84 protein-coding genes and 1 other annotated feature (1 of these 85 only partly in view) are annotated in these 90,917 nt (G+C 55.2%); of the genes, 22 read left to right on the top strand and 62 right to left on the bottom strand.

The features are described 5' to 3' along the window. From C8273_RS12680 to trmD, 11 genes are all read right to left on the bottom strand, one after another. Nucleotides 1-764, bottom strand: a 764-nt coding sequence (locus tag C8273_RS12680; RefSeq protein WP_199821106.1) for a hypothetical protein, incomplete at its 3' end; no start/stop codon positions are given. Between the two features lie 374 nt (nt 765-1,138). Next, nucleotides 1,139-3,370, bottom strand: a complete 2,232-nt coding sequence (locus tag C8273_RS12120; RefSeq protein WP_106627957.1) for a RelA/SpoT family protein — start codon at nt 3,368-3,370, stop codon at nt 1,139-1,141. Next, the gene (gene recJ, locus C8273_RS12115) at nt 3,371-5,350 is read right to left on the bottom strand and encodes a single-stranded-DNA-specific exonuclease RecJ (RefSeq protein WP_106627956.1); all 1,980 of its coding nucleotides are present in this window, start codon (nt 5,348-5,350) and stop codon (nt 3,371-3,373) included. Between the two features lie 50 nt (nt 5,351-5,400). Next, the gene (gene secF, locus C8273_RS12110; RefSeq protein ID WP_106627955.1) at nt 5,401-6,318 is read right to left on the bottom strand and encodes a protein translocase subunit SecF; all 918 of its coding nucleotides are present in this window, start codon (nt 6,316-6,318) and stop codon (nt 5,401-5,403) included. Next, nucleotides 6,311-7,543, bottom strand: a complete 1,233-nt coding sequence (gene secD / locus C8273_RS12105) for a protein translocase subunit SecD (RefSeq protein WP_106627954.1) — start codon at nt 7,541-7,543, stop codon at nt 6,311-6,313. The genes secF and secD overlap by 8 nt, the downstream gene beginning before the upstream one ends. A 33-nt stretch (nt 7,544-7,576) precedes the next feature. Next, nucleotides 7,577-8,182 carry a 5-formyltetrahydrofolate cyclo-ligase gene (locus C8273_RS12100; RefSeq protein ID WP_106627953.1) on the bottom strand — a complete coding sequence of 202 codons (606 nt, stop codon included), beginning with the start codon at nt 8,180-8,182 and terminating at the stop codon, nt 7,577-7,579. 8 nt (nt 8,183-8,190) lie between these two features. Continuing rightward, the gene (gene yajC / locus C8273_RS12095; RefSeq protein WP_106627952.1) at nt 8,191-8,475 is read right to left on the bottom strand and encodes a preprotein translocase subunit YajC; all 285 of its coding nucleotides are present in this window, start codon (nt 8,473-8,475) and stop codon (nt 8,191-8,193) included. A 26-nt stretch (nt 8,476-8,501) separates the two neighbouring features. Then, a complete protein-coding gene (gene tgt / locus C8273_RS12090) occupies nt 8,502-9,623 on the bottom strand; it encodes a tRNA guanosine(34) transglycosylase Tgt (RefSeq protein ID WP_106627951.1) in 1,122 nt (373 codons plus the stop codon). A gap of 297 nt (nt 9,624-9,920) precedes the next feature. After that, nucleotides 9,921-10,781 (bottom strand): shikimate dehydrogenase, encoded by an 861-nt coding sequence (locus C8273_RS12085; RefSeq protein ID WP_106627950.1) that lies wholly within the window; start codon nt 10,779-10,781, stop codon nt 9,921-9,923. A gap of 16 nt (nt 10,782-10,797) precedes the next feature. Continuing rightward, nucleotides 10,798-12,255 (bottom strand): nicotinate phosphoribosyltransferase, encoded by a 1,458-nt coding sequence (locus C8273_RS12080; protein ID WP_106627949.1) that lies wholly within the window; start codon nt 12,253-12,255, stop codon nt 10,798-10,800. 84 nt (nt 12,256-12,339) lie between these two features. Then, nucleotides 12,340-13,080 carry a tRNA (guanosine(37)-N1)-methyltransferase TrmD gene (gene trmD, locus C8273_RS12075; protein ID WP_106627948.1) on the bottom strand — a complete coding sequence of 247 codons (741 nt, stop codon included), beginning with the start codon at nt 13,078-13,080 and terminating at the stop codon, nt 12,340-12,342. Nucleotides 13,081-13,223: 143 nt separating this feature from the next. Here trmD and C8273_RS12070 point away from each other — a divergent pair, with 143 nt between their 5' ends. After that, nucleotides 13,224-14,003: a DUF4931 domain-containing protein gene (locus C8273_RS12070; RefSeq protein WP_106627947.1), complete on the top strand. Its 780-nt coding sequence runs from the start codon at nt 13,224-13,226 to the stop codon at nt 14,001-14,003. Beyond that, nucleotides 14,000-14,884 (top strand): transglycosylase domain-containing protein, encoded by an 885-nt coding sequence (locus C8273_RS12065; protein ID WP_106627946.1) that lies wholly within the window; start codon nt 14,000-14,002, stop codon nt 14,882-14,884. Before C8273_RS12070 ends, C8273_RS12065 begins: the two co-directional genes overlap by 4 nt. A gap of 6 nt (nt 14,885-14,890) precedes the next feature. Here the strand turns inward: C8273_RS12065 and C8273_RS12060 are convergent, their stop codons facing one another. From C8273_RS12060 to C8273_RS12020, 9 genes are all read right to left on the bottom strand, one after another. After that, nucleotides 14,891-17,503: a TIGR03960 family B12-binding radical SAM protein gene (locus C8273_RS12060; RefSeq protein WP_106627945.1), complete on the bottom strand. Its 2,613-nt coding sequence runs from the start codon at nt 17,501-17,503 to the stop codon at nt 14,891-14,893. A 75-nt stretch (nt 17,504-17,578) separates the two neighbouring features. After that, nucleotides 17,579-18,685 carry a rod shape-determining protein RodA gene (rodA, locus tag C8273_RS12055; protein ID WP_106627944.1) on the bottom strand — a complete coding sequence of 369 codons (1,107 nt, stop codon included), beginning with the start codon at nt 18,683-18,685 and terminating at the stop codon, nt 17,579-17,581. Continuing rightward, nucleotides 18,682-18,969: a cell division topological specificity factor MinE gene (minE, locus tag C8273_RS12050; protein WP_106627943.1), complete on the bottom strand. Its 288-nt coding sequence runs from the start codon at nt 18,967-18,969 to the stop codon at nt 18,682-18,684. Before minE ends, rodA begins: the two co-directional genes overlap by 4 nt. 12 nt (nt 18,970-18,981) lie before the next feature. Beyond that, entirely contained in the window at nt 18,982-19,776 is a 795-nt protein-coding gene (gene minD / locus C8273_RS12045) for a septum site-determining protein MinD (RefSeq protein WP_106627942.1), read from the bottom strand. 9 nt (nt 19,777-19,785) lie between these two features. Continuing rightward, on the bottom strand, nt 19,786-20,439 hold the full coding sequence (gene minC, locus C8273_RS12040) for a septum site-determining protein MinC (protein ID WP_106627961.1): 654 nt from the start codon (nt 20,437-20,439) through the stop codon (nt 19,786-19,788). Between the two features lie 9 nt (nt 20,440-20,448). Continuing rightward, nucleotides 20,449-22,239, bottom strand: a complete 1,791-nt coding sequence (gene mrdA, locus C8273_RS12035) for a penicillin-binding protein 2 (protein ID WP_106627941.1) — start codon at nt 22,237-22,239, stop codon at nt 20,449-20,451. Nucleotides 22,240-22,262: 23 nt separating this feature from the next. Next, nucleotides 22,263-22,760: a rod shape-determining protein MreD gene (gene mreD / locus C8273_RS12030; protein WP_106627940.1), complete on the bottom strand. Its 498-nt coding sequence runs from the start codon at nt 22,758-22,760 to the stop codon at nt 22,263-22,265. Further along, on the bottom strand, nt 22,757-23,698 hold the full coding sequence (mreC, locus tag C8273_RS12025; protein WP_106627939.1) for a rod shape-determining protein MreC: 942 nt from the start codon (nt 23,696-23,698) through the stop codon (nt 22,757-22,759). The genes mreD and mreC overlap by 4 nt, the downstream gene beginning before the upstream one ends. Then, nucleotides 23,695-24,729, bottom strand: a complete 1,035-nt coding sequence (locus tag C8273_RS12020) for a rod shape-determining protein (RefSeq protein WP_066847971.1) — start codon at nt 24,727-24,729, stop codon at nt 23,695-23,697. The genes mreC and C8273_RS12020 overlap by 4 nt, the downstream gene beginning before the upstream one ends. 260 nt (nt 24,730-24,989) lie before the next feature. On the opposite strand from C8273_RS12020, the gene C8273_RS12015 reads away from it, so the two are divergent. Next, nucleotides 24,990-25,448: an S-adenosylmethionine decarboxylase family protein gene (locus tag C8273_RS12015; protein WP_106627938.1), complete on the top strand. Its 459-nt coding sequence runs from the start codon at nt 24,990-24,992 to the stop codon at nt 25,446-25,448. A gap of 70 nt (nt 25,449-25,518) precedes the next feature. On the opposite strand, the gene C8273_RS12010 is transcribed toward C8273_RS12015, so the two are convergent. Further along, entirely contained in the window at nt 25,519-25,971 is a 453-nt protein-coding gene (locus C8273_RS12010; protein ID WP_106627937.1) for a transcriptional regulator PerR, read from the bottom strand. Nucleotides 25,972-26,163: 192 nt separating this feature from the next. On the opposite strand from C8273_RS12010, the gene C8273_RS12005 reads away from it, so the two are divergent. The 4 genes from C8273_RS12005 (at nt 26,164) to C8273_RS11990 (ending at nt 31,179) form a co-directional block, all read left to right on the top strand. Beyond that, a complete protein-coding gene (locus C8273_RS12005) occupies nt 26,164-28,353 on the top strand; it encodes a Tex family protein (protein ID WP_106627936.1) in 2,190 nt (729 codons plus the stop codon). Next, nucleotides 28,350-30,149 (top strand): nicotinate-nucleotide--dimethylbenzimidazole phosphoribosyltransferase, encoded by a 1,800-nt coding sequence (locus C8273_RS12000; protein ID WP_106627935.1) that lies wholly within the window; start codon nt 28,350-28,352, stop codon nt 30,147-30,149. The genes C8273_RS12005 and C8273_RS12000 overlap by 4 nt, the downstream gene beginning before the upstream one ends. 101 nt (nt 30,150-30,250) lie before the next feature. Beyond that, the gene (locus tag C8273_RS11995; RefSeq protein WP_106627934.1) at nt 30,251-30,841 is read left to right on the top strand and encodes a type IV toxin-antitoxin system AbiEi family antitoxin domain-containing protein; all 591 of its coding nucleotides are present in this window, start codon (nt 30,251-30,253) and stop codon (nt 30,839-30,841) included. Next, nucleotides 30,838-31,179 carry a nucleotidyl transferase AbiEii/AbiGii toxin family protein gene (locus tag C8273_RS11990; protein ID WP_106627933.1) on the top strand — a complete coding sequence of 114 codons (342 nt, stop codon included), beginning with the start codon at nt 30,838-30,840 and terminating at the stop codon, nt 31,177-31,179. The genes C8273_RS11995 and C8273_RS11990 overlap by 4 nt, the downstream gene beginning before the upstream one ends. A gap of 48 nt (nt 31,180-31,227) precedes the next feature. On the opposite strand, the gene C8273_RS11985 is transcribed toward C8273_RS11990, so the two are convergent. From C8273_RS11985 to C8273_RS11965, 5 genes are read right to left on the bottom strand one after another with little or no spacing between them, the layout of a single operon-like run. Further along, nucleotides 31,228-32,151, bottom strand: a complete 924-nt coding sequence (locus tag C8273_RS11985) for a hypothetical protein (protein WP_106627932.1) — start codon at nt 32,149-32,151, stop codon at nt 31,228-31,230. A gap of 16 nt (nt 32,152-32,167) precedes the next feature. Then, on the bottom strand, nt 32,168-33,112 hold the full coding sequence (locus tag C8273_RS11980; RefSeq protein WP_106627931.1) for a nitronate monooxygenase: 945 nt from the start codon (nt 33,110-33,112) through the stop codon (nt 32,168-32,170). Nucleotides 33,113-33,123: 11 nt separating this feature from the next. Then, the gene (gene ispF, locus C8273_RS11975) at nt 33,124-33,600 is read right to left on the bottom strand and encodes a 2-C-methyl-D-erythritol 2,4-cyclodiphosphate synthase (protein ID WP_106627930.1); all 477 of its coding nucleotides are present in this window, start codon (nt 33,598-33,600) and stop codon (nt 33,124-33,126) included. Further along, entirely contained in the window at nt 33,597-34,367 is a 771-nt protein-coding gene (ispD, locus tag C8273_RS11970) for a 2-C-methyl-D-erythritol 4-phosphate cytidylyltransferase (RefSeq protein WP_106627929.1), read from the bottom strand. Before ispD ends, ispF begins: the two co-directional genes overlap by 4 nt. Nucleotides 34,368-34,387: 20 nt before the next feature. Continuing rightward, complete coding sequence (locus C8273_RS11965; protein WP_106627928.1) at nt 34,388-35,536, bottom strand: PIN/TRAM domain-containing protein; 1,149 nt, start codon at nt 35,534-35,536, stop codon at nt 34,388-34,390. A gap of 392 nt (nt 35,537-35,928) precedes the next feature. Between C8273_RS11965 and C8273_RS11955 the strand changes: the two genes are divergently transcribed. The 4 genes from C8273_RS11955 to C8273_RS11940 are packed head-to-tail and all read left to right on the top strand — an operon-like array spanning nt 35,929 to nt 40,228. Next, nucleotides 35,929-38,370: a TonB-dependent receptor plug domain-containing protein gene (locus tag C8273_RS11955; RefSeq protein WP_106627927.1), complete on the top strand. Its 2,442-nt coding sequence runs from the start codon at nt 35,929-35,931 to the stop codon at nt 38,368-38,370. A gap of 22 nt (nt 38,371-38,392) precedes the next feature. Then, nucleotides 38,393-39,013 (top strand): MotA/TolQ/ExbB proton channel family protein, encoded by a 621-nt coding sequence (locus C8273_RS11950; RefSeq protein WP_106627926.1) that lies wholly within the window; start codon nt 38,393-38,395, stop codon nt 39,011-39,013. Beyond that, a complete protein-coding gene (locus tag C8273_RS11945) occupies nt 39,013-39,420 on the top strand; it encodes an ExbD/TolR family protein (RefSeq protein ID WP_066847930.1) in 408 nt (135 codons plus the stop codon). The genes C8273_RS11950 and C8273_RS11945 overlap by 1 nt, the downstream gene beginning before the upstream one ends. A gap of 4 nt (nt 39,421-39,424) precedes the next feature. After that, nucleotides 39,425-40,228: an energy transducer TonB gene (locus tag C8273_RS11940; RefSeq protein WP_106627925.1), complete on the top strand. Its 804-nt coding sequence runs from the start codon at nt 39,425-39,427 to the stop codon at nt 40,226-40,228. A gap of 55 nt (nt 40,229-40,283) precedes the next feature. Here C8273_RS11940 and C8273_RS11935 read toward each other — a convergent pair whose 3' ends face one another. The 3 genes from C8273_RS11935 to pheS are packed head-to-tail and all read right to left on the bottom strand — an operon-like array spanning nt 40,284 to nt 44,032. Then, nucleotides 40,284-40,541 (bottom strand): cell division protein ZapA, encoded by a 258-nt coding sequence (locus C8273_RS11935; protein ID WP_021683951.1) that lies wholly within the window; start codon nt 40,539-40,541, stop codon nt 40,284-40,286. Between the two features lie 14 nt (nt 40,542-40,555). Beyond that, a complete protein-coding gene (gene pheT / locus C8273_RS11930) occupies nt 40,556-42,991 on the bottom strand; it encodes a phenylalanine--tRNA ligase subunit beta (protein WP_106627924.1) in 2,436 nt (811 codons plus the stop codon). A 12-nt stretch (nt 42,992-43,003) separates the two neighbouring features. Further along, the gene (pheS, locus tag C8273_RS11925) at nt 43,004-44,032 is read right to left on the bottom strand and encodes a phenylalanine--tRNA ligase subunit alpha (protein WP_106627923.1); all 1,029 of its coding nucleotides are present in this window, start codon (nt 44,030-44,032) and stop codon (nt 43,004-43,006) included. A 202-nt stretch (nt 44,033-44,234) separates the two neighbouring features. Between pheS and thiT the strand changes: the two genes are divergently transcribed. Then, complete coding sequence (gene thiT, locus C8273_RS11920; protein WP_106627922.1) at nt 44,235-44,888, top strand: energy-coupled thiamine transporter ThiT; 654 nt, start codon at nt 44,235-44,237, stop codon at nt 44,886-44,888. A 2-nt stretch (nt 44,889-44,890) separates the two neighbouring features. Here the strand turns inward: thiT and C8273_RS11915 are convergent, their stop codons facing one another. The 4 genes from C8273_RS11915 to C8273_RS11900 all read right to left on the bottom strand — a co-directional run bounded on the left by C8273_RS11915 (nt 44,891) and on the right by C8273_RS11900 (nt 48,820). After that, nucleotides 44,891-45,550, bottom strand: coding sequence for a TatD family nuclease-associated radical SAM protein (locus tag C8273_RS11915; protein WP_106627921.1), 660 nt, complete (start codon nt 45,548-45,550; stop codon nt 44,891-44,893). A 257-nt stretch (nt 45,551-45,807) separates the two neighbouring features. Beyond that, entirely contained in the window at nt 45,808-46,638 is an 831-nt protein-coding gene (locus C8273_RS11910; protein WP_106627920.1) for a pyridoxamine kinase, read from the bottom strand. After that, entirely contained in the window at nt 46,638-47,129 is a 492-nt protein-coding gene (gene queF, locus C8273_RS11905; RefSeq protein WP_106627919.1) for a preQ(1) synthase, read from the bottom strand. The genes C8273_RS11910 and queF overlap by 1 nt, the downstream gene beginning before the upstream one ends. Continuing rightward, the gene (locus C8273_RS11900) at nt 47,129-48,820 is read right to left on the bottom strand and encodes a sensor domain-containing protein (protein WP_106627918.1); all 1,692 of its coding nucleotides are present in this window, start codon (nt 48,818-48,820) and stop codon (nt 47,129-47,131) included. The genes queF and C8273_RS11900 overlap by 1 nt, the downstream gene beginning before the upstream one ends. Before the next feature lie 174 nt (nt 48,821-48,994). On the opposite strand from C8273_RS11900, the gene trxA reads away from it, so the two are divergent. Continuing rightward, a complete protein-coding gene (gene trxA / locus C8273_RS11895) occupies nt 48,995-49,306 on the top strand; it encodes a thioredoxin (protein WP_106627917.1) in 312 nt (103 codons plus the stop codon). Nucleotides 49,307-49,367: 61 nt separating this feature from the next. On the opposite strand, the gene C8273_RS11890 is transcribed toward trxA, so the two are convergent. The 8 genes from C8273_RS11890 to C8273_RS11850 form a co-directional block, all read right to left on the bottom strand. Further along, nucleotides 49,368-50,198, bottom strand: coding sequence for a TrmH family RNA methyltransferase (locus tag C8273_RS11890; protein WP_106627916.1), 831 nt, complete (start codon nt 50,196-50,198; stop codon nt 49,368-49,370). A gap of 53 nt (nt 50,199-50,251) precedes the next feature. Continuing rightward, entirely contained in the window at nt 50,252-50,605 is a 354-nt protein-coding gene (gene rplT / locus C8273_RS11885; RefSeq protein ID WP_106627915.1) for a 50S ribosomal protein L20, read from the bottom strand. 49 nt (nt 50,606-50,654) lie between these two features. After that, nucleotides 50,655-50,852: a 50S ribosomal protein L35 gene (gene rpmI, locus C8273_RS11880; protein ID WP_006693988.1), complete on the bottom strand. Its 198-nt coding sequence runs from the start codon at nt 50,850-50,852 to the stop codon at nt 50,655-50,657. Then, entirely contained in the window at nt 50,839-51,402 is a 564-nt protein-coding gene (gene infC, locus C8273_RS11875) for a translation initiation factor IF-3 (protein WP_106627914.1), read from the bottom strand. Before infC ends, rpmI begins: the two co-directional genes overlap by 14 nt. A gap of 59 nt (nt 51,403-51,461) precedes the next feature. Next, nucleotides 51,462-51,573: a sequence feature (ribosomal protein L20 leader region), on the bottom strand. A 32-nt stretch (nt 51,574-51,605) separates the two neighbouring features. Continuing rightward, nucleotides 51,606-53,525, bottom strand: coding sequence for a threonine--tRNA ligase (gene thrS / locus C8273_RS11870; protein ID WP_106627913.1), 1,920 nt, complete (start codon nt 53,523-53,525; stop codon nt 51,606-51,608). Between the two features lie 105 nt (nt 53,526-53,630). After that, nucleotides 53,631-53,981, bottom strand: coding sequence for a LysM peptidoglycan-binding domain-containing protein (locus C8273_RS11865; protein ID WP_106627912.1), 351 nt, complete (start codon nt 53,979-53,981; stop codon nt 53,631-53,633). 220 nt (nt 53,982-54,201) lie between these two features. Then, nucleotides 54,202-58,461: a 2-hydroxyacyl-CoA dehydratase gene (locus tag C8273_RS11855; protein ID WP_106627911.1), complete on the bottom strand. Its 4,260-nt coding sequence runs from the start codon at nt 58,459-58,461 to the stop codon at nt 54,202-54,204. A 191-nt stretch (nt 58,462-58,652) separates the two neighbouring features. Beyond that, a complete protein-coding gene (locus tag C8273_RS11850) occupies nt 58,653-60,263 on the bottom strand; it encodes an MBL fold metallo-hydrolase RNA specificity domain-containing protein (RefSeq protein ID WP_106627910.1) in 1,611 nt (536 codons plus the stop codon). 167 nt (nt 60,264-60,430) lie between these two features. Here C8273_RS11850 and C8273_RS11845 point away from each other — a divergent pair, with 167 nt between their 5' ends. From C8273_RS11845 to C8273_RS11835, 3 genes are read left to right on the top strand one after another with little or no spacing between them, the layout of a single operon-like run. Beyond that, complete coding sequence (locus tag C8273_RS11845; protein ID WP_106627909.1) at nt 60,431-60,718, top strand: nucleotidyltransferase family protein; 288 nt, start codon at nt 60,431-60,433, stop codon at nt 60,716-60,718. Beyond that, the gene (locus C8273_RS11840; protein WP_106627908.1) at nt 60,708-61,061 is read left to right on the top strand and encodes a HepT-like ribonuclease domain-containing protein; all 354 of its coding nucleotides are present in this window, start codon (nt 60,708-60,710) and stop codon (nt 61,059-61,061) included. The genes C8273_RS11845 and C8273_RS11840 overlap by 11 nt, the downstream gene beginning before the upstream one ends. 2 nt (nt 61,062-61,063) lie before the next feature. After that, a complete protein-coding gene (locus tag C8273_RS11835) occupies nt 61,064-61,924 on the top strand; it encodes an NAD(P)-dependent oxidoreductase (RefSeq protein ID WP_106627907.1) in 861 nt (286 codons plus the stop codon). A 106-nt stretch (nt 61,925-62,030) separates the two neighbouring features. Here the strand turns inward: C8273_RS11835 and C8273_RS11830 are convergent, their stop codons facing one another. From C8273_RS11830 to C8273_RS11800, 6 genes are all read right to left on the bottom strand, one after another. Next, nucleotides 62,031-62,717 (bottom strand): thiamine phosphate synthase, encoded by a 687-nt coding sequence (locus C8273_RS11830; RefSeq protein ID WP_199821105.1) that lies wholly within the window; start codon nt 62,715-62,717, stop codon nt 62,031-62,033. Nucleotides 62,718-62,806: 89 nt separating this feature from the next. Then, complete coding sequence (gene rbr, locus C8273_RS11825; RefSeq protein WP_106627906.1) at nt 62,807-63,340, bottom strand: rubrerythrin; 534 nt, start codon at nt 63,338-63,340, stop codon at nt 62,807-62,809. 319 nt (nt 63,341-63,659) lie between these two features. After that, nucleotides 63,660-65,285: an FAD-dependent oxidoreductase gene (locus C8273_RS11815; RefSeq protein ID WP_199821109.1), complete on the bottom strand. Its 1,626-nt coding sequence runs from the start codon at nt 65,283-65,285 to the stop codon at nt 63,660-63,662. A gap of 111 nt (nt 65,286-65,396) precedes the next feature. Then, nucleotides 65,397-65,978, bottom strand: coding sequence for an alkyl hydroperoxide reductase subunit C (gene ahpC / locus C8273_RS11810; RefSeq protein WP_106627904.1), 582 nt, complete (start codon nt 65,976-65,978; stop codon nt 65,397-65,399). Nucleotides 65,979-66,180: 202 nt separating this feature from the next. Continuing rightward, nucleotides 66,181-67,320, bottom strand: a complete 1,140-nt coding sequence (gene nspC, locus C8273_RS11805) for a carboxynorspermidine decarboxylase (protein WP_106627903.1) — start codon at nt 67,318-67,320, stop codon at nt 66,181-66,183. Continuing rightward, nucleotides 67,320-68,519: a saccharopine dehydrogenase family protein gene (locus C8273_RS11800; RefSeq protein WP_106627902.1), complete on the bottom strand. Its 1,200-nt coding sequence runs from the start codon at nt 68,517-68,519 to the stop codon at nt 67,320-67,322. Before C8273_RS11800 ends, nspC begins: the two co-directional genes overlap by 1 nt. Before the next feature lie 361 nt (nt 68,520-68,880). On the opposite strand from C8273_RS11800, the gene C8273_RS11795 reads away from it, so the two are divergent. The 5 genes from C8273_RS11795 to C8273_RS11775 are packed head-to-tail and all read left to right on the top strand — an operon-like array spanning nt 68,881 to nt 73,336. Further along, nucleotides 68,881-70,110 (top strand): FAD-dependent oxidoreductase, encoded by a 1,230-nt coding sequence (locus C8273_RS11795; RefSeq protein ID WP_106627901.1) that lies wholly within the window; start codon nt 68,881-68,883, stop codon nt 70,108-70,110. A gap of 53 nt (nt 70,111-70,163) precedes the next feature. Beyond that, on the top strand, nt 70,164-70,469 hold the full coding sequence (locus C8273_RS11790; protein ID WP_106627900.1) for a hypothetical protein: 306 nt from the start codon (nt 70,164-70,166) through the stop codon (nt 70,467-70,469). Further along, nucleotides 70,466-71,968: an anthranilate synthase component I family protein gene (locus C8273_RS11785; protein WP_106627899.1), complete on the top strand. Its 1,503-nt coding sequence runs from the start codon at nt 70,466-70,468 to the stop codon at nt 71,966-71,968. The genes C8273_RS11790 and C8273_RS11785 overlap by 4 nt, the downstream gene beginning before the upstream one ends. Continuing rightward, complete coding sequence (locus C8273_RS11780) at nt 71,952-72,557, top strand: anthranilate synthase component II (RefSeq protein WP_106627898.1); 606 nt, start codon at nt 71,952-71,954, stop codon at nt 72,555-72,557. Before C8273_RS11785 ends, C8273_RS11780 begins: the two co-directional genes overlap by 17 nt. Next, nucleotides 72,524-73,336: an HAD-IIB family hydrolase gene (locus C8273_RS11775; RefSeq protein ID WP_106627897.1), complete on the top strand. Its 813-nt coding sequence runs from the start codon at nt 72,524-72,526 to the stop codon at nt 73,334-73,336. The genes C8273_RS11780 and C8273_RS11775 overlap by 34 nt, the downstream gene beginning before the upstream one ends. 61 nt (nt 73,337-73,397) lie before the next feature. Here C8273_RS11775 and C8273_RS11770 read toward each other — a convergent pair whose 3' ends face one another. The 4 genes from C8273_RS11770 to C8273_RS11755 all read right to left on the bottom strand — a co-directional run bounded on the left by C8273_RS11770 (nt 73,398) and on the right by C8273_RS11755 (nt 77,930). Further along, a complete protein-coding gene (locus tag C8273_RS11770; protein WP_106627896.1) occupies nt 73,398-74,678 on the bottom strand; it encodes a porin in 1,281 nt (426 codons plus the stop codon). Nucleotides 74,679-74,914: 236 nt separating this feature from the next. Then, nucleotides 74,915-75,748, bottom strand: coding sequence for a polysaccharide deacetylase family protein (locus C8273_RS11765; RefSeq protein WP_106627895.1), 834 nt, complete (start codon nt 75,746-75,748; stop codon nt 74,915-74,917). A gap of 139 nt (nt 75,749-75,887) precedes the next feature. Next, nucleotides 75,888-76,379 carry a hypothetical protein gene (locus C8273_RS11760; protein WP_106627894.1) on the bottom strand — a complete coding sequence of 164 codons (492 nt, stop codon included), beginning with the start codon at nt 76,377-76,379 and terminating at the stop codon, nt 75,888-75,890. A gap of 114 nt (nt 76,380-76,493) precedes the next feature. Then, entirely contained in the window at nt 76,494-77,930 is a 1,437-nt protein-coding gene (locus tag C8273_RS11755; protein WP_106627893.1) for a carbon starvation CstA family protein, read from the bottom strand. A gap of 229 nt (nt 77,931-78,159) precedes the next feature. Here C8273_RS11755 and C8273_RS11750 point away from each other — a divergent pair, with 229 nt between their 5' ends. Next, a complete protein-coding gene (locus C8273_RS11750) occupies nt 78,160-78,957 on the top strand; it encodes a sulfite exporter TauE/SafE family protein (protein WP_106627892.1) in 798 nt (265 codons plus the stop codon). A gap of 72 nt (nt 78,958-79,029) precedes the next feature. Here C8273_RS11750 and C8273_RS11745 read toward each other — a convergent pair whose 3' ends face one another. From C8273_RS11745 to C8273_RS11690, 11 genes are all read right to left on the bottom strand, one after another. Continuing rightward, complete coding sequence (locus C8273_RS11745) at nt 79,030-80,334, bottom strand: ammonia-forming cytochrome c nitrite reductase subunit c552 (protein ID WP_106627891.1); 1,305 nt, start codon at nt 80,332-80,334, stop codon at nt 79,030-79,032. Then, the gene (locus C8273_RS11740; RefSeq protein WP_106627890.1) at nt 80,327-80,809 is read right to left on the bottom strand and encodes a cytochrome c3 family protein; all 483 of its coding nucleotides are present in this window, start codon (nt 80,807-80,809) and stop codon (nt 80,327-80,329) included. Before C8273_RS11740 ends, C8273_RS11745 begins: the two co-directional genes overlap by 8 nt. 220 nt (nt 80,810-81,029) lie before the next feature. Beyond that, the gene (gene ccsA / locus C8273_RS11730; RefSeq protein ID WP_106627889.1) at nt 81,030-83,132 is read right to left on the bottom strand and encodes a cytochrome c biogenesis protein CcsA; all 2,103 of its coding nucleotides are present in this window, start codon (nt 83,130-83,132) and stop codon (nt 81,030-81,032) included. Continuing rightward, nucleotides 83,129-83,503, bottom strand: a complete 375-nt coding sequence (locus C8273_RS11725) for a cytochrome c maturation protein CcmE domain-containing protein (protein ID WP_106627888.1) — start codon at nt 83,501-83,503, stop codon at nt 83,129-83,131. Before C8273_RS11725 ends, ccsA (C8273_RS11730) begins: the two co-directional genes overlap by 4 nt. Continuing rightward, entirely contained in the window at nt 83,496-84,113 is a 618-nt protein-coding gene (gene ccsA, locus C8273_RS11720) for a cytochrome c biogenesis protein CcsA (RefSeq protein WP_106627887.1), read from the bottom strand. Before ccsA (C8273_RS11720) ends, C8273_RS11725 begins: the two co-directional genes overlap by 8 nt. Before the next feature lie 13 nt (nt 84,114-84,126). Further along, the gene (locus C8273_RS11715; RefSeq protein ID WP_106627886.1) at nt 84,127-84,783 is read right to left on the bottom strand and encodes a heme exporter protein CcmB; all 657 of its coding nucleotides are present in this window, start codon (nt 84,781-84,783) and stop codon (nt 84,127-84,129) included. Further along, nucleotides 84,740-85,381: an ABC transporter ATP-binding protein gene (locus C8273_RS11710; RefSeq protein ID WP_106627885.1), complete on the bottom strand. Its 642-nt coding sequence runs from the start codon at nt 85,379-85,381 to the stop codon at nt 84,740-84,742. Before C8273_RS11710 ends, C8273_RS11715 begins: the two co-directional genes overlap by 44 nt. A 240-nt stretch (nt 85,382-85,621) precedes the next feature. Next, nucleotides 85,622-86,611, bottom strand: coding sequence for an aldo/keto reductase (locus tag C8273_RS11705; RefSeq protein WP_106627959.1), 990 nt, complete (start codon nt 86,609-86,611; stop codon nt 85,622-85,624). Between the two features lie 102 nt (nt 86,612-86,713). Next, nucleotides 86,714-87,865, bottom strand: a complete 1,152-nt coding sequence (locus C8273_RS11700) for a mannitol-1-phosphate 5-dehydrogenase (RefSeq protein ID WP_106627884.1) — start codon at nt 87,863-87,865, stop codon at nt 86,714-86,716. A 21-nt stretch (nt 87,866-87,886) separates the two neighbouring features. Beyond that, entirely contained in the window at nt 87,887-89,785 is a 1,899-nt protein-coding gene (locus C8273_RS11695; protein WP_106627883.1) for a PTS mannitol transporter subunit IICBA, read from the bottom strand. 29 nt (nt 89,786-89,814) lie between these two features. After that, a protein-coding gene (locus C8273_RS11690; RefSeq protein ID WP_106627882.1) for a BglG family transcription antiterminator crosses the window boundary here: on the bottom strand, nt 89,815-90,917 show its 3' portion. Its footprint extends 958 nt past the window's final position; the window shows 1,103 of its 2,061 coding nt (coding positions 959-2,061); its start codon lies off the right edge, out of view — the gene reads right to left on this strand; it ends in the stop codon at nt 89,815-89,817.

Raw genomic sequence — 90,917 nt, 5'->3', positions numbered from 1 at the left:
AATTTGTTCAACAAACGGTGGGCTTCCTCCGATGGTGAAGCGTCGACAGTTCTATGACTCCATTGCCGCGACTGCTTAAGCATTCGTTTCCTTGTGAGAAATTTGTCAACTGTTCTTGACAATATCACATTGCCCCAGTCATAAGCATCCCCAAATGATGTGCTCAACATTACATCTCCTGAGTTAATTGCCGAACTCAGGACAAACTTCATCTTTTCAAAATTATGAACTCCATTATTGACAGTATTACCACTTGCCGTTACTTTCAACGTGTTCCCTGTCTTTACGTCTGCACTGGCATTGGCACTTCTGCCACCATATACATATCCCCCCCATCCTAGGGAATCCGTAAATCCATTTAATGTGACAGTATTATTTGTAGCATTGCCATTAGCTGTATATCCACCATATAGATAGCTATAACCTGATCCAGTAGCAAGTACTCCACTCACCACCAACTCATTATTTGTGGCATTGCCTGTCGATGATTGATTATACCCACCATAAAGGGTTTTGCCGAGCACGTTGATTCCAGTCACACTCAGCTTGTTATTCGTTACATCCCCCGTCCCTGCCGGAGGTATATATCCACCTGCAAGGGGATTCGGATACGGCGTGGGCGTCGAACTATCAATCGTCACGTCGCCGCCCGTCACATCCGCAGCAGATATGTATTTTAAATCTGAAAAGAGTGTCCCTCCCGCGGACAGAGCGAACGCAACGAGAAGTGACAGCTGTCGTTTGTTTTTCCATTCCTTTAACATGACGATCCCCTCCATGTTATTCCGTTCCAACCTATAGCTATTCTATAGTACTATAATCCCAACTATACTCTTCCTCTCATCTCGTGTCAATATGATCTTATGACTTGTGTCATTTCATTTTCTGTGTTCTTATGTGAGCGCAATGCCGTACGTTTCTTCCCCATAATAAAAAAAGGGGGGCGCACGAACGCCCCCTATCGGCTCGCTGCGCTCGCCACTTCCCCCGCTCTAGCTGGGGAAGCTAAGATGCCATAATCATAGGTCAGTCTGTTGGCAAAGTACGCGAGCCACCGCTCCTTCTTCGATGATTCGCGTATCGTCTTATGCGAGGCTTTGATGTACTTTGGGATTTCAATAAATCGTGAAGCGATTCCTTACACATCCCCATCTGGGAGCGCGGAGTTGCCAAGTGTGCGTGTAACGCGATAGACATCCTTGAGCAGGCGCATTTTCGTCATGACCTGCGTGATCTGATCGATGTTGCTGACATTCAGCCCAAGAAGGACGGTCGAGGTTTTGTTCCGCCGATTTGGTGTTGCATTGACCGTGTGGATGTTGACCTTCATCTCGGCAGGTACAGCCAAGAGTTCGGCGAGCATTCCGTTGCGGTCATTGCATATGATCTCAATGCCGACAGTGTACTCTTTGTCGAGTCCGATATCCCAGCTCACCTCAATCACGCGTGTGAACTCCGTATCGTTGAGGACGTTCGGGCAGTCGGAGCGATGTACGGAGACACCGCGTCCGCGCGTGATGTACCCCGTAATCGGATCGCCGGGAATGGGGTTGCAGCAGCGTGCGAGGCGCACGAGATAGCCGCCCTCCCCCTCGACGAGGACACCGTGACTCGCCTTCTTGCGCTTCCCCCTGCGCGGAGCCTTAAGTTCGGAGAGCATCTGTGAGACTTCGGGGGGCGTGCTGTCCTTGATGGACTGCTGATGCAGCTCGATGAGCTTCGTCATGACACCGCGCAGGGTCACACCGCCGTAGCCAAGTGCAGCGAGCAGATCGTCCTCACTCTGCACGTTGAGTTTTTCAGCGACCTTGCCAAGTCGACCTCCCGCAATCAATTCTTTGGGGGCGTAACCCAGGCGCTTTGCCTCATCACGGATGAGATTCATGCCGCGTTCGACATTCTCCTCGCGGTTCTCCTTCTTAAACCACGCGCGTATCTTGCTGCGCGTGGCGGAGGAAGCGACCGTGTTCAGCCAGTCCGGACTCGGACCGTTGCTCGCCTTGTTCGTGACGATGGATACGATGTCGCCATTCTTGAGTTTGTATTCGAGCGGTACAATCTTTCCGTTGACCTTTGCACCAACACAGTGATGTCCAATCTCCGTGTGGATGTGATAGGCGAAGTCGATGGGATTCGACCCCTTCGGCAGATCAATGACATCACCGCGCGGTGTAAAGACAAAGACCTCGTCGGAGAACACATCCAGTTTCAGAGCCTCGAAGAATTCCTTGGGATCGTCGTATTCCTTTTGCAGACTGACCATTTGGCGCAGCCATGACATCTTTTGATCGTTTTCATCGGTCACACCGATGCTCCGCCCCGCCTCCTTGTACTTCCAATGCGCGGCAATGCCGAACTCGGATACCTGGTGCATCGCCTTCGTGCGAATCTGGATCTCGAGCGGATCGCCGTGTGTCATGACGGTTGTATGGAGCGACTGATAGCCGTTGGATTTTGGCATAGCAATGTAATCTTTGAACCTGCCTGGGATAGGCTTCCACATCGCGTGAATGACGCCGAGCACACCATAACAGTCTTTGACGGAGGAAACGAGTACGCGTACGGCAGAGAGGTCATAGATCTCATTGACACTCTTGTTGTCGCGCTTCATCTTTCGATAGATGCTGTAAAAATGCTTCGCCCGTCCCTTGATATCCGCTTCAATCCCTGCTGCTTCGAGCTTTTCGCGTATTTGCAGAATGGACTCCCGTATGAACTCCTGCCGCTCTTTCCGCTTGTGCTTGACCTCCTCTACGAGGGCATAGTACGCCTCTGGCTCAAGATAGCGCAGACAGAGATCCTCAAGTTCCACTTTGATACTCGAAATACCAAGTCGATTGGCAAGCGGTGCATAGACCTCGATGGTCTCCTTTGCGATGCGATGGCGTTTGTCCTCGCGCATATACTTCAGTGTCCGCATGTTATGCAAACGGTCAGCAAGCTTTATCATGATAACGCGGATATCCTTTGCCATTGCAAGGAACATCTTGCGGTAGTTCTCTAGCTTGACATCCTCCTTGGACATATACTCGATGCGCCCAAGCTTCGTCACGCCGTCGATGAGTGCCATGATGTTTTTGCCGAACTCCGCCTCCATCTCCTCCAGTGTTGCGCAGGTATCCTCCACAACATCGTGCAGAAGTGCCGCACAGATCGTCTCATCGTCAAGATGAAGCCCTGTGAGGATGTATGCGACATTGAGCGGGTGAATGATGTAGGCGTCTCCCGAGATACGCACCTGTCCGCGATGCGCCTTCTCCGCACAATCGTACGCCTTTTTGATCTTATCAACGTTTGCGTCCGCCTGATAGGAGCGCACCTTTTCCAATATCATAGCGAGGGTGACATCCCTCTGCACATCGTCTGACATCTATCTGTCACCCTTTCTTTCCTGATACCGACGATAGGTCGGCGCATCTGTGAGTTCCAGCCTCCCGATGGGCGGAACGAGCTGCCAGTGCCCCTCCGTCCGAGGGATGAGCAGTCCGAGTTCACGAAAGATACACAGGGAGGTCTCCATCGTATAGGATGAGATGTGCCCGTGTTCGCGTGAAAAACGACGCGTGAGCGCGATCATATTATATGGGATTCGTCCATCTGCTGTGCACAGTCCTTTTAGAAATGCGTAGACTACTTTGAGCAGTGCACGCTCTGGAAAGACGCGCTCGTGTGCGGCGGGCAGGATGGAGTCTACCATGCACTGCACGGAACGCGTTCCCTGCCATTCGTTGATACTCGGCGTATAGGAGAGGTCGCCGATCTCCTCCGTCACGATTTCTGCAAGTTCTCCGGCGTTCCAGCAAAGTGCGGCAACGCGATGCTCCCGCGTACCGACCTCCATGCGCAGGTGCCGCCCCTCCGCTCCGATTGCCGCGGCCGTCTGTGGGCGGAGATTCCGCACACCAAAGATAGGACGCGGATTCCCCATGCCATACGGCTCAAGGAGTGCCAACTCCTCGACCGCTGCAAGCGTCCAATCCGCAGGAGCGACGAGAGCTTCAATGGAAATTTTCGGTGTGAAATCCTCGATCGCCATGCGTGTATCTACATAGTTCGCGAATGCACGGCGAAAATCCTCTATGCGGTCACGCGCAAGTGTCAGTCCCGCTGCCATCTCATGTCCGCCAAACTGAATCAGTGTATCTCTGCACGCAGCAAGTGCCTCATAGATGTGAAGCCCCGCGATACTGCGGCAGGATCCCTTGTAGATATCGCCCTGCCGCGTGAGTACAATGCTCGGGCGATAGTATTTTTCAACAAGACGGGATGCTACAATACCGATCACACCCGCATTCCAGTCCTCGCCCGCAACGACAATCGCAGGTACATCGGGCGTAAAGTCCGTAAGATAAACCTCTGCCTCTGCAAGGATCCGCTGTTCTAGATCACGCCGCTCTGTATTGAGTGCGTTCAGTTCGCCTGCGAGGCGATCCGCAGCCCGCCTGTCCTCGCTGCGAAGTAGCTCCACACCACTCCGTGCCGTCTCAATGCGTCCCGCAGCATTGAGACGCGGAGCCAGCTGGAAGCCAACCATCCCCGTATTGATCGTCTTTCCTTCGAGTCCTGAAATGCAGATCAATGCTGCAATACCATCACAGGGATGTTCCGACATACGCGCCAGTCCCATTTTGACGATCTTGCGATTCTCTCCGACGAGCGGCACGAGATCCGCAACCGTTCCAAGTGCTGCAATATCCAGATCATCCGTGTAGAGCCGCTGCTTCTCCATCTGCCAAAGCGCCTGTACGAGTTTGAAGGCGACACCGACCCCCGCGAGTTCCTTGTCCGGATAGGGGCAGTCCACACGATGCGGGTTGATCACTGCGTATGCAGACGGCAGTGCACTTCCCGGGAGATGGTGATCGGTGATGATAACGTCCATCCCCGCATCCAATTCCGCAACTGTCTCCACGGACGCAATTCCGCAGTCAACGGTAATGAGCAGGTTGCACCCCTCTGCGGCGAGCTGCTCAAGTGCCCTGCCGTTGAGACCATACCCCTCCGTGAAGCGGTTCGGAATATAGTAGGCGACTCTGCCTCCGAGTGCGCGAATATTCTTCATAAGCAGTGTGGTCGAGGTCATCCCGTCCACGTCGTAATCCCCATAGACGACAATCTGCTCCCCGGCGTGAATCGCGTGCAAAATGCGCCGCACAGCTTTCTCCATATCTCTCATGAGAAAAGGATCATGAAACTGCTCCTTCTCTGGATGCAGAAAAGCCTGTGCAGCTTTTGCCGAACGTATCCCTCTATTCCAGAGAATCTGTCCAATGAGCGGTGCAGTTCCAATTTCTCGTGCGAGTGCGTCTCCCTCCGCCGTTTTTTCCCGTACAACCCATTCTTTCAGCATGGCTCCCCCTATAACAGCAAAAGAGCCTGTCCTTGGACAGGCTCTCTTCTTTACCCCTCCACCGCTGCGGGTTTTGCGGCAGGGCGCCGCTCCGTACGATTGCGCAGCTCAATCCAAAGCTGGCTTGCAATGAAGATGGAAGAGTAGCAGCCGCTCGCAAAGCCGACGAGAAGCGCGAACGCAAAGTCCTTCGTCGTCTCGCCGCCAAACCAGTAAAGCGCGAATGTCGTGAACAAGACCGTGAATACCGTATAAAGCGAGCGCGTCAGCGTTTGATAGATGGAGCGGTTGACAAGCTCGTTCACATCGCCGCCGCGGCGGAAATGAAGCTTCAAGTTCTCACGGATACGGTCAAAGATGACGATGGTATCATTGATGGAATAACCCACGATCGTTAAAAGTGCCGCAATGAAGGAAGAATCAATCTGACGTTGGGTCAATGAGAACACTGCCAGTACGATGATGATGTCGTGGATCAGCGCAAGCACCGCCGACACACCAAAGCGCCACTCAAAACGATAGGCGACGTACAGAATGATAAGTGCCCACGAGATCACAAGTGCAAGGACGGCGTTCGTGATCAACTCACCGCCGATGGTCGCACCGACCTTCTCCTCGCGGAGAACCGTATATGATCCGACATCCTGTGTCAGTGATGCCATGACCTCCTTCCGCTGATTTTCCTCAAGATCAACGGTACGAATCATGACATTCTCGGAGGACTCGACGCCGGACTCTGCACCCGCGAGCTGGATTGTACTCCCATCGAGTCCATATTTTGCAAGGCTTGAACGCACATCGGTAAGCGTCACAGGCTGCGCAAAACGCAGATCAATGATCGTACCGCCTGTAAAGTCAATGCCGAAATTAAAGCCACGCACCCCCATGCAGATAAAGCCGGGAATGATGAGAACAAGAGAGAGCAGGAACCAGATTTTCCGATGTCCCGCAATGTCAAATTTAGGCATTCTTCTCAGCCCCCTTCTTTTTAGTGCCCAGCATAAAGCCATTCGCACCGTAGAGCGACGGACTGTCGGAGAGCTTCGAGTTAATCATCAGCTTCAAGAGATACTGCGTCAATGTAATCGCCGTAAACATCGAGAGCATCGTGCCAACGCCCAGCGTAATGGCAAAGCCGCGGATCGTTCCCGTTCCAAGGAAGAAGAGGACGCCCGCTGCAATCAACGTCGTGACGTTCGAGTCAAAGATCGTCGTGAACGCACGCGAAAAACCTGCATCCATCGCAAGGCGCAAAGATTTTTGATTGATCTGATACTCTTCCTTGAAATGCTCGAAGATGAGCACGTTTGCATCGACCGCCATGCCGATGGAGAGGATGATTCCTGCTACCCCCGGCAAGGTCAGCGTTGCATCCATCAGATAAAGAATGCCAAGCAACAGTATTGTATACGCCATCAGTGCAACGTCTGCAATAAAACCGGACAGTCGATAGAAGAAGATCATAAAGATGACGACTGCACCAAGACCTATCACAAAGGCGAATTGGGACTTGTCCTTCGAGTCCTGTCCGAGCGTCGGACCAACTGTGCGCGTTTCGATAATCTCCACCTTGACAGGCAATGCGCCGCTGCGCAGGACGACCGCAAGGTTCTGTGCCTCCTCAAGGGTTTTTTGCCCTGTGATCTCCGCGCGTCCACCGAGGATTGGCTCACGCACATTTGGTGCGGTCAATACCTCGCCGTCAAGGAGAATTGCGATGGTACGACCGACGTTCTTCATTGTGAGGTCGGCAAATTTCTGTGCCCCTTCATCCGAGAATTCGAGATTGACAACATTCTGCCCCGTCTGCGGATTCGTCGAAGCCTGTGCGTCCTTCAGATCCGTTCCGGTCAGTACCGTATGCCCGTCCTCGTCGCGGAATTCGAGCATCGCCGTCTTGCCGATCGTACGGATCGCCGCATCGGGATCCTTGATCCCCGGCAGCTCGATGATAACACGCCGCTCTCCCTCACGCTGAATGATCGGCTCGGTGAGTCCGAGCGAGTTGACGCGCTTTTCCATGATCGTAACAACACGGTTCATCGCATCGTCATTGACTTGCGCCTGCTCCGTATCGACGGCCTCCAGAACGACGTGCGTTCCGCCTTGCAGGTCAAGTCCCTGCCGGATCGAACTCGCAAGCGGCTGAACGAGGAAAAAAAACGCACCTATGATGATAGCAACTGCAATCACCAGCTTTAACAGACTATGTTGTCTCAACAGTCCTCACACCTCTTCCTTAAGGTCTTTTATCTTGCAGAAAATCCTGCGACACTCCGTCAGTATAATGTCGACACGGGCATCCTGCATACCCATGGGAACATCAGGGACGATTTGAAAATCAAAGGCAAGTACGAGGCGGACAGCATCTACTGCACGGGGCAAAAAACGATCATAATAGCCGCCGCCAAGCCCCAGCCGTCCGCCGCTTTCATCAAATGCCGCCCCCGGAACGATGATGACATCGATCTCCTCCGGCGGAATGATGGCACCGCGCGCCGGATCGGGCGTCAAGATGCCAAATGCACCGTCGATCAGCGCATCCATAGCGGGCAGCGCCCGTGCCTCCATCACGCCCCTGCCTACGATCTCGGGGAGAACAATACGCCGTCCCTCTTCAAGCAGCGTTTCCATCAGCGGATAGAGATCGATCTCCTCCTCCGTAGAAGCGTAGAGCATGATTGTCCGTGCCTCTTGCAGCACCGCCTGTTGCCGTACGCACCTGCAGATCGTGTCGCTCGCGCGTGCGCGTTCCTCTGCTGAATATGTGCGGCGACGGGCAAGCATCTCCCGCCGCAGGGTCTTTTTTGCGGCAAGCATATCTCCTGCCATGGATCGTATTACTCCTGATCCGGCGTATTCACAGCACTGATCGCCGAGCGCTCAAAGACAATACTGACACCATCTGCGACACGCAGCGTTACCGTCTTATCGTTGAGCGCCGTGATCTTGCCGTGCATACCGCCGAGCGTGATGATCTCATCGCCGATCTTGAGTGCACCGAGCATTGCCTCACGCTTCTTCTGCGCCTGCTTCTGCGGACGGTAGAGGAGAAAATAAAAGAAGAGCACCAATATGACAATGGGTCCCCACGAACTCAACTGTGCCATCATTTCTGCATCCATAAATACAGCTCCTTCATTCAATAAGATTATTTTTTATGATAATTATTCATAAACTCCTGATAAAATGCGGGGAACGTGCCCGCGATGATCGCTGCACGCATACGCCGCATAAACTCCTGCAAAAAATAGAGATTGTGCAGGGTCAAAAGGCGCAGACCAAAGATCTCCTCCGCACGCACGAGATGGCGAATGTATGCCCGTGTATAGCCATTGCGGCACGCATAGCATTCGCAGCCCTCTTCGAGTACCGTATGATCGTGCGTATGCACCGCATTCTTCATCACGAGCCGTCCCGTCCACGTCATTGCCATTCCGTTGCGTGCCACACGCGTCGGGAATACGCAGTCAAACATGTCAATGCCGTGCCGCACTCCCGTGAGAAGGTAGTCCGGCGTCCCGACGCCCATGAGATAGCGCGGCTTGTTCTCCGGCAGCAACTCCACCGTATAGGAGAGAATCTCCTCCATCAGCTCATGCGGCTCGCCGACACTCAACCCTCCGATCGCATATCCCGGCAGATCGAGTTCCGTTGCCTCGGCAGCGTGCCACGCACGCAGATCGCGGTACATGCCCCCCTGCACAATACCGAAAAGTCCCTGCCCCTCGGCATCCGCCATTGCGTCACGGCAGCGCACAAGCCAGCGCTGTGTGCGTTCCGTCGATGCCTTCGCATAGGCGTGATCGGCGGGATACGGGATGCACTCGTCGAATGCCATAACGATGTCCGAGCCGAGATATTTCTGCACCTCCATCGACACCTCGGGCGATAGGAATTTCTTCGAGCCATCGATGTGCGAACGGAATGTCGCTCCCTCCTCGGTGATCTTCCTCAGATCGCCGAGGCTGAATACTTGGAAACCGCCGCTGTCCGTGAGGATGGCGCCGTCCCAGTGCATGAATGCATGCAGTCCGCCCGCCTCCCTCACCAGCTCCATGCCGGGACGAAGGAAGAGATGATAGGTATTGCTGAGGATGATTCCTGCGCCGAGATCGTGCAGCTCATCCGGGGATACGCCCTTGACCGTTGCCTGCGTGCCCACAGGCATGAAAATGGGCGTTGGGAAACTCCCATGCGGCGTGTGAATCACGCCTGCACGCGCGCCCGTCGCCTCATCTTTGCGAATCAGTTCATACGTAATCGCTGCCAATCATACCCCCCTCTCAAAACACACTGTATCATACCACAAAAGGGAAAGATTTTCAAAACCCGAATTATGTCGGCTATGATAAAAGTTACGGACAAAAGAAAATGCAGTACTCCTAAGCAAACCCTAGTGGAGCAAGCGGCGTAGAGTGTGCGACCCGCCCCCTGCGGATTTTAATCGTTCAAGCGCAGCGCGTTTGGAATCCGCAGGTATTTAGGCGGACGAGCACACGTCCGCTTGCGTAACGAGGGTTCTGCGTGGAGTACGCAGCGCAAATCCGTAACAGTTTCCATAGACCCTTTATGTCCTGCGTGCAAGTTCTTCACGCAGGACACGTTTCATCAACGCAGTATCAGGGCGCACACCCGTCCAGAGGAAGAACGCCTCCGCACCCTGCGCCACGAGCATTGTCTCCCCGTTGATCGTCACATGTCCGCGCGCCGCCGCCTCCCGCAGGAACCGCGTCTCAGCGGGCGTATAGATAAGATCATAGACCACCGCGGACGGCTTCAGTGCCGTGATATCCACGGGCGGCATCTCCTCCACATGGGGCATCATGCCAAGCGGTGTCGTCTGCACAACAATGTCAGCAGCCCCCATGGCGGAAATAAACGCCGGATCATCAAAGGACAGCGCCCGCACGTCTCCATTCGCTGCGAAATCCTTGCAGAGTGCCGCGCCCTTTGCCGGATTGCGCACACCGATCACAACGGAGGAAACATGACTTTGCAAAAGTCCCCAAAGTGCCGCGCGCGCCGCACCGCCCGCACCGATCATGACGGCACTTTTACCTGCAAGTACAACGTCGCGCTCCGCAAATCCTGCAAGAAAGCCCATCACGTCCGTATTGTGCCCCACAAGTCTGCTGTCTCTTTGAATGACGACCGTATTAACCGCTTGAACATGCCGCGCATCCTCGCTCAGATCGTTCATCAAATGGATCATTTCCGTTTTGAACGGAATCGTCACATTAAATCCGACCACTCCCGCATCACGCAGACCATACACCACTGAGTCAAGTGCATACGGCGAAGCGGGAAGCGCTACATAGACATAGTCAAGCCCTGCTGCACGCAGGGCTGCATTCTGTATCATTGGCGAGAGGCTGTGTCCGATGGGCGAGCCAATCACCCCCAACAACCTCGTCTTTCCTGTTATCATCCGTACCATGCCCCTCTCAGCTGTGTTTCCCGCGCATATCCTCAAGCAGCCCCATCTTGAGTTCGTAATAATCCGGGGTCATGTCAAGATAGTGACGATGCGGATTCTCGAAACGCTGTTCCTCCGGCCAGATTTCAACATCCAACTGCCTCCGGACATAGGCGCGAATTTCGTCCAGCGACGGCAGCTTCTCAATACGCTTTCCCTCACGCAGATAGAGGCGACGCAGATTCACCGCCGAAAATCCGTCAAAGAAACGATTTTTCCACGGTTTACGTGGATCAACATAGCGGAAAGGCTTTGTAAGATCAATCTTCTCTCCCCTGACGGCAATCATGTCCGCGACCGCCTTGCCGTGGCTGTCGTAAATGCGATAGAGATCCTTGCAGCCGGGATTGGTCAGCTTTTCCACATTCTCCGACATCTTGATACGCGGCACAAATACGCCGTCTTTCTCCACGCCAACCAACTTGTAGACTGCACCAAAGACGGGATCCGATTTCGCCGTGATGAGCCGCTCGCCCACGCCGAAGCTGTCCACGCACGCGCCTTGCAGCAGGAGCGAAGAAATCGTAAATTCATCGAGACTGTTCGACAGGATGATCTTGCAGTCTGTAAGACCTGCTTCATCGAGCATTGTACGGATTCGTTTCGAGAGATATGCCAGATCTCCCGAGTCGATACGCACGCCCGCAAGACGCTGTCCCTGCGGTTCGAGTACTTCATGTGCAATGCGGATCGCATTCGGAATTCCCGAATGGATGACATCATACGTATCGACGAGAAGAACCGTCGTCTGCGGGTAGAGCTGCGCATAGTTTTTGAATGCAGTGAACTCATCCTCAAAGAACATGACCCAGCTGTGTGCCATCGTTCCCGAGATGGGAATGCCGAACTGCTGCCCCGCCGAAACGGTCGCCGTCATATCGACGCCGCCAATGTATGCCGCACGCGCACCGTACGTAGCCGCATCCATATTGTGCGCACGCCGCGCACCAAAATCAGAAACACACCGTCCTTCTGCCGCACGCACAATGCGCGACGCCTTCGTCGCAATGAGGGACTGGTGATTGATCTGCGCGAGAATTGCCGTTTCAATGAGCTGTGCATCAATGATCGGCGCAACAATCGTCAGCAGCGGCTCGTCGGGATAGATGATCGTCCCCTCCGGCACAGCATAGATGTCCCCACGAAAGTGAAAGCCGCGCAGGAAAGTCAAAAACTCCTCGGAAAACAGCTTCTGCTGACGGAAATAATCAATATCCTCGTCTGAGAACGCAAGATTCTCTACAAACTCAATGACGTGCTCAAGTCCTGCAAAGACTGCATATCCGCCCCGATCAGGAACCGAGCGGAAAAAGAGGTCAAAGGCGACGCGCATATCAGCACACCGCTGATGAAAATATCCATAGGACATCGTCATCTCATAGAAATCCATCATCATCGACAAATTTCGCTTATCAAATTGTGTCACAGCTGAGTCCCCCTATCGGGCAAAAGATTGAAACAATATGCAGCTTATTATATCATTTCATCAAGATTCGCGCAAAAATAGTTTTTATCGAATTTCATTCTGTTTCGCAAGAAACATCAAATCCTGTGTCGTCAATTTCGCCATCGGCAAAAGCTCCGGACGCAAACGCAGTGTCGCGAGAAGCGACTGCTCGCGCCGCCAGCGCGCAATCGCCGCATGGTTGCCCGAGAGCAGCACCTCTGGAACTTCCTTCCCCTCAAACGTGCGCGGGCGCGTGTACTGCGGATAACCAAGCAGCGCATCAAAGAACGAATCCGTCGGTGCAGACGTATCATCGCCCAGCACGCCCGGAAGCATACGCGCTGTCGCATCCACCGTAAGCATGGCGGGAATCTCTCCGCCCGTCAGAACAAAATCTCCGACGGAAATGAGCCGGTCTGCAAGATCATAGACACGTTGATCAAATCCCTCATAATGCCCGCATATAAGGACGAGCTGGTCATACGAGGCAAGCTCCTTTGCGGTCTGCTGCGTGAACACTTTCCCCGCTGGGTCAAAGATGATGGTACAGCGCCGCGCGGCAAATGCCGCAGTCTTTGCCCAAACATCGCGCACAGCAGCATAGATTGGCTCCGGTTTCAGCACCATGCCTGCCCCACCCCCGCACGGCGTATCATCCACATGGCGATGCTTATCCGTGGAATAGTCACGAAAATTCGTGTACGCGATATCCAATATGCCGCGTTCTACGGCTCGCCCGATGATACTCGCACCAAATACACCCGTAAACATTTCCGGAAAGAGTGTCACAAGATCGATTCTCATAGGAGCTCCTTATTGTCATTGAAATTTTTCTCATTATACCATGAATACATGTGAGAATAGGGAAGCTCATACAAAATATTTTACGAATGCGCGCAGAAGATATATAATAGGGCAAGATAAGATGACAACGACGGGGAGTATTTATGGACATCAATCTTGCCCATTTCAACACGGACATTGGACGGCAGAAGCCGGAGAATATCATTCACAGCAATACGGCGTGTCCGTTTTGCGCAACGGACGAACTCACGGACATCATCGCAACGGACGGTGACATCATTCTGCTCAAAAATAAATACAATGTCATCGAGGAGGCAGATCAATTTGTTCTCATTGAGGGCAAAGACTGCGACGCCGACATACCGAGTTACAGCCGCGATCACATGCACCGCCTCATTGCGTTCGGCATGGAGCATTGGGAACAGATGCGTGCGAGCGGGAAATACGACACGGTTCTCTTCTTCAAGAACTACGGTCCCTACTCGGGCGGTACGATCCGCCACCCGCACATGCAGCTCGTCGGCTTTCCCACATTCCGGCAGGAACTTGCCTTTCGGCGCAGCGAGTTCGATGGTCTGACCGTAGATCAGCGGGACGGGGTCACACTGAACCTATCGACCGAGCCGCGCGTCGGCTTCTGGGAGCTCAACATCGTACCTGTAGATGCAGGTGCCACCGAGACGATTGCGGACTATATACAGGTCGGCGTGGATTTCTTTATGAATGCGTTCCGTCGGCCGCTCACAAGCTATAACATCTTCTTTTACAACGATGGAGACGATGTTTTCATCAAGATCATGCCCCGCTTTGCCACCTCTCCCGTCTTCATCGGCTACAACATCCGTCTCCTTCCGTCCAATCTGGCGGAGATGCGGGATCTGATGCGCGCAAAATATTTTGAAAACAATCGGAGCAGAGAATGATGGATACAGTGAACGAAACACCACCAAAGCGAAAACGACGAAGCAAAACAAGGGCACGGAAACACGGCAGCAAGAAAAAAACGCCCCGCAGATTTGGGCGTTTTTTCTTGAGTATACTGCTGTGCTTATTGCTCACCTTGTCTGGAATATTTCTTTTTGTTCCCCATGCTTGGCAAGAGGTGGGCGACCTCCTCCCCGCGCCCGAGCGGCAGCTCCCGGCGAATCAGCTGCATGAGATTCATGATCCAGATGCCGCCGAGCAGATCGCCCGCCTCCTCTTCATCCGACGCGCCGTTGAGGCACGGCTGAACCGAACGGACTATGTTCCCATTGGGCACATATCTCCCGATCTCAAGAACGCCATCGTGGCGATTGAGGATCGCCGCTTCTATGACCACTGGGGCTTTGATATGACGGGCATGGCGCGTGCGACCCTCGTCAACATACAGCATGGACGCATCGAGGAGGGCGCGAGTACGATCACACAGCAGCTCGTGAAGAATCTCTTCCTCGCAAACGAGCAGACATTTACACGCAAAGCGCAGGAGCTTTTGCTCGCCCTTGATATCGAGAATGCCTACTCCAAGGACGAAATTCTCGAAATGTATCTGAACGTCGTCTACTATGGCGCAGGATTCTATGGGATAAATGCAGCCGCCGAGGGATATTACGGCAAACCACCTGCCGCACTCAATCTGCCCGAGGCATCCATGCTCGCGGGAGTTCCGAATGCGCCCTCCGAGCTGTCCCCCTTCACCAATTTTATCGCGGCAAAGAAGCGTCAGGCTATCGTGCTCGACACGATGACCGCACAGGGACTCATTGACACACGCACCGCCGAGGACGCAAAAATGCAGCCCCTGATTTTCCGTCCGGAGTAACACTGATCATCGATCAATCAGTGCTATCCCATTGGAAAACAATCCGATGCGCGTCACATACGCTTCGTTCGGATCAATGGGAAGAGCAAAGTCTCGCACCATGAGGCTTAGAATTTCGATGGGCTTTACACTGCCCTGCGGTGTCACAAGAAGATTCATCCAAAAGGTTATGCGCCCGTTCTCCAACTGAAAGGAGACGGGCGTTTTTATGTATGCCTTCGTCTCAATCGCGCGGCTCTTCTTCGGCGTCACGCGCGCCCATACGGCACTCTCTGCCTCGTTGTAGCGGTGCACACTCGCACGCACAGGGTCCAAATCGCCCGCATAGGATATGGTGATGCGGTAACGCGCCTCATCCACATCCGCCATCAGCGCCTTGTGTTTCCCTTCCAGCATCTTGAGCCGCACGATCTGTGCTCCGCGCGGCAGATGCTTGCGCAGGCGCTCCATCACCAGAGACGGCAGCAGAGCCTCTGTCATCTCAAAGTCGACATACTCCGCGTCGCTCGCTGCACCAAGCGAGAGGGCGGAGGCGAATGCTACCTTCATGTGCGGGTTGAATCCCTCCGAGTATGCCATGGGCAGCCCCGCACGCTTGCACGCACGAACAAAGAGATTTGCGTAATCAAGATGCGAAACGTAGCGCAGCTCCTCTCCTTTCGTTATGAGACCACGATAGACAAAAAGACTGCGCTCTTTAGCGGGCTGCCCGCCCCCTGTTTCCGGCGACACAGATGTTTTCTCACACACCGCATCTGAACGCTCCGCCTCAGCACCCGCATAGTCAATGACATCCACGCCGAGCGTCGGACATATCCCACAGCCCGTGCAATGCGTTCGGCGGCAGTCCTCCGTGAGTGCAGCGGCAAGTGCCTTCTGCCACTCGGACTTCAGGAAACGTTCAAGGACACCGGGCGAGGTATGTGCCCATGGCAACGGCTCGCCGATCGTGCGCGTACGGCGGCTGTAGTATTCCCAGTCAATGCCGCAGGTCTCAAACGCCGCAAAATAGCGGCTGTCATCAAAGAGATCCGACCAGCCGTCAAACTTCGCACCTCTTTTCCACGCCTCATGGAGCACGGGTGCAAGGCGGCGGTCGCCGCGTGCAAACACGCCCTCAATGACCGAGAGACGCGCGTCATGATAGTGAAATGTGATCGAGTGATCCGTGATATGCTCCTTGAGCAGCTGCTGACGGCGCTGAAATTCCTCGATGGGCAGCTGCCCAAACCACTGGAATGGTGTATAGGGTTTCGGCACGAAACAGGAAACGGAGATCGTCACCTTACAACCACGCCGCCCACGTACCTGTGTATAGAGATCCACCACTTTCTTCGCGAGGCGTGCAATCCCGATGATATCCTCATCCGTCTCCGTCGGCAGCCCCATCATGAAATAGAGTTTCACCTGCTTCCATCCGTGACGGAATGCCGCACCGCACGCCGTGAGCAGATTCTCCTCCGTCACGCCCTTGTTGATGACATCGCGCAGACGCTGAGTGCCCGCCTCGGGTGCAAAAGTCAGTCCGGACTTTCGTACCTGCTGCATACGGTGCGCGAGATCAATCGAGAAGCTATCGATGCGCAGCGACGGCAAGGAGAAGCTGATCTTCTCCCCGGCGTTGTCCTCCATCAGATCGTCTACGAGCCGTCCGAGGCAGGAATAGTCCGCCGAGGAGAGTGAGGTGAGACTCATCTCATCGTAGCCCGACGCCTCGATCAGGCCACCCGCCATCTGCCGCAGCCGCTCCTCCGTACGCTCACGCGCAGGACGGTAGGCAATGCCCGCCTGACAGAAGCGGCAGCCGCGCGAGCAACCGCGAAACAGCTCCATCATGATACGGTTGTGTACGATGTCCATATAGGGCACAATCGGGTGCTCAACGGACATAACTGCATTCATATCGCGTACGACGCGCTTGTAAATAACAGGGCGTGCCGCAGTTTGCAGCGGGCGCAGTTCAGCAAAGTTTCCCTCCGCATCATAGATTGGCTCATAGAACGAGGGCACATAAATGCCATCAACTGCAAGCAGGCGCGTGAGAAAGCCCTTTCGCCCGCCCTCACGCCCCGCAGCATTCCATGCAATAAAGGCATCACAGATCTCAAGCACAACCTCCTCCCCCTCCCCGATTACGAAGAAGTCAAAGAAGTCAGCAATCGGCTCGACATTGTAGACACACGGTCCGCCGCCCACGACAAACGGCATATCCTCGCTGCGTTCGCGTGCATAGAGCGGAATCCCAGCAAGGTCGAGCATATTCAGCACATTCGAGTAGATCATCTCATACTGCAGAGAAAACCCAAGGAAATCAAAATCTACGATGGGGCGGCGGCTCTCAAGCGAAAAGAGAGGGATCCCCTTTTCCCGCATCTTCTCCTCCATATCGACCCATGGCGCATAGACGCGCTCTGCGGCAATATCCGCACGACGATTCAGAATCTCATAGAGAATCGCAAGCCCGAGGTTGCTCATGCCCACCTCATAGACATCGGGCAGAGCAAGTGCAAATTTGCACGCTGCGCTGTCCCACTCCTTGTGCACGGCATTCCATTCGCCGCCTGTATAGCGCGCAGGTTTCAGTACCGATTGCAGGGTACTGTGATCGAGCTGCACCATTGTTTCATTATCCCCCACATACACAGAAAAGAAAAGAGACTGCCGCTCGAAGGCGAACAGCCTCACAGAAATCCCCTAAAATAACAGTTTTTGCCGCCGCAGCTGAATGTTCAACAGGATCGCAATCGCCATGATATTCGTCGTGAGCGAACTCACGCCGTAGCTCATAAGCGGCAACGGGATCCCCGTAACAGGCATAATGCCCATTGTCATCCCGACATTGACAAGCACATGGAATGCGATCATCGACGTGATGCCGACCGCGAGAAGCCGCCCGAAGGTATCGCTTGCATCCTGTGCGATCTTAATGCCGCGCCAGAGCACGATGAGATAGAGCAGGAGCAGCACGGCACACCCGATGAAGCCAAGTTCCTCCCCCACAACGGAGAAGATGAAGTCCGTATGATTCTCCGGCAGGAAGTTCAGCTGACTCTGCGTCCCACCAAACAACCCCTTGCCAAAGAGCAGACCCGAGCCAATCGCAATCTTCGACTGGATGATGTGATAGCCTGCGCCGAGCGGATCGACATTTGGATCCATGAAGACCATGATACGCATTTTCTGATAGTCCTTTAGGAAATGCCAGAGTACAGGCATTGCCGCAAGACCAAGTCCAAAGATTCCAAAGAGAATGCGCAGACGAATCCCCGCAACAAAGACCATCCCAAAGAAAATCGCAAGAAAAACCAGTGAGGTGCCAAGGTCGGGCTGCTTCAAAACAAGCAGGAACGGAACGAGGACGTAGCCGGCAACGGGTGTCAGATCACTGAGCGAGCGTATTCTTCCGCGCTTTTCCATCAATGCGGCAAGCGCGATAATCATGATAAGCTTCGAGAACTCAGAGGGCTGTATGCTGATGGGGCCGAGTGCGATCCACCGCTGCGCTCCAAGCGCCGTCTGTCCGATCAACATGACCAGAATCAGGAGGATCAGATTGAACACATAGAAATGATTCCCGTATCGCTGCAGTATCTTGTAGTCAAAATTCATCAAGAATATGGCAAGAGCAATGTCCACGATGATTGAGATGCCCTGCCTCTGAACAAACCAATAGCGTTCCTCACTCGGCGTATTGACATGGGTTGCACTGCCAATAATGACGAGGCTCATAATGACGATTGCTGCCGTCGCCGCAATCAGCGTCAGATCCGTTCGGCGCAGGAGCCGTTTCGATAGTATCATTGTCTGTGCCTTGATAGATCGCTGCCACCGTGCTGAACGCTGACAACGGGGATGTTGACGACGAGCGCCATCGTATCATTTTCATTTTCGAGAGAAAACTCCATCTCCCGCGTATCGATATACATATATTTTGAAATAACCTGCACAATCTCTGCGCGCATATTCTCCATAATCTCCGGAGAGACATTCGCCCGATCATTGATGATAACGACCTGGAGGCGGCGGCGTGCAACATCGCCGGAGCGTTCCTTTTTGCCAAGAAGCCTTTTCAGTGCCTCAATCACGCCAACACCTCCTTACTTTCTCCCAAAGAGCTTGCTCTTGATGGTCTCCCAGAGGCTTTCCTTCGCAAACTCACGGAACGGTACATCCTCGCCGCAGAGACGTCCCACCACATCGAGATATGCCTGTCCTGCCGGAGAATCCGGCATCGTGATGCACGGCTCACCGCGGTTCGTGCTCGTTACGACCATTTCATCATCTGGGATCTGACCAATGCAGCCGACCGAGAGGATCTCGTCAATATCCGCCATATCGAGCATATCGCCCTTTTCGATCATCTTCGGGCGAATGCGGTTCACCACAAGGCGGATATCTTCCTTGTCCGCACGTCCAAGTTCACCGATGATCTTGTCCGCATCGCGCACCGCCGAGATCTCCGGCATCGTCACGACAATCGCCGTATCAGCAGCAGCAATTGCCGTCTTGAATCCCTGCTCAATCCCCGCAGGACAGTCGATGATGATGACATCGTAGGAACGGCGCAGCTCCTCACAGAGCAGGGCAAGCTGCTCCGGGTTCACCGCACTCTTATCCTTGACCTGAGAGGTCGGCAGGAGGAAGAGCGAGTCGTATTTCTTGTGACGGACGAGCGCCTTCTTGTATGGCACCCGACCTGAGGTCACATCGACCAGATCGTACATGATGCGGTTCTCAAGTCCAAGCAGGAGATCGAGATTTCTGAGTCCCGTATCCGTATCAATCAGGACGACACTCTTGCCGCGCATGGCAAACCCAACGCCCAGATTTGCCGTCGTTGTCGTCTTTCCAACGCCTCCTTTGCCCGATGTCACCACATAGATCTCACTCATATTCCGAACCTACCTCTCTATTGGCTCAATGACTATCTGACCATCTCTGACATAGGCGCGTTCCGCCTTGCCGGAGTCCTCCGGCTCATCTGGCGACCGTGCCACATAGTTCGCAATGCGAATCTGCGTTGGCATCAGATGGTCTGCAATAATAAATGCGGTCGAGTCTCCTGCTGCCCCTGCATGCACTACACCACGGCAGGTGCCGCGAACATCCACACTGCCGCCCGCCGTAATCTGCGCACCGGGATTGACATTGCCGAAGACAATGACAGACCCTTCCGTCTCGACTGCCTGTCCACCGCGCAGGGTCTTATCAATGATGAGCATGCGCTGCAGCTCCGGTGCATCCGTCGCGTCCCGTGGCGCTTCGTCTGCCGGCTGCACCCGCTCCGATGCAGGCGCAAGAGGAACGGCAGGTTCCGGCTTTGCCAGACGACAGATCAGACCGTGCGTCCGGAAGAGCTCCTGTACCTCAGCAAGCTCCTCCTTCGAAAAGTAATCACGAGGAACGCGCACAAGGGTGCCGCGCAGGAAGAATCCTGTCCCCGAATCCAATTTCTTGGAAAGCTCCTCCATGATCTCCGAAAAGGGCATATCGTTGGGGAAGCCGAGCATGAGTCCACCGTTTTCTCCTTTGATCTTGATCTTATCCTCGCTCATTTCCATCCCTCACTTGTTCCCTACATTTGGCTGCACACGATCCAGCTGAAATGCTGCCTCCAGAATCCTGCGTCCGATTGGTACAGCCGACATCGAACCAAAGCCGCCCTGCTCCACAATGACAGCAACGACAATATTTGGATTCACGTATGGACCATACGCCACGAACCATCCGTGATCGCGTCCCTGCGAATTCTCCGCCGTCCCTGTCTTGCCTGCAATATCGATCGGAAATCCGGCAAATACGCCCGCCGCCGTACCGATCTTGGTAACACTGTGCAGTCCCTCCTGCACATTTCGGATAACGGATTGACTCACATCCAGCTCCGAGAGAAGCTTTGGCTGGAACTCACGCACCGTATTCCCGTGGACATCTACAATCCGCTGAACGAGATGCGGCTGATAACGCTTGCCGTTCGCCGCAATCTCCCCCATAACCATTGCCGCCTGCAAGGGTGTCACAAGGTTGAACCCCTGACCAATCGCGGCATCAAACGTCTCCGAAAGATACCACTCGCCATCCTCAAAATTGTCTGCCTTGTATTTGCGGTTCGGGGCAAGCCCCTCTGCCTCGTATGGCAGATCAATCCCCGTCCGTGCCCCCAGACCAAACATGCGTGCATAGCGCTCCAGTGCATCGACACCAAGACGGTTGCCCATCTCATAGAAATAGACGTTGTCCGAGTGCGCCATTGCCTCTTGGAAGTTGATCCAGCCAAGAGCCTCTCCGCCCGCGTTCGTCTTCGGGATGATCCAGTGATGACCGGCATCGAAGATCTTCTCCTGCGGCGTCACCTTATGCTCGGCGAGCGCCGCCGTCCCCGTCACAATCTTGAACGTCGAGCCGGGCGGATATTCGCCCGTGATCGCCTTGTTATCCATCGGATGATAGGGATTATTGTTCAGTACATTCCAGTTCTGTGTGGAGATGCCGCCCGCAAAGAGATTCGGATTGAACGCAGGACGGCTGACCATCGCCAGGACCTCACCCGTCTGTGGGTTCATGACCACCGCAGCCGCCGCATGTGCATGCACAATGGCAAGCTGTGCATCCACCGCCTGCTCTGCAGCCTCCTGAAGATGCTTGTCAATCGTCAGAACGAGATCGTTGCCCGGCACGGGGGACTGACGACCGAGCAGCTGTACGGGACGACCGGATACATCCACCTCCACCTGATCGCCGCCGTTGATGCCGCGCACCTCCTTGTCGTAGATGCGCTCCAAGCCGAACTTACCGATGATGTAGCCCGATTTATATCCCTCGTCCTTGCGGCGTTCGAGTTCCTCCTCGTTGATTTCGCTCACATAGCCAAAAACGTGCGCTGCGTATTCCCCGTAAATATAGTCACGGATCGGCAACACCTCGATCACGACACCCGGATAGTCATCCTTTTGCTCCTCAATGATCGTGACAATGTCCGGCAATACATCGGTTTTGATGCGAATTGGGTCAAATCCAATGTGCGCATCAATCTTCTGTTGAATCTCCGCCACCGGAACATTGATGAGCTTTGATACACGCGCGATCACCTCAGGAGAAACCGGCTCCGTCAAAGGAAGCAGCGATACCGCAAAACCGGGGCGGTTCGTCACGAGGAGTTCGCCATTGCGGTCATAAAATGTCCCGCGCGCCGCCTCTGCCGGTATGATGCGGATGCGGTTGCCCTCTGCAAGACGTGCGTAGAGTTCACCGTCATAGACCTGCAAATAGCCAGCACGACCGATCAGCACCATGATGATAAGGACAATCACAGCTCTCAGGAATTGCAGCCGCCCGCTAAAATCTTCATTTTCGTTCACAATTACACTCCGAGAAATACGTTCTAACGCTTCGGATCGCGTATGCGCTTATCCAGATGAAAGGTCGCCCAGTGAATCGGATAAGCAAAGATCAGCTGGAACAGCAGCAGAATGAAAAGCACGCGCCCTATATGCAGAAAGGGATTGAAATGATAGCCAAGCAAATACACGATGAGTGCCGAAATCACGTATTTGGCAAAGGTCGCCGCGATTGACGCCGTAATTGGAAGAAAGAACTGCTCTTTAAATACGCGGTCAGAGAACCGTCCAAAGAAGAGTCCGATCAGCGTCAGTGTAAACGCATGCAGTCCAAAGAAGGAACCCACACTGAGATCCTCCATCAGACCAATGGAAAATCCGACAAATCCGCCCCACGCACTGCCGCGCAAAAAAGCATAAGAAACCGTCGCTAAAAGCAGCAGATCCGGTACAACCCCATAGACAGAGATAAGCGGCAAAAAAGAGAACTGCAGCGCAAAGAGTACAACGAAAAAAACAATAAAGTAACGGTGTTTTTTCACTGCGTCGCCGCCTTTGTCTGTGTCGCAGAGATCTGAGCTGCTGCAGCCGCACCGGGGCTGAGCGGCGCGGGCTGAATGGGAGCTGGAGGTGCCTCACGCGATGCCGTAATGATCGCCACATCCTCAAGCCGCTGGAAATCTACCGCTGTATCGATGAGTGCGACCTTGAGAAGCCCGGTATCATCACTGTGCTGGGAAACAATCCGCCCCACCGGAATCCCCTTCGGATAGATTCCTCCGAAGCCGGATGTAATGACAATATCACCATCCTGCACATCCGCATTGCGTGGAATGTTCACCATCTGCGGCATATAGGGGTTGTCCATTGACCCCGAGACAATGCCCGTCACACGGGATTCCGTACGCTGAACAAGCGTCCCGACGGAGGAGCGCACATCAAGGATCAGCTGCACCTTGGATGAAAGTGGTGCAACCTCCGTTATGCGTCCCACAAGCCCCTTGCCCGTGACCACGGGCATGTTCTCGCGCACCCCATCCTTTGAGCCACGATCCACGACAATGGTACTCGTCCAGAGTGCCGCATCCCGCCCAATTACACGCGCAGCAAGGAGATCGAACTGCTGCACCGACTGCTTGTACGCCAGCAGTTCGCGCAGGCGTGCATTCTCCGCCGCGTACTCCTCTGCCATCGTATTTTGCTGACGCAGCTGCTCGACCTCATTCTTGAGCATCTTATTCTGCTCATGCACCGTAGCAATTTCCCACAGGTTCGACGTCACATATTGAATCTGCTGCCCCGCATAGGAAAAGATCATCTCAAAGGGGGCAAGCACGGTTCCGACCGTACTCGTCGATGCAGTCGCCTGAAATCGTCCACGTGCGGCAAAGAAAATGACGCAGAACAGAGCGAGCAGAACAAAGAGCAGCGCCCAGATCTTGCGGCCTGACTGCCTTGCCCGTCCGATTCGATCAATCATTGTTTCAATTTCTTGGAGGACATGACGACATTCTTGAGCAGCCCGATGTTCTCAAGTGTCCGCCCAGTCCCCTCACCGACGCAGGAGAGCGCATCCTCGGATACGAGGACGGGCATCCCTGTCTCATGCGAGAGCAGCTTGTCAAGATTCATGAGAAGTGCCCCTCCGCCCGTCATCATAATGCCATGATCCATGACATCCGCCGCGAGTTCCGGTGGTGTCTTCTCAAGTGTCCCCTTCACTGCATCGATAATCTTATAGATCGGCTCGTTCAGTGCCTCACGGATCTCCTTCGCGCGGATCGTCAGCGTCTTCGGCAGACCACTCACGAGATCACGTCCGCGAATGTCCATCGTACGATCCGTATCCGGCGTCACAATCGCCGTTCCGACCGTGATTTTGATCTCCTCTGCCGTCCGCTCACCGATCATGAGGTTATACATCCGCTTGATGTACTGCACAATCGACGAGTCCATCTCATCGCCGCCGATGCGGATGGAACGGCTCGTCACAATACCGCCGAGGGAGATCACGGCGATCTCCGTCGTGCCGCCGCCGATATCGACGACCATGCTGCCCGTTGCCTCCTCGACCGGAAGCCCTGCACCAATCGCCGCCGCCATTGGCTCCTCAATCAGATATGCCTCGCGTGCACCTGCCTGCTGTGCCGCGTCGATGACCGCGCGCTTTTCCACCTCCGTCACGCCGGAGGGAACGCCGACCACAACACGTGGACGAACAAACGATTTTGATCGCATTGCCTTGCGGATAAAGTATTTCAGCATCGCTTGCGTCACATCAAAATCCGCAATAACACCGTCCTTCATCGGACGAATTGCTACAATATTTCCAGGGGTACGGCCGATCATCTGCTTAGCTTCCTCGCCCACTGCAAGCACGTCACCCGAATCACTCTTGATCGCAACAACAGACGGCTCGCGCAGAACAATCCCGCGTCCCTTGACATGTACCAATGTATTTGCCGTGCCGAGGTCAATCCCCATATCATGTCCACCAAAAAGACCAAACATTGTAAAAGGAGTCTCCTTCCATACAAATGAGATGTATTCGTATCAATAATTCCATATACGCCGCCAATAAGGCGTGTAGAATCAGTATATCATAAGCATCTTTATTTTTCCATGAGATTTTATCGGGAAACAGGCGGAACGGGGTACACTTTTTTTAATCGTCTTATCTTAGGACGATTTAACTATATCCTTGACGGGCACGCACCTTTCCTCTATAATGAAATCTATATAGGAAGCACTGTATAAGGAGACTGAGACGCATGGATATTCAATCAAGGTTACTGACAGTGGATTTTTATAATTGCAAAGCCGAAAAATGCAGTGATGCAGCTGCACTGAGCGCCAGGATCTCAGAGGCGCTCAGAGAACTGAATCTCAGCCCCCTGCAGATCATTACGGATGTCCAGCAGAGCGGTCATATCTCTCTGATGGCACTTCTTCCGGACGGTCATCTGGCACTGCATGTCCACCCCGAACTGTGCCACGCCTCACTCGATATTTACCTTTGCGCAGAGGATGCCGCGCTGGATCCGATTGCACGAGTCCTGCGCAAGACATTCCAGCCGGAAAAAACAAAGAGCACCCACCTGCGGCGCGGCGACTTCCGTTCCCCCTCCGAGATCCGACCCAAAACGACAACGCGCGTCGCCCCCATTCGAAAGATCAAGAGTACCGGTGCAAAGGTCATCCGCATCCTTGCACGGCGTAACCGTGGATAAAAGAGAGGCTTCTGTACGAAATGAATCACTTCGTACAGAAGCCTCTCTGTTTTATGCAAGTCGTTCAAATTCAGTGATTCTCAGCATTTGCCTCCTGACATTCCGGACAGTAGCCGAAGAAATACATCTGCTGTGAGACGATGCGATAGCCTGTTACCGATGCGACGTTCTTATCGAGCGCGGGAAGCGATGCGATGGGAACATCCGCAACCTTATCACAGGCAATGCAGCGGACATGCGGATGTGAGGAAATATCCGCATCATAGCGGAAAGCCTCCTCCCCCACGTTCAGCTCGCGTACAATGCCGATCTCACAGAACGCATCGAGTGACTTGTAGACGGTGGCGAGACTCATGGTCGGATAATCCGGACGCAGCTCCTTGTAGAGCGTCTCTGCCGTCGGGTGTTCCGTCGTTGCTGCAAGCGCGGCATAGACGGCAAGGCGCTGCGGTGTCACCTTCTTTTTGTTCTGACGAAGAATATCCGTCACCTCGCCGAGTGTCAACATTGTATGTTCTCGCATAATAATTCCTACTTCGCTTTTCTACCAAATCTAAAATCGTTATTATTTATGTATTATAATACTCTATCCGAAAACTCCTGTCAATAGTCCCTACCATCTTACCGCAACAAGAATACATCCTTACCTTTGGCACGACTCCAAAAGCATGATATAATGAAGGACATTGAACAATAGAAAGAAAGGTTTGATTCCATGCGCATTTCCGATATTCCGGCCACAATCGCGGGCGAACTTTCCATCCGTCCGCAGCAGGTCGAAGCTGTTATCACCCTCCTAGATGACGGCAATACCATTCCATTCATCGCACGTTACCGCAAGGAGGCGACCGGCTCGCTGGAAGATGAGATGCTGCGACAGCTGGATACACGCCTTACCTATCTGCGCAGTCTTGTCAAGCGGCAGGAAGAAATACTCGCCCGCATCGAGGAGCAGGGAAAACTAACCGACGAACTGCGCATGGCGATTGAGGGCGCCGAGAAACTGCAGACGCTTGAGGATCTCTATCGTCCCTACAAGCAAAAAAAACGTACCCGAGCCTCCGTGGCGCGCGAGCGCGGGTTGGAGCCTCTTGCAAATGCCATGCTTATGCAGCGGGAGACAGCGGGGACACCCGAGGAGTTTGCAGCCTCTTACATAGATGCTGAAAAGGAAGTACCGACCGCCGACGATGCACTTGCGGGTGCCCGTGATATCCTTGCGGAGACCATCATGGACGAGGCGGAGCTGCGTAGCCTCATGCGTGAAAAGTTTTGGAAAAATGCCGTACTCGAAACGACGCTGGACGTGGATGCAGAGGATGCGCAGATCTTTCAGATGTATGACGGCTACAGCGAACCCGTTCGCACGCTCCCCTCCCATCGCATTCTCGCCGTCAATCGCGGCGAGAAGAAGGGCTGTCTCTCCGTGCGCATTGTCGTCGATCACGAAGCCAACATCGAATGGATCTACAAGCGTATTTATGCACGCCCATCGATCTTTGCGGATGAGCTGCACGCAGCGATTGAGGACGGGTACAAGCGTCTGCTCGTCCCTACACTCGAGCGCGAACTGCGCACGCAGCTGACAGAATCCGCCGAGGAGAAGGCAATCGCGGTATTCGGTCACAATCTCCGGCAGCTGCTTCTGCAGCCGCCCCTTGCGGGACATACGGTGCTCGGACTTGACCCCGGCTATCGCACAGGCTGCAAGATGGCAGTCGTGGACGCGACAGGAAATGTTCTCGCGAGCGGGGTGATTCAAGTCACGAAGAGCGACGGCGAACGACGCTCAGCGGCTCAGATGCTGCTGAAGCTGATCAAGGCACACGGGGTCACGCTCATCTCCATTGGCAACGGTACGGCATCCTACGAAACGGAGCAATTTGTCGCCGCGCTGATCCGCGACAACGATCTCAAGGATGTGCATTATCTCATTACAAACGAGGCAGGTGCCTCCGTCTACTCTGCCTCACAGCTCGCGAAGGAGGAGCTGCCCGACTACGATGTCACGATTCGCGGCGCCGTTTCCATTGCACGACGCGTGCAGGATCCGCTCGCCGAGCTCGTAAAGATCGATCCACAGGCAATCGGTGTCGGACAGTATCAACACGATGTCAGCCAAAAGCAGCTCAGGGAGACGTTGGATGCTACTGTAGAGGATGCCGTAAACCATGTCGGTGTCGATCTCAACACCGCCTCCCCCGCCCTCCTGAACCGCATTGCAGGCATCAATACGGCGATTGCAAAGAACATCGTCTCTTACCGAAACAAGAACGGACGCTTTACCAACCGCAAGGCGCTCCTTAAGGTCGCCCGTCTTGGAGACGCCGCCTTTACCCAGTGCGCAGGCTTCCTGCGTATTTATGAAGGTGAAACACCGCTTGACAGCACCGCCATTCACCCCGAGTCCTACGAGCTTGCCCGCTCGATTTTGAGTGAAATCGGTGCGACGGAGGACGATCTGCGCGATCGCGCGAATCTCCCCGCTCTCGCGCTCAAAACCGCACAGACGGAGCCGACACCACTCGCAAAGAAGCTCGGTGCGGGCGTCCCGACCGTCACCGATATATTAAAGGCAATCGCCCGCCCGGGACGCGACCCACGCGAGGATCTGCCCGCACCGCTCACACGTCAGAACATCATAAATCTCTCCGACCTCGCCGTTGGTACCATCCTCAAGGGTACCGTACGCAATATTACGGATTTCGGCGCATTCATTGACATTGGGCTAAAACAGGCGGGGCTGCTCCATATCTCCGAGATGAGCCACCGCCGCGTGCGTCACCCGCTCGACCTGCTCTCCGTCGGCGATTCCCTTGATGTCATGATCATCAGCATCGACGAGGAGCGCGGACGTATCGGACTCTCCCTGAAGCGCATGGAAAAGGAAAAGGCACGCGCATGAAGCTCCTTGAACAGACCATAGCCGCCATCAATGTGCCCGATATGGGAATTTGCAAGGCGGCTGCCGCTGCGTTGAACGCACAAACAAAGGTGGACTTCGGGCGGTTGAATGATGCCCTCCTGCGCTATATCCGAATCACAGAGGATCGTCATCCCGCCCCTCCGCAGACGAGCGTCATCATCGCCTGCGCCGACCACGGCGTCGCCGCAGAGAGCGTCAGTGCATACCCGCCCGAGACCACACTCAACATGATGTGCAACTATCTTATCGCACGCGGCGGCACAGCGAATGCCGCTGCAAACTATGCGGGCGCGCGCCTCATTGTCGCCGACCTCGGGGTGAATGCGGACAGCACGGACATCCCGGGACTTCGCCATCACAGCATCGCACGTGGCACGGCGAATATGACACAAGGCTCCGCCATGACGCGTGCACAGGCGATACAATCCATTGAAACGGGCATATCCCTCGCAAATGACTGTGCCGATCACGGTGACCGCTGCATCCTACCCGGAGAGATGGGCATATCCAATACAACATCGAGCGCCGCGATTGTCGCAGCATTCCTAGGACTGCATCCTGAGGAGGTCACAGGACGCGGCGCAAACATCTCTGATACACGCCTCGCACACAAGGTTGAGATCGTCCGCCGCGCACTTACGGTCAACCGTCCCAACCCGCACGACGGCTTGGATGTCCTCGCAAAGGTCGGAGGATTCGAGTTTGGCTGTATCGCAGGACTCATCCTCGGTGCTGCCGCACGGCACATGCTCGTCATCCTAGACGGGGCGAATACAACCGCAGCAGCGCTGATCGCGCATGCGCTCGCCCCGAATTGTGTGCATTATCTTCTCGCCTCACACTCCTCGCTGACGGAGCACTCCCACCCGCACGCGCTCCGACATCTCGGACTCATGCCCATGCTGCGTCTCGACATCCGCCTGAGTGAGGCGGCAGGTTCATCGATTGCACTGCGGATGCTCACGCAGATGTTAAAGGTATGGGAAGCGATTGACACTCCCGCAGAGAAGGCGATCCACCTCCCCCCTATCGGCGCGCTTTGCTCGCCACTTCCCCCGCAAGCGGAGGAAGTTAATATGGCGTTCTTAAAAACCTCCCCTGCCCCGCCGAACCAATCCATCATGGATGCCACGCAGTACCGTCTCGACAACCTTGCAAAGCCCATCCACAGCCTCGGCTTCCTCGAACGGATCGCCTTACAGCTTGCGGGCACGATGGGCTGCAAACGACCGCCCCTTGATACAAAAGCAGCCCTTCTCCTCATCACGGAGGAGGACATTCCCGCTGATCTTACGCGCATCCTCCATGCCCTGACGGAAGCAGCAAGCATCCCGGTTCATACGCTCGTCGTATCGTGCGGGACAGCGAGCAGCATAAGCGCATATCAAACAGCGCATGCGTGCGTCCGCACGTATCCGGTCCTCATCCTTGGCACATACGAACTAGGGAAAAGCCCCGCCGTCTCCCATGCGCTCACGGCTGCTCTCCACGGTGCGGCAGTGGGCGGAGACCTCATCATCCCAGGTGATGCACGGACAGATTGTATTGCACGAGAGGAATGCGCTGCAAATGCGGCTCTGCACCCATACATCCTGCACATCCTGCCGGACATGCTTACCATCGATACAAACCTAATCGCGGGCATCGCGGGCATCTTTGGTATGGACATCGTCCGCGCCGCCCTCCACGTCCTGAACGACATGAAGACTTTCACCGAGACTGGTGTTGCTGTCGCCATTGATGGCGCGGGAGCAGGTCGACAAGTAAATACATAATATTTCCTAAAAATCCGATTCTATACATATAAAAATTTATATGTATAGAATCGGATTTCGTGTATAATAGCCATATACCAACATGGGAGGTAAAACTTACAATGTCAACGAAATCGAAAGCCGCTGACAAGATATTTTGGCGGAAACAAGATATACTTCAACAAATGACAGAACACCAATTTAGACAACTTATAAACACAAAACAGTTAATACGAACGCGAAAGGGAATCTATCACTACGCTGATACAGATTTTCCTGATAACGATATGATACTTGTGCAAGAATTTTTTCCGCAGGGAATCATCAGCATGTTTACAGCAGCCAGTTATTACAATCTGACAACGATAATCCCAAGCTCTGTTCAAGTAACACTTTCCAGTAAAGGTGCACGTCATCTAGTTCCCCCAGACTACCCTCACATTGAATTTTTCTTTGCTGACGAAAAAATAATACAGCTTGGCATAGAGATAATTTCCGAAGAAAATCATACTCTTCGAATCTACAATCGCGAGCGTGTGGTCTGCGATATGTTCCGCTATCTATCCCGCGTCGGTATTGATGCGGCTCTTGAAGTATTCAAGAACTATATGAAGGACAGTAAAAATCATAAATTAGACCAGTTAATCCATTATTCACGTCTGCTTCGCGTTTATAAATATATTCATCGTTATACGGAGGTATACATTGCATGAATGATCAAAGTGTAAAAGATCGCCTCAAAAATCTTGGCCGTGTAAAAAAGAAAAACTTCGGTGAACTGCTGATTCGATACGCAATCGAGCGGTTTCTGTACCGCCTCTCCATCTCACCTCATCGTGAGCATTTCATCTTGAAAGGCGGAGCTCTGCTTTATACACTTTTTGAGTTTTCAGCAAGGGTTACAAAGGATTTACAGCGTATCAATGCCCCGATCAATATCTCTTTTGCCGAGATCATGCAGGAACTCAAAGCATTCCTTCTTCCAATACATAATTCCTGTATTGAACAGACACCTTTTCACGATCAATGGGATACGACAGGCTGGAGATAAAAACAATCCTCGTATGAGCCTGATTTCCGCTCATACGAGGATTGTTTATTATATCTCCGCCTCAAGCTGCCCCCGCTTGAACACCTTGCCGATGGTGCCGAACTGAAACGTTGCAGCCTCTTTGACTGTGAAGCGACCGTAGGTATTCCCTGCACGATAGTTCGAGTTGAACGCCTCGCGCATGCCGCCCGCTGTGTGCATTTCCTCGCCGTAGACGAGGAAGGGATTCGGCACGACGGCGAAGAGATTGTTGCCGAGGGGCATGCCCCAAAAATCTGCGTCACGCGTCGGTGTAACGGCAACGAAACGCGGCTCGAGTTCGGGACGGCTGAGCCGCAGCTGCATATTCGTACAGCGCATCCCCTGCACCTCATAGAGCTTGATGAAGTCGTCCTGTGCCTTCTTCTTCTGGAACATCGTGCCCTGTACTTCGTAGAGCGCGTTGTAGTCGCGCACATAGTCCGCTGCGCGTTCGGCGGGTGTCCGCTCACGCAGTTCATGCACAGGAATCTTCTCCAAAGCTGCCGCATCGGCAGCTTTTTTACGTGCGGCTTCGTTCTGTTTGGCACGGTCGCTCGGCGCGGACTCCTTTCCTGCCGTCGCGCGCGCATAGCTGCCCGCTGCCCGTTCCATCATGTTCACAGGCTTTCCCTGTGCATGTTCCGGCGGCTTCACCGGAGGAGATGCCGCTCCGGTATAGGCGCGTGAGAGTTCACGCTTCATCTCCTCATCCAGTAAGTCACTCACCGAGGGAACGGTACGCTGTGCGGCAGCATTCGCCTCCGCCGCCGAATGATCGGCAGGTGCTTGCTGTGCTTCCTTGCGCACAGGCGAAGCACCCGCACGACGCTCCGCAGCCTCCAGACGCTCCACCAGCTCGTCGATGCGACTCTGCTGACGCAGCGCCATCTTTTCGAGAAGCGTGACCCGCTTCGCGAGTTCATGAATCCGTGTCAGTTCGTCGGTTCCCATTCCCCTGATTTACCCCTTAAACCTCAATCTTTGCCGCGCGCGCCAGCACCTCACGCGCCTCGCGCACAATGCGATCTACAATCACCTTGACCGGCTCAATCTCGCGCAGGAGTGTCAAGGTCTCGCCCGCCTGCATCATGCCGTTGACGACATCGCCGTCCACGGCGGCGAGCTTGTTCGTACCCGTCGCACGGTCGAGCAGTTCCTGCTTCGTCGCCTTGCCCGAGAGTTCGAGCGCGACAAATTCCTCGGAGAACTTGTTCTTGATACCGCGTACCGATCCACCGATGGTGAAGCCCGTCACAATCGTATCCGTGTCTACCGCTTCGATCAGCTTCGCCTTCATATTGTTGTGCACAACGCACTCCTCGGCAACGAGGAAGCGCGTCCCCATCTGAATGCCCGCCGCTCCCATGAGGAGTGCCGCTGCAAGCCCACGCCCATCACCAAAGCCACCCGCCATGATGGCGGGGAGCTTTACCTCGGGGATGACCTGCTCCATCAGCGGCATGGTCGAGAGTACGCCAATGTGACCGCCGGCCTCCATGCCCTCCACAACAATCGCGTCTGCGCCCTTCTCCTCCACACGTTTCGCAAGCTTCACACTCGGTACAACGGGGATGACCTTCACTCCTGCCGCGTGCAGCTTCTCAAAGTACGGAACGGGGTTACCTGCACCGAGCGTTACGAACGCCGGCTTCTCCTCGCAGATCACATCGACAATCTCATCCTTATTCGGCGCCATGAGCATGACGTTCACACCAAACGGACGATCCGTCAGCGTACGGCAGCGACGAATCTCATCGCGCGTGTACTCCGTCGTACGCCCCCCCGTCGAGATGATGCCCGCACCGCCCGCATTCGATACCGCAGAGGCGAGATTCGCCTCCGAGATCCACGCCATGCCGCCCTGCAGGATGGGAACCTCGATCCCCAAGAGTTCCTTCAGCTGATTTGCCACGTTACTACCTCCTATATACGCTCTATGCCAGCAACGGCATAGGCAGACATCCCTTCTCCGCTGCCCGTAAAGCCAAGGCGCTCCTCCGTCGTCGCCTTGACATTGACATCGCTGACCGCCACGCCAATCATCCGCGCGATATTCTCACGCATCTCTTGAATGTACGGCAGCAGCTTTGGCGCCTGTGCTACGACACACGCATCCACATTGCCGATGGCATAGCCCTCCGCACGCACAAGACGCACGACCTCGGCGAGGAGCTTTCCGCTGTCTGCGCCACGAAAGCGCTCATCTGTATCGGGAAAATGCGTCCCGATATCCCCGAGTGCCGCCGCTCCAAGCAGAGCATCCGAAACCGCATGGAGCAGCACATCGGCATCTGAGTGTCCGAGCAGCCCCTTTTCATACGGCACATCCACACCGCCGAGAATGAGCTTTCGCCCCTCGACCAGTCGGTGCACATCATAGCCCATACCGAACCGCGTCATTCGCCCTCTCCCTTCCGTCGCCGCACAACGCCGCCGAGGAGTCGCTTTGCCTCATGTACGGCGGTCTTCATCAGTTCGCCCGCCCCCATGTCGTTGCGCAAAATTGCCTCCGCAACCACCATATCCTCGGGCGTTGTCACCTTAATATTACTGTACTCACCCTTGACGATGTGCACGGGAATGCCGAGGCGCTCCACAAGGCTCGCGTCATCCGTCCCGAGAAAGCCGTCCTCATCCGCACGACGATTCGCCTCAAGCAAAATCTCTTTGCGAAAGCCCTGCGGTGTCTGCACCTGCCAGAGCGTACTGCGCGGCGGTGTCGAGACGACAATACCGTCCTCCGAGGCAATCTTGATCGTATTCTTCTCCGGCACGGCGATAATTGCCGCTCCCTCCACACGCACGACACGGATCAGTTCCTCGATTGTCTCGCGGCGGATCAGTGGGCGTGCTGCATCATGCACAAGCACAATATCCGCCTCCTCCGAGACGAGGGAAAGCCCGTTGCGGATGGAGTACTGACGCTCCGTGCCGCCCTCAACCACCTTCCAAGGGGCAAGCCCCTTGACGCGGCTGAGCAGCCCCCGCACCGCATCCACCTCATCCGCACCGACGGCAACGATCAGCTCACCAACCTCGGACACCTTGGAAAACGTGAGCAGCGTCCGCAGGAGCATAGGCTTGCCAGCAAGCGTCAAAAAGACCTTGTTCAGCCCCGCATTCATCCGATGCGCCTGTCCTGCCGCCGGAAAAACCACACTTACCATGTACCGATCCTCCATCCGATTCACCGTGTCAGCTTCGCAAAAATCATGCGACCCGCCGCCGTCTGAAGCGCCGATGTCACCTCTACGGATACAACTTCATTCATACAGTGAAATCCGCCATCCACAACAATCATCGTTCCATCATCGAGATAGGCAAGCCCCTGCCCGTGCTCCTTGCCCGGGCGTACAATCTGCACCGTCATGAGATCGCCTGGAATAGCGACCGGCTTCACCGCATTTGAGAGTGCGTTGATGTTCAGCACGGGAACGCCGCGCAGCTGTGCCACCTTGTTCAGGTTGAAATCATTCGTAATGATCTTGCCGCCGACCTCCTGCGCCAGCTGCAAGAGTTTGGAGTCCACCTCAGAAATATCCTCGAAATCCGCCTCCGTGACCTCCACCTTCATGCGCGACTCCTTGCGGATCTTTTGCAGGATATCGAGTCCGCGGCGTCCGCGCACGCGCTTCAGCGAGTCCGGAGAATCAGCGATGTGCTGCAGCTCCTCAAGAACGAACACCGGAATGAGTAGCGTCCCCTCAAGGAAGCCCGTTTCGCAGATATCTGCGATGCGTCCGTCAATGATGACACTCGTATCGAGCAGCTTGTACTGACGCTCCGTCTGCACCGGCTGCCCTGTTGTCTGCGCGGGAACACGCCCCTCGCGGATGCGCGACATATCGCGCAGGAATCGCGGGATAAAGTCAAAGACCGCCGCAAGTTCCTCCTGCTTTCGTACCATAATATGAGCACCGAGATAGCCGAGTACAATGCTGAACACAATGGGAATGTAGTCGCCGACAATCGGTATCATAGAAAACGCGTCACCGAGAAGACGCGCAATGATGAGTCCAATAAAAAGTCCGATTGCCCCTGCGATCACATCCCGCGTCGGCATCTTGCCCAGCTGCCCCTCCACCCATACGGAGAAACGCCTGAGCCGTCCCGTGAAGAACGGCGCGAGCGGATAGCCAATCACACCGCCGAGAATCGTTCCGAATAGAATGCACAGAAGTCCTGCCGGTGAGAGTCCGAGCACACCGAGTTCGACATGCCAAAACGGTGCAGAGAAATAGCCGCTCACCGTCGGAATCATAAATTCAAAGAGAGTTCCGCCCACAATCGCCGTGATGAGCACAATAAAAAAACGCAATACACGATCGAGTAACAAATATTCACCTCCCTTCTTACGGGGTAGGTTGAAAAGCCTCAGTCTGCCGTCCTTTTCAACTCTTTTAGTATAATAAAAAAAGTACGCATTGTCAAAACACTGTTATGACAATAATTGCAAGAGAGTATTATTTTCCTATTGACAACTTCCTGCATCCTTTTATAATGATAATCGGCTTCATTTTTCTATTGCGGATTGCTTAGGAAATTGTTGATCAAGTGAAGCCCGTCAATTTTGCGTAGATTGTTTCGTCCGAATAAGAAGGAAAACCGGACGCATACCAAGGGCTATGTGGAGGTTTGCCGACGAAGTACGGGCAAAAAGATGCGGCAAGATGGCAGGGCTGAATTTATCCGTGATCCCCACTATGTATGAAAGGATGTATTAGTGTAATGTCTTTCAAAGGAAAATTGCGTCATGGACGATATGCACTGCTGACTGCCGCTGTACTTGCCTGCCTGGGAGCACAGCATGGGTATGCAGCAGAGGACGTTTCGGGGGGGGGGGGTAAGTCAAAAGTCTCAACCGAAGACATCCACGTGGAGGTGGACTTCGATAAAGAGATGCTCAAGGAAGCTCCCGAAACAAAGACGATCATCTCCCGCGCGGATCTTGACCGCAAGGGGGCACGCACACTCTCGGACGCACTTGCGGCGGAGCAGGACATCCAGATGGGCACGGACAACATGGGGCGCAAGACGGTCGGCATCCGCGGTGCCGAGCCGCGCCACACGCTCATCCTCGTCGACGGACGCAGACTCGCGGGAGGTCTCAGCAAGTACTACGGTGCAACGGACGAGGTGAATCGCATCGGACTCGACGACATCGACCACATCGAGATCATTCGCGGCTCGGGTACCGTTCGCTATGGTGCGGATGCCATCGGCGGCGTCATCAACATCATCACGAAGGTCTCACATCGACAGGGCGTCCGTCTGACGACCGAAGGCTCATGGATCGACGTGAAGGGCAGCCAGTACAACCACAGCATTGGCTACTCCACGGGTGACCTTGGGAATGGCACCTATATGGACTTCTCCTACGGCTGGAGCAAGACTGCACCCTTCCTCTACGACAATGACGGCACATCCATGCAGTACTACGGCGACCGCAATCCAATGAGCGCACGCATCGAGTTTAACATCGGCAAGGATGAGACACTCACCCTCTCGGCGGATCGTCAGACGGAGGACTTGCAGAAAGATACAACGCTTGGCAGATTTACGCGAGGCAGGGTCATAGATATGGCGGCGCTGGAAGATGCGTGGCGCAATAATTTCAGCATTGACTGGAAGAAGCAGACGAACCGGGCGGACTATCGCGTGCGCCTCTACCAAACGGAACATAATTCCGATGTAACTTATCGTGTTTTTGGCAGAGGAATCCCCTATCATCATTTCTATTTCGATTTTTTTGATCGCATTGATAACGTTTTCGAGGCATCCGTCGGTGTGATGGCGCATGACAAACACTATGTCACCGTCGGTGCGGACTATCACGATGAATACGGTGAGGGAACACGAATCAGTGTTCCGAGACAGACGGCGCGTCAGGAAACGAGATACTATAGTTTCCCCAACCCGGATGATCCGTCTAATCCGAATAAGCGCTCCTACACCGGAAATATCTATGATGCTTCACTGAACTACTACAGTGCCTACATCATGGACGACTGGCAGGTCGGTAAGAAGCTGCTCGTGATCCCAGCCCTGCGCTACACGAACCACAGCCACTTCGGCGTGAATGTTTCCCCTTCCATTGGCGCAACGTATAAGGCACAGAACAACGTCCGCATCAAAACGAACATTGGCACAAGCTTCGCGACGGGCGGCATTGCCGAGCTTTATCACGATTGGGAAATGTACGAACCGTCGCTGAATCCCAAGCCGCCGATTCGCAATGGCTGGCTGTTCGAGGGCAATCCCGAGCTGAAGCCCGAGAAGGCACTCAATATGGACATCTCTGTCGAAAAGGATTTCGACAAGAAGACCAGTGCAAAGCTCACCCTCTTCCGCAATGACTACAAAGACTATATGCAGATCATGTATAACGGAGAGAAGCAGAGCAAAAACCTTTATGGCCGCACCTACTATGATCCTCAGGTACGCTATCCGAGTGTCTACGGATATTATGACTATGATACGCTTGTATCCATGATAGAGTCTGCGCCCAACTGGCAGTATATTGAGGACAATATTCTTGATGAAACATCTATGGTGTCCAATGTGCCTGCTACGGATGATGTCTATACCTACCGGAACATCTCCAAGGCGCGTACGCAGGGCATCGAGGCGGAGGTTACGCATCAGGTTGCACGCGATTTCAGCATCAAGGCGGGCTATACCTACCTTGACGCTTATGACCGTCAGTCAGGCAAGCGTCTGGAGGGACGCGGTCGCCACATGCTGAATCTCACAATGACCTACAGCGACCCGAAGAACGGCTGGCGTGCCACATTCTGGGGCGACTATACGCGGAACTATCTTGATATCCGCGACCGCATTATCACAGGTCGACTGATGGATGCAAACGGAAACACAATTACGGAGACACCTCATTACACGTTCACGAACCCCGAAACAGGTGAAGTCTATCATTTGTTCCCCAACGAAACAGATGCCAATACCCATGTAAAAGGCGGTATTCAGCATGACTTCACCCGTGAAAAGCTTGCCCGCGAGAAGAACTACGGTCTATGGAATCTCATGGTCGAAAAGGACTACCACCACTTCCTCACGTTCTACGCCGGCATCACGAATCTGTTCAACCAATATGACCCATACCTCGGTATGGGCGGGCGCATCTACCGTCTCGGTATGCGCATGATGTTCTAATCTATACAAAGGAGCTTAGCTTATGTCAGGTTTTGAAAGTGCAGTTCACCTCTTTCACAGCGGTGGATTCGTCATGTATCCCCTTCTGATTCTCTCACTCATCACACTTGCGATTGCGGTGGAGCGATTCTACTACTACCGCATCAACCGCAAGGGATCACGCGTGTTCTTCCACGGGGTCTACCACGCCGCCATGCAGAAGGACTTCGACACGGTCAGCAAACTCTGCAAGGAGTTCCCCTCCGCGATTGCCCGTATCATCGAGAGCGGTATGGAGAACGCATCCACGGAGACCTCGATGAAGGGCTCGTTCTCTGACCGCATGTCGATGGAGTCGATCAATTTCCGCCGCTATCTCGACTATCTGAGCGCGATTGTCACGATTGCCCCACTGCTCGGTCTCTTGGGCACGGTCACGGGCATGATCCAGACGTTCAGCGTGCTCGACGCAGGCGGCGGCGCAGCCGCGATCACGGGCGGTGTCGGCGAGGCGCTCGTCGCAACGGCATCGGGACTCTGTGTTGCGATCATCGCGTTCTGCGTCTACACCTACTTTAGCCATCAGCTCGACACGATTGTGACGGATACGGAGCGTCTGTGCGCGACGATTGTCACGGCAAAGAAAGAAAGCTGGGATGCGTAATGAATTTTAGCAATCACCGCATGAAGAAAAAGCCGGAGTTCATGATTATCCCGATGATCGACATCATCTTCTTCCTGCTTGTTTTCTTCATGATGAACAGTCTGCAGACGGTCGCGCAGAAGGCGCTCGCCGTTCAGCTTCCGCAGGCGCAGAGTGCGACTGCTCCGGCACAGCTCCCGATCATTATGACGATCGACGAGCAGGGGCATATCACGATTGACAACAATCCTGTGAGCATCACGGAGTCGGCGGCAATCATGAAACGTCACATGGAGGAGAACCCGAATGCGGCGGTCGTCCTGCAGGCAGACAAGCGCACGGCACACGGTCAGGTCGTCGCCGTGATGGATATGCTCAAAGGAGCGGGGGTAAAACGGCTCTCGATTGCCGCAGAACAGAAGGGATAGATCTATGGAGCAACATCTCTCATGGAGTAAGGCCTATATTGTCTCTGCCGCAGTTCACTTCGTGATCTTTCTCCTGCTCGCCGTCGGTCTTGCAGTCGTTGTTGCTGAAAAGGAGCAGCAAGTCTACGAGATCGATCTCCAAGCCTCTGATTTCAGTCAGGGCAGCGGACACGAGGGCGGCGGCAGTGCCGAAAACCTATTCCCCGAGCCGCTCAAGGCGGAGGAGGTTGCAAAGCGCGTCGAGACGGTGCAGCAAACCATACCACCTGTGACACCAACGGAAGCGGTCGTACCGACACCGGATGCTGTCAGCGTACCGCAGGCGGCTTCTGAAACTTCCGCCTCGTCCTCAACAGCCGCACCTTCCTCTGCAGCCTCCGGCTCAGCCTCAGGCAGCGGTGAGGGCAGCGGCTCCGGCTCTGGCTCAGGGTCGGGCACGGGCAGCGGTGATGGTACGGGCGACGGACAGGGCGTAGGTTCCGGTTCGGGTGCCGGACAGGGATCTGGTGACGGCAACGTCTCCGGTACAGGCAGTGCACCATTTGATACAAACGGATTCTGGGCAGCGGTCAACGCGAACAAGGAATACCCCTATATGGCGATGAAGCGTCGCCTTGAGGGTACGACGACGATTGTCACGACGATCAGTGCCTCCGGTGCAATCACAAGTGTCTCGATTGCCTCCTCCTCTGGACATGGCATGCTTGACGATGCTGCGGTTGCAGCGGCATACGCCGTTGGCAGTTACCCGAACCCCACGGGCGGAACGGTATCTGTCACCACAAACGTCAGCTTTAGCATTCGATAAAAGCGCAACAAAATAGCTGTGATGGGATTTTCCCACCACAGCTATTTTATTGCAATTATTTTTCCTCAAGCAGCTGCACGAGTTCGTCATAGTCCCGCTGCAGCTGCTCATACTCATCCATCATCTGCAGGACGGTGAGCGCGGCAATGCGCTGCACGTCAAAGCTGCGCACCTTCTTCGACATCTCCTTGATCCGGCGGTCACTCTCTGCCGCAAGACGCTTGAGCCGTTCAGGGTCATCCGTCTTGAGCTGATAGGTCTGCCCGAACATCTCAATGACGACCCGCTGGGGCTGTTTCTTCTCCTCTGCCATGGCTCTCACCGCCTTTATGCACGCAGTTGTGCATGAAGCTGACTCTGTGCCGCCTCAAGGATGTCCGCAAAGGCTGCGTCCACCTCCTCATCGGTCAGGGTCTTGTCATCGGACTGGAAGTGCAGATGGAACGCCATGCTCTTCTTCCCGCTCCCGACCTGCTTGCCCATATAGACATCAAAGAGTGTCGCCCCTCGGAAAAATTTGCCGCCCTTCTTCGCGATGACACGCTCGATCTCCGCCGTTGAAAGTCCGGCATCTACAAGGATGGCAAGGTCGCGCGTCGATGCCGGATACTTCGGCAGCGACGTAATCCCATTTTTCTTCTTGCGGTAGCGCAGGAGGGTATCGACCTCCATCTCAAAGACGTAGACGCTCTGCGTAATGCCGAAGTTCGCAGCGACGGTCGGATGAATCTCACCGAGGATCGCAATCACGTCGCGCCCCTTCTTGAAGAACGCCGTCTTGCCGGGGTGCATGGCAAAGTGTTCGCCGCGCTCCACCGTGTATTTCTGCACACCGATTGCCGATAGGAATCGCTCAAGGATGCCTTTCATGTCGTAGAAATCGACCTGTGCATTGTCCGTATCCCACGCAATCGGGCTGCGCCGTCCCGTAATCAGACCTGCAGCCATAAGTTTCTCGTTCGCAAGCTCTGTAACGGGCAGTGCCTTTGGGAAGAACACAGGCGCGATATCAAAGAGCCGCAGATCCATGTTCTTACGCGCGACATTGCGTGCAGCGTTCTCGAGCACGCTCGTGAGAAGGGTCGTACGAATGAGCGGATACTCGTCCGTGAGCGGGTTCATGATGGGAATTGCCTGACGAAGCGCACTGTCCTCGGGAACACCGAGTTTATCGAGGGTTTTCTCACTTGTAAAGCTGAAGGAAAGCTCCTCCGTCATGCCAAGCGCGGCAAGTGCCCCGCGCATCGTATCAACAAAGTCCTGCCGCTCGCTCGTTCTGCCCTGCTGAACGGCTCCCATCGGCAGACGCGAAGCGATGTTGTCGTAGCCATAAAGGCGTGCGATCTCCTCGGTAATATCCTCCATGAGGGCAACATCTCCGCGCCACGATGGCACGGCAACGTGATAGGTCTCAATCCCCTTCTCCTCGACGATGAAGCCGAGCGAGCGGAGCGCCGACGCCATCCAGTCACCGGGGATATTCGCGCCAATACGCTCCCCGACAGCGCGTGCACTGAACTCAAGCACGGTCGGAACGCGATGCTTCGGATAGACATCGACCACGCCCTTTGCAACCGTGCACGCGCCCATCTGGGCGAGCAGCTGTGCGGCTCGCGTCACCGCACGCACAGTCTCCGTCTCATCGACACCGCGCTCGAACCTGCCAGAGGACTCGGAGTGCAGTCCTATGCGGCGTGCGGTGCGGCGGATCGTCGGACCGTGGAAGGATGCCGCTTCGAGAATAACCGAGGTGGTTCCCTCCGTGATCTCGGACTCAAGCCCGCCCATAATGCCCGCAAGCCCTGCGGGCTTTTCGCTGTCAGCAATGACAAGCTCATCCCCAACGGCGACACGGCTCGAATCGTCCAGTGTGTGAAGGTTCTCCCCCGCACGTGCGCGGCGTGCTGTGAGGCTGTGCCCTGCTACCATATCATAATCGTACGCATGGAGTGGCTGCCCCAGTTCGAGCATGACGAAGTTCGTCACATCGACCACATTGTTGATCGCGCGGATGCCCGCACCATGCAGACGCTCTACCATCCATGCGGGCGACGGCGCAATCTTCACATCGCGCAGCACACGCGCCGAGAAGCGACGGCAGAGTTCATCCGCCTCGATGCCAATGTGAACGAGTTCGGCAGCACTCTCGGACGCCGTCTCCTCCACCTCAATTGACGGAAAACGCAGCTCCTTTCCTGTCAGTGCCGCGATTTCACGCGCAATACCGATGACGCTGAAGCAGTCTGCACGGTTCGCCGTCAGCTCGAACTCAAGCACGACATCATCAAGCCCCAGTGCCTCGGCGGCAGGAATCCCGACGGGCGTATCCTCCGGCAGGATGTAGATGCCATGCACCTGTTCGTCAGGCAGCCCCTCGGTATTGATCGCAAGCTCCCCCGCTGAGCACATCATGCCGTTTGAGGGAATGCCGCGCAGCTTGCCCTTCGAGATCTTCTTGCCGTCGGGCAGCACTGCACCAACCATGGCGGCAGGAACAATATGCCCCTCGCGCACATTGGATGCGCCCGTCACAATCTGAATCCGCTCTTCTTTTCCAATGTCCAGCTGACAGACAAGCAGATGATCGGAGTCCGGGTGCGGCGTGATCTTCTCGATGCGTGCCGTGATGACCTTCTCAAGCCCTTCGTCAGCGCGCACAATCCGCTCCACGGGAACCCCCGCCATCGTCAGGCGGTCTGCGATTGCCTCCGCTGTCTCGTCAATATCCACATAGTCTTTCAGCCATTTGATAGAAACCTGCATCGTCCCGCCTCCTTAGAATTGATGTAAGAACCGCACGTCGTTGTCGTAGAACAGGCGCAGATCGTCCACGCCGTAGGCGAGCATCGCAATGCGCTCGACACCCATGCCGAACGCAAATCCGGACACCTGCTCTGGATCGTAGCCGCTCATGCGCAGGACATTCGGATGCACCATACCCGCGCCAAGGATCTCAAGCCAGCCCGTCCCCTTGCAGACGTGGCAGCCCGCCCCATGACACGAGGAGCAGGAGATATCGACCTCGGTGGACGGCTCCGTAAATGGGAAGAAGCTTGGACGGAAGCGCACCTTTGCCTCCGCATCAAAGAGCTGATGCAGACAGAGCTCAAGCGTACCCTTGAGGTCGGCAAAGGAGATGCCCTTGTCGATGACCAGCCCCTCCACCTGCGTGAACATCGGGGAGTGCGTTGCGTCATACGAATCACGGCGATAAACGCGGCCGGGCGCAATCATGCGGATCGGCGTATTCGGCTCATTCTTCTGCATCGTACGCGCCTGCACGGGCGAGGTCTGCGAGCGCAGGAGAATGTCCTCCGTGATGTAGAACGAGTCCTGCATATCGCGTGCAGGATGATCCTTCGGCAGGTTCAGTGCCTCAAAGTTGTAGTAGTCGCTCTCGATCTCGGGTCCCTCCTCGATGGTAAAGCCCATCTGCAGGAAGATCTTCTTGATGCGATTCAGCGTAATTGTGAGCGGGTGCAGATGCCCGATGATCGCCGTGCGTCCCGGCAAGGTCACGTCGATCTGCTCGGCAGCAATCTTATCCGCGAGTTCTCTGTGCGCCAGCTCCTCGGACTTCGCCGCGAGCAGCTCCTCAAGCTCGGCGCGCGCCTCGTTGACGATCTTTCCGATGCGCGGGCGCTCCTCCTGTGCGAGGGCGCTCATGCTGCGCAGGAGTGCGGTCATCTCCCCTTTTTTCCCAAGAAATTTCACACGTATATCGTTGAGTTCGCTGAGGCTCTCTGCCGTCTCCGCAATCGCGGCGCGGGCACGCTCCCTGAGTTCTCTGATCTTCTCGTCCATATATGTCCTCCTAGATGTGCACGAAATGATGAGGTTCTGCATATTCGCTCAAAAATACCAATCCTCAGTTTACCATATCTATCTGAAAAAATCTATGAAAGCGTGATAAAATGGAAACCGCAGAGGGAATTGAATTCACGTCGTATTTATAGTATGCTAAAGCAACATACGAAATAGTCATCCTTTCGTCTAGGAGGTCTCCATGGACACTATTATTAAGAGCGCTGCCGAGCTGCTCGCACAACCGACGAGTCTCTTCGCACTGCTCGCCGTACTCATCTTCATCCTTGGCTATCTGCAGATGCGCCGCATCCGGTTCACGACGAGTATGCTCATCAATGTCGCGCTGATGCTGGCGCTGACCATTGTTCTCCATCAGCTGCGGCTCTTTCACATGCCGCAGGGCGGCAGCATCACGCTCGGAGCAATGGTGCCTCTGCTCTTTCTCTCCTATCGCTACGGCGCGGGTATCGGCTGTCTTGCAGGGTTCCTCTACGGTATGATAAACCTCATGCAGGACGCATTCATCCTTCATCCCTTGCAGGTGATCTTTGACTATCCGCTGCCTTACATGGCGCTTGCGCTTGCCGCAGTCGTTCCAGGGCGGTTCTATGCAGGTGCAGCGCTCGCCTTCGCGGGACGCTTCCTCTGCCACTACATCTCCGGCGTTGTCTTCTTCGGCTCGTATGCACCGCCCGACACGTCGCCCTATCTCTACTCCATCGTGTTCAATGCCAGCTACCTCGTGCCCGAGGCAATCATCTGCCTTGTAATCCTGCGCATCCTGCCCGTACCGCGCCTCCTCACTGCAATGGATCAGCGCACGCCCCTCTACGGCGCAAAGCTGACACAATAAGTTTAGCTATCCTCGTACGTGCGCACGCGCAGCGTCAGCCCGCGCTCTGCACAGATCTTGCGGCAGAGCGCAATCTCCTCCTCGTTCTCGACCTTCTCCACGACGGTAAGCACGACGTTTGGCACGTACGGCTTACAGTGTTCGGCAAAGGTCAGCATCGCCTCATAGGAAGAGATGCCGAATTTCGAGCGCGTGAGTGCGAGATAGCGCTCCGCATTCGAGGCGTTGAGGCTGATGGATATGGTATCGAGCAGTCCTGCAAAGCGCTCCGCGAATGTGCAGCCGTGCTCGAGTTCCCCAAGTCCATTCGTGTTGACGCGGGTCGGCACATTGGGGTGCCGCTCCTTCACATGGCGCAGGACAGCAAGTACGGTATCCAGACGGATCAGCGGCTCGCCAAAGCCGCAGCAGACCACCTCACGCACGTATTCCCACGGCAGGCGGTCAAGCTCGGCAAGGATCTCCTCGACGGATGGATCATGCTCAATCCACAGGGAGGATTCCTTTGCCATCTCCTTCATGCTGCGCAGGCAGAAGACGCAGTCACAGTTGCAGTCATTTGTGATATTGACGTAGACGGAACGCTTGCCCTCCGGCTGCTCCCTGAGGCTCTCCTCAAAAGGGAGATAGCGTCCGCCTGCGTGTGTCGCATATACAATCATAAGATACTCCTATCATACACAGAAATGAGAAAGAGGGTGTTGCACGAACGCCCCTATCGGCTCGCTGCACTCGCCACTTCCCCCGTTGCGACGGGGGAAGCTAAGATGCCATAATCCTAGCCTCCCCCGTGCGACACGGGGGAGGGGGACCGCGTAAGCGGTGGAAGGGGCGCTTGTAGCAATATCGCTGACATAGACAAGGGCTGTTGCACGAAGTTTTCTAGCTTCGTGCAACAGCCCCTATTTTGTTTGCAGCGTTACAGTGTCGTAAGCTCGCCCATAAACTCCTCAAATGGGAGCCCGTAGTTCCACGGCAGATCCAGCTCCTCGGCATACGCAAGGCAGTGCCCAATGAACGCCGCCGCATGCCGCGCTCCTGCCTCAATGGGAATACCGCGCACGAGTGACGCCGTGATAATCGCGGAGAAGACATCGCCTGTGCCCGAGCGGTCACGCCCAACCTTGGGATTATCAAAGGCACATCCTGCTCCATCCACATAGAGATACGTACGCACATGATCTCCGGCATGGAGCCCCGTGATGATGACATCACGCGGTCCCATCGCTGCAATCGCTGCTGCCATTTCCCCAAGCTCTTCTTCCGTCACCAAACCATTTGTAGGATAGTCAGTGCCAAGCAGCTGACACGCCTCTGTGAGGTTTGGCGTCACCACATCTGCGTACGGAAGCAGCTGGCGCATCTTCGCGCAGAGTTCCGGCGTATAGGAGGAGTAAAGGCTGCCATTGTCCCCCATCACAGGATCGACGATAACGCGTGTATGTCGCCCCTTGAAGCGCGCAATGCACTCTAGTACAACTTCGATCTGACGCTCCGCCCCCAGAAAGCCCGTCAAGATCGCATCAAAATCGAGTGCATTCGCCGCCCAGTTCTCCATGTAGGGACGCATACGCTCCGTATAGTCATCAATGTAGTGGTTTGGAAAGCCCGTATGTACGGAGAGAATCGCCGTCGGAAGCGGGCACGCCTGCACGCGCATCGCCGATATGACCGGAAGCTGCACCGTCACCGAGCAGCGTCCAAATCCCGTGATGTCATTGATGATGGCGATGCGTTTCTGCCGCGCCATCAACGGTTATCCACCCGTTCCGGCACGCGGTCATGCACGGAGAGACGCTCCCACGCGAGCTGTTCGTACTTCGTACCCGGCAGTCCGTAGTTCGCATAGGGGTCGATTGAGATACCGCCGCGCGGCAGGAATTTTCCCTGTACCTCGATGTATTTTGGTGCCATCAGACGAATGAGGTCACGCATGATAACGTTGACCACATCCTCATGGAAGTCCCCATGGTTGCGAAAACTCACGAGATAGAGCTTCAACGACTTGCTCTCCACCATGCGCTCTGCGGGTATATAGGAGATGTAGATCGTCCCGTAGTCCGGCTGTCCCGTGATCGGACAGAGTGTCGTAAACTCGGGACAGTTGAACCGTACCCAATAGTCATGATCCGTATGCTTATTCTGAAAGGTTTCAAGTACCTCGGGTGCATAGTCGTAGCCGTAGTCCGTACGCTGCTCGCCGAGGAGGGTCAGCCCCTCTTCTTTCTTTTCTCTTGCCATTACATCCCCAAGAATTTCTTTTCAAATATATCCTGCGGCTCGGGGCGCCCAAAGAGATATCCTTGTATCGTATCCGTCTTGCAGATCTTCACAAGACAGTCATACTCCTCCTGCTGCTCCACGCCCTCAATACAGGTCGTCATGCCGATGCTGTGACATAGATCCACCGTATACTCCACGAGCTTCTGATCGAAGTGATTCTCAAGGATCCGCATGACAAAGGCACGATCAATCTTCACAATGTCACAGTTCAGATTCTTGAGCGAAGAGAGCGAAGAATAGCCCGTGCCGAAGTCATCCATCGCAACCTTGATTCCGTGGCTGCGGAAGGCATCGAACTGCGCATTGACGAACTTCAAATCGCTGACAATTTTGCTTTCCGTAAGCTCCAATACAACGGCATCCGACGGCATATCGTGCCGACGCAGACAGTCCTCGATAAACTCAAGGAAGGAAAGATCCTTGATCTGCTCATAGCTCATGTTGACGCTCATACGGAAGAGCGGAATGCGCTTCCGCCACTCCTTGCAGACGCGAAGTGCCTGCTCAAAGATCCAACGTCCGACCGGAACAATTGTCTTTGTTTCCTCGAGAATACGGATAAACTCCATCGGTGCGACCATGCGACCCTTGCTATTTTTCCAACGGAGCAGAGTCTCAGCTCCCACGAGATGCTGATCGTCACCCGCCACCTGTGGCTGGAAGTAGAGTTCAAAGTTGCGGCAGCCCGCCTTGACATCCTCCAAAATCTGTTCCTGTATCGTCAGGGAGCGCAGCCAGCGGTTATAGACTTCCTTCGAGAACTCATTGATGCGGTTCTTGCCGCCTGACTTCGCCGCATCCAGAGCCGCCTGCGCATATTTGTGCAGGACAAGTGGATCGCGCGCCGACTGCGGATAGAACACCATCCCCGCCGACACGGTGACAATGTACTGCCGTCCGTCGTAGACCTGCGGGTGCGCAAACTCACGTTGTACGCGGATGAAAAACTCCGTGAGCATCTCCGCATCGGCGCCCGGATAGATAAGACCGAACTCGTCACCATCCAGCCGATAAAGAGAGAGCTTACGCGGGATATTCTGAAGAATACGTTCCGAGATCTGCCGCAGGATAATATCGCCGATCTCGTGATTGAACGCCTCATTGACCGTGCGGAAATTGTCGATGCCCATGACGAGCAGTCCACCGCCGCCGCCCGTCTCACGCGCCTCACGCAGCGCAACACCGAGATCCTCAATGAATTGGTAGCGATTGAGGAGTCCCGTCACAGAGTCCGCCGAGTTGCGTCGCGCGAGCTGACTGATCGTCCCAACGAAGAGATTCGGATGCCCATCCTCAGACAATCCAATCTTTCCCTTCAGACGCAGCCATGAATAGTCGCCCTTTGCGTTCTTCATGCGAAAGTCAAGCTGACGATCCCGCCCCTCGGCAAGACTGACAAGTGAGGACAAGAGTTCCATCAGAGGCTTTCGATCCTGCATATAGACGAGCGGACTCAGTACATCTGCTATATGCTCCATCGTCTCTGCGGGGAGGTCATACGCCTGAACGAATGCCGGAGCCGCAAGAAAAACATCGGCGACGGGATCCATCATAAAGGTATAATCAAAGGTCGTGTTTTTCATCAGATCAAAGATGAACTTATGCCTTTTAAGTACAGAACTCAGCGAAATTCTCTTCTTTCCGGTCATATTCCCTTCCCTCGCTTTTCTATCTTCATCCATGATGACTTCCCCTTTTTTCGATATTATATACCTTTTCTCGTTTACGCGCAACCAAAGGAATCACTGATAGGACTTGAAAAAGATAGGAACATTGTATATGATAGATAAAAGTGTGCAAGATGATGCAAAGGGGTGCAGATGATGGGGCTTATTGAAGTAACAAAAGAAACATTTGATTTTGAGGTGCTGCAGAGTGACCAACTGGTTATTGTCGACTTCTGGGCAACGTGGTGCACGCCCTGCCGTATGCTCACGCCCATTCTTGAGGAAATCGCTGCGGAGCGCTCGGACATTAAGATCTGCAAGATCAACATGGACGATGCACAGGACATCGCCGAGGAATACGGTGTTATGAGCATCCCTGCACTCCTCTATTTCAAGGGCGGTGAGCTGATCAACGACTCCATCGGACTCATCTCAAAGGAGCGAATCCTATCACTGCTGTCGGAATAAAGTTACATAGTTACATAGCACAAAGGGCTTGGTCGCGGTTTAGATCAAGCCCTTTTGCTGTTTATACGCAGAGGCGCTGACGAAATGCCTCATACAGAATTGCGGTTGCCGCCGCAGAGACGTTCAGCGACTCCGCGTACCCACGCATGGGGATGTAGACATGTTCTGCCGCATGCAGGATTTCCTCCGACACGCCGTTTGCCTCATTGCCAAGTACGATGAGCGCGGAGCGCCGCAGATCTGCCGCGAAGTGAGTGCGCGCCTCTGCATCACATGCGGCTGCGAGGAGTGCGATCGACGTACGCTCTGCAAAGTGAATCAGCTCCTCTGGCGTGACTCCAAGGACAAACGGGACATGAAAGACGGCGCCCATCGTCGCACGCACAACCTTGGAACTGTAGACATCTGCAGAGCCGTGCAGGAGAATGACGCCGGACGCACCGACGGCATCCGCTGTCCGCAGGATTGTCCCGACGTTGCCGGGATCCTGCACGCGGTCAAGTACGATATAGAGAGGCATCTCATCCGCACGGCGCTCTTGATAAAGCGTATCCAGCGAGCCGCCCCTTGGGCGCTCCATGACAAGCAAAATGCCCTGCGGACTGTCCGTGTCAGAGAGTGTCGAGAACAGTTTTTCCGCAACAAGAAATGTGGGAATGTCGCGCTTGAGCAACGTGTTCATGAGCGCGCATGTCCGCTCCCCGGTCATTGCACGCTCCGTCACGAGCGCATGGCGGATCTTCCAATCCGATTCTGCCGCCATCTCGGCGAGACGCAGTCCCTCAACCGTGAACAGCCCTTCCTTTGCCGCGCGGCGATGCGTGTGCACAATGGCATGGGTCAGACGAATCAGCGGATTCGCCGCGCTAGTAATGCTTTGTATGTTCTTCATATCGTAAAAAATACGTCTGATGAATCAAACGACTCATCAGACGTAATCTCTTCTTACTGGTTCTCCTTCGCCACGTTGACGATCTGCGTGAATGCAGCTGCATCGGCAATGGCGAGATCAGCAAGCATCTTGCGGTTGACTTCGACACCGGCATTCGTCAGACCTGCAATGAGGCGGCTGTACGAGATGCCGTTTGCGCGGGCAGCAGCATTGATGCGGGCGATCCAGAGACGGCGGAACGTCCCCTTCTTCGCACGACGGTCACGGCGCGCATAGTAGAGCGCCTTCATGACGGTCTCGTTTGCCTTCTTGAACTGCTTGCTGCGCGAGCCGCGATAACCCTTCGCGAGCTTCAGGATCTTCTTATGACGACGATGTGCTGTGACACCGCTCTTTACTCTTGGCATTGCGTTTCCTCCTAGTTCCTACCCTCATGGGGTTTATTCGTTGCCCCAGTTATGCGTAGGGGAGCATCTTGCGGATGCGCTTGTAGTCCGACGTATCGGCAAGGGCAGCCTTGCGCAGGTTGCGCTTGCGCTTCGGCGTCTTCTTCTCCAGAATATGTCTCTTGTACGCCTTGTTGCGGCGGAATTCTCCGCTTCCTGTTACGCTGAAACGCTTTGCAGCAGCGCGGCGTGTTTTAATCTTCGGCATCGCCATTTCCTCCTTTATCTTCCTTCGCGGGTTTGACTGTCTTAGTCGGCTTCTGTACCTTCGGGGAAAGGATCATCGTCATGTTCTTCCCCTCCAGTTTTGCACCGCGCTCGATGGTCACGAGGTCTGTCATCCGCTCGGCAACGCGGTCGAGAACCGCACGTCCGAGTTCCGGATGAGAGAGCTCTCTGCCGCGGAACATGATCGTCACCTTGACCTTGTTGCCCTCTTCGACAAAGCGAAGCGCATTCTTCAGCTTGACATTGAAGTCATGCTCGTCGATGTTCGGACGCAGCTTGACCTCCTTGATGCTGATGGTCTTTTGCTTCTTCTTCGCTTCTTTCTCGCGTTTCTGCTGCTCGTAGCGGAACTTTCCAAAGTCCATGATGCGGCAGACGGGCGGCTTTGCCTTCGGCGCAACCTCGACCAGGTCGAGATGCTGCTCCTCCGCCATGCGAAGGGCGTCGCGCGTCAGCATGATGCCGAGCTGTTCTCCCTCCGCGCTGGTGACACGCACCTCACGGATGTGGATTTCCTCATTGATTCGCAAAGATTCCCTGCTTATGGCAAGAACACCTCCTGGTTCGGATGCACGCATATACGCCATCCTGCAATAGAAAAGGGCGGCACAAAGCCACCCTTGAAAAATTTCTGTCATCTTTCATTCGACCCGACGCGCTGTGCGCCCGCAGGTGAGAAGCGGTGGCTTCTGCTTGTAACAGATGCCATACTACCACATATTCGTAGGTCTTGTCAATACTCCTGTGTGCGTGTCGCAATTTTTTCCTGCACGAGCGCGATGAAATCATCCACGGTCAGCGTTGTGCTGTCCTTCTCGCCGTACTTGCGCAGGGCAACGGTATGGTTCTCCTGCTCCTGGTCGCCGACAACAAGCGTATACGGCGTCTTCTTGACCTGACTCTCGCGGATCTTGTAGCCCGTCTTTTCGTTGCGGTCATCGACCTCGACGCGGATACCTAGGTCGAACATCTTCTTTCGCAGCTCCTCTGCGTATGCCGCATGACGCTCGGTGATCGGCAGGATGCGCACCTGCACAGGCGCCATCCATACGGGGAATGCACCCGCATAGTTTTCAATCAGAATGCCGATAAAGCGCTCGATTGAGCCGTAAACGACGCGGTGCAGCATGACCGGGCGATGCTTCTCTCCATCCTCACCAATGTAGGTCAGATCGAATTTCTCGGGCAGACTCATATCGAGCTGGATCGTGCCGCACTGCCATGTACGTCCGATGGAATCGCGCAGATGGAAGTCGATCTTCGGTCCATAGAAAGCCCCGTCGCCCTCGTTGACCACGAAGTCCAAGCCACGGTTTTCAAGCGCCTTGCGCAGTCCCTCCGTCGCAAGCTCCCACATCTCATCCGAGCCCATCGAGTCCTCGGGGCGCGTGGAGAGCTCCGCCTTGTACGAGAGTCCGAATGTGCGGTAGACCTCATCAAAGAGATCGATCGTATGCTGAATCTCCCCCTCGATCTGGTCTGGGGTCACAAAGAGATGCGCGTCGTCCTGCGTGAAGTTACGGACGCGGAAGAGTCCGTGCAGCGCTCCCGAGAGCTCATGCCGGTGCACAAGCCCAAGTTCCGCAAGGCGCAGCGGCAGATCACGGTAACTGTGCAGATGGGAACGATAGACGAGCATACAGCCGGGACAGTTCATCGGTTTGATCGCATAGTCCTCTTCGTCGATCTCGGTCGTATACATATTCTCGCGGTAATGGAACCAATGCCCCGAGGTCTCCCACAGCTTTCGGCTGAGGATTACAGGCGTGCTGATCTCCTGATAGCCGTAGCGGCGGTGCACCTCCCGCCAGTAGTCGAGCAGAGAATTGCGCAGGAGCATTCCGTTCGGATGGAAGAACGGGAAGCCCGGCCCCTCCTCATGGATGCTGAAGAGGTCAAGCTCCCTGCCGAGCTTGCGATGGTCGCGCTTTGCCGCCTCCTCAAGCATGTGGAGGTAGTCATCGAGCTCCTCCTGCTTTTCAAATGCCGTTCCGTAGATACGCTGCAGCATCTTGTTCTTCTCGCTGCCGCGCCAGTACGCACCTGCCACACTCTGCAGCTTGAACGCCTTGACCTTGCCCGTACTCATGACGTGGGGGCCGGCGCAGAGATCCGTAAACTCGCCCTGCGTATAGGTGGAGATGACCTCGTCCTCGGGCAGATCCTCGATCAGCTCGACCTTGTAGTTCTCGCCCTTGGCACGGAAGAACTCGATTGCCTCGTTGCGCGGGATCTCACGGCGCTCAAGTTTCAGATTCTCCTTGACAATTTTCTTCATTTCCTTCTCGATGTCGCGCAGATCGGCATCCGTCAGCTGGCGATCCATGTCGAAGTCATAGTAGAAGCCGTTCTCAATCGCGGGACCAATGGCGAGCTGCACGTTGCAGTCCGCATAGAGGCGCTTCACTGCCTGAGCCATGATATGTGCAGCCGTGTGGCGCAGTGCATGGCGGCCACCCGCATCCTCAAAGGTCAGCACCTGAAACGCGGCATCCTGCGTCACGGGCGTTGTCAGATCGACCGTCTTCCCATCAAGGCTCGCCGCCAGTGCTTTCTTTGCGAGCGAATTGCTCATCCCCTTGACAACGTCCAGCAGCGTCGTCCCCGCCTCAACCTCACGAATGGAGCCATCCGGCAGTGTCAGCTTTATCATAAATGCTCTCCCTTCCAAATATACAAAAGCCCTGCCCCTGTGGGATAGGAAATCCATCCCCTAGGAACAAGGCATCGTTATCAGTGATTCCTATATGTTTCCACCCTAATCGGTAACGCCATTATAAGGCGCACGGGCGGCTGTGTCAAGGGCTTTGTGCTCGGCCATCGCCTGCAGCTGCTCGGCAGGCTCAATGACTGGAACGCGCAGACGACGACCAGCGGCAACTGAGCCATCCGGCGCAAGCCCGTTGACCTCGATGATCGCCTCCTCAAGCTGCTCCGCCATCGTTTCTCTCGTCGCATACCTGCGTGCAATGGACCAGACATTCTCACCGCGCGACACCTGCACCTCGATGAAGTCCGCTGAGCGCAGATATGGATTTGTCAGGTGAAGTGCGGAAATGCCCATCCATATAAGAGCACATACACTGAGAAAAAGACCAATCTTCTTCATCGTTATCCCTCCTTGAAGCTGTTTAACGCACTTTGGTTATGAAAACAACTTCTTATATCCGTATGTATATTCTCAAAACCTCTGTTCGGATATAGAATAACACAGAAAAAATGTTCGGTCAATAGTTTGGAACAAATTTTTGTGAAATTTTTGTTCGTGGAACGTGTTTTTGTAATAAAAAAAGAGCCATGCTTGAAAACATAGCTCTTTTCCAAACGCATTATCTTCTTTTTGCGATTTCGGTTGTCTGCATCACAGAATCCGGCTTTGCCGGCTGCCGCTCCTTTGCGACGGCGAGCATGAGTTTCAGACGGTTGAGCTGGTTGACCTCGCTCGATCCCGCATCACAGTCAATCGCCGTGATGTTCGCGCCGTGGTATGCTTTGCGCAGGTCGTGCATAACCCCCTTGCCCGTGATGTGGTTTGGCAGACAGCCGAACGGCTGAAGGCAGACGACGTTCGGCACGCCCTCCTCGATGAGCTTCACCATCTCGCCCGTGAGGAACCAGCCCTCCCCCGCCATATTGCCGAGGCTGACGTGACGCGCCGCAAGCTCTGCCGTGTGGTCGATGGACTGCGGCGGGCGGAAGTGGCAGCTCTCCTTCAGCGCCTTGCGCATGGGGGCGCGGAAGAACTCAATGACCTTGATGAACATACGACCGAAGAGCCGATCCTTGTACGAGCCGGAGAGCAGCTTGTGCTGCGCAATCGGGTCGTAAGCGGAATAGAGGAAGAAGTCCACAAAGTCGGGCATGACGACCTCTGCCCCCTCGTTCATCAACACCGTCTCGATGTCGTTGTTCGCAACGGGGTGATACTTGACGAGAATTTCACCGACGATGCCGACCTTCGGTTTCCACAGATGCTCGTCGATGGGGATATGATCAAAGTCGCGTACGATGTCCTTTACCATGCGGCGGAACTTGAACACACTGCCGTGCTCAAGTTCGTCCTTTGCACGTGCCATCCACTTGTCAAACGCCGCCTGTGTCGTACCTTTGACAAGCTCGTACGGCATCATGCGATTGCGAACGTTCATGAGAAGGTCGCCGTAGATCGCCGCCTTGATGGCGTCCACCATCATCTCGCGGCTGAAGGCGAAGCTATCCGTCTCCTCGGGCAGTCCGCGCACGGCAAAGACGGCGACGTTCGGGAAGCCCGCATCGCGCAGCGCCTTGCGCAGCACGCCGAGGTAGTTGGTCGCACGGCACGCACCGCAGGTCTGAAAGAGGGCGATGCTCGTGTGATCGGCATCGCAGAGCCCCGCCTTCAGTGCGGCAAGCAGCTGACCGATAACGACAATCGCGGGATAGCACATATCGTTGTGCACATAGCGCAGCCCAAGATCGATTGCGCCCTTGTCCGGCATCGGCGGGATGACGACGTTGTAGCCGTGCTTCTTCATCGTGGTGCGGAAGAGGTCAAAGTGAATCGGCGCCATCTGTGGTGCGAGAATCGTATGCGTCTTTCTGCAGTCCTCGGTGAAGCGTGGGCGCTCGATGACGGGAGCCTCGTGATAGGCGGGGTTCTCCCGCCGCGCGAGCGCGGCGATCAGCGAGCGTAGACGGATGCGTGCCGCACCGAGGTTCGACACCTCGTCGAGCTTTATCATGGTGTAGATGCGCTCATGCGATTCGAGAATCTCGCGCACCTCGGAGGTCGTGAGTGCGTCCAGACCACAACCGAACGAGCTGAGCTGGATGAGTGTCACGTTCGGATGCTCCGCGACAAACTGCGCCGCATGATAGAGGCGCGCGTGGTAGCTCCACTGGTTCACGACCTGAAGCCGTCGCTCGTGCACAGGGATATGATAGACTGCATCCTCGGAGAGAATCGGCAACTTGTAGGACTGAATCATCTCTGGGATGCCGTGATTGATCTCGGGGTCGACGTGGTATGGGCGCCCCGCAAGGAGAATTGCATGCTCGCCCGTCTTGGCAATGCGGTCGAGGATCTGCTGCCCGTAGTCACGCACATCCTGCCGGTATTGCTCAATCTCGGCATACCCCGCATCGACGGCGGCAGTGATTTCCTTCTTGCCGATGCCCTCAATTTTGCCGAACTCCTCCACAAGGCGCTCGATCATGCGTGTTCGGTCATTGATCGGCAGGAACGGCTGAATAAAGCGAATGTTTTTCTCGCGCAGGATATCCATATTGATGCGGATATTCTCCGCGTAGGACGCGACAATCGGGCAGTTGAAATTATTTGCCGAAGAACCCGGCTTGTCCTCCATGTTGTGCGGCTCGCAGGGATAGAAAATCGTATCGACGCCCTTTTCCACAAGATCGACGATGTGTCCGTGCGCGAGCTTTGCGGGGTAGCAGAGCGAGTCCGACGGGATCGTCGCCATGCCCTTGTAGAAGAGCTGCGGCGAGGATTTCCCCGAAATCACAACACCGTAGCCGAGCTTGTCAAAGAACGTGAACCAGAACGGATAGTCCTCGTACATATTGAGCGTGCGCGGAATGCCGATGCGCCCGCGACGCGGCTCGGCGGGTGATTTGTAGTGCTTGAATACACGGCGATACTTGAACTTGTAGATGTTCGGCGTATCGTCCTCGTGTTTTTCGCCGCCGATGCCGCGCTCACAGCGGTTGCCCGTAAAGTAGCGCTCACCGTTCGGGAACTGCTGCATCGTGATGAGGCACTTATTGCCGCATTTACCGCAGCGATAGGAGCTGGTCTTCATCTCGAATGCGCCCAGCTCCTCCGCGCCGAGCAGGGTCGACCGCTCCGTCCCCGTCTCAAGTGCGAGAATCGCAGCGCCGTATGCGCCCATGAGCCCCGCGATATCGGGACGAATGACATCCTTTCCCAGGATGTTCTCAAGTGCACGCAGAACGGCATCGTTATAGAACGTCCCGCCCTGCACGACGATGTGATCGCCGAGGGTCGATACATCCTTGATCTGCATGACCTTGAACAGTGCGTTCTTGACGACCGAGAGCGCAATGCCCGCCGAGATATCGGCAACCTCCGCCCCCTCCTTCTGCGCCTGTTTGACCTTCGAATTCATAAAGACCGTGCAGCGCGTACCGAGGTCGACGGGTGCCTTTGCATCCACTGCCTTGCCTGCAAACTCCGCAGCGGTCATGTGCAGCCCCTCGGCAAAGTTCTGGATAAAGGAGCCGCAGCCCGCGGAGCACGCCTCGTTCAGCGTGATGTTGCCGACACTGCCGTCCTGCACGAAGAAGCACTTCATATCCTGCCCGCCGATGTCGAGAACAAAGGTGACCTCGGGACAGAACTCCTGCGCTGCACGCAGATGGGCAAAGGTCTCCACCTCGCCGCCGTCCGCGTGAAGCGCCGCCTTGACAATCGCCTCGCCGTAGCCGGTTGTCATCGATCCAGCGATGTACGCGCCCTCCGGCATCACGGCATAGAACTCCCGCAGTGCATTGATGACGGACTGCAGAGGAGAGCCGTGATTGCTCCCATAGGAGGTATGGAGCAGCTCCTTGTCCCTGCCGATGGCAACGAGCTTCGTCGTGGTTGACCCCGCATCGATGCCAATGCAGATCGGACCGCGATAGTCGGCTAGGCTGCCGCGCTTGACGCAGTCACGATCATGCCGTTTCTTGAACGCAGCATAGTCTGCGGCATTCTTAAAGAGGGTGATATCCGACGTACGCGTCTCTGCCGCCGCAGCCGCTTCCGCGCGTGCAATGCACGCCTCCATCTCCCGCATATCCGTCACTCCGGCATCATCGGAGAGCGCCGCGCCGACCGCGACGAAATAATTGCCGTAATCCACATCGACGACATGATCCGCGTCGAGCTTCAAGGTTTCGATAAAGCGTTTTTTCAGTTCCGGGAGAAAGTGCAGAGGACCGCCGAGAAAGGCAACCGTACCGTCAATCGGACGCCCCTGCGCAAGATTTCCGATGGTCTGGTTGACAACCGCCTGAAAGACGGAGAGCGCGATATCCGCCTTTGCAGCACCGTCGTTCATGAGCGCCTGGATATCCGTCTTGGCGAACACGCCGCAGCGCGAGGCGATTGCATAGACGCGCTTGCCCTTCTCCGCAAGTGCGTTGAGTCCGATGGGATCTGTCGAGAGGAGTGACGCCATGTGATCGATGAACGATCCGGTACCGCCTGCGCAGACACCATTCATACGCTGCTCCGGTGCATCGCCGAAATACGTAATCTTGGCATCCTCGCCGCCGAGTTCGACCGCCGTCGTCGTCTCCGGAATAAGACGGCGCACCGCCGAGGCACAGGCAATGACCTCCTGCACGAACGGCAGACCGATGCGCTGGGCAATGCCCATGCCCGCTGATCCCGTGAGTGCGAACGAGAATTTCGCCTCGCCCACCACACCCTTCAGCTGCGCAAGATTGTCCTGCAGCGCCTTTCCAATCTCGGAGAAATGCCGTGCGTAGTTCTTATAGATGATCTCATGCTCCTCGCCGAGCACGACCAGCTTGATCGTCGTCGATCCGACGTCCACCCCGACACGAAATGGGGATTCCAAAATAACACCACCTATCCGAATCCGTATGAATACATACGGATTTTCTTCAATCGATACATATTAAATAGGAAAGCCATTTTAGGCTTCCCTATTTTAACGTATTTCACAGTACTATGCAAGTGTGGCACTCACGGTTCTGCGATATCCAATTTTTAAATAATTATTCTTCATTTTGTAAAAAGAAATTCTGCTCAGATGTTGTACGGAGCGGCGAGTTTCTTGAAGTAATTGCGCGCCTTCTGCATCGTACGGATGATCGGCTCCATGAGCTTCGGCTGACGTACAACCGTGCGGATAATCGCCTTGCGCAGCTGACGATACTCCGCATCGAAGTCGCGCATGACATCCTCCATCTCCGCTTCGACCGAAACCGATGGGATATTCGACGGGATGAGGTTCGCACTCCGCCCCTGCATCGTCACGATATCGCCGAGGAATGGTGCATAGACCTCAAGCCCGAGCTGCTCCTGTATGCGCTCCTTGAGCGCCTCCTGTGCCTGCCCTTCGCCGTGAACGAGGAACACCTTCGCGGGGCGCGGCGCACTGATCGAACGCATCCAGTCAACGATCTGCTCTGCGTCCGCATGAGCAGAGAAGCCATCGAGCACTTGAATCTGCGCCTTGACAGCAATCTCCTCACCGAGCACGCGCACGCGCTTGATGCCGTCGACGAGACGCCGTCCGAGGCTTCCCTCCGCCTGATAGCCGACGAAAAGGATCGTGGACTCCGGCCGCCAGAGATTATGCTTGAGGTGGTGCAGCACACGCCCCGCATCCGCCATGCCCGAGGCGGAGAGGATAACCGCCGAGCCTTCGGCGGAGTTGAGCGCACGCGACTCCGCCGCCGTCTCCGCAATGCGTACCTGCGGGAACGCAGGAATCGTCCCCTGCTCTCCAAAGAACGCGATTGTCTCCTCGTCAAAGTCCTCATAGTTCTTGAGAAAGACGCGTGTTGCCTGGATTGCGAGCGGACTGTCGATGATGATGGGAATATCGTCGTCGAGCCGTCCCGCCTTCCAGAGATTGTAGAAGTAATAGAGCAGTGTCTGCGTCCGCCCGACGGCAAAGGACGGAATGATGACGTTTCCACCGCGATCCATCGTGTCGCGGATCACCTCGAGCAGTGCCGTCTCCTTGTCATAGTCGCGGTGAATGCGGTCGCCGTAGGTGGACTCGACGAACAGGAAGTCTGCCCCCGCAATCGTCTCGGGATCACGCAGAATCGGCTGATTTGGCTGACCGAGATCGCCCGAAAAGACAAGCTTTGTCTCCTGCCCGTTCTCCTCCACCACGATCTCAAGAATTGCAGAACCGAGGATATGCCCGGCATCGCGGAAGGTGAGCTTCAGATCATCTACCTGCAGCGTGGACTGATAGGCGACGGGTTCAAACAGCTCAAGCGCGGCAAAGGCGTCCGCCTGTGTATAGAGCGGCGTGATGGGCGCCTCGCTGCGACGCGCATTCTTGCGGTTCATGAGCTCCGCGTCGCTCTCCTGAATGTGCGCCGAGTCCGGCAGCATGATACGGACGAGGTCACAGGTCGAGCGCGTTGCATACACCTTACCGCGAAAGCCCTCGCGCACGAGCCGCGGAATGCGTCCGCAGTGGTCAATATGCGCGTGCGTCAGAAAAACAGCCTCGATCTCGGCGGGATTGAATGGAAAATCCTCGTAGTTCATCTCGCGCAGACGGCGTGTTCCTTGGTACATACCGCAGTCTATGAGATAGCTGTGATCCCCCACATGAAGCAGATAACATGATCCCGTGACGACATGCGCTGCGCCCAAAAATTCGAGCCGCATAAAATATCCTCCCTCCAAATTTATATATTTTCTCGTATCACTCTTATGATTATAAAATTCGGAATCCATCAAAAAAGTCCTTCATTTTCATTTACATTTTCCATGTTTTGATTTATCCTAAATATAAGGCACACACAGAACAAGGAGCCTTGAGAGGAGGTATTGCTATGCTGTCCATTCCAAGGATACGGGAGTGCATTGCTCCCGTATGTAAAAAATACCCCATCCGAAGAGCCTATCTCTTCGGCTCGTATGCGCGTGGCAATGCCACGGAGAAAAGTGATGTGGATCTTCGTATTGAAGGGGATATTAAAAGTTTCTTCATGCTTGGCGGTATCTATTCAGAACTCTCTGATGCACTGGGTACAGAACTCGATTTGCTGAGTAGGCTCCCTGATTCGGAGGCGTTCAAGGAAAATCTAAAGAAAGACGAGGTTTTGCTCTATGAACGATAGGGATCGTCGTATTGTTGAGCATATCCTACGGCATTGTGAGGAAATCATCGAGACTGTAGATCGTTTTGATTTCTCGAAGGAGAACTTCAAACGCGATCATGTTTTTTACAATGCCTGTTCTATGGCACTTTTTCAGATTGGTGAACTGTCCAAGCGGATATCCGAGAAGTTCAAAAACACTCATACAGAAGTCCCTTGGGCTGAAATGAGGGGCATGAGAAATCTCTTTGCGCACGAATATGAATCGGCAGATAAGGAACTGCTGTGGGAAACGATCACAAAAGATATTCCTAAATTGAACAAACAACTGCAAGAAATCTATTCATACAATATGGAGGGGTAATCATGAAAAAAATTGGATTTATCGGACTTGGCATCATGGGTGCAGCGATGGCGGGACATCTGATGGACGCGGGCTATGAACTCAGCGTCTACAACCGCACGAAGTCCAAAGCAGATGAGCTCGTCGCACGCGGCGCAAAGTACTGTGACAGTCCTGGTGCGTGTGCTCGCGGGCAGGACGCCGTCATCACCATCGTCGGCTATCCAAAGGATGTGGAGGAGGTCTATCTCGGCACAGACGGTATCCTCGCAAATCTCAGAGAGGGTGCATATACCGCCGATATGACAACCTCCTCCCCCGCACTCGCCGAGCGTATCTACGCAGAGGCAAAAAAACGCGGCATCCACGCGCTTGATGCCCCCGTCACGGGCGGTGATATGGGCGCGCGGAACGCCACGCTGAACATTCTCGTCGGCGGTGACGAGGATGCGTTCAATGCCATGCGCCCCGTCTTTGCAGCGATGGGCAAGAACATCGTCTACGAGGGCGCGGCAGGCGCGGGACAAAAGACGAAGGCGGCCAATCAGATCGCCATCGCGGGCGCACTTGCGGGTGCGTGCGAGGCATTTGCCTACGCGCGCGCCGCAGGGCTCGATGTAGAAAAGGTCTACGCTTCCATCTCGGGCGGCGCGGCGGCGAGCTTCCAGATGAGCAACATGGTACGCATGGCGCTCGACTGCAACTTCGCCCCCGGCTTTATGATAAAGCACTTCGTCAAGGATATGACAATCGGTGCCGAGACGGGAAAGGAATACGGTGCAGTGCTTCCCGTTCTCGAGCAGGTGCTCCGCGAGGCACGCGCCATCGAGGAGCGCGGCGGTGGGGCTGACGGCACGCAGAGCCTGCTAAAATATTACGAATGAGTGATATGCTGTAATGCGTGTCCCTCACGAACACCTCGTTACGCAATCGGTCGGGACATCGCACCACCAAGAGCATCTTTAGAGAATCAAAACAGTAGATGCACCTCTACGCATTCCATAAACGCACCAACTCCTCCGCAGCAGCATAGGGATGCTCCGCGCCCGTGACGGCACTGATGACAAAGAAGCCCTCGACGCCCGTTGCCTTGAGCGCAGGCAGATCTGCCGCCTTCACCCCGCCGCCCACGACGACGGGCACAGGACTGATGCGGTGAAGTTCGGCGAGTTCCTCAAAGCTGTGCGTCACGATCTCGCCCGAAGCGGTACGTCCCGCCTCGGGCTTTGTTGGTGTCGCGTGCAGAGGACCCGCGCCGAAGTAGTCAATGCACGCAGTATCACAGTGCGCCGCATAGTCGAGCAGTTCCGTCGTCGGTGCAGAGAGTCCGACAATCGCATCTGTACCGAGATACTTCCGGCAAACATCAACGGGGATATCTGTCTGCCCGACGTGCACACCGTCCACTTTGATCCCTTGCTCCCGCGCCGCGAGCACGACATCCAGACGGTCGTTTACAACGAGTGCCACAGCATCCGACTTCTCCTGTGCGGCGATCACATCCGCTGCTGCACGCGTGAGATCGATAATCTCGCGTGCGTCCGCCCCCTTCGCGCGGATCTGGACAAAGGTGAACCCCGCACGTATTGCCTCCGCGATCACGCGCACCACGGGGCGCCCATGTGTATTCTCAGGACCGATCACAAAATAGGCGGACAAGTCAAATTTCCTGCGCATATATATCATTCTCCTATCAATAAAAGGGGGCTGTTGCACGAAGCTAGAAAACTTCGTGCAACAGCCCCTTTCCGTCAAAGCCGTATGGCTCAGTAGTTCTGTACAAGCTGCTGGAAGAAGGACTGCGGATGCTCACAGACTGGGCACTTCATCGGTGCCTTCGGACTCTCGCAGACATAGCCGCAGTTGAGGCACTGCCAGATGATTTTCTCATCGCGTGCAAACACCGTGCCCTCATCCACCTTCTGCAGGAGGAGCTTGTAGCGGGCATCGTGCTCCTTCTCGATCTTGCCGACGGCATCAAAGAGGCGTGCAATCTTGTCGAACCCCTCCTCGCGCGCCACACGCGCAAACTCGGGGTACATGCTCGTCCACTCCTCGTTCTCCCCGGAGGCGGCATCCGCAAGGTTTGCCTTCGTATCGCCGACACCGTGCACGAGTTTAAACCAGATCTTTGCATGTGCCTTCTCGTTGACCGCCGTCTCGTTGAAGATGTTCGAGATCTGCGTGTAGCCGTCCTTCTTCGCCTGCGACGCGTAGTAGAGATACTTCGTGTGCGCCTGCGATTCGCCGGCAAATGCCGCCCAGAGGTTCTTCTCGGTCTGTGATCCCTTGAGTTCCATAATGCTCTCCTTTGCTATAATAAAGGAATCGCTGATAAAATGAAGTCCGTCAGATTGGCGTAGATTTTTTCGTCCGATTGAGGCAGCAAACCGGACGCATAGCCAAAGCTATGTGGAGGATTTGCTAACGAAAAGCGGGCAAAAAAGATGCGCTAAGATGGCGTGGCTGAATTTATCAGTGCTTCCTAAATACACAAAATATATCAGTCGACGCAGATGCCGTCCCTCTATGCCTTGCTCAGGGGCACAGACAGCATTCGCTCGGCGCGATGGATGGGAAAGGCAGTAATTGCCCAGCACTCCACCGCTGATTATCTTATCAACGTTTGACTAGAATATCAACGATCTCGTCAATATTTTTCTTGCCGAAGTATAGTTTTTCATCCACAATCATGCAGGGAACACTCATGATTTTATACTTCTCCTTCAGCTCTGGGAAGTAGCGGATATCATAGATGTCCGCACACACGTCTGTGCGCGCTGCCGCAATGCGCTGCACGGCTGCCACCACATCGGGACACATTGTACAGGAAAGCGACATGAGCACCTTGACCTTGGCTGGTGCGGAAATCTGCTCCATCTTTGCACGCGTCTCGTCACGCAGCTCCTGACCTGGCCCCGCTACATTGTAAAGTGCGAGAATGAAGGAGTTAAACTCATGCCCCCCCGGAACGGCGTGGAACGTGATGCCGCTCGGCGTGCCGTCACCATGCAGGAACTCGATGCCCGGCGCACCGTCCGCATCGGCACGTTCCTCATAGCTGACCTTGTCCGTGAGTCCTGCGAACTCATCCATAAAGCCGCGCAGCTCACGCGAGAGATCGCCGTCGTCATAGTGTCCGACAATTTTGACCGTGCTCTCAAATTTATCAAAGACCGCCTGCAGCTGCTCGCGAATCTCGGCAGAGATGAAGTTCGTTTCATTCCCCTCGGACGATTCCTTTTCGATGGAGCTCTTGCGCTGCTCAAAACGCTTCGCATCCACCTCGGCACGCGCAAATGCAGGCAGGTTCAGACGGTCATGGAGAGCTGCTGCATGGCGCTCTGCCGCAACCGCAGAGACCGCACCGTCCGAGACAGCCGTTACCACCTGACGGAGTGTCTTGATGCAGACATCGCCCGCCGCAAAGACCCCCTTGACATTCGTCTCCTTCTCCTCGTTCGTTATGATATAGCCCTGCTCGTTCAGAGCCACCTGATCGCGGAAGAGTCCCGTATTCGGCACATAGCCTGCAAAGACAAAGACGCCGAACGTCTCTCCTTCCTTCGCCATGTAGTGCTCGATCTTACCCGTCACCTCGTCGCGGAAGTCGGCGTAGGAAATCATCGTCTCTCCGCCGACGCGCTCTACCACTGTATTGAAACGAACCTTGATGTTCGGATAGTTTGCAAGCGCGTCCACTGCCGTCTGCGGTGCACGGAATTTATCGCTGCGCACAAGGATCGTGATCGATTTGCCGTAGCGTGAGAGGAACATGCTCTCCTCCACCGCCGCAAGCCCGCCGCCGATGACGAAGATGTCCATCCCCGTAAAGAACTCGGCATCACAGGTCGCACAGTAGGCAACGCCGCGCCCCTGAAACTTCTTCTCGCCATAAAAACCGACCTGACGCGGATTCGCTCCCGTTGCAAGGATGACACTGAGCGCCTCCACTGTACCCGCCGTTGTCTCAAGCTCCTTGATGTCCTGATCGAGCTTCAGGCCGATGACCTCTGCCTCGACGAACTCCGCGCCAAAGCCGCGTGCCTGCTGCTCCATCTGCGCCGCGAGTTCGGAACCGCTGACCTTCCCCGTGCCGGGATAGTTCACGACATCGGCGGTAATCGTGATCTGTCCGCCGACCTTCTCCTTCTCGATGACGAGCACCTTGCATTTTGCACGCGCCAGATAGATCGCGGCAGAAAGGCCTGCCGGGCCGCCGCCGACGATGACGGCATCATACATTTTGTCCACCAAATCACCTCGTTTACGTTTCATGGGGAACTACCGACGAATCGGCACCTCCATAGGAAAAGCACTTCGCGCGTGCTGCCGCGAAGTGCCCTTGATACCGTCTTAGAGTTTGCCGACGAGGTCGAAGGTCGGCTTGAGGGTTTCATCGCCCGGCTTCCAGCGTGCGGGACAAACCTCATCGCCGTGCTCTGCGACGAACTGGAGTGCCTGCACCTTGCGGAGAAGCTCCTGCGCATTGCGGCCAACATTGCCCGCGCTCACCTCATAGGAAACGATCTTGCCCTCAGGGTTCACAACGAACGTGCCACGCTCGGAAAGACCGACATCCTCAATGTAGACATCGAAGTCGCGTGCGAGCTTTGCCGTCGGGTCTGCGAGCATCGGATACGTGAGCTTACCGACGCGCTCAGAACTCTCATGCCATGCCTTGTGAACGAAGTGGGAGTCACAGGAAACAGCGAAGATCTCGCAGCCAAGCTTCTGGAACTCTGCATACTGATCCTGGAGGTCAGCCAGCTCCGTCGGGCAGACAAACGTGAAGTCCGCCGGATAGAAGAAGAACACGCTCCACTTGCCCTTGAGATCCGCCTTCGTGAAGGTGACGAAATCGCCCTTTGCGTCTCCTTCCTTCTTCAAAAAAGCCTGTGCCGAAAAATCGCTGATTTCCTTGTTGATGAGTGACATTGAATATCCTCCTTTGATGAAAACCAATCGTCCTCCTGTCGGACGATTGCGTGTGTCCTTATGATGGATGTATCATAGCACATGAATTTTTTCATGTCAATAGAAATTTATACTTTTTAATAACTGTTTTTATTTATATAGATGTCGTGTCAAAAAGTCCCATGATCCAAAAAAAAGAACCGCCATCACAGCGGTTCCTCTCTCAGAGCCTCATCTTGAAATCATCGTAGCCGAATTCACGCACAATCTCCCACTCTCCGGAGGGTGAAACGGCAACGATGTTCGGCAGGGGCATTCCGTTGAACGTATTGTTCTTCACCATCGTATAGATCGCCATATCGCCAAAGGCGACACGGTCGCCCACGACAAGCGGCGTGTCAAAGGAGTACGTGCCGATCCTATCACCCGCGAGACAGGTCGGCCCCGCAAGCGTGTAGGTATGCGTCTTCTCCCCTGCCTCACCCGCGCCGACGACAGGCGGACGATAGGGCATCTCAATGACATCGGGCATGTGACAGGCGGCGGACGTGTTCAGAATGACATTCCCATCCGTCTGCACGTCAAGCACCTCGGCGACGAGGAAGCCCGCATTGAGAGCGACCGCCTCGCCCGGTTCGAGATAGACTGCAACATCGTACGTCTCCTGTACGTGACGAATCAGTCTTTTGAGCAGCGGAATGTCATAGTCCGCACGCGTAATGTGATGCCCGCCGCCGAAGTTCAGCCACTTCATGCCGTGGAGGTATTTGCCAAATTTCTCCTCAACAGCTTCAAGCGTCGCCGCCAAGGCATCCGCCCCCTGTTCGCAGAGCGTATGAAAATGCAGACCATCCAATCCCTCAAGCAAATCCGCACGGAAATCCGCGATCTTCACGCCGAGGCGTGAGTTCGGCGCACACGGATCATAGATCGCATGCTCCTGCGTCGAGCGCTCGGGATTGATGCGGATGCCGCAGGACGCGCCCGCTGCACGCGCCGCCGCACCGAACCGCTCCCACTGGGCGAACGAGTTGAATACAATGTGGTCGCAAATCGCCGCGAGCCGCGGAATCTCGTCCTCCTCGTAGGCGGGCTTAAAGACGTGGTTCTCCTTGCCCATCTCCTCCTGCGACAGCCGCGCCTCATAGATGCCGCTCGCCGTTGTACCCGAGAGATAGCGCCCAATCAGCGGATAGTAGTGATACATGGAGAAACATTTCTGCGCGAGGAGCACCTTGGCTCCCGTATCCTCTGCAATTTCCGCGAGGATTTTAAGGTTTTTTTCCAGCAGCTCTTCGTAGACGAGGTAGGAAGGAGTGGGAACCTCTTCCCACTCCGTTCGCCATTCTGCACGCGCCGCCATCAGTCCACCAGCACCGGGTTATGGCTCTCCTGCCACGGCAAGCCCCAGGCATTCAGCGCGTCCATGAACGGATCGGGATCGAACTCCTCGACGTTGAACACGCCGGGACGGCGCCACTTGCCCGTCATCACCATCATCGCACCGATCATCGCAGGCACGCCCGTCGTATACGCGACGGCCTGTGAGCCGACCTCGGCGTAGCACTTCTCATGATCACAGACGTTATAGAGATAGTAATTTTTGTCCTTGCCGTCCTTCTTTCCGCGGAAGATGCAGCCAATGTTCGTCTTGCCTTTTGTGCGCGGGCCGAGGCTCGCGGGATCGGGCAGCACCGCCTTGAGGAACTGCAGGGGGATGATCTTGTGCCCCTCGAAGTCAATCGGCTCGATCGAGGTCATGCCGACGTTCTCGAGACAACGCAGATGCGTGAGATAGCTCTCACCGAATGTCATGAAGAAACGGATGCGCCTCACGCCCTTGATGTTCTTCGCGAGTGACTCGAGCTCCTCGTGGTGAAGGAGGTACATATCCTTTTGCCCCACCTCGGCAAAGTCGTAGACACGCTTGATCTCCATCGGCTCTGTCTCGACCCACGCGCCGTTCTCCCAGTAGCTCCCCTTTGCCGAAACCTCACGGATGTTGATTTCGGGGTTGAAATTCGTCGCAAATGGATAGCCGTGGTCGCCGCCGTTGCAGTCGAGGATATCGATGTAGTTGATCTCATCAAACTCGTGCTTCATCGCGTATGCACTGAATACGCCCGTCACCCCGGGATCAAATCCCGAGCCGAGAATCGCCGTCAGCCCCGCCTCGCGGAAGCGATCTGCATACGCCCACTGCCAGCTGTACTCGAACTTCGCCGTGTCCTCCGGCTCATAGTTCGCCGTATCGACATAGTGCACGCCCGCCGCAAGGCACGCATCCATAATATGCAAATCCTGATATGGGAGCGCAAGGTTGAGTACGACATCCGGCTGAAACTTACGAATGAGCGCAGTCAGTGCTGGCACATCGTCCGCATCAATGGCGGCGGTCTGAATCTTTGTCCTGCCGCCGTCCAACTTTTTCTTCAGCGCATCGCATTTTGATTTCGTACGCGAGGCAATGAGGATTTCCTCAAAGACCTCCGGATTCTGGCAACACTTGTGCACGGCAACGCTCGCGACGCCGCCCGCTCCAATAATCATCGCTTTTCCCATGAAAACGCCTCCTTATCAATGTGTCTATCATACAACAGGAAAAGGGTCACTGCAAGTGCAGCGACCCCCATTGGCATTTTTATCGTTTACAGCTTGAACTTCTTCGTCTCATCTGCAAGTTTCTGCGAGAGGTTCAAGAGGCTCTGCGTCTCATCCTCCATCTGGCGGATGCCAGCAGTAATCTCCCTCACGCCGTCGCCGAGCTGCTGAATCGCTGCAGTAATTGAAATAAATCAATAGCACTGCACAAAGTGGCTCTTTTTCTTTCTGCCTATGACAGCGGAATGGAATTGTGCTATAATGAGCAACGTGTATACGTATTTTAAGAGACAATGGAATGTAACGAAAGGAATCATCAACAATGGCCGTTCACGTCATTAACGAGGCACGACGGTGTCTTCAGTGCAAGAAACCGCTCTGCCGCATCAAGGGCTGTCCCGTGCAGACCAATGTCCCGGAGATGATCCGCCTGTTCCTCGACGGAAAGATCAACGAGGCGGGCGCGATGCTCTACGACAACAACCCGATGAGTGTCTTTTGCTCTCTCGTCTGCGACCACGATGCCCAGTGTGAGGGCAACTGCATCCAGGGGCGACGTGGAGCACCGATTCAGATCTCGAGCATTGAGCACTACATCTCGGATACCTATCTCGACAAGCTCGTACTCACACGCAAGTCCTACAACGGACACAACGTCGCAGTGATTGGCGCGGGACCCGCCGGCATTGTCGTCGGCGTAAAGCTTGCACAGGAGGGCTACGGCGTCACGATCTTCGAGCGTATGCAGAAGATTGGCGGCATGCTTCGCTATGGCATTCCGGATTTCCGCCTGCCGCCCTCGACGATTGACCGTTACGAGGAGAAGCTCCGCACACTTGGCATTCACATCCGCCCAAACACGACAATCGGCGGTGCACTCAGCGTAGACGATCTCTTCCGCGACGGCTATGAAACAATCTTCATGGGAACAGGAGCTTGGCGTGCAAAGAGTCTCGGCATCCACGGCGAAACACTTGGCAACTGCCACTATGCGGTCAACTACCTCCAGAATCCAGATGTCTACCGCCTCGGCGACCGCGTCGCCGTCATCGGCTCGGGCAACTCCGCGATGGATGTGGCGCGCACGGCAATTCGCAAGGGCAGCCGCTACGTCACAATCTACGCACGGCGCAATGGAATCTCAGCGAGCGAACGCGAGCTGGAGTACGCCCTGATGGACGGCTGTGAGATCCAATATGGCAAGGGCATTCACTCCGTCACCCCCGAGGGGCCGATGATGTATGACCGCGTCTTTGATGAGGATCAGAATCTCATCAGTGAGGGCGAGCCCTACCTCATTCCCGCCGATAGTACGGTCATTGCGGCAAGTCAGGCAGCAAAGGACAAGATTGTCCGTTCGACGACAGGCATTACGCTCAACGAAAAGGGGTTGGTCAAGGTCGACGAAAACGGCATGACGGAACGCGAGGGGGTATTTTCGGCAGGTGATGTCGTACTTGGCCCATGGAATGTCGTGCAGGTGGTCAAGGATGCGAAGCACGTCGCAGAGGCGATGATTCGTTATATGGAAGAACGCGGCGCAAAGGCGTAATCAGAATTGGCAGAGGTCGCAGCCGCCGCATATTGAAAGAAAGGGAGACAGCTATGAGCATGAATGATCGCGAGATCACCGATCTCGTCAGGCAGATGGCTGCACCGCCGAAGCCCCCCACCTACGGAGAGGCAGACGTGGAGGAACTCGTACGGATGCACGCGGGCGGACGCCACAAGATGCGCAGCGAGGCGGAGATCCTTGCGCGCTACAACCTCGGACGCCAGCAGTACAAACAGCTGAAGTTCAGCCGTGAGAACAACCGCGAGCAGCAGCAGATGCTCTATGCCGAGCTCAAAGTACTCGGTTGGGTGCTCGGTCGCAAGGAGAGAGATGTCGTCATGGAGATCAACAAATGAAGCTGAGTTTGAGCAAAGAGGAGTTTATCGCAGCCGCAAAGACAGCAAATCTCATTACCGTATCAACTGAGCTGACAATGGATCTCGATACTCCCGTATCCATCTACTACAAGCTCGTCGGCGAACATCAGGGTTACATCATGGAGTCCGTCGACACGACGCAGCAGCAGTTTGGGCGCTACTCGTTCATCGGCGGAGAACCGTTCGTACATCTGCAGGTCTTTGCAGACAAACTTCTCATCAATGAAAATGGTCTGATGAAGAGCATTGCGGGCGCACCGCACGAGACGATGAAGACGTTCGCCGCACGCTTTACCCCCGCCGCTGCAGACGATGAGGCGTTACCGCTCGTACACGGTGGATTGGCTGGCTACTTCACATACGAAACAGCAGCGACGTTTGACCGCGTGCGTGGCGTACATTTGGGCGGTGAGCATCTCCTTGGTCAATTCATGCTGTGTCGCTATCTTGTTGTCTACGATGCCCTACGCAACAGCGCACAGCTTCACTACCTCGCAGATATTCGTGAAAACGGCGATCCAGACGCACTTTACGAACAGGCTGCAGAGCGTCTTTCCGCCATGCGGGAGCGCCTTGCTTCACCATTCACGCCGCCTGCGACAAATATAACGCGACGTACAGAATCCGTAGACTTTATGGCGCGGTACGGAACGCCGCCCGCCGCGTTCCTCGAAACCGTCCGTCGCATCAAGGAACATATCTATGCGGGCGATATCTTTCAGGCAGTACCTTCCTTCCGCTTCCGTGAGAAGATCACGCGTCCCCCATTTCTATTTTATCGACGGCTGCGGCAGGTCAATCCATCTCCCTATATGTTCTACTACAATTTCGGAGAGATAAAACTGGTCGGAGCATCCCCAGAGATGCTGGTCAAAGTATCGGGCAGTACGGTCTATACCTATCCCATCGCCGGCACAAGGAAACGCGGCAAAACGGACGAGGAGGACGCGCTGCTCGCAACGGAACTGCGCTCCGACGAGAAAGAGTGTGCCGAACACGCCATGCTTGTGGATCTTGCACGCAACGACCTCGGACGGATCAGCACGCCCGGCTCGGTGCGCGTGCCAAAGCTCATGGAGGTCGAACGATTCTCCCACGTTTCGCACATGGTCAGCAGCGTCGTTGGAGAGATTGATCCTACCTATACCCCAATGGACGTGCTGCGTGCAACCTTCCCTGCCGGAACCGTCAGCGGCGCACCAAAGCTGCGTGCGATGGAGATCATCCACGAAGAGGAGCACGAAGATCGTGGCTTCTACGCCGGAACAGTCGGCTACATGGACTTTCGCGGAAATATGGATATGTGCATCACGCTGCGCACCATGTGCATCGAAAATGACGATACAGCGATCATCCAAGCAGGTGCAGGCATTGTCAAGGACTCCGTACCCGAGAAGGAATACCTCGAAATTTTACAGAAGGCAAAGGCACTTTTCGAGGTTGTAGAGGAGGTGGAGAACCATGCTGCTTTTGCTTGACAACTACGATTCCTTTACCTACAACGTCTATCAGCTGCTGACAAATCTCGGTGCAGAGGTTGAGGTCGTCCGCAACGATGCGACGACAATCGATGGGATCCGCAAAAAGAACTATGAGGGCATTGTGATCTCTCCTGGCCCCGGGCTTCCAAAGGACGCAGGCATCACAGAGGACATCATACGCGAACTGGGCGGTGAAGTACCGATCCTAGGGATTTGCCTCGGACATCAGGCGATTGGAGAGGTGTTTGGCGGTAAGATTGTCCGCGCACACGAGATCGTCCACGGCAAGGCATCTCCCATCCGTCACCACGGCACGGGTATCTACAAGGGCATTCATGCGGGCACGCGAGTCGCGCGCTATCACTCCCTCATCATCGAGCGAGAGAGTCTCCCCGATGTGCTTGAGATCACAAGCGATCTCGGCGACGGGACAATCATGGGCGTACGCCATAAAACCCTCCCAATCGAGGGCATCCAATTTCATCCCGAATCCATTCTGACCCACGACGGACCGGCGATGATGGAAAACTATCTGATAGGCATTGGGATACTATGTGCGAAAAAAGATACGACGATATCCTTCTGATCAGTGATCTGGACGGTACACTGATTCCGCGCCACGAGATGATCTCCGAGGAGAATAAACGCGCACTCAATGCGTTTGCCGCTGCGGGCGGCATGTTTGCTGCAGCGACGGGGCGCACGCCGGACTCCTCCCTCCCCTATCTTGAGGGGATCACAGTCAATACCCCCAGCATCTTCTTCAACGGAGCCATGCTCAAGGATATCGCGGCGAATCAGGTGCTTGAAACACGCACATTGGACGGTGATCTCTGGCGTACCTTTGCCGCGCGCGTTCTCTACCAGTTTCCGCGCGCCTGCGTCGAAGTCTATACAGAGGAGCATTGCTACATTCTTACCCCCGAAGGGAACGATGATCCGCGCCTTTCCGAAGAGTACTACGATGTGATCCGCACGAGTTTGAAGCGCGTCGAGGATGAGACTTGGCTGAAGTTTTTTATCTGCGATGCACCGATCAATCTCTCGTTTGTGGAGCGTCTTGCAAAAGAGCTGGGCGTTGACAAGGCATCTACCTCTTTCTATTCGCAGGAGAACTACCTCGAATTCGTCCCGCCCGGAACGAGCAAGGGTGCGATGGCAGAGGTTTTAAAAGCAATGCCTGACTGCGCGAGACGACGTATCATCGCCTGTGGCGACTACGAAAACGATGTGGAGCTTCTGCGTATGGCAGATATCGGCATTGCCCCCGAGGATGCATCCAAGGAGGCAAAGGAGGCGGCAGATCGGATCGCTCCACCCTGCCGTGAGCCGCTGATTCCATGGATATTGAGAGAGATATTATAGACACACAAAAAGAGCGCTGCGATTGCAGCGCTCTTTTTGTGCAGAAATTCCGCTGAAAATTTTAGAACGAGAAGTCTACACGCGCAAAGAGCTTGCTGACATCCGTATCTGTAGAGATTTCCTTCCCTTTAAAGTACTCTGCCTTCGCGAGAACGTTCTTGAAGAGAGTATAGCTGGTTCCAACAGCAATTCCCTTCTGATCCGCAGCACCTACATTATAGGTCGGTGCGAAGGAAGCATACTTTCCGAGATGGCGATAAGCAAGGAATAATCCCCAAGAACCCATATCCGACTTCTTGGCTCCCTTATAGCTAAGCTCAATGTTTGCAGACTTCTTATAAATATCCGCTTCTGCGTTCTGTGCATAGGAACCCTTGAGCGCTACATTCTTATCAAACTTATAACTACCACCAATGGTCCAGATATTTGCATTGTCCGCAGCATTGGCATTCTTGTTATAACTGGGAAGCGTCTTGAAATAGTTGCTATTTACATGATGATAACCGATGCCGCCAGTCAGTTGTCCCAGCGTTGTGGTGAGTTCGATGCTCTGATAGTTACCAGCAGCATCCTCCTTCCCTGCCTCCTTGCTAGCAAAATCAGACATACGTCCCGCAGCAATCTTTGCCTTAACGACATTCCCAAATGTTACAATCCCGCCCGAGAAAGCAGTATCGAACACCAAGCCCTCATCTGCAGCGGAAAAAAGATCCTGCTTACCAAGGCGAACATTCAGCTTGCCATAAGTACCATCTGCATAAGCACGGTCAACAACGACTTTATCCTTTCCTTTTTGGGTATCCTTCGTGCCAAAGTCGCCATTATCCGTCCTCATGTTGGTATCTGCCTGAAGACGCGCCCCAACCTTCCAATGATCGTTGACCTCAGCCGTCGGGAAGAGGCGGAAGCGGAGAAGATCCTTGTTCGTACGTGCGCTTCCATCTTTACGTACACTTGAATAGTCATAGCGGAGCAGCCCCGTCCACTTCACCATGTCAGCGTTCTTCTCGAGGTTCGAGACACGAACACCAAGATTGTTCAGCTCATCTGAAAACTCAGCTGCAAGGCGGTCAACAAGAGCACGATCCGATGCGGGCATATCGCTCTTTGCCATCGCCTTGGCGACCATCTGCGCCATCTCATAGCGCGTGATGTTGCGTTCACCACGATACGTACCGTCACCATAGCCCTCGACAACACCGTCCGCAGCAAGCTGCGTCACAGCATCGTATGCCCAGTGATCACGGGGCACATCCGAGAACGGGTTTGCCGCTGCAAACGTCGTGGACGCTGCGCCGACCGTCAGTGCAGCTGCAAGAGCAGCTACCATTGTCTTCTTCATACTGTTTCCTCCTTTGTGGGAAGTTCCCACAACCCATAAAATACGGTGCTGCACACAGGAGGTCAGAGTATCCATGTTTCCTCTCGCTGTTCCCGTCTGCAGTTTTAACATTTGTGATTATAACACAACATTCCCCATGGGGTAAAGAAAAAATACAGAGTACCGTATGATGAATATCACTATACTATATAAATAATAAATGTTCTCATTGAATTACGGAATGTATCAGGGTTTCCTTAATTCCTTATCCATCCATACTGCGTGATATTCGATGTGTAGCGCAGACGGTCGACAAAGTCTGCATTGGTCGCTGCTGTACGAAAGATGGGCACGCGTTCCATCGCGTAGATGTTGCTGCTCCGGTCGACATTTCCATACTTGACCGTAAAGCCGCCCTTATATCCCGCCTCCTTCGCAATCCCAACGATATGCAGATCGTGTGCCCCCGTCGGGTAGGCGATGAACTCAATCGGGTGTCCGAGTTCTGCCTCCGCCTGCTTCTTCGACTCGACGAGTTCCTCGCGGATGCGGTCATCCGGCAGCTCCGGCAGGGGTGCATGCGTCACGGTATGCGACTGCATCGTAATGCCGTTCTGCTCCATCTCACGCAGCTGATCCCAGGTCAGATACCCCTTGCGCTTGCTGACAAAACCGGTGACAATAAAAATGGTCGCCTTGAGGTTATACTTCTTCAAGATCGGATAGGCATTCGTATAGTTGTCCACATAGCCATCATCAAAGGTAATGAGCACCGGACGATCCGGCAGAGTTCCCTGCCCCGCAAGAAAGTCGTAGAGCTCATCAGGTGTAATCGTATGATAGCCATGGTCGACAAGGTACTTCATCTGCCAGTCGAAGTCTGACGGCTCAACCGCAAGCGATATGAACATGGAGTTGACCATGTGATAGTTGAGTACGAGCACCTTTACATCATTCTCTGCCGACGGCAGAGGGGCGGGTGCAGCCTCCTCGTGCGGGTGTCCGACAATGAGCACGACTCCAAGGAGAATGAGAAGAACGGCCATCAGCGACCAAAATTGCCGCCCACCAATCAGCTTCTTCCAATCCATGCCATCCCTCCCGTACATCCATCTTGACCGTGCTTTATTGTACCCAGATTTGAAAGGAAAATCAAGCAAACTTCCTGTGTGTTTTCGCAAAAAAGGACTGCCTCCTGCATGGAAGCAGTCCCCCACTATTACGTGTGCGTTAGTCCTTTGCCCAGACCTCAGCCATGAGATCCTCATACTCATCCTCAAGCTGCTTCACGAGAATCGGCAGAAGCGTGTTTATCATCCGGCTGTCGAATGTCTCATCGGCAAAAGGAATGCAGATATCAAGGTAGATATTGCCGTCCTCACGGAGATAATACTTGAAGATCTTGTACTCCGCATTGAGCTTATTGAGGTATCCCTTAATCCGCTCGACATTATTCACATTGATGCCCGTCGCAACCTGGGTGCGGATAATCGTAAAGAAGCTGTCATCAATGAAGATCGCCATCGGCATAATCTGCTTCTTTGCCTCAATACGCGAGCGAAAGATCGTCGTATGGAACTCGTCATCAAGCGTCTGAGACTCAAAGAACTCAATCTGGTTCTCCTTCAGGAATTCCTGAAATCTCTCTGCCTTCGAGCGCCCCTCGGGAGCAGCCGTCTCCACTGCCTCTTCCTGCACGTCTTTCTCCTCATTTTTCGTCATTGTGTATTTCCTCCCTTATCGTATGAGAACGGTTACCCGCTCGTATATGACTATTGTATCATATATATTTTTTTTTGCAAGAAAAACCGCCATGCAAAAGCACGGCGGTCGGCGTCAGAGCGTTCTCTTACGCAAAATATATGCACGGACGAAGAGTCCTGTAAAGAGAATGGCAAAGCCGATGCCTGCCGGATAGGTGATGCTTGTCGGAAGACCAAATCCCTCGGGAGCCTGCATGAGATAGGTCGTCGTGACTGCTGACATGAAGATCGCGGGTACGAGAGCGAAAACATAGGCATACGAACCCGGCTTATGCAGATAGAGGTATGCTGTGCCCATCCAGAGGGTAATCATCGCAAGCGTCTGATTCGCCCACGAGAAGTAACGCCAGATAATAGAAAAATCCATCTGAGAGAGGACAAGACCGATACCAAGCATCGGAACAGCGATAATAAGGCGCTTCGGTGCCTCCTTCTGCGGGATGTTCAGCCAATCCGCAAGCGTCAGACGTGCAGAGCGGAACGCCGTATCACCGGAGGTAATCGGGCAGGCAATAACACCGAGCATGGCAAGAATTGCACCGATGCTCACGCCGCCGATCCCAATGGCACCCATAAAGCCGTTACAGACCTCATAGACGACACCACCAGGACCCGCCTCCTTGAGTGCCGCACCGAGCCCTGCCGTGCCGTCGTAGAAGGTCGCGCCGGCAGCCGCCCAGCAGAGTGCAATGATGCCCTCAGCGACCATTGCACCGTAGAAGACAGGCCGCCCCATGCGCTCATCTTTGAGGCAGCGCGACATGATCGGCGACTGGGTCGCATGGAAGCCCGAGACCGCACCGCAGGCAACCGTGATAAAGAGCAGCGGCCAGATCGGCAGCTGTTTCGGATGCAGATTCTCAAGCGTCATCTCAGGCATGACGTGCCCGCCGACACCAAAGAGCATGCCGCCCATGATGCCGAGCGCCATGACGATCAGGCAGATACCGAAGATCGGATAAAACCGCGCGATGATCTTATCGATCGGCAGGAGCGTCGCCATCGTGTAGTAGATGAAGATCACGCCGAGCCACAGGAGTACTTCCTGCCCCGTAAGCTTTGAAAGCAGCATAGCAGGTCCCGTCATAAAGACGACACCGACGAGAACGAGCAGGACAATCGAGAAGATACGCATGATCTGGAGCATGATGTGCCCCAGATTCTTACCGACGATCTCCGAGAGGCTCTTGCCGTCCTCACGGAACGAGATCATGCCCGAGAGGTAGTCGTGCACGCCACCGGCAAATATCGTACCGAAGACGATCCAGAGGTAGACACTCGGTCCCCAGAGCGCACCCGCAAGTGCGCCGAAGATCGGGCCAAGCCCTGCGATGTTGAGCAGCTGGATGAGAAACACCTTCCACGTCGGCAGGGGGATGTAGTCCACTCCATCCTCGAGCCGTATCGCGGGGGCAACCTCCCCCGTACGCCCAAACGCCCGGTCTACGATTGTACCATATACAATGTAGCCCACAATGAGCGTTGCAAGCGCACCAAGAAATGTAACCATGTGTTGTCACTTCTTTCTTTAGTATTTACTAAGATTACATGCCGAACCATGCCGGCGCCCTATTCCCTGCCCTCCTTCCTGCAAAGAATCAAAGAAGCTCCCCTAAATAAGTCCCTAACATAGTAAATGGGCTTCTTTGCGCTCATCATATCATAAATACTGCCCTCTTGTCTAATACTTCCTGTATGCTATAATAGGCAATGTATTGATCACTATGGGGGCATGATTTATGGGACTTGATATTCTTCTCTTTCTCGTACTCGGACTCTTTGTCGGCACGTTCGGAACACTTGTCGGCATTGGCGGCGGTCTGATCTGCGTGCCGATCTTCATCTTCTTCCTGTCGGACGGCGGCATCTATCCGTACTTCCACACGGCGGCACAGATCACGGGAACATCACTGGTGATCGTGTTTGCCAATGCTCTCTCAGGGACGCTCGCCTACATCCGCCAGCAGCGCGTCTACTTCCCTGCCGCAGTACCATTTGCACTCGCGACGCTGCCGGGCGCATTCCTCGGCTCGTACATCGTCGACGACTTCACGGGACCGATGCTGTACGTCTCATACGGTTCATTCCTGCTTGTGATGGCACTGCTCATGTATTGGAACGCCACGCACAAGAAACATACGGATGTCCACACGCTCCCTGCAGGCTTCACATTCAACCGCTCGCTTGGCGTTGGCGCAAGCGCGGGGGTCGGCTTCATCTCGAGCATCTTCGGCATTGGCGGCGGCGTGATTCACGTGCCGCTCATGGTCTACCTGCTCGACTTCCCCGTACACATGGCGACAGCGACCTCACATTTCGTTCTTGCCTGTTCGGCAGCATTCGGTGTCATCAGTCACTTCCTGCTCAATCACATCATCTGGACACCTGCGATCTGCATCTCCATCGGTGCCGCTATCGGTGCCCAGATTGGGGCTGTCATCTCGCAGAAGACGAAGTCCAAGGTCATCCTCGTCCTTCTCTCACTCGCAATGTTCGGTCTCGGCGTACGCCTCATCTGGATGAGCGGGATGCTGTAAAATACAAAACGAGACCAAAAAAAGAATCGCCCCAACATGAGGCGATTCTTTTTTGGTCTCGTCGTGCTCCGATCAGAGCGGCTGGAAGCCGTGGCGTGCTCCCTCGGCGGACTCGATTGCCTGATGTGCCAGGTCAATCGCGAGCCCAAGGGTACGCATGATCTTGTCGGGGTTATGGAAGCCCATGCCGTTCTCGGCGGCGACCCAATCCCAGTACCACTGTGCTTCGCGAATCTTTGCGCGCGCATCGTCGAGTGCTGCATCGGGTACGCCCGCATCCATCGCAGCCTTGACCGTGCGATGTGCGCGTGCAACCGTCTGCCCCGCGATACGCTGGAGTTTGAACGTGTTGTCATGGATGGTCTTGACGCGTGCAACGAGGGTCTCCTCGCTCTCGTCATGACACTTCAGACAGGACTGCTGCGTGGTCTTCAGCGGGCTCGTCATCCAGTGCGAGGTGTACTTCTTGCCGCCATCGCGCATATAGGGCATGTGGCAATCCACGCAGGTGACACCGGCGTCGGCATGAACGCTTGTCGCCCACGTCTCGAATTCCGGATGCTGCGCCTTGAGCATCATCGTCTTGGAGTCGGGGTGCATCCAGTCGCCCTTGAATCCGCCTGCCTGTCCGGACTGGTAGTACTGATACTCGGACTCGGCATCCAGACCGTTCGTATAGGGATGCGTTACACGGCCATCCTCAGCCGAGAAGTAGTACTCCGTATGGCACTGTGCGCAGACATAGGCGCGCATCTCGTTGTGGCTGGCAGCATTCACATCAATGCCGCGCTTTGCCATCGACTCAATGAAGCCCTGCTGATAAACGCGCAGCTCCATCGTCTCAGGATCGTGGCAGGTCGAGCAGCCAAACCACTCATCCATCGTGATGGGAGCCGCAACTTCATCAAACGGCTTCGATGCATACGCCCATCCACCTTCTTTGAAGTACACATCATAAACATACGAACCCTTGCACTGTAGACAACTCCCCTTCTGTCCCGGAAGCCTCTTCGTATGCAGGAGATCGTAGCCCGCATACGTATGCCCTCGGTCGTCGTCATACTGGATGGCAAACTTATAGCCCTTAAAGTTCTCAAGCATCTCGGGCTGGTGCTCCAGATGACTGTTGCCCTCCATGCTGCCGCCGTAGCCTGTGGGCGACGGAGATTCCTCATTGTTTTTCATGAATGAGTTGTACTGGAGCGGGTAAGCATCCTTGTACGCCTCTTTGCCGATCTTGGCAGCGGTGTCGCCCTGGATCTGCACGCGTTTGATGCTGTCATCGTTCGGGTGTGCGCCGATGCGAACAGCGACAAATCCAAAGAACAGGGCACAGACGCCGGCAACACCTGCGATGATTTTCTTTCTGTTACTCAACTCTTATCCCCCCTTCTAAAGGATTGGAACCATGCGGCATACCACTGTGACACTTCGTACAATTTGCATTTCCGTCCTTGCCCCTGTCCAGACATACCGCCCCCATGGTCGATGTATGGCAGCGCAGACAGTTGGCATTCACGATATCCCGCCCGTGATCGGAGATCTTGATGTGTACGGGATAGTCATCGAGCACCTGATGGAGCGTGTCGTGCATACCTGTTTTGCCCTTTTCAAAATAGTAAACGGCAATATTGTCGTGCGGCAGATGGCACTCCACGCAGGCGATATCCGCGTGCGTCGACATGGCATGTGACTTCGACTCGTGCTGCATCGCGTGGCACGTTCCACAAAATGCCGGCGAAGCGGAGACCTTGTCCATGACCATGCCGCCCCCGATGACGAGCAGCCCCAGTACAAAGGCGCCAATGACGCACCGCAGTGTATGCTCCTCCACATACTGCTTCAAATTCATGTGTCCTTCCTCCTCTCTATGATTTCTTCGGGGTCAACTAAACTTCCGATCCACCTCCTTTGCGCGGACTAGGAGCCAATGATAAAATGAAGTCCGTCAGATTGGTGCAGAATTTTTGTCCTGTCAAGAAAACAAACCGGACGCAGAGTAGAGCTCTGTGGAGGATTTGTTGACGCAGACAGGGCGAAAAGGATGTGCCAAGATGGCGGTGCTGAGTTTATCAGTGGCTCCTCCCCGCCTGTGCAGCTGCCAGGAGACCGCCGGCAGTCACGAGAACACAGGCAAGCCAGAGGATGGAGATGCCGGGCTTTGTACTGACCGAGGCGGGAACAGGGAGTGCCGCCTCCTCTGCCACGGAGGGCAGAATCTCTATCCTGACGTCACGTTCATCCGCCGATACACCCGTGAGACGAATGCGGAACTTGCCGTTCATCACTTCGATCGGCTGGGATGTCCCGCCCGTCTCCGTCGCAAGGATCGTGGGAGCGGCATCATCGACCTCCTCGCCGTCCGTCAGCGCAATCTGCGCCGTGACGAGGGTCTTGCCGCCGCCCTGCGGCTCAAACGCGATGGATTCGTAGCGATAAGCATAGTCGTTGATCCCCATAACAGTCTTGCCGCGATGAAGGATCAGCTCGTCACGCTCCGCCGAGGTCGGCGACGGTGCGATATAGAGATCACCCGCAAGACTTCTTGCAATCGCAGGCTCACGTGCCGCATCCTCACCGTTTGCGCGCAGCTTTGTCACTGCCTCGCACAGACTGCCGTCCACCTCGTAGCGGTAGGACTTCTCACTGCCGCTCTCAGCAAACGACTGTCCACGATAGATGATCGTGTGTCCGTAGACCTCCTGTGGCTCGTCAGGGATGAGTGTGACCGTCGTGGTCTGACTGCCCGACCCCGAGAGAATAAATGCGAGTAGAGCAAGTCCCGTGCCAATGTGGGCAATCATCCCGCCCATGCCGATCCCTTGACGGCGAAATGCCTCAATGGCAGCAAGTGCGGCAAGGAGGGCAAAGGTGGAGAGCAGAACCGACAGAATATCCGTTACTCCGACCAGCCCTGCAAGAATGCCACCACCTACGGAGATCACGAAGATCCACACAGGCCGTGCAACGCGTCCGCCGCCGTAGGGCAGAAGTACGCCGAGTGCCATGATGAGGGTAAACAAAACTGCGATCGGCAGCGAGGTGCGTACATAGTAGCTCGTATCGACCGCTGCACTCTCTCCGAGCAGCCCAGAGATGAGCGGCATGGACATCCCAAAGAATACGATAGCCACGATGAATACGATGAGGAGCATCCCAAGCAGAACGAGGAAGTCTCGGCTGCGGTGCTGCTCGTAGACCGCCCCCTTCGGCAAACGCTCAATCCGAACGGTTAGAATACCAAGCCCGAAGAGCAGGACAGCCGCATTGGCGAGAGCGATGTAGAGACCGATGTCCGAGCCCGCAAATGAGTGGACGGAGAAATCACCAAGGATGCCGCTGCGCGTAAGGAATGTCCCGTAAAGGACAAATGCGTAGGAGAAGGTTGCCGCGAGGTGAACGAGGTAAAATGCCCCGTGCCGCCTGCGCGCGATGGAGATCAGATGGAGCAGGACACAGGCGAGCAGCCACGGGACAAGCGAGGAGTTCTCCACGGGATCCCAGCCCCAGTAGCCGCCCCACCCGAGCACCTTATACGCCCAGTAACCACCGATGAAAATGCCTGCGCCGAGGAATGCCCATGCGATGAGCGTCCAGCGGCGCATCGGTACAAGAACCCCCCCGTCCATCGGCGCCTTTATCATGCTCTCAAGAGAGTAGACAAACGGAACTGCAAGCAGCGCGTACCCCACAAAGATGATCGGCGGATGCACTGCCATCCACGGATCCTGCAACAGTGGATTCATCCCATGCCCGTCCATGACGGCGACCTCTGCGGGAGTAAAGGGACTCTTAAAGAGGACGAGAAGGGCGAGCATGGCGGTGAGTGCATGGTAGATCGTGCGCCCCGTTGCCGTCATCCGCCCTTCACGTGCAATCAGAACACCGACAACGGCGTGAATCACGAGCCAGAGAAGAAACGATCCCTGCTGCCCCGCCCAGAATGCGGAAAGCTTGTAGAGCTGCGACAGACTGATGGAGGAGTAACTGATAACGTAGGTGTAGCTGAAATCATCGTTCAGGATAATGACGAAGAGGAACACCGCTGCACCGATCGATGCAAGCCCCGTTAGAGTTGCACAGATCCGTCCTTCGGTTGTTTTTCCCTGCGTCTCACAGAACACAGCGGCGAGGGCAAAGAACAGAACTGCACCCAAGAATAACGTTCCGATCATACCTGAACCTTTCCTTTTTCCGCCTCATACTTCGACGGACATTTGATGAGCAGTTTGTCTGCTGTGAACGCATTGTCCGTATATTTCCCAATCGCAACGACATGATATGCTTCATCAAAGTTATCGGGCTTTACGCCCTTGTAACGGACGAGCATAGTCTCCCCCGTCTCCTCATCGGAGATAGAGAACACGAACATATTGTTCTCCATGTGAGGTTCGATGGTATCGTCGGGCAGTCCCTTGACCTGCACATTTCGCTCGGAGGTGCGCGCCTCCGCAATGCTGACGTAAGGGGTCACAGAGTTCGCAAAGAAATACCCTGCATATCCGATAAATCCAAGAATCAGTACAACAAAGAAGTATTTACGCATGACGATCCCCCCGTTTCATCAGCCAAACATACATAAGTGTCACATCGACGAGCGACAGCATAAGCGTTCCAAGCATCACTGCGTCCATATCGAGCTGCCCCGCGCCGTTGAGGACGGGCGACGGGTGCAGCGAGAAAAACATGCGCGGCAGGATAAAAACGAGGAACGGAACTGCAATAAAGGAAAAGAGTGCATAGACCGCCGACGATGAGGCTCGTGCGCGTTCGTCCCGCATCGTCATACGGAGCGTCACATACGCGCCATAGATAAGGAGCAGAACAAAAATGGTCGTCTGCCGCGGATCCCAGTTCCAATAAGCGCCCCATGTGAGCTTTGAGAAGATTGCCCCGCTCCCCGTCGCGAGGAGGGTGAAAAGCAATCCGAGAAACGCAGATCGCGCACTTTTCGCATCATCGTGAAGGTTTCGCGTTTTCAGATAACGTGCGCCCCAGAAAGCGGCGCAGAAGAACGCGATGACCGAGACCCATGCACACGGAATGTGAAAGAATGCAATGCGTACGTAGTTGCCCAGCCCCTCAGCAGGAGGGACGACGAAGAACACGGCGTAGAGCACAGCCAATGTCAGAGCGGCAATCACCCCGGCTAGCATGAAACCCCCATCTCTAACTCTCAATCCAGAGAGAATCAAACAGTATCGACGCGCCCACCGTGAGCGCCATATCATAGATCAGCATCCCCCCAAGGAGCGCCGGCTCTCCCCCACCCGCCGAGAGCGAAATCGCGGGCAGGAGAATCGGGAGCATGGACGGGAGCAGCAGGACGGGAACAAGTCCGCCGCGCACGCTCGCATTTGCAGCGACCGCCGCAAGCAGCGTATCCGCCGCCGCCATCCCCCAAAGCCCTAAAAACAATGTGCCGACGAAGCAGCCATTGAGGACAAGCGGTGCGTCCATCAGAATGATGACAAGAGGCAGAACGATTGCCGCAAGCACGACAAGCGTAATGAAATGTGCCGCCATCTTGCCGAAGAGCACCGCCTGTGCCGGAACGTAGATCCACAGAAAGGGCAGCGTGCCCGCCGCAGCTTCCTCCGCAAAGAGCCGCTCGCCCTGCAGCGTCGCCGCAAAGAAAATCACAATCCAGAGGAGTGCCGACGCAAGGCGGACATCCATCGTCCCCCACGCGAGCGACATACTCAGGAAGGCGATCACCGTCAGTGCGAACATTCCCATCGTCGCATAGCCGGCGCGGAGGCGGATGCCGTCGAGGAGTTCTTTACGGGCGACGTTGAGTGTCACTCGTAAGATTGAAGCACGCATCCGCTGCCTTCCTTTCCTCCGGTTCATTCGTCGCCCACAGGATGAGCCGTCCCCTCTTCGCCGCTGCACGCGTCTCATGCAGGAGCAGAGCGCGTCCATGTTCATCGAGGGCAAGTCCCGGCTCATCGAGCAGCCATACCTCGGCATCCGTGCCAAGCACAACGGCAAGACGAACGCGTTGGCGCATCCCGGTCGAGAGCTGCCCCATCATACGCGGCAGAACCTCCCGAGGAAGTCCCACGCGTTCGAGCAGCGTTGCCATTGTATCATCGTCTGATGCAATGTCGCGTGCACCGAGCAGGAAAAGGAGATTCTCACGCACCGTCAGGCGCGTATACAGCTCCATCTCCGGCGTCGCCAACGCAAGCAGGCTGCGGTACTCTGCTCCCTTGACAGGTACACCGTCCCAAAACGTATCAACCGTTCCAGAAGTTGGAAGCATGAGCCGCGCCGCAAGGCGCAGAAGCGTCGATTTTCCGCTGCCATTTGCCCCGGCAACGGCAGTCACCCTGCCGCCTTGAAAGGAACACGTAATCTGGTGTAGGACTTCACGCCCTTCAAACATTTGACTGACATCGTTCAAACGAATTTCAACCATATACTATCCCTTCCATAACTCTGGTTTATTTTAGCACGGCTATGAAAGAAAAATGAAATACATATTTTATATTAGTCTTTTCTATAGCTGTAGACTATTTCAAAAATGAATGGACTTCATTTCTCTTGATAATTGGAGGGCTGAACAAAGCGGCCGGAATCTCATGACGAAAATCCGACCGCTTCTTCATGTTTTTTAGCATATATAATTTTTATCATTGTGCTGTGATCTTTATCACATCTAGCGGCGCATGACTCCAAAAACCGCAGACATCGGAATCCTTTCCAGACACTCGTCAATTCCTGCAATTTCCTCAGCATCGAGAAGAATGTCTGCAGCCCCTGCATTTTCTGCGAGGCGTTCGCGCTTACGTGTCCCCGGAATCGGTACAATGTACATTTTCTTGCAGAGCATCCATGCGAGCGCGATCTGTCCACACGTCGCGCCCTTCTCCTCAGCGAGATCATGGAGAAGCGCGAGGAGCTGACCGTTCTCCTCCATCGCCGCCGCGCTGAACTGCGGCATCCGTGCGCGCATATCCCCCGCCTCGAATGTCGAGGTTTTGTCGTATGCGCCCGTAAGCACGCCGTTCGCAAACGGCGAGAATGCGACAAAGCCGATGTTCAGCTCTTCGAGAACAGGAAAAAGGGCGTCGTATGCGCGCGCCATCATTGAATAACGATTCTGCACTGCCGTGAGCGGACAGACGGCGTGTGCACGACGGATGTCCTCCTCCGTCGCCTCGGAGATACCCCAGTGGCGAATCTTTCCTTCCTTTATCAGATCGCCCATTACACCTGCGACCTCCTCAACAGGGATCTTCGGATCGATGCGGTGCTGATAGTAGAGGTCGATATGATCTGTCCCAAATCGCTGCAAAGAGGCGTCTACAGAAGCACGGATCACTTCGGGACGCGCGTCTGGAACGATGGGACTTTTTCCCTCTTTCAGCAGGCTCATATCGAAATGGATACCAAACTTCGTAGCGAGGACAACCTTGTCCCGATAGGGCGCAAGTGCCGTTCCGACAAGTCTCTCATTGTCATGCGGGTCGTCGGGCGTGCCGTATACCTCCGCCGTGTCAAAGAGCGTGATGCCCATATCCACGGCAGCGGCAATCAGCTCGCGCATCTCCTTCTTGTCGGCGGGCGCGCCGTAACTCTGACTCATCCCCATGCAGCCAAGCCCGACCGACGAAACGATGAGATTTCCAAGTTTGCGGTAGTTCATGATGCTTCCCTCCATTTCCATCATCATACGCCCTCCCCTTCCCTATGGTCAAGCAAAAAGAATCGCGACACAACGTTGTACCGCGATTCTTTTTGATGTAGTTTACTTCTTCAATGCTGCATTCTTCTCAAGGATGAGGTTGAAGAGTTCTGTACCTGCGGGGACTTCCGTGAAATGCGTAATCGCCTCTTGGAGTCCATGCTCCTTTATATAGTTCTGCACCTCGACCGCCTCGGGATCGTCGGCAAAGTCGAAATGGAGGGCGGCGGCGATGACAGTTGCCAGAGCCTCGGGCTTTCTGCCGCGCTCCATAAGCTGCGATGCGGGAGAAACGAGGCGATCCTTCGCGCCGAGTTTGCGCTTCGGCCCGCGTGCAACGCGCGTCACGGCGTCGGAGAGGTGCGGATTCTTGAACCGCTCTTCTGCCGTACGGATGTATGCCGCGTGCTTCTCACGGTCAAAGCCGTATTTCTCGATGAGCAGTTCGCTCGTCTCCGCCCAGACGCGGCGGACGAACGCGACGATCTCCTCGTCCTTCATCGCCGATGCGATGTCCTCAATACCCTTCAGATATGCCATGTACGCAATGGAGGCGTGCCCTGTGTTGACGGAGAAGAGTTTGCGCTCGATGTAGGCTTCGAGATTGTCCACCCACGTCAGCCCCTCGATCTGCGGCTCTGCACCGACCACGCCCTTGCGGTCGACATCCCATTCGCAGAATGGTTCGACCTTCACGAGCAGCGGATCATCATTGTGCTGGATAGGCACGATGCGATCGACAGCAGCATCGGGGAAACCGATGCTGCGCGTGACTTTCTCCTTCACATCGTCTGCAAGATGCTCGTAGACGAAGTTCTTGAGGACGGTCGAGCCGCCCACCATGTTCTCACACGCGATGATGTTGAGCGGCGCATCGTTCTTCTCGACGCGGCGCGCAAGCCCCTTCGCAATATTCGGCGCAATGAACTTCAAGATGTTCGGTCCAATGGCGGTGGTCACGATGTCCGCCGTGACAAATGCGTCCAGCAGTTCCTCAAGCTGCTTATTACTGTTGATCGCCTTCACGTGCTCGACGTGAATGCTCTTCGGCTCATTGCCGACCACCTCGATGTCATAGGAGCGGCGCGCATTGATCTCGTCGACCAGCGCCTCTGCAACATCGACAAATGTGACCTCGTAGCCCGAGCGCACGAGCAATTCCCCGATAAAGCCGCGGCCGATGTTGCCGCCGCCGAAATGGATTGCCTGTTTCATGGAAATCTCCTTTCAGGTTTTTTAATCTGCCTTCGTAAAGACTTCGTACAGCTGATCGGCGCTCTTGGTCTTGAAGAGTTCTTCGAGCTGTTCATCCGTATAGTCGCCGACCATGGTCGCAATATTCGCGAGAATGGCGAGGTGGTCGTTGCCGACGCCCGCGATGCCGATGACGAGGTGCGCCGTCTCATCGCCGAACTTCACGCCCTCGGGATACTGGCAGACGACGATGCCCGTCTTCTTGATCGTATCCTTGACGGCGTTCTCACCGTGCGGGATCGCAATCCCCTTGCCGATGTAGGTCGAGAGATCCTGCTCGCGGTTGAGCATCCCCTGCACATAGCCCTCGTCGACGTAGCCGCTCGCCACGAGCATCTTGCCCGCCGCCGCGATTGCGTCCTCGCGGCTGACGGTGGGAAGTCCAACCTTGACATTTTCTTTCAGCAGGACACCCGCGCTGACCGTATCGGTCGCCTCTGCCTCTGCATCGGACGCCGGAGTCCCCGCTTCGACCGCCGCCTCTTTCAGACGTGTAGTAACAATTTCGTAGACGTTGTTCTGCGTAAAGTCACGCACCCAGATGTGCTCTGCCTGCGGCGAGTCCGCAAGCGCACGCTCCGCGAGTTTTTCATGCGAGATGACGAGCTGCGCTTCGCTCGGGATTGCGCCGATGGCGCAGTTCGTAACGGAGATGTCCGTATAGCCATCCTTCTTGAGCTTTTTGCGAAGTGCCGCCGCACCGAGCGCGGACGAGCCCATGCCCGCGTCGCAGGCGTAGACGATGACCTTCAGATCCTTGCCCGCAACCTTCTTCTCTGCGGGGAGATCCTTGCCGCGATTCTTCATGTCCGCCATGCTCTCACGCGCCGACTCAAGAGAATCCTCTTCAACATCCTTCGACATCTTGATAAAGACGGAGGCAACCGCGCAGGATACCGCTGTCGCAACGGCGAACGCCGAGAGGTTTGCAAAGAGTGCCGAGCCGTTCGGTGTCATGGCAATGATCGCGAAGATCGAGCCCGGAGAGGACGGTGCAATCAGACCGCCGCCGAGGAGACCGAGCGTAAAGACACCGGACATACCGCCCGCAATCGCTGCAACAATGAGCGTCGGCTTCATGAGGATGTACGGGAAGTAGATTTCGTGGATGCCGCCGAGAACGTGAATGATCATCGCGCCCGGCGAGGACGACTTTGCCATGCCCTTGCCGAAGAGCCAGTACGCGAGCAAGATACCGAAACCGGGGCCCGGGTTTGCCTCAAGCAGGAAGAACATGGACTTGCCATATTCCTGCGCCTGCTGGATACCAAGCGGGCTGAGTACGCCGTGGTTGAGTGCGTTATTGAGGAAGAGCACCTTTGCCGGCTCGATGATGATGGACGCGAGTGGCAGAAGCCCCATCGCGACGATTCCCTCCACACCGCTGCGCAGGATGTCATTCGCACCGCCGACCACAGGGCCGACAATGGCGTAGGCAATCATCGCGAGGATGCCGCCGAGAATGCCGAGCGAGAAGTTGTTGACCAGCATCTCAAAGCCACCCGGAATGCTGTCACGGATGGCATCGTCAAATTTCTTGATGATGCAGCCGCCCAGAGGCCCCATAATCATCGCGCCAAGGAACATCGGGATATCCGAACCCGCGATGATGCCCGATGTGGCAATCGCCGCCATGACACCGCCGCGATGCCCGTAGATTGCCGCGCCGCCGCTGTAGCCAATGAGCAGAGGAATCAGCCACTTGCTCATCGGACCGCCGACCTGTGCGAGGTATTCGTTCGGCATCCATCCCGTCGGAATAAAGAGTGCTGTCAGAAAGCCCCATGCGATAAATGCGCCGATGTTCGGCATCACCATTCCGGACAGGAAGCGACCAAATTTCTGCATGGCCTCCTGTGCCCCTCCACCTTGTTTACTCATCATAATCCCCCTTCAAAAACTCAATTTATCTACAAGAGCTGTTCGAGGCATTCACGAACATACTCTTCCAAAACATATTCCAACTCGCGGCGAATCTCCTCCGCGCTGCCCTGCGCGAGAATATCCATGAATGCAGGACGCTCCGCGATCTGCGCTGCAATTCGTCCAAGAACGTTTGCGCCCGCATCGCCCTCCTTGGGCGCACACATAACAAGTGCCACGCGGATCGTCTCCTCCCCGCAGGAAAACGGCTCCGCAAGGCGCAGCACGCCAAAATGCGGCTCTCTCGCACGCGTGATCCGCGCATGGAGGAGAATGACGTGCGGTGCGACAAAGGTCGGAGCGATCTGCTCTCGCCGCAGGATTGCAGCTGCAAGCTCTTCCGCTGCCGACTTCTCCGAGAGGAGAAGGTGTGCGGCACTGTGTGCCAAATCCTCCACCGACTGCGCTCCGTCTCCCTCCCGCAGGACAAAGTCTGCGAGCACGGCATGAACCGCACCACTCAGTCGGTGAAGCTCTGCCATCGCCGCCGTGAAGAGTGGCTTTTCCACCTGTACCGAAGCATGATGCGGCGCACAGGCGGCGAGCACAGCGTCGATCTGCGCACGGTCAGCCGCAGTCAGGAACACGCTCGCAACAACGACGGGAACGGAGAGCTGCGGCAGGGGTACGGTTGATACCACGAAATCCGCCTCCCGTCGCCGAATTTCCCGCTCCGTGAGTGCGAGGGAGGAAAGCTCCCCGACCACACGGATGTGCTCATACGAGCGTCGGATGCGGCTCGCGAGCAGACGGCTCGTCCCGAGCCCCGTCGGACAGGCGACGAGCACGCGCACGGCAGGACGATCCCCGCCCGCCTCCGTCAGCGCCGCACCAAGATGCATCGCGATGTAGGCAATCTCGTCAGTGGGGAGCGGTACTCCTGCCTCATCCTCCATCATAACTGCAGCGTAACGCGCAAGTTCCATCAGCTCCGGATGCTCCTCCTCCATCTGCGCGAGCAGCGGGTTGCGGATGTCCATGTGGAGCTTCAGCCGATGCAGAGCCGGCGCAAGATGCTGAACCAACCCCGTGAGCAGACTGCGATTCCGCAGGAGCGGCGCACCACTCTTCTCCGCCGCACGACGTATGA

This window comes from Candidatus Centipeda massiliensis, assembly GCF_900290285.1.
In the GTDB taxonomy this organism is placed as follows: Bacteria; Bacillota; Negativicutes; order Selenomonadales; family Selenomonadaceae; genus Centipeda; species Centipeda massiliensis.
The sequence above is the reverse complement of the archived record's forward strand: the minus strand, read 5'-3'. Positions and strand labels throughout refer to the sequence as shown.

What these genes read in the sequence shown, in the direction of transcription:
- C8273_RS12120 (WP_106627957.1), bottom strand. Translation starts at nt 3,370, where the DNA reads ATGTCAGACGATGTGCAGAGGGATGTCACCCTCGCTATGATATTGGAA.
- recJ (WP_106627956.1), bottom strand. Translation starts at nt 5,350, where the DNA reads ATGCTGAAAGAATGGGTTGTACGGGAAAAAACGGCGGAGGGAGACGCA.
- secF (WP_106627955.1), bottom strand. Translation starts at nt 6,318, where the DNA reads ATGCCTAAATTTGACATTGCGGGACATCGGAAAATCTGGTTCCTGCTC.
- C8273_RS12100 (WP_106627953.1), bottom strand. Translation starts at nt 8,182, where the DNA reads ATGGCAGGAGATATGCTTGCCGCAAAAAAGACCCTGCGGCGGGAGATG.
- yajC (WP_106627952.1), bottom strand. Translation starts at nt 8,475, where the DNA reads ATGGATGCAGAAATGATGGCACAGTTGAGTTCGTGGGGACCCATTGTC.
- C8273_RS12085 (WP_106627950.1), bottom strand. Translation starts at nt 10,781, where the DNA reads ATGATAACAGGAAAGACGAGGTTGTTGGGGGTGATTGGCTCGCCCATC.
- trmD (WP_106627948.1), bottom strand. Translation starts at nt 13,080, where the DNA reads ATGAGAATCGATCTTGTGACACTCTTTCCGGAAATGTTTACGGGTGTA.
- C8273_RS12070 (WP_106627947.1), top strand. Translation starts at nt 13,224, where the DNA reads ATGGACATCAATCTTGCCCATTTCAACACGGACATTGGACGGCAGAAG.
- C8273_RS12065 (WP_106627946.1), top strand. Translation starts at nt 14,000, where the DNA reads ATGATGGATACAGTGAACGAAACACCACCAAAGCGAAAACGACGAAGC.
- C8273_RS12060 (WP_106627945.1), bottom strand. Translation starts at nt 17,503, where the DNA reads ATGGTGCAGCTCGATCACAGTACCCTGCAATCGGTACTGAAACCTGCG.
- rodA (WP_106627944.1), bottom strand. Translation starts at nt 18,685, where the DNA reads ATGATACTATCGAAACGGCTCCTGCGCCGAACGGATCTGACGCTGATT.
- minD (WP_106627942.1), bottom strand. Translation starts at nt 19,776, where the DNA reads ATGAGTGAGATCTATGTGGTGACATCGGGCAAAGGAGGCGTTGGAAAG.
- minC (WP_106627961.1), bottom strand. Translation starts at nt 20,439, where the DNA reads ATGAGCGAGGATAAGATCAAGATCAAAGGAGAAAACGGTGGACTCATG.
- mreC (WP_106627939.1), bottom strand. Translation starts at nt 23,698, where the DNA reads ATGATTGATCGAATCGGACGGGCAAGGCAGTCAGGCCGCAAGATCTGG.
- C8273_RS12020 (WP_066847971.1), bottom strand. Translation starts at nt 24,729, where the DNA reads ATGTTTGGTCTTTTTGGTGGACATGATATGGGGATTGACCTCGGCACG.
- C8273_RS12015 (WP_106627938.1), top strand. Translation starts at nt 24,990, where the DNA reads ATGGATATTCAATCAAGGTTACTGACAGTGGATTTTTATAATTGCAAA.
- C8273_RS12010 (WP_106627937.1), bottom strand. Translation starts at nt 25,971, where the DNA reads ATGCGAGAACATACAATGTTGACACTCGGCGAGGTGACGGATATTCTT.
- C8273_RS12005 (WP_106627936.1), top strand. Translation starts at nt 26,164, where the DNA reads ATGCGCATTTCCGATATTCCGGCCACAATCGCGGGCGAACTTTCCATC.
- C8273_RS12000 (WP_106627935.1), top strand. Translation starts at nt 28,350, where the DNA reads ATGAAGCTCCTTGAACAGACCATAGCCGCCATCAATGTGCCCGATATG.
- C8273_RS11995 (WP_106627934.1), top strand. Translation starts at nt 30,251, where the DNA reads ATGTCAACGAAATCGAAAGCCGCTGACAAGATATTTTGGCGGAAACAA.
- C8273_RS11990 (WP_106627933.1), top strand. Translation starts at nt 30,838, where the DNA reads ATGAATGATCAAAGTGTAAAAGATCGCCTCAAAAATCTTGGCCGTGTA.
- C8273_RS11985 (WP_106627932.1), bottom strand. Translation starts at nt 32,151, where the DNA reads ATGGGAACCGACGAACTGACACGGATTCATGAACTCGCGAAGCGGGTC.
- ispF (WP_106627930.1), bottom strand. Translation starts at nt 33,600, where the DNA reads ATGACGCGGTTCGGTATGGGCTATGATGTGCACCGACTGGTCGAGGGG.
- ispD (WP_106627929.1), bottom strand. Translation starts at nt 34,367, where the DNA reads ATGGTAAGTGTGGTTTTTCCGGCGGCAGGACAGGCGCATCGGATGAAT.
- C8273_RS11955 (WP_106627927.1), top strand. Translation starts at nt 35,929, where the DNA reads ATGTCTTTCAAAGGAAAATTGCGTCATGGACGATATGCACTGCTGACT.
- C8273_RS11950 (WP_106627926.1), top strand. Translation starts at nt 38,393, where the DNA reads ATGTCAGGTTTTGAAAGTGCAGTTCACCTCTTTCACAGCGGTGGATTC.
- C8273_RS11945 (WP_066847930.1), top strand. Translation starts at nt 39,013, where the DNA reads ATGAATTTTAGCAATCACCGCATGAAGAAAAAGCCGGAGTTCATGATT.
- C8273_RS11940 (WP_106627925.1), top strand. Translation starts at nt 39,425, where the DNA reads ATGGAGCAACATCTCTCATGGAGTAAGGCCTATATTGTCTCTGCCGCA.
- C8273_RS11935 (WP_021683951.1), bottom strand. Translation starts at nt 40,541, where the DNA reads ATGGCAGAGGAGAAGAAACAGCCCCAGCGGGTCGTCATTGAGATGTTC.
- pheT (WP_106627924.1), bottom strand. Translation starts at nt 42,991, where the DNA reads ATGCAGGTTTCTATCAAATGGCTGAAAGACTATGTGGATATTGACGAG.
- pheS (WP_106627923.1), bottom strand. Translation starts at nt 44,032, where the DNA reads ATGGACGAGAAGATCAGAGAACTCAGGGAGCGTGCCCGCGCCGCGATT.
- thiT (WP_106627922.1), top strand. Translation starts at nt 44,235, where the DNA reads ATGGACACTATTATTAAGAGCGCTGCCGAGCTGCTCGCACAACCGACG.
- C8273_RS11915 (WP_106627921.1), bottom strand. Translation starts at nt 45,550, where the DNA reads ATGATTGTATATGCGACACACGCAGGCGGACGCTATCTCCCTTTTGAG.
- C8273_RS11910 (WP_106627920.1), bottom strand. Translation starts at nt 46,638, where the DNA reads ATGGCGCGGCAGAAACGCATCGCCATCATCAATGACATCACGGGATTT.
- queF (WP_106627919.1), bottom strand. Translation starts at nt 47,129, where the DNA reads ATGGCAAGAGAAAAGAAAGAAGAGGGGCTGACCCTCCTCGGCGAGCAG.
- C8273_RS11900 (WP_106627918.1), bottom strand. Translation starts at nt 48,820, where the DNA reads ATGACCGGAAAGAAGAGAATTTCGCTGAGTTCTGTACTTAAAAGGCAT.
- trxA (WP_106627917.1), top strand. Translation starts at nt 48,995, where the DNA reads ATGGGGCTTATTGAAGTAACAAAAGAAACATTTGATTTTGAGGTGCTG.
- C8273_RS11890 (WP_106627916.1), bottom strand. Translation starts at nt 50,198, where the DNA reads ATGAAGAACATACAAAGCATTACTAGCGCGGCGAATCCGCTGATTCGT.
- rplT (WP_106627915.1), bottom strand. Translation starts at nt 50,605, where the DNA reads ATGCCAAGAGTAAAGAGCGGTGTCACAGCACATCGTCGTCATAAGAAG.
- rpmI (WP_006693988.1), bottom strand. Translation starts at nt 50,852, where the DNA reads ATGCCGAAGATTAAAACACGCCGCGCTGCTGCAAAGCGTTTCAGCGTA.
- thrS (WP_106627913.1), bottom strand. Translation starts at nt 53,525, where the DNA reads ATGATAAAGCTGACACTGCCGGATGGCTCCATTCGTGAGGTTGAGGCG.
- C8273_RS11865 (WP_106627912.1), bottom strand. Translation starts at nt 53,981, where the DNA reads ATGAAGAAGATTGGTCTTTTTCTCAGTGTATGTGCTCTTATATGGATG.
- C8273_RS11850 (WP_106627910.1), bottom strand. Translation starts at nt 60,263, where the DNA reads ATGCGGCTCGAATTTTTGGGCGCAGCGCATGTCGTCACGGGATCATGT.
- C8273_RS11845 (WP_106627909.1), top strand. Translation starts at nt 60,431, where the DNA reads ATGCTGTCCATTCCAAGGATACGGGAGTGCATTGCTCCCGTATGTAAA.
- C8273_RS11840 (WP_106627908.1), top strand. Translation starts at nt 60,708, where the DNA reads ATGAACGATAGGGATCGTCGTATTGTTGAGCATATCCTACGGCATTGT.
- C8273_RS11835 (WP_106627907.1), top strand. Translation starts at nt 61,064, where the DNA reads ATGAAAAAAATTGGATTTATCGGACTTGGCATCATGGGTGCAGCGATG.
- C8273_RS11830 (WP_199821105.1), bottom strand. Translation starts at nt 62,717, where the DNA reads ATGCGCAGGAAATTTGACTTGTCCGCCTATTTTGTGATCGGTCCTGAG.
- rbr (WP_106627906.1), bottom strand. Translation starts at nt 63,340, where the DNA reads ATGGAACTCAAGGGATCACAGACCGAGAAGAACCTCTGGGCGGCATTT.
- C8273_RS11815 (WP_199821109.1), bottom strand. Translation starts at nt 65,285, where the DNA reads ATGTATGATGCCGTCATCGTCGGCGGCGGCCCGGCAGGCCTTTCTGCC.
- ahpC (WP_106627904.1), bottom strand. Translation starts at nt 65,978, where the DNA reads ATGTCACTCATCAACAAGGAAATCAGCGATTTTTCGGCACAGGCTTTT.
- nspC (WP_106627903.1), bottom strand. Translation starts at nt 67,320, where the DNA reads ATGGCGGCGCGTGCAGAATGGCGAACGGAGTGGGAAGAGGTTCCCACT.
- C8273_RS11800 (WP_106627902.1), bottom strand. Translation starts at nt 68,519, where the DNA reads ATGGGAAAAGCGATGATTATTGGAGCGGGCGGCGTCGCGAGCGTTGCC.
- C8273_RS11795 (WP_106627901.1), top strand. Translation starts at nt 68,881, where the DNA reads ATGGCCGTTCACGTCATTAACGAGGCACGACGGTGTCTTCAGTGCAAG.
- C8273_RS11790 (WP_106627900.1), top strand. Translation starts at nt 70,164, where the DNA reads ATGAGCATGAATGATCGCGAGATCACCGATCTCGTCAGGCAGATGGCT.
- C8273_RS11785 (WP_106627899.1), top strand. Translation starts at nt 70,466, where the DNA reads ATGAAGCTGAGTTTGAGCAAAGAGGAGTTTATCGCAGCCGCAAAGACA.
- C8273_RS11780 (WP_106627898.1), top strand. Translation starts at nt 71,952, where the DNA reads ATGCTGCTTTTGCTTGACAACTACGATTCCTTTACCTACAACGTCTAT.
- C8273_RS11775 (WP_106627897.1), top strand. Translation starts at nt 72,524, where the DNA reads ATGTGCGAAAAAAGATACGACGATATCCTTCTGATCAGTGATCTGGAC.
- C8273_RS11770 (WP_106627896.1), bottom strand. Translation starts at nt 74,678, where the DNA reads ATGAAGAAGACAATGGTAGCTGCTCTTGCAGCTGCACTGACGGTCGGC.
- C8273_RS11765 (WP_106627895.1), bottom strand. Translation starts at nt 75,748, where the DNA reads ATGGATTGGAAGAAGCTGATTGGTGGGCGGCAATTTTGGTCGCTGATG.
- C8273_RS11760 (WP_106627894.1), bottom strand. Translation starts at nt 76,379, where the DNA reads ATGACGAAAAATGAGGAGAAAGACGTGCAGGAAGAGGCAGTGGAGACG.
- C8273_RS11755 (WP_106627893.1), bottom strand. Translation starts at nt 77,930, where the DNA reads ATGGTTACATTTCTTGGTGCGCTTGCAACGCTCATTGTGGGCTACATT.
- C8273_RS11750 (WP_106627892.1), top strand. Translation starts at nt 78,160, where the DNA reads ATGGGACTTGATATTCTTCTCTTTCTCGTACTCGGACTCTTTGTCGGC.
- C8273_RS11740 (WP_106627890.1), bottom strand. Translation starts at nt 80,809, where the DNA reads ATGAATTTGAAGCAGTATGTGGAGGAGCATACACTGCGGTGCGTCATT.
- ccsA (WP_106627889.1), bottom strand. Translation starts at nt 83,132, where the DNA reads ATGATCGGAACGTTATTCTTGGGTGCAGTTCTGTTCTTTGCCCTCGCC.
- C8273_RS11725 (WP_106627888.1), bottom strand. Translation starts at nt 83,503, where the DNA reads ATGCGTAAATACTTCTTTGTTGTACTGATTCTTGGATTTATCGGATAT.
- ccsA (WP_106627887.1), bottom strand. Translation starts at nt 84,113, where the DNA reads ATGCTAGCCGGGGTGATTGCCGCTCTGACATTGGCTGTGCTCTACGCC.
- C8273_RS11715 (WP_106627886.1), bottom strand. Translation starts at nt 84,783, where the DNA reads ATGCGTGCTTCAATCTTACGAGTGACACTCAACGTCGCCCGTAAAGAA.
- C8273_RS11710 (WP_106627885.1), bottom strand. Translation starts at nt 85,381, where the DNA reads ATGGTTGAAATTCGTTTGAACGATGTCAGTCAAATGTTTGAAGGGCGT.
- C8273_RS11705 (WP_106627959.1), bottom strand. Translation starts at nt 86,611, where the DNA reads ATGAACTACCGCAAACTTGGAAATCTCATCGTTTCGTCGGTCGGGCTT.
- C8273_RS11700 (WP_106627884.1), bottom strand. Translation starts at nt 87,865, where the DNA reads ATGAAACAGGCAATCCATTTCGGCGGCGGCAACATCGGCCGCGGCTTT.
- C8273_RS11695 (WP_106627883.1), bottom strand. Translation starts at nt 89,785, where the DNA reads ATGAGTAAACAAGGTGGAGGGGCACAGGAGGCCATGCAGAAATTTGGT.